The organism is Pseudomonas sp. GW821-FHT03E01 (assembly GCF_059420765.1).
On sequence record NZ_JBWKUI010000012.1, the window covers coordinates 57,672 to 172,719 of the forward strand.

Here is a 115,048-nt window from a genome sequence, read left to right on the forward strand (position 1 = left end):
TCGACCGTTAATCGAGTCGAATCCCGTGGCCGAGCCTTATCCAGTCCAGGCGCTGGGTGGAATTCTTGGACCCGCAGTAGAGCGCATGGCTGAGATCATCGGCGTGCCCCAGGCATTGGCCGCACAATCGGTCTTGGCGGCCTCGGCGCTGGCCACCCAAGGTCATGCAGGCTTACAGCTCGACGGGAGAAATTATCCCCTGTCGCTGTACCTGATCACGGTGGCCGCGTCCGGTGATCGCAAGACCGCGGCAGACCGATGTGCATTGTTGCCTGCACGACAATGGGAACGGGAACAGTGGCAGCGCTACCGCGAACAGCTTGCCCGGTACCGAGCTGCACAGCGACAGGCGCAGCATATCAATCCTGCCGATCCCGACTCTAAAAATGATGTGCTGCTCGATGCGGAGCCCTCGGCCCCTCGGTTGATCACCACGGACCCGACTATCGAGGCCCTGATCAAAGGCCTCTGTCACGACCTGCCGAGCATGGGATTGTTCTGCGATGAAGGGGGACAATTCCTCGGCAGCAGCACCATGAGTCGGGATAACCGTTTGAAAGCGGTCACGACCTTATCGTCACTCTGGGACGGTAGCCCGATTGATCGTGCTCGCTCCATGGCCGGCGAAAGCCTGCGAGCGTATGACCGACGCGTGAGCCTGCACCTGATGCTGCAACCGTACTTGGCCATGCAGTTGCTCAGTGACCCGTTGCTGCAGGGGCAAGGCATCCTCGGTCGCTGCCTCATGACCTGGCCTACCAGCCTGGCCGGACAACGCAGTTACCAGGCTGTCGACTTGTCCAAAGACGCCGCCCTAAAGCGATATCACCACCGTCTTTCGGCCCTGTTTCATCAGCCGTGGTCACTGTCTCCTGACGGTGCTCTACAGCTATCACCGCTGACCCTTAGTCCGTTGGCCCGCCGTCGCTGGATTGATCTGCATGATGCCATCGAAGCCCAATTGGGTGAGTTTGGGGAGCTGGCCTGCGTGAGGTCTAACGGATCGAAAGCTGCCGACAACCTATTGCGCGTCGCCGGCATCCTCGCGGTAGTGGAGGAGAGCGGCGTCGTGGAGGTCGACCATATCCAACGGGCCTCCGCCTTAGTCGGCTACTACCTCACCGAGATCCAGCGCCTGACCGAACAGGAACCGGTGTGCCGGATGAAGGAAGAGGCGGACCGGCTGCTGCGCTGGCTGCAGGTCAAGGAGTGGAAGCGCTTCAGTATTCGAGAGCTGAATCGCAACGGTCCCCGCTTTGCCCGTAAGAGCAGCCGTCATGCCGCGAAGCTGCTGGTCGAGCTGATTGAGCATCAGTGGCTGATCACAGATGGCCATACCTTCGAGGTGCGCCATGTTCAATCTTGATGAAGCGCTGCGCAACCATCTGGCTCAGCGCCAAAAGGAGCCGAAAGCGCGGTTTGTCGCCGCGACTGTCGCCACTTTGTCGCCACGCTCAAAACCAGGCAGGACAAGGGTTGTCGCCGCTGTCGCCGATGTCGCCACCACCCGTAAAACTATCACCTCGACGACAGCCCTCATTCAATGGTTGGAAGAGGAGGGGGCGATCCTCTTCGTCATGAACAATTCGCTGTATTTTCGCCCGACTGATGGGGCCCAGCTCGCCATCGTGAGTGCGCACTGGCAAGCCCTTTTGCATGATCTCGCTGCAGTCGATCAGGAGCAGAAAAATGGCTCGGGTCGGTGAGCGATCTGGGCGCAATTTTGGCTTCGGTCGCCAGCTCAGCTATGCCGGACCGCAAGCCCTGAAAGACCTGTTTGGCGACGGCCATTTTGCTACCGTCAAAGCCCATAGCGATCGCTGGCAGGCATTCGTGCAATGGTGTCGATCAGAGGAGGGACCCGGATTCAACGACGCGCGACAGATCGACCGTGAGATCCTTATGCGATATGCCTTCCATTTGCGCGAGCAGGTTGATCAGGGCAACGTTGGCATTGCCACCGCGCAGAACCGCCTGTCCAGCGTGAACCGAACGATGGCCGCGCTGCGCGGTGATCAGTACGTCAAAATCCCCAGTCCGAGCAAGGCGCTGGGCTTGCAGCGCTCAAGCGTGCGTCGTGAGGCCCCGCAAGGCCAAGACCGTGCGCAGGTCGAGTTGATCGCACGGGCACTGTCAGATCGTCAGCAATCGAGGGTGAGTGCCATTGTGCTCCTCGCCCGTGAGACTGGTATGCGCCTGCGCGAAGCGATCCTGGCCGATCTGCCCCGACTGCAACGTGAGGTTCGGCAACTGGGCAAGATCAACATCCAGGATGGCACCAAAGGTGGTCGATCAGGGGCCTCGGCACCGCGTTGGATTACGGTCACGGATCAAGTTCGCGATGCCCTGGATTGGGCCAGCGCGACCTCACCCAATGGCAGCCGGAATTTGTTGGCGCCCGACGAAAGCTACAAAGACTTTATGCAGGCAGTTGTGCGACCGGCACGGGACCTCCTGCATGAGCAGGGGTTGAAAGGTTTTCATGAGCTACGGGCGGCTTACGCCTGTGAGCGCTATGAGCAAATGACCGGCTTCCCTGCCCCCGTCAATGGCGGTCGTGTTCATCGAGAAGATCGGGAGCTTGATCAGCGTGCACGACAGCAGATCAGCCATGAGTTGGGACACAACCGCATCGATGTGGTGAGTGCCTACATCGGAGGTCGGCGATGAAGTTTGAATTCGACATGGCGTTGTTTCTGAGCCCCGTGCTCAAAGGTGCGCATGCCACGCGGCAAAGGCACATCAGACAGGCAGAAAGGATGCACGAGGTAATTCGTGAGCGCTGGAGTTGCGCAACTCCTTGGTCCTGGAGGGACAAACACGTGAGATGGTTTCTGGAGCACTACCTGCGATGCTCAGCTCCAGCTACCGTCTACTACTACGAATTGACAGCAGGGTTGATCCGCCGCAGAAAGGCGCAACTCGTGGTTGCCTGATAGACCTTTTAAGCGTGAGCCCCTGAGTATGGGAATGCGGAGCCTTCCCATACTCAGGGGCTTGGCCGAAGAAGCGCAGGCATGCGAGAGATTTAGCGATAGTCGTCATTTCTGTCGCCACGCTCCACGACACGGATGGCATGGATTGTCGCCGGTGATGCTTAGCGTATCGGCACCACGTTACGGTCCCTGGTTTGATTGATGGCAGATGCCGACAGGCTGCCGGTGGCCGCCTTCTGGATATGGTCACTCCACCAAGCCATCATCGGACGCCGGCGTTCGATGTAGTCCGTCCTGTTGTAGGCGCTACGAACTTCGTCCTTGTCGACATGCGCCAGCGCGACCTCGATCAGTTCCGGATCCCAGCCATGCTCATTCAGGATGGTGCTCGCCATCGAGCGCAAGCCGTGGCTGACTAAACGGTCCTGAAAGCCCATGCGCTTCAACGCCATGTTGGCGGTCTGGCTATTGGCATGGGTGCGGGGATTTCTATCTGAAGGGAACACGTACTCTCTGTTACCACTGAGTTGCTTGAGCGTCTCCAGTAACGAAAGTGCCTGATCGGTAAGGGGGATTGTGTGCGGGCGGCGCTTTTTCATGCGCTCTGGCGGAATGGTCCAAATGCGCTTGTCGAAGTCGATATCTGCCCATCGTGTGGTGGCTGCTTCGGCAGGGCGGGTCATCGTGTGCAACTGCCATTCGATCAGGCAGCGGGTCGTGCGTTTGATGCTGGCATTCGCGATTTCCATCATGAGCTCGGGAAGCTCCTCAGGTGGTAGCGCAGCCATGTTCTCTTTCTTGGGTTTCTTGAACACCGCCCGAATTCCATTGAGGGGGTTCGCAAATATCAGCCCGGAGTTGACCCCGTAGGTCATGATCTCGTTGAGTCGTTGACTCAATCGTTTCACGGTTTCGAGGCTCCCTTTGGCCTCGATTGGGCGAAGGATCTTGATAACCATCGGAGCAGTGATTTGAGAGAGCGGCGTTGTTTTCATGCTTGGGAAAACATGGAGCGTCAGCGATCTCCAAATGTCTTCGGCGTAGGCTTTGGTTACGGAGTCTTTCTTCAGCTCGAACCAGGCGGTGGCCACCTTCTCGAAAGTGTGTTCAGTCTCAGCAAGTTTGGCTTGCCTTACCTCATCACGCTGGGTTTTGGGATCAGTGCCCAAAGCGAGCAGCTCACGTGCCTCTGCGGCTTTCTTCCGGGCGTTGGCTAGCGAGAGGTCAGGGTATGGACCAAGCGCCATGTTGATACGGCTTCTGGTCAACGGCTCGCGGTAATTGAAATTCCACATCATCGAGCCGCTGGCGCGTACTCGAAGCTGCAAGCCATCGCCGTCGCTGAGGACGAAGTCTTTACCAGTTGCCTTGACCGCCTTGAGCTGGCGATCGGAGAGGCGGGTTGCGTTAGTAGGCATGGGGGCTACCTCCAGCACCGTTTTGGTATCCTGAAAATAGCATTTGGTAGTCCGGGATACCACCTGGGATACCAAACCGCCTGGAACTCAAAAAACCTGGAAAGCCCTCTACAGCCCTGAAGGCCTCGTATTCACTGGGTTTCAGGCACAAAAAAAGACGTCCGTGGACGTCTTTAGATGTTGAAGTGGTGGAGCCGGGGGGAATTGAACCCCCGTCCGCCAGTACTCCGCTGTCGGTACTACATGCGTAGCCGTGTCTATTAAGTTAACCCTCAGCGACCCGACGGGCAGGGTGCTTTGGGCGAGTTGTGTAAGTTTTAGCCGCTTCGTCCACAACGTACTGCACGGCGATTCTGTTCTATATGACAATCACTTTGGGTTTACAGACATCCCCTGATGATTGCTGGACCCGAAGGTACCAGAAGCTCAGGATCTAAGGCTGCTTACGCAGCGAGAGAGAATTCCTGGCCGTAGGTTTCGTCATTGGCAACTATAAGTAGTTGCAACAGTGGATTTACGACTTCTGTTACCAAGTCGGCATGCACCTAAAGTTTCGCAACCGGCGTCGAATCCAAAGCGGCCCCGAACCTGCTGTGTGTAACCAGCAGGTAAGCGAAGTGTACGCCAATACGCGCGGCGAGTCGACCTTCTGTCCTTACCTGCATGTTATCTGGCCCGGCCCTAATGGCTATTCATGTGGCTTTGAATGTCCTGAAGCGCTTGCTGCGCCAGGGAAACACACTCTCTGTCGTTGTTGGAGGCGTGGGCGGCCTTGGCTTGTTCGGCTTTGGTGACGACGACACCTTTGGTGGCGGCGTCCAGCGTGGCTGCGCTGGACAGCTTGCTATTGACCTCCTGGAGCTTCATTACGCATTGATCGCTATCGTTTGAGGCGTATGCGGAGGAGGCCAGCATTGTTGCAGTGAGGAGCAGTCCAGCCAGGGCGGAACGCTTCATGGGTATCTCCTGGAACGGGGGTGGGGATTGGGCCACGCTGATTGGGGCTTAACAAATGGACTGTGACGGCGTGCAAGGGTTCTGTTTTCGCTTGCGAGGGAGTGAAAGATTTTCCGGGAGGAGGGTGCGAAAAAGGGGCAATGACGCCTAACGCACAATCCCTGTGGGAACGGGTTTTTGCATTATGCGTTATTGCCCCTTCTTTTTGTGCTTCGGTGTCAGACCGCTCTGGCCTGGGTCACCCGATCCACCAGATAGACCAGCCCGTGGTAGTCAATTCCACCGTGTTGTGTCAGACCAATCTCACAGGTGCGGCTGGTGGAAATCCCTTCGCTGCATTGCTGTACCGCGTCCTTCAGCGTGCGTAACGAATGGGCGTTCAATTCCGGCGTGGTAAAGCCTTTGTCGCCAGCAAAACCACAGCAGTGAATGCCTTCCGGAATGACCACGTTTTTACTGCATTTGCGTGCCAGATCGATCAACGCCTGGCTCTCGCCTAGATGCTGCGTGCTGCACGTGACGTGCACCGCGATCGGTGCTTCCTGGGGGGTGAAGTCCAGTCGGTCCATCAAATGCGTACGGATGAAACGCACCGGGTCGTACAGGTCCAGTCGTTCGTCGCCGAGGTCCTGAACCAGCCGCAGCGTGCAGGGGCTGGTGTCGCAGTAGATCGGGTCGAGCCCGCCGCGGCTGGCGTGCAGCAGTGCGCCGATCAGCTCCTGACGTTTGTGTTCGGCCTGTTCGGCATAGCCCTTGGACGCGAATGGCTGGCCGCAGCAGAGGTTGTCCTGATTGTCTGGAAAGACTACCTGGTAACCGGCCTTTTCCAGCAGGCCACGGGTTTTGTCGTACAGCGACATTTGCTCTTTATCACCCGCCGCCGGGCCCATGACCCGCGACACGCAGGCCGCGAGATACACCACCCGAGGGCGTTCGTCCGATACGCTCGGGCTGAAGCGAATGGCCTTTTCCGGCTGTGGCATGGCGTTGGTCCATTGCGGGACCTGGCCTTTGGACAAGCGGGTCAATGTTGCCGAAAGCTTCGCCAAGCGTGGCGCCCCCAACAGCATCCGCGCACCGTTGGCGACATGCAGGGTGAAGCGCGCGCCTTGTAACGCAGTGGCGAAATTGCCTTCAATCCAGTTGGCGGTTTTCGTATGGGTCGCGTTACGGCCACGGAGCTTTTTCACCAGCTCGCCGGTGTTGATGCCTACAGGGCAACGTTGTGCACACAGGCCTGTGGCGGCGCAGGTATCGATGCCCTGATATTCGTAGGCCTGTTCCAGTTCGGCGGTGTCTATGCCGGCGCGTTTCTTCGCCTGGATGTCACGCCAGATCACGATGCGCTGGCGTGGGCTCAAGGTCAGGCCTTTCGACGGGCACACCGGTTCGCAGAAACCGCATTCGATGCACTTATCCACAATCTCATCGGCGGCGGGCAGCGGCTTCAGGTGTTTGAGGTGGATCTGTGGATCGTCGCTGAGCACCACGTCCGGGTTGAGAATGCCGTTGGGGTCGAGCAGGCGTTTGAGCTGCCACATCAACTGGTAGGCGTCGCTGCCCCATTCCAGTTCGACGAAGGGCGCCATGTTGCGACCGGTGCCGTGTTCGGCCTTCAGCGAGCCGCCGAACTCCACGGCCACCAACTGCGCCACGTCGTCCATGAACGCCTGGTAGCGTGCGACTTCTTCCGCGCTGTTGAAGCCTTGGGTGAAGACGAAGTGCAGATTGCCTTCCAGGGCGTGTCCGAAAAGGATCGCTTCGTCGTAGTGATGTTTGTCGAACAGCTCGATCAGGCGATTCACGCCGATGGCCAGTTGTTCCACCGGGAAGGTCACGTCTTCGATGATCACCGTGGTGCCGGTTTTGCGCACCGCGCCGACGGCGGGGAAGGTGTCCTTGCGGATCGCCCAGAGCCGGGCGTTTTCCACCGGGTCTTCGGTGAAGTCGACTTGTTTTTCCACTGGGAAGTCGGTCAGCGACGCCATGATCTGCGCCAGTTGTTCCTGCAGCAAAGTGGAGGAGGCCGCGCGGGATTCGATCAACAGAGCGCAGGCATTAGGCGACAGTTGTTGTACGAAAGCCGGCATGCCGGGCTTGTCCTGCACTGAGCGCAGGCTGCGACGGTCCAGCAGTTCCACGGCCGACACTGGTTGGCTTTTCAGGACGGAAACCGCGTTGCAGCAGGTTTCCACGTCCGGGAACACAATCAGCGCCGATGCCTTGTTCGGGTGGTCGATTACTGTGTCGTAGGTCACCGCGCTGATGAACCCCAGCGTGCCTTCGGAACCCACCAGCAAGTGGCTCAAGATATCCACAGGCTCGTCAAAATCCACCAGGGCATTGAGTGACAGCCCGGTGGTATTTTTCAGACGGTATTTGTGGCGAATTTTCGCAGCCAGTTCGGCATTGGCGCGGGTCTCGCGGCCCAGTGTCGCCAGACGCTCCAGCAATTCGGCGTGGCTCTTTCGGAACGCCGCAACACTGCTGGGGTCTTCGGTATCGAGTCGGCTGCCATCGGCCAACACCAGACGAATCCCGGCCAGGGTGTGATAGGTATTTTGCGCTGTGCCGCAGCACATGCCGCTGGCATTGTTGGCGACGATGCCGCCGATTTTGCAGGCATTGATCGACGCCGGATCCGGACCGATCTTGCGTCCGAACGGTGCCAGCCACGCATTGGCCTGGGCGCCGATCACGCCCGGTTGCAGACGGATTTGCGTACCCTGGCCACGGATCTCGCGACCGTTCCAGTTATCCCCCAGCACAATCAGCACCGAATCGCTGATGGCCTGGCCAGACAGGCTGGTGCCAGCGGCGCGGAAGGTCACCGGGACGTGGTCCCGTTGCGCCAGTTTGAGCAGCGCCACTACTTCGTCTTCGGACTCGACGCGGATCACCAGTTTTGGAATCAGCCGGTAGAAACTGGCGTCGGTGCCGAAGGCCAGGGTTGATAGCGGGTCGTCGAAACGTCGTGTTTCAGGAATCAGTTGCTGCGCATCGCGCAGAAAAGCCGCCGGTAGACTCATTGGTCCTCCAGGATCAACACCACCAGGTCTTTCGGGCCGTGGGCACCGTAAGCCAGCACTTGCTCGATGTCGGCAGTCTTCGACGGGCCGGACACCAGCAAGGCGTTGGTCGGCATGCCTTGGGCCCATTCGAATTCCTGCTGCACCTGATAGAAGTTGTCGCGGATTTCACTGGCCTTGAGCAGGGCAAAATGCACTGGCGGCACCAGGCTCATCAAGCGCGGTTCTTCCCGCGTAGGCCAGAGAATCAGGCTACCGGTCGCGGCGATCGCGCCGAGGGTGGTAGTCAGGCTGGCTGGGGTGTCGTTGAACAACTCGGCTTTCCATTCCTCGACCGGGCGGTTGTAGGCTTTGAGCGCTGGCAGGCCAGGATTTTTCGCCCAATGCTCGGTGATGCGTTGCCCGTGGGGCGTCGTCGGCGCAATCAGCAGGCTCGGCAACTGGCGGTCCCGCAGCAGTTGCGCGAGCAATTCGGGCCAGCCTTCCCTGGACGTCAGATGGATTTCGGTATGCACCGCTTCCATCAGTTTGCGCAGTTGCGAAATGCGTTGTTCCGGCGTGTAGGTGTAAGGCTCGGTCACCAGTTCGACATCGAAGTTGTCAGCCACCGGCGTGGTGCCCGTCAGACTGTTGCGCAATTTGGCGAGGATATTTTGCTTGGCGCTCATCAACGGTCCCCCTGTTTGGCCAGATGCTCGCGGGCCATGTCATGCAGTGAGCGGGCCGCGGGTTTCGGTGCGCTGTGGTTCTGGGTCCATGGGCCGACGTTGCTCGGCGTCAGCGCTCGCAGGCGAGTGGCGAAGAAGCCGAACAGGCGATAAAGCGTTGGCGAACTGTTGAGCCTGGCCCAGGCGTTCCAGATAAATCGTTCTTTGCGCGAATACTTGCTGCCCTGACCGCGCATCACTTGATGTGGGCTGTCCGGCGCTTTGACATTTTCTTCCCGCAGGCGACGCAGCAATGCGGGGATCGGAATTTTTACCGGGCAGACCTCACTGCAGGCGCCGCATAACGACGAGGCACTCGGGTGGTCGGGGACTTTCGCCAGGCCGACCATGTGCGGGGTAATGATTTTTCCGATCGGCCCAGGGTAAACCTCGCCGTAGGCATGGCCGCCGATTCGGGTGTAGACCGGGCAATGATTCATACAAGCGCCGCAGCGGATGCAGTTCAGGGTCTGGCGCAATTCGCTGTCGGCAAACGCCTGGCTGCGACCGTTGTCGAGCAGCACCAGGTGCACTTCCTGTGGGCCGTCGAGTTCATGTTCCTTGCGCGGGCCGGAGATCATGTTGACGTAGGTGGTGATCGGGATGCCCAGGGCCGAGCGGGTCAGCAGCGACAACAGCGGCACTACGTCGCGCAGGTTTTCCACGACTTTTTCGATGCCGGTTACGGCGATGTGCACCGGCGGCACCGTGGTGGTCATCCGCCCGTTGCCTTCGTTTTCCACCAGCAGCAAGGTGCCGGTTTCGGCCACTGCGAAGTTGACGCCGGAGACGCCGATGTCGGCTTCGAAGAATTTCTGCCGCAAGACTTTTCGACCGATCTGAATGAGTTGGTCAACGTCCTTGGTGTACTCCACGCCAAGTTTGTCGTGGAACAAGGACGCGACCTGACCGGCATTCTTGTGGATCGCCGGCATAATGATGTGTGAAGGCTTCTCGTGGTCGAGCTGGACGATGTATTCCCCCATGTCCGACTCCAGGCATTCAATGCCTTGAGCTTCGAGGACATGGTTCATCTCCATCTCTTCGCTGACCATCGATTTGCCCTTGATCACTTGCCGCGCCTCGTGAGCGCGGATGATCGACAAGACGATGCCATTGGCTTCGTCCACCGTTTCCGCCCAGTGCACTGTCACACCGTTGCGGGTCAGGTTCTGTTCAAGCTGCTCGAGCAGGTCGGGCAACTTGGATAACGCGCGGGCGCGGACGGCATTGCCCAGCGCTCGCAAATGTTCTCTTTCATGGGCATCGCTGAAAGACGCTGCCCGTTTGCTCATCAGTGAATCCATCGCCATGCGAAAGTTATTTCGCAATTGCGTGTCAGCCAAGGCCTTGTGAGCCCGGCTGCGAAAATCTTCTTCTACGGCGACCGTAGGAATAATCGTGGAGCTGCTCATCGGGCACCTCCGGTTCGCTGCCAAAGGAAGCTGGCCAGATGCTGACCGCGCAACGCCTCCTGCTGTTTCTCCAACGAACCGTTGATGTTCATCAAGCAGCCGCAATCGGCACTGAGTACCTTGTGTGCGCCGGATTCCTTCAACGCACGGGTCTTGTCAGCCACCATCGCACCGGAAATATCCGGCATACGGACGCTGAAAGTCCCACCAAAGCCACAGCATTCACTTTCGTGGCTGTGGTCGACTCGCTCCACGTTGCTCAGCTGCGCCAACAGCTCACGGCCATGCAGGTGGGTGTTCATTTCACGGCGTGCCGAGCACGACGTGTGCAACGCCACTTTCACCGGTTCGCCGCTGTCCTTGAGCTGCACCTTGCAGACAAACAGCAAGAACTCGGCAAGCTCGTAAGTCCGTGCTGCGAGGGCCTGAACCTGTCTCAGCGTTTGCGGCTCGTCCTTGAACAGGTCGGCATAGTGTTCGCGCAACATGCCCGCGCAAGAACCCGACGGCACCACCACCGGATAATCCCCGGCAAACAACGCCAGTTGCGAGCGTGCCACGGTCCGGGCCTGTTCGGTGTAACCCGAGGTGTAGGCCGGTTGCCCGCAGCAGCTTTGCCCTTGCGGGTATTCGACACGAATGCCCTCGCGTTCCAGCAGGTGGATCGCATCCATCCCGGCTTCGGGGTAGAACAGATCCACCACGCAGGTCCCGAACAGGTACACCCGTGACGGTTTTTCGCTGGGGTATTGCCGAGGTTCAGGCAGTGGCGGGGCGACGCGGGTCGCGTTCGGCACAGCGTTGTAAAAAAGCTCGCTCATCAGGCGTGTCTCCGGGTGGTCCCGGTTATCCGTCCGCTGAGGCTGCTGAATATAGAGAGAGAAGCTTTCAGCAGCCTTGCAGACCCGGTTGTGAATAGCTGACGCCGGGGGCGTAACCCTGCGTCGGTTTTTTCCGTGTGGCGTGTAGTGCTTAGTGCACCAGCATGCCGGTGAACCAGTAAGCCTGAGCCAAGGTGATCAGGCCGACGATCGTTGCAAAGAATAGGCTGTGCTTGAGGGTGAAGCGGAACAGATCCGATTCTTTGCCCACCAGCCCGGTCGCGGCGCAGGCCACGGCGATCGATTGCGGCGAGATCATTTTGCCGGTCACCCCGCCGCTGGTGTTCGCCGCCACCAACAGGGTGTCGTTGACGCCGATCTGGTGCGCGGTGGTCGCTTGCAGCGAACTGAACAGCGCATTGGATGAGGTATCGGAGCCGGTCAGGAACACGCCGAGCCAGCCGAGGAATGGCGAGAAGAATGGGAACGCCGCACCGGTGGCAGCCAATACCAGAGCCATGGTCGACGACATGCCCGAGTAGTTGGTGACGAAGGCGAACGCCAGCACCATGCCGATGGACAAAATCGGCCAGCGCAGTTCGTAGAATGTCTCTTTTAAAGTGGTCAGACCAGTTTTAATGTTGACCTTGAGCACCAGCATCGAGATCAGTGCGGAGAAGAAAATCGCCGTGCCGGTCGCGGAAACCGGATCGAGTTTGAACACTGCCGGAATCGCTGTCGGGTTGGTTACGATCGGCGCGACCTTGATCACCATTTGATCCAGGTGCGGGATCGCGAAGTTGAACACCCAGCCATACATCGAGCCGCCGGCGGCAAACATCGCCTTGAACGGTTTCAGCGTCCAGATGGTGACCAATACGGTGAGGATCAGGAACGGCGACCAGGCTTTGAAAATTTCTCCCGGGCTGTAGGGCGAAGCCACGGTGGTGCGCGGTTGGCCGAAACCACCGGTGCTGGCCACTACGGAAGCCGAGACTGCGCCGACGATGTGCGCGCCTGCAGCGCGTTTTGGCTGCCAGATTTTCAGGAACAGCGTCAGGGAAATCAGGCTGACCAGCGCCGAGGTGATGTCCGGCAGTTCCGGGCCAATGAAGTTCGAGGTGAAGTATTGGGTGATGGCAAAACTCAAGCCGGCCACCAGTGCAGCTGGCCAGGTTTCCCGAACGCCGCGCAGGCCGTCCATCATGAACACCAGCCAGAACGGCACGAACAGCGACAGCAACGGCAGCTGGCGACCGGTCATGGCGCCGATCTTGAATGCGTCGATGCCGGTGACTTGCCCGGCGACGATGATCGGAATCCCCAAGGCGCCGAAGGCCACCGGCGCGGTGTTGGCGATCAGGCACAGGCCGGCGGCGTACAGCGGGTTGAAGCCCAGCCCTACCAGCAGTGCGGCGGTAATCGCTACCGGTGCGCCGAAACCGGCGGCACCTTCCAGGAACGCGCCGAAGCAGAAGCCGATCAGCAGCACTTGCAGGCGCTGGTCATCGGTAATCGACAGCACCGAGCTGCGGATCACTTCGAACTGGCCACTCTTGACCGTCAGTTTGTAGAGGAACACCGCTGCCACGATGATCCACGCAATCGGCCACAGCCCGTAGGCGAAGCCATATCCGGCGGCGGCGAAAGCCATATCGACCGGCATCTGGAAAGCGAAGATTGCCACGGCAATGGACAACGCCAGGGTGATGCTGCCGGCCACATGGCCTTTGAGGCGGAACACGGCCAAAGCCAGGAAGAAAAATACGATGGGAATGACGGCCGCGAGTGCGGACACGCCGAGACTGCCGAGCGGGCTGTAGAGCTGTTGCCAGGTTTGCATATGGGGTGGCCCCTAATTGTTGTTGGTCAGGCACTGGTCAGCGTTCTTGGATAATTGGTAAGACCAATTTACAATCGCTGTTGGCTAGGGTAAAAGCCTTGGAGGCGGTGTGTCAATTTGCCGCCCTAAAACTTTTGTCGAATGAGCGGTGAAGAACGCATCTGATCTGTTCGATCAAGCGTCGTCTGGTAGGTGCTGGCGCAGCGCCGATAGGCCAGAATAGAGAGCCCGGCGAGCCGCCGGGATCGTGGAGAATTGAGTGATGGGGTTTGATCAGATTCGGCAACGCCGTTTGTCTGACGATATTGTCGAGCAACTCGAGGGGATGATTCTCGAGGGCACCTTGAAGGCTGGCGAACGCCTGCCGGCAGAGCGTGCGTTGGCCGAGCAGTTCGGCGTGTCACGCCCTTCGTTGCGTGAGGCGATTCAGAAACTGGTGGCCAAAGGGCTGCTGGTCAGTCGTCAGGGCGGCGGCAACTATGTGGTGGAATCCCTGGGCTCGACGTTCAGCGATCCATTGCTGCACCTGCTGGAGAGCAACCCCGAGGCCCAGCGCGATTTGCTGGAGTTTCGCCATACCCTGGAAGCGTCCTGCGCTTACTACGCGGCACTGCGCGCCACCGAGGTGGATCGTGAGCGGCTGACGGCGGCGTTTGACGAATTGCAGGACTGCTATTCGCGCCACGATGAAGTGAGTCGGGCGGAAGAGGGCGCGGCGGATGCGAATTTCCACTTGGCTATCGCCGAGGCCAGTCATAACGCAGTGTTGCTGCACACCATTCGCGGGCTGTTTGACCTGCTCAAGCGCAACGTGGTGACCAACATTGGCGGCATGTACAAACAGCGCGTCGAAACCCGTGACATGCTGATTGCGCAGCACCGGGAGTTGTACCAGGCGATTATTGAGGGGCGGGCGGAAGAGGCACGAGAAGTGTCCAGTCGGCACATTTTGTATGTGCAGGAAGTGCTGGAAGAGGTGCGTCAGGAAGTGCAGCGCATGGCTCGGGCGGAGCGACGCAAGGGGATGTAGTGTGTGGCGAGGGAGCTTGCTCCCGCTGGGGCGCGAAGCGGCCCCCCGGCCAGCATTGTGGGCGGATTGTTTACGACTGCTTCGCAGCCGAGCGGGAGCAAGCTCCCTCGCCACAAAAGCCGCGATCAGGCAGGAAAATTAATCTTCCTTGCCCTTGTTCCGCACCGCACGCTGCAATTCACGGCCGGCATCGCGTTCGCGTTCGGTATCACGCTTGTCGTATTCCTTCTTGCCCTTGCCCAGAGCGATCTCGCACTTGACCATGTGCTTGCTCCAGTACCAGGACAGGCATACGCAGGCGTAACCTTTTTGCTGCACGGCAGCGGCCAGCTTCTCCAGCTCGCGCCGATTGAGCAGCAATTTTCGGGTGCGGGTCGGATCAGCGATAACGTGGGTGCTGGCCGTCGTCAGAGGCGTAATGTGGCTGCCGAGCAGCCAGGCTTCGCCATCTTTGAGCAGTACGTAACTGTCAACCAGTTGCAGTTTGCTTGCCCGCAGACTTTTTACTTCCCAGCCGGCCAGGACCAGACCAGCCTCGAACCGATGTTCGATGAAGTAATCGTGTCGCGCCTTTTTATTTTGCGCGATGGTCCCTGTTGGGTGTTTCTTCTGTTTAGCCATAGGGGCGGCATTATAGGGAGTTGCGCGCGAGTCGGCTACGGTGACGCTACGTGCTTGAGCAGGTTGATTGAATCCCGGACAATGCGGCCTCTTTTTTGAACGCTTGGGCGTGATAACGATGTCGACAGACAAGGTTTCTGTCCACGGCAGTTGGGCTAGCCGCTGGGTCTTCATACTCGCCGCGACCGGTTCGGCCGTGGGTTTGGGGAGTATCTGGAAATTCCCTTATATGGTTGGCGTCTATGGCGGCGGGGCCTTCGTGCTGATGTTCCTGGCCTGCATCGCGCTGATCGGTATGCCCGTCATGCTGGCCGAAACCCTGATCGGCCGGCGCGCGCGGCAGAGCCCGGCCAATGCCTTGAAGGTCCTGGCGCTGGAAGCGGGGCATTCGGCGAAGTGGTCCTGGGGCGCCTTTGCCGGGATGATCACGGCGTTGCTGATTCTGTCTTTCTATAGTGTGGTTGGCGGTTGGTCGCTGGATTACATCATCGACATGGGTCGTGGCGACTTTCGGGGCGTGACGGCTGATCAGGTCGGCGCATACTTCGGTAATGTGATCGCCGACCCATGGCGCCTGACACTTTGGCACACGATTTTCATGCTGTTGTCGGCAGTGGTGATCGCCAAGGGGGTGGTCGCCGGGCTGGAGCGCAGCCTGCGGATCATGATGCCGTTGCTGTTCGTGATGGTGATTGTCCTGCTGGGTTACAGCATGACCACCGGCCACTTCATGGAGGGCGTGCATTTCATGTTCGACTTCCACCCGGACAAGGTGCTTGATGGCTTGCTGCCGGCCATGGGGCACGCGTTCTTCTCTCTGAGCGTGGGTGTCGGCTCGATCATGATCTACGGCGCCTACATGCCGAAGCACTCGTCGATTTCCGGAACCGTCGTCGGTGTGGCGTTGCTCGACACCTTCGTTTCGCTGTTGGCCGGTCTGGCATTGTTTCCTATTGTGTTCGCTGCCGGCCTGAACCCGAGCGAAGGCCCAGGCCTGATGTTCGTCAGCCTGCCATTCGCCTTCGGTAACGTAGCGTTCGGCCAGTTGATGGGCGTAGTGTTCTTCGTACTGGTGGCGATTGCGGCCTGGAGTTCGGCGATTTCCCTGCTCGAACCGATGGTGGCTTACCTGGTTGAGCGCACGAAAATCAGCCGCGCCTGGGTCACCTTCTGGCTGGCATTCACCTGCTGGTTCGTCGGCCTGGGTACCGTGTTTTCTTTCAATATCTGGAAGGAAGCCAAGTTTTTCGTGAACGAAGGCGGGATGTTCCATCTCTACCAATGGGGGGCGGCCGGAGGCCTGGACTTCTTTGGTGTGATCGACTTCTTCACCTCGCGGATCATGCTGCCACTCGGTGGTTTGTGTTTCGTGGTGTTTGCGGGCTGGGTGATGGGGCGTGAAGCGGTGCGCGACGAGTTGTCGATCCGCAGCCCAGTACTGTTCGCCCTGTCCCTGTTTTTGATGCGCTATGTGGCGCCCATCGGCATTCTTGTAGTGTTTGCCGCACAGCTGTGGAAGTAACGCTGACATGACGACACACATTCAACGTTCGGCCCTGCTGCCGTATCCGGCGCAAGCGCTTTACGACCTGGTCAACGACGTGGCCCGCTATCCGGAATTCCTGCCGTGGTGCTCATCGACCGAAATTCTGGAAAGCTCTCCCGAGTTCATGCGCGCCAGCGTCGGTGTGGCCAAGGGTGGGCTTAGTCAGCATTTCGTAACGCGTAATACCCTGGTGCCCGGGCGTTCGATCGAAATGAACCTCGAGGAAGGTCCGTTCAGCCAGTTGCACGGCGTCTGGGTGTTCAAACCGTTGGGCGAGAAGGCCTGCAAGATCAGTCTGGACTTGTCGTTCGACTACTCGGGGCCGCTGGTGCGTGCGACGTTGGGGCCTTTGTTTAATCAGGCGGCGAATACGTTGATGGACGCGTTCTGCCAGCGCGCGAAGCAAATGCATGGTTGAGGCCGTGATCAAGGTCGAGGTGGTGTATGCCGCCGTTGATCGTCAGGTGCTGCTGAGCGTAACGGTGCCGGTGGGCGCGACGGTGCGGGATGCGTTGTTCAAATCGGGCCTGAATGGCGAATTCCCGGAGCTGGATCTGGGCAGTTGTCCGGTCGGGATCTTTGGCAAAGTGATCGCTGATCCGGCCATTCGCCAGGTTCAGGAAGGGGATCGCATCGAGGTTTACCGGCCGTTGCTCGCCGATCCAAAAGAAGTTCGGCGGTTGCGTGCAGCCAAGGCGGCCGAGGCCAAAGCCCGGAATCAGTGATTCGATTAAACGCCAGACAATAAAAACCCCGGACATGCCGGGGTTTTTATTGCGTCGCAAATTATTGCGGCGAGGTTTCCAGCGGTTCTGGAGTCGGGACCGGGACAGTTTCTACGTTGTCCACGTCCTTCTGGATCTGGTCCAGCAGCGAGCCTGGCTTGACCGGTTTTTCTGGCTTCGGCTTCTCGGCGTTTCCTGCCGGCGCGGTCACGGTAGTGCCGCTGTCCTTGCCGAGAATGGCCTCGTCGCGGCTCACGCCTGGCATGAAATCGCCAGAGAGGCTGACAAGTTGGTCATTTGGGTTGAAGATAACGCTAATGCGTTCCTGTTGGCGTTCACCGCCACCGGGTTGCAGGCTATACAGGTAATCCCAGCGATCGGCATGGAACGTGTCGGTCAACAGAGGGTTGCCCATGATAAACCGTACTTGCCGACGGGTCATTCCCGGGCGCAACTGGTCTATCATGTCCTGCGTGACGACATTGCCCTGCTGGATGTCGATTTTGTAAACCCCGGGGAATGAACAACCGGCGAGTGCGAGCAGTCCCACAAAGGTGAAACTGGTTAGCAAGAGCTTGGTGTTTTGCATCGGTGGGCGACTTCCACTATCTTGGCTGGGACAACGTAAACGCCGATCATACCCGCATTAAGAGAAGCTGCGAAGCAGCATCGCGAGAAAGCTGACCATGGTTGAAAATAGCGAACTACGCAAAGCCGGCCTCAAAGTGACCCTTCCACGGGTCAAAATTCTGCAAATGCTCGATTCCGCCGAGCAACGCCACATGAGTGCCGAGGACGTCTACAAAGCACTGATGGAGGCTGGTGAGGACGTCGGTCTGGCCACGGTTTACCGTGTTCTGACCCAGTTCGAGGCAGCTGGCCTTGTGGTGCGGCACAACTTCGACGGAGGCCATGCGGTCTTCGAACTGGACGACGGCAAGCATCACGACCATATGGTCAACGTCGAGACCAGTGAAGTGATCGAATTCTTCGACGAAGAAATCGAGCGGCTGCAGAAAGCAATCGTCGACAAGTATGGCTTCGAGATGGTCGATCACAATCTTGTACTGTACGTGCGCAAGAAAAAGTAAGCATGTCGCGCGAACTTCAGGTTCGCGAAACGAACGAAGGCGACCTCAGGGTCGCCTTCGTGCTTTCTGCCCTTCTTAGATTTTCGCGGTAACAACCATTTTCTTCGCGTGAGCCAGGGACTCCTTGGTGAGGTCGATGCCGCCGAGCATCCGTGCCACTTCTTCGACACGATCATTCTTGCTCAGCTTGGAGACGGCTGTGTGCGTGGCATCTTCACCGCGGACCTTGTGCACAAATAGATGTTGATGCCCCTGCGCCGCCACTTGCGGCAAGTGCGTCACGGTCAGAACCTGCCCGCGCTCCCCGAGGCGTCGCAGCAACTGGCCGACAATCTCGGCGGTCGGGCCGCCAATACCTACGTCCACTTCGTCGAACACCAGCGTCGGTACGCGGGAGGTCTGTGCGGTGATCACCTGAATCGCCAGGCTTATACGCGACAGCTCGCCCCCCGATGCCACTTTTGCCAGGGCTTTCAGCGGTTGCCCTGGGTTGGCGCTCACCAGCAGTTCCACTTGTTCTAGCCCGTTGGGCAGCAGTTCATCGCTGCTGTTGGGGCGCAGTTCGATGGTGAAGCGGCCGCCGGGCATGCCCAGGCGCTGGATTTCCTGCTCCACGGCGCTGGCCAGGCTGCTCGATGCTTGATGGCGCAGGTCGCTCAATTCCCGAGCCTTCTCCTGATAATGACGGGCGTAGGAGGCCAGCTCATCGCCCAGGCGTTCGATGGATTCATCGTTGGCATTCAGGGTTTCGATTTCGTCGAGTAGCTTCTGTTGCATCTCGGCGACCTCGGTCGGCTGGATGCGGTGTTTGCGAGCCAGGGTGTAGATCGCATCGAGGCGCTCTTCCAGGTATTGAAGGCGTGCCGGGTCTGCGTCGAAATTGTCGAGAAAACGGTTCAATTCGCCCACCGCTTCTTCAACCTGAATCTGCGCGCTGGTCAGCAGGTTGCTGGCTTCACCCAGGGCGCCGATCGAATTGTTCACGCTCGATAGGCGATTGAGGCTGGCGGTCAGTGCGTTCAATACATTGCCGGAATCACTTTCGCTGCATTGTTCGACCACTTGCCGACAAATGCCCAGCAAGGTTTCGGCGTTGGTCAGGTTCTTGTGTTCCTGCTCCAGTTGCTCCAGCTCGCTTTCGCCGAGGCCGAGGTTTTCCAGTTCTTCGAGTTGATAGCTGAGCAACTGATGACGAGCGCGCTGTTCGTCGCCGGAGTTGGAGAGGCGTTCCAGCTCCTGACGGGTCTGGCGCCAGCGTTGGGCGGCCAGTTGCACCTGACGGGCAAGGTCCGTGGCGCCGGCGTACTCGTCGAGCAGGCGGCGATGGGTATCGGTTTTGAGCAGGGATTGGTGTTCGTGCTGGCTGTGGATATCGATCAGCAACTCGCCCAGGGCCTTCAGGTCGCCGAGAGGGCAGGGGGTGCCATTGATATAGCCGCGCGAACGCCCTTCAGCAGTGATCACGCGGCGCAGAATGCACGGGCCGTCGTTCTCGAGGTCGCGTTCGGCCAGCCAGGCGCTGGCTTCAGGGATGTCGATCAGGTCGAAGGTGGCCAGGATGTCGGCCTTGTCGGCCCCCGGGCGGACTACGCCGCTGTCGGCGCGATCGCCCAGGGTCAGACCGAGGGCGTCGAGCATGATCGACTTGCCGGCGCCGGTTTCTCCTGTGATCACGCTCATCCCGCGATCGAGTTCGAGATCGAGATGTTCAACGATGGCGTAGTTGTGTACGGACAGGTGCACCAGCATGAAGGCCGCTCCCAGGCTTTAGGTCTGGTTATTTATACAGTGTTTTGTTTCTGGCTGACAATGCCCCCGCTTAGGTCGATTTGCTTGATTGAAAGAAATCCTTAGCGCGCCTGGGAATGACAAAGCAGTTGTTTTTTGTAGGGTTAATCATCGGATAGCCCTTGAAGCTGAATTTTGCGACCCCATATACCGGGGCAGAAGCGTGAGTTGAGCTCGCGGACGATATTGGAAGGAGAAATCTATGGCTGACGAACAGACAGTGGATACGCAAAATCTAGACGCCAACCAGACCCCCGAGGCTTCGGGTGAAGACCTGGCGGCTCGTGTACAACTGCTCGAAGAGCAATTGGCTGGTGCGCAGGATCAGGCTTTGCGTGTAGCCGCCGATCTGCAGAACGTCCGCCGTCGTGCCGATCAGGACGTTGAAAAGGCTCACAAGTTCGCCCTGGAAAAATTCGCAGGCGACCTGCTGCCGATCATTGACAGCCTGGAGCGCGGCCTGGAGCTGTCCAGCCCTGACGACGAAAACATTCGTTCGATGCGCGAAGGGATCGAGCTGACCCTGAAAATGTTCCAGGACACCCTGAAGCGCTATCACCTGGAAGCCATCGATCCTGAAGGCGAACCTTTCAATGCCTCGCATCATCAGGCGATGGCCATGCAGGAAAGCGCCGACGTCGAGCCAAACAGCGTGCTCAAGGTGTTTCAGAAGGGCTATCAGCTCCACGGTCGCCTGCTGCGCCCGGCCATGGTCGTGGTCAGCAAGGCACCTGCACCGGTTTCGCCTTCGATTGACGAGCAGGCTTGAAATTAGCCGCAAGGCCCCCATTTAGAAGTCAAGCGTTTAAGTGCTACCGCAGTCAGCCACCACTACTGCGGCATCCAAATCCAAAGTTTCGGGAGAGTGAACATGGGCAAAATTATCGGTATCGACCTGGGGACTACCAACTCCTGCGTCTCCGTGCTGGAAAACGGCAAGGCCAAAGTTATTGAAAACGCTGAAGGCGCGCGTACCACGCCGTCGATCATCGCTTATGCCAACGATGGCGAAATCCTGGTTGGCCAGTCGGCCAAGCGTCAGGCAGTGACCAATCCGCATAACACCCTGTACGCGGTGAAGCGTCTGATCGGTCGTCGTTTCGACGAAGAAGTCGTACAGAAAGACATCCAGATGGTCCCTTACAAGATCGTCAAGGCTGACAACAGCGACGCCTGGGTTGAAGTGAACGGCCAGAAAATGGCACCGCCACAAATCTCGGCTGAAATTCTGAAGAAAATGAAGAAGACCGCCGAAGACTACCTCGGCGAGCCTGTGACCGAAGCGGTGATCACCGTTCCGGCCTACTTCAACGACAGCCAGCGTCAAGCCACCAAAGACGCCGGCCGCATCGCGGGCCTGGACGTAAAACGCATCATCAACGAACCAACCGCAGCCGCACTGGCCTACGGTATGGACAAGGCCAAGGGCGATCACACTGTGATCGTTTACGACCTGGGTGGTGGTACTTTCGACGTTTCCGTTATCGAGATCGCTGAAGTCGATGGCGAGCACCAGTTCGAAGTGTTGGCCACCAACGGCGACACCTTCCTGGGCGGTGAAGACTTTGACATTCGCCTGATCGACTACCTCGTCGACGAATTCAAGAAAGAAAGCGGCATGAACCTCAAGGGTGATCCGCTGGCCATGCAGCGCCTGAAAGAAGCTGCCGAGAAAGCCAAGATCGAACTGTCCTCGAGCCAGTCGACCGACGTGAACCTGCCGTACATCACTGCAGACGCTACCGGTCCTAAGCACTTGAACGTGAAAATCTCCCGCGCCAAGCTCGAAGCGCTGGTGGAAGACCTGGTTCAGCGCACCATCGAACCTTGCCGCATCGCGATGAAAGACGCCGGTATCGATGTCAGCAAGATCGACGACGTGATTCTGGTCGGCGGTCAGACCCGTATGCCAATGGTGCAGAAAGCTGTTTCCGACTTCTTCGGTAAAGAAGCTCGTAAAGACGTTAACCCGGACGAAGCTGTTGCCATGGGTGCTGCGATCCAGGGCGCTGTATTGGCCGGCGACGTGAAAGACGTTCTGCTGCTCGACGTCAGCCCGCTGACCCTGGGTATCGAAACCATGGGGGGCGTGATGACTGCGCTGATCGAGAAAAACACCACGATTCCTACCAAGAAATCGCAAGTGTTCTCGACCGCTGACGACAACCAGAGCGCTGTGACCATTCACGTGCTGCAAGGTGAGCGTAAGCAAGCCGCACAGAACAAGTCCCTGGGCAAGTTCGACCTGGCCGAGATTCCACCGGCTCCACGTGGCGTGCCACAAATCGAAGTGACCTTCGACATCGACGCCAACGGCATTCTGCACGTAGGCGCCAAAGACAAGGCTACCGGCAAGACTCAGTCGATCGTGATCAAGGCCAACTCCGGTCTGTCCGAGGACGAAATTCAGCAGATGGTTCGCGACGCTGAACTGAATGCTGAAGAAGACCGCAAGTTTGAAGAGCTGGCGAGCGCTCGCAACCAGGGCGACGCGCTGGTTCACTCGACTCGCAAAATGGTCGCTGATGCTGGCGACAAGGTGAGCGCTGAAGAGAAGACTGCAATCGAAGCGGCAGTCGTTGCCCTGGAAGCCGCTGTTAAAGGCGACGACAAGGCTGCGATCGAAGCCAAGGTTGAAGAGCTGTCCAAGGTCTCCGCGCCAGTGGCTCAGAAAATGTATGCCGAGCAGGCTCAGCCAGCTGAAGGCGCGGCACCGAAAGGCGAAGCGGCTGAAAAAGCTGACGACGTCGTCGACGCTGAGTTCGAAGAAGTTAAAGACCACAAGTAAGTTGTTGGTCGCCCGGTTGACTGCCTTCAGGCGGTGACTGGTAGGATGTCGCCGCGCGGGAGCTTGCTCCCGCGTTGGCGTGTCTGGAGTTAGCGAATTTTTACAGCATGCGACAACGCTCGCGTGTTGGTGGCATGGCCGGGGATGCTCCTGCTTTCCGCGCCGAAAGTGCCGCATCGAATCAAAGACCAGGATCGTTGAATTGACGTGAGTTGGGTCCGGGCCTGTATTGGGGCTCAACGAGTTTGACGAGGCTCAGGAGAGGTTTGTCGAACGTCCTTAAGAGTGCAAAGACTTATGGCAAAGCGTGACTATTACGAAGTATTGGGTGTTGAGCGTGGCTCAAGCGAAGCAGACCTGAAAAAGGCCTACCGCCGCCTGGCGATGAAGCACCACCCGGACCGTAATCCCGATGACAAAGCGTCGGAAGATATGTTCAAGGAGGCCAACGAGGCCTACGAAGTGCTGTCCGATTCCAGCAAGCGCGCGGCCTATGACCAATACGGTCATGCCGGTGTCGACCCGAGCATGGGTGGCGGCGGTGCCGGTTTTGGTGGCCAGAACTTCTCCGATATCTTTGGCGATGTCTTCAGTGACTTCTTCGGTGGCGGTCGCGGCGGCTCCCGTGGCGGCGCGCAGCGTGGCAGCGACCTGCGTTACACGCTGGAGTTGAACCTGGAAGAAGCGGTGCGCGGCACAACCGTGAATATCCGTGTTCCGACACTGGTCAACTGCAAGCCGTGTGACGGCTCGGGTGCCAAGAAAGGCTCCTCGCCGGTCACCTGCCCGACGTGTGGCGGTATCGGTCAGGTACGCATGCAGCAAGGCTTCTTCTCGGTGCAGCAGACCTGCCCGCGTTGCCATGGCCAGGGCAAGATCATTTCCGATCCGTGCGATTCCTGCCACGGCGAAGGTCGTGTCGAAGAGTACAAGACGCTTTCCGTCAAAGTGCCGGCCGGTGTCGATACCGGTGACCGTATTCGTCTGTCCGGCGAAGGCGAAGCAGGCGCGCAGGGTGGTCCGACCGGCGATCTGTACGTGGTGATCAATGTGCGTGAGCACGCGATCTTCCAGCGTGATGGCAAGCACCTGTTCTGCGAAGTGCCGATCAGCTTCGTCGACGCAGCGTTGGGCGGCGAGCTGGAGATTCCGACCCTTGATGGTCGGGTCAAGCTGAAGATCCCTGAGGGGACTCAGACCGGCAAGCAGTTCCGTGTTCGCGGCAAAGGCGTTGCGCCGGTGCGTGGCGGCGGCGCTGGCGACCTGATGTGCCGTGTGGCGGTCGAAACCCCGGTCAACCTGGGTCGTCGCCAGCGCGAATTGCTGGAAGAGTTCCGCAGCTCCCTGGCGGACGACAACAGTCATTCGCCGAAAACCACTGGTTGGTTCGAAGGCGTGAAGCGCTTCTTCGGCGATTTGTAAGGAGTGAGCATGCGACGTATAGCTGTGATGGGCGCCGCCGGCCGCATGGGCAAGATCCTGGTCGAGGCGGTGCAGCAGCGCGCGCCGCTGACCGGTCTGACCGCCGCCATCGTGCGTCCCGGCAGTACGCTGATTGGCGTGGATGCCGGTGAGCTGGCCTCGTTGGGGCGTATTGGTGTGCCGCTGTCCGGTAGTCTGGATTCGGTGGCTGATGAGTTCGACGTGCTGATCGACTTCACGCTCCCGGAAGTCATGCTGAAAAACCTGGCTTTCTGCCGTAAGGCGGGCAAGGCCATGGTGATCGGCACGACGGGGCTGGACGCCGCGCAGAAGCAGTTGCTGGCCGAGGCGGGCAAGGATATTTCTATCGTGTTCGCGGCCAATTTCAGCGTCGGTGTAAACCTGTCGCTGAAGCTGCTCGACATGGCTGCGCGCGTGCTGGGTGATGATGCGGATATCGAAATCATCGAGGCTCACCATCGGCACAAGATCGATGCGCCTTCGGGCACGGCGCTGCGCATGGGTGAAGTAATCGCCAATGCGCTGGATCGTGATCTGCAGAAGGTTGCGGTCTATGGACGTGAAGGTCACACCGGTGCGCGTGAGCGTGAAACGATCGGCTTTGCCACTGTTCGCGGTGGTGATGTGGTCGGTGATCATACGGTGCTGTTCGCCTGCGAGGGCGAGCGACTTGAAATCACGCACAAGGCATCCAGTCGTATGACCTTCGCCAAGGGGGCGGTACGTGCGGCTTTGTGGCTGGACGGTCGTGAGCCAGGCCTCTACGACATGCAAGACGTGCTCGACCTGCGTTAAGATGCAGCCGAAACCGGGTTCAAACATAGCCTTTGAGCCCGGTTTTAAACCGCCAAGCGACGTCCTGTCGCATTCTCCGGCCTTTAGGGCTCATTGGCGGTAGACCAAAAATGCCTTTTTCTGTAAGCTACAGCTTTAGTGTGTCCACTAAAAGCGCGCAGAATAATTCGATGAAGAAGCGGGGTGACGTGTCCATACGTCACTCCGCTTTTTTACAACCTGCGATCGCCCTTTCAGGCTTTATTTACGGGAGGTCTTCTTGACTAAGCCAGCCATACTCGCCCTTGCTGATGGCAGCATTTTTCGCGGCGAAGCCATTGGAGCCGACGGACAAACCGTTGGTGAGGTGGTGTTCAACACCGCAATGACCGGCTATCAGGAAATCCTTACCGATCCTTCCTACGCCCAACAGATCGTTACCCTGACTTACCCGCACATCGGCAACACTGGTACTACGCCGGAAGACGCCGAGTCCGATCGCGTCTGGTCCGCTGGCCTGGTCATCCGTGACCTGCCACTGGTTGCGAGCAACTGGCGCAACACGATGTCTCTGTCCGACTACCTGAAAGCCAATAATGTCGTGGCTATCGCCGGTATCGACACTCGCCGCCTGACACGCATCCTGCGTGAGAAAGGCGCGCAGAACGGCTGCATCATGGCCGGTGACAACATTTCCGAAGAAGCCGCCATCGCCGCTGCCCAGGGCTTCCCTGGCCTCAAGGGCATGGACCTGGCGAAAGTCGTCAGCACCAAAGAGAAGTACGAGTGGCGCTCGACTGTCTGGGACTTGAAGACCGACAGCCACGCGACCATCGACGCTTCCGATCTGCCATACCATGTGGTTGCCTACGACTACGGCGTCAAGCTGAACATCCTGCGCATGCTGGTCGAGCGCGGTTGCCGCGTGACCGTGGTGCCAGCTCAAACGCCGGCGGCTGACGTTCTGGCTCTGAAGCCGGACGGCGTGTTCCTGTCCAACGGCCCGGGTGACCCTGAGCCATGCGACTACGCGATCCAGGCCATTAAAGACGTGCTGGAAACCGAGATCCCGGTATTCGGTATCTGCCTCGGCCACCAACTGCTGGCTCTGGCCTCCGGCGCCAAGACCCTGAAAATGGGCCACGGCCACCACGGTGCAAACCACCCGGTTCAGGATCTGGACAGCGGTGTGGTGATGATCACCAGCCAGAACCACGGTTTTGCGGTAGACGAAGCGACCCTGCCAGGCAACGTTCGGGCGATCCACAAATCGCTGTTCGACGGCACCCTGCAAGGTATCGAGCGTACCGACAAGAGCGCCTTCAGCTTCCAGGGTCACCCTGAAGCCAGCCCTGGCCCGAACGACGTAGCGCCACTGTTTGATCGCTTCATCAACGAAATGGCCAAGCGACGCTGATCGCTCGCCCTGATGTAGCGAAGCTTGGGGGCGGTCCCGAAACCGGCGGCCCCCTCAAGGCTTCAGAGATTGAACAAGACGGCTTGCCGACTGACCTGCGGATTTGAGTGACAACCCATGCCAAAACGTACAGACATTAAAAGCATCCTGATTCTCGGCGCTGGCCCGATCGTGATCGGCCAGGCCTGCGAATTCGACTACTCCGGCGCCCAGGCCTGTAAAGCCCTGCGCGAGGAGGGTTACCGCGTCATCCTGGTGAACTCCAACCCGGCGACCATCATGACCGACCCGGCCATGGCCGACGCCACCTACATCGAACCGATCAAGTGGCAGACCGTTGCCAAGATCATCGAGAAAGAGCGTCCGGACGCGCTGCTGCCGACCATGGGTGGCCAGACCGCCCTGAACTGCGCCCTGGACCTGGAGCGCGAAGGCGTTCTGGAGAAGTTCGGCGTAGAGATGATCGGCGCCAACGCTGACACCATCGACAAGGCTGAAGACCGTTCGCGCTTCGACAAGGCGATGAAATCCATCGGTCTGGACTGCCCGCGTTCGGGTATCGCCCATAGCATGGAAGAGGCCAACGCGGTTCTCGATCGTCTGGGCTTCCCGTGCATCATTCGTCCGTCCTTCACCATGGGCGGCACCGGTGGCGGTATCGCTTACAACCGTGAAGAATTCGAAGAAATCTGCGCCCGCGGTCTGGATCTGTCGCCGACCAAAGAGCTGCTGATCGACGAATCGCTGATTGGCTGGAAAGAATACGAGATGGAAGTTGTCCGCGATAAAAAGGACAACTGCATCATCGTCTGCTCCATCGAAAACTTCGACCCGATGGGCGTGCACACCGGTGACTCGATCACGGTTGCACCCGCACAGACCCTGACCGACAAGGAATACCAGATCCTGCGTAACGCCTCTCTGGCGGTACTGCGCGAGATCGGCGTGGAAACCGGCGGCTCCAACGTCCAGTTCGGCATCTGCCCGAACACTGGTCGCATGGTGGTCATCGAGATGAACCCGCGGGTATCCCGTTCCTCGGCCCTGGCATCGAAAGCCACCGGTTTCCCGATCGCCAAGGTCGCGGCGAAACTGGCCGTCGGTTACACCCTCGACGAACTGTCGAACGACATCACCGGCGGCAAGACCCCGGCGTCCTTCGAGCCGTCCATCGACTACGTCGTCACCAAACTGCCACGCTTTGCCTTCGAGAAATTCCCGAAAGCCGACGCACGCCTGACCACTCAAATGAAGTCGGTCGGTGAGGTCATGGCCATCGGCCGGACCTTCCAGGAATCCCTGCAGAAAGCTCTGCGCGGTCTGGAAGTGGGTGTTTGCGGCCTGGACGAGAAGCTCGACCTGAGCAACCCGGAAAGCATGAGCATCCTCAAGCGCGAACTGACCGTGCCGGGTGCCGAGCGTATCTGGTACGTGGCTGACGCGTTCCGCGCGGGCCTGTCGGTCGAAGACATCTTCGGCATGAACATGATCGACCCGTGGTTCCTGGTGCAGATCGAAGATCTGATCAAGGAAGAAGAGAAGGTCAAGACCCTGGGTCTGTCCGCTATCGACCGCGACCTGATGTTCCGCCTCAAGCGTAAAGGCTTCTCCGATCAACGTCTGGCCAAGCTGCTGGGCGTCACCGAGAAGAACCTGCGTACCCATCGTCACAAGCTGGAAGTGTTCCCGGTCTACAAGCGCGTCGACACCTGCGCCGCCGAGTTCGCCACCGACACCGCGTACCTGTACTCGACTTACGAGGAAGAGTGCGAAGCTGCGCCGTCGGGCCGTGACAAGATCATGATCCTGGGTGGCGGTCCAAACCGCATCGGCCAGGGCATCGAGTTCGACTATTGCTGCGTACACGCAGCACTGGCCCTGCGCGATGACGGGTACGAGACCATCATGGTCAACTGCAACCCGGAAACCGTTTCCACCGACTACGACACCTCCGATCGTCTGTACTTCGAACCAGTGACCCTGGAAGACGTGCTGGAAATCGTCCGCGTCGAGAAGCCAAAAGGCGTGATCGTTCAGTACGGCGGTCAGACCCCGCTGAAACTGGCCCGTGCCCTGGAAGCCGCCGGCGTGCCGATCATCGGCACCAGTCCTGACGCCATCGACCGCGCCGAAGACCGTGAGCGCTTCCAGCAGATGGTTGAGCGTCTGAACCTGCGTCAGCCGCCTAACGCCACCGTGCGCAGCGAAGATGAAGCGATTCGTGCTGCCGCCAAAATCGGTTACCCGCTGGTGGTTCGTCCGTCCTACGTACTGGGCGGGCGTGCGATGGAAATCGTTTACGAAGAGGAAGAACTCAAGCGCTACCTGCGTGAAGCGGTTCAAGTGTCCAACGACAGCCCGGTGCTGCTGGACCACTTCCTCAACTGCGCGATCGAAATGGACGTGGATGCGGTCTGCGACGGCACCGACGTGGTGATCGGCGCGATCATGCAGCACATTGAGCAGGCCGGCGTTCACTCCGGTGACTCCGCGTGCTCCCTGCCGCCGTATTCGCTGCCTGCACATATCCAGGACGAGATGCGCGAACAGGTCAAGAAAATGGCCCTGGAACTGGGCGTGGTCGGCCTGATGAACGTTCAGTTGGCGCTGCAAGGCGAAGACATCTACGTCATCGAAGTCAACCCGCGTGCATCCCGTACCGTACCGTTCGTCTCCAAGTGCATCGGTGTGTCCCTGGCGATGGTCGCGGCTCGCGTGATGGCCGGTAAAACCCTGAAGGAAATCGGCTTCACCAAAGAAATCATTCCGAACTTCTACAGCGTGAAAGAGGCAGTGTTCCCATTCGCCAAATTCCCTGGCGTGGACCCGATCCTGGGCCCAGAGATGAAGTCCACCGGTGAAGTGATGGGCGTGGGCGACACCTTCGGCGAAGCCTTTGCCAAGGCTCAGATGGGCGCCAGTGAAGTGCTGCCAACCGGTGGTACCGCGTTCATCAGCGTGCGCGACGATGACAAGCCGCTGGTTGCAGGCGTGGCCCGTGATCTGATCAACTTGGGCTTCGAAGTGGTCGCCACTGCCGGTACTGCCAAGCTGATCGAAGCTGCAGGCCTGAAAGTGCGTCGTGTGAACAAGGTGACCGAGGGTCGTCCGCACGTGGTCGACATGATCAAGAATGACGAAGTCACTCTGATCATCAACACCACCGAAGGTCGTCAGTCGATCGCTGATTCCTACTCCATTCGTCGTAATGCCTTGCAGCACAAGATCTACTGCACCACTACTATTGCTGCTGGCGAAGCTATCTGCGAAGCGTTGAAGTTCGGTCCTGAGAAGACCGTGCGCCGCTTGCAGGATCTACACGCAGGATTGAAGGCATGATCAAATACCCAATGACCGTCAAGGGCGCTAAAGCCCTGGAAGAAGAACACGCTCATCTGACCAAGGTCGTTCGTCCGAAACTCAGTCAGGACATCGGTACGGCCCGTGAGTTGGGTGACTTGAAGGAAAACGCCGAATACCACGCTGCTCGCGAGCAGCAGGGGATGGTCGAGGCGCGGATTCGTGACATTGAAGGCCGCATGCAAAACGCTGTGGTCATCGACGTAACGACCATCGAGCACACCGGCAAGGTGATTTTCGGCACCACCGTCGAAATCGCCAATGTCGAGACCGATGAAAGCGTGACTTACCAGATCGTTGGTGAGGATGAAGCAGACATCAAGCTCGGCAAGATCTCCGTCGGTTCGCCGATCGCCCGTGCCTTGATCGCCAAGGAAGAGGGTGATGTGGTGGCGGTCAAAACGCCGGGTGGCGTTATCGAGTATGAGATTGTCGAAGTTCGCCACATCTGAAAGAAGGCGCCCGCTACGTGCGGGTGCCATGCTTTGGCAGCTGACCCAGATGCTCTGGGTTGGCGGCTTGTGGTTGTTGCACATCGGTCTGCTGCCGGTGCTGGGGCAAATAGGCCTGGCGCCGCTGCTGATCGACGAAATTGCAGGTGCGCTGAATACGCTGATGGTGGGATTCGCCACAGCGAGTGTGATTTTTCAGGCTTTGGTGCTGGTACAGGCCGAGGGTCTTGCCAGTCTATGGCGGGATATTCGCGGGCAACTGCTGCTGATGGCGCTGTATGGGTGCGCGATGTATTTCGCAGTACGCTTCGGTTGGCCGCAGGCGCTGCATTGGCAGTTGTTCAGCTATCTTGTCCTGGGGTTTTCCGGGCTGGTGCTGGTGATGCAGCCGGTGCCTGGATGGAGTGTCAGGGTGCGCGAAGCACACCCTTGACCCTTGCCATCACTTGAAGCGATGGACGTTCGACAACTGCTTGTTGACGCTGAAGTTCTTGCGATAAATCAGTGCCATCTTGCCGATGACCTGAACCAGATCGGCTTTGCCGGCCTTGCAGAGTTCTGCAATGGCTGCCAGGCGCGATTCGCGATCGAGGATGTTGAGCTTGATTTTGATCAGCTCGTGATCCGCCAAAGCGCGTTCAAGTTCGGCTAACACACCTTCAGTCAAGCCGTTGTCAGCCACAATCAAAACTGGTTTCAGATGGTGGCCAATGGACTTGTACTGTTTCTTCTGCTCTTGAGTGAGCGGCATAATCTGACCCTTTCGTCTGGATTCTGTAAAATGGCGGCCATTTTACCCGAGGGCTCGTGGATCCGCCCAATTAATCACGACCCTTATCATCGAGGTGCCCAATGGCGCGTTCCAAGACAAGCCTTGGTTGGCTGAAAAGACATGTCAACGATCCCTATGTGAAGCAGGCGCAAAAGGATGGCTACCGCTCGCGTGCGAGTTACAAACTTCTGGAGGTCCAGGAGAAATACAAGCTGATCCGTCCCGGCATGAGCGTTGTCGACCTGGGTGCGGCGCCCGGCGGATGGTCGCAGGTGACTAGTCGTCTGATTGGTGGTCAGGGGCGACTGATTGCCTCGGACATTCTGGAAATGGACAGCATTCCGGACGTGACTTTCATTCAGGGGGACTTCACCGAGGACGAAGTGCTCACGCGGATCCTTGAAGCTGTGGGTAATTCGCAGGTGGACCTTGTGATTTCCGATATGGCCCCCAATATGAGTGGTACGCCTGAAGTGGACATGCCAAAAGCCATGTTTCTTTGCGAGCTGGCGCTTGATTTGGCGGAACGGATACTCAAGCCGGGTGGTAATTTTGTGATCAAGATTTTTCAGGGCGAAGGGTTTGATGTTTACCTGAAGGATGCTCGTCGGAAATTCGACAAGATCCAGATGATCAAGCCAGACTCTTCCCGTGACAGTTCCCGCGAGCAATACATGTTGGCTTGGGGTTACCGCGGGCGTAGTGAGTAAAACGAGGTTTTTTGGCGGGGTGATAGGTTTTTCATATTTCGCCCCGCGTGCATTAGCGAATATTGTGTAGAAAGTGTTTCACAAAGGGTTACAGACGGCGCCTGCCAGAGCCGTAGGTAATGTAGTAAGTTAGGCCGGTGAATATCATGCGAAGCGCGCGCCATTAGCGGAGCTTGCTTCAGAGGGTAGTTAATTGAACGATATGGCAAAGAATCTGATCCTGTGGTTGATCATCGCAGCTGTCCTGGTGACGGTGATGAACAACTTCTCCAGCCCTAACGAGCCGCAGACCCTCAACTATTCCGACTTCATCCAGCAGGTCAAGGATGGCAAGGTCGAGCGCGTAGCGGTTGATGGCTACGTGATTACAGGCAAGCGCAACGATGGCGACAGCTTCAAGACCATCCGTCCGGCAATCCAGGACAACGGTCTGATCGGCGACCTCGTGGATAACCACGTTGTGGTCGAAGGCAAGCAACCTGAGCAGCAAAGTATCTGGACTCAACTCCTGGTCGCAAGCTTCCCGATCCTGGTGATCATCGCCGTCTTCATGTTCTTCATGCGGCAGATGCAGGGCGGTGCCGGTGGCAAGGGTGGGCCGATGAGTTTCGGCAAGAGCAAGGCGCGCCTGCTCTCCGAAGATCAGGTGAAAACCACCCTGGCTGACGTTGCAGGTTGTGACGAAGCCAAGGAAGAAGTCGGCGAGCTGGTCGAGTTCCTGCGTGATCCGGGCAAGTTCCAGCGCCTGGGCGGTCGCATTCCTCGCGGCGTGCTGATGGTTGGTCCTCCGGGTACAGGTAAAACCTTGCTGGCCAAGGCGATTGCCGGCGAAGCCAAAGTACCGTTCTTTACTATTTCCGGTTCCGATTTCGTCGAAATGTTCGTCGGCGTCGGTGCCAGCCGTGTCCGTGACATGTTCGAGCAGGCGAAGAAGCATGCGCCATGCATCATCTTCATCGATGAAATCGACGCCGTCGGTCGCCACCGTGGTGCCGGCATGGGTGGTGGTCACGATGAGCGCGAGCAGACCCTCAACCAGTTGCTGGTAGAGATGGACGGCTTCGAAATGAATGACGGCATCATCGTCATCGCCGCGACCAACCGTCCGGACGTACTGGACCCTGCGTTGCTGCGTCCGGGCCGCTTCGACCGTCAAGTCGTGGTTGGCCTGCCGGACATCCGTGGACGCGAGCAGATTCTCAAGGTCCACATGCGCAAAGTGCCGATGGGTGACGACGTCGCTCCGGCCGTGATCGCTCGTGGTACTCCTGGTTTCTCCGGTGCCGACCTGGCCAACCTGGTGAACGAGGCTTCGTTGTTTGCGGCTCGTGCCGGCAAGCGCATCGTCGAGATGAAAGAGTTCGAACTGGCCAAAGACAAGATCATGATGGGGGCCGAGCGCAAATCCATGGTCATGTCCGAGAAAGAAAAGCAGAACACTGCTTATCACGAAGCCGGCCACGCTATCGTCGGTCGCGTCGTGCCTGAGCATGACCCGGTCTACAAAGTGTCGATCATTCCGCGCGGTCGCGCACTTGGTGTGACCATGTTCCTGCCGGAAGAAGATCGCTACAGTCTGTCCAAGCGTGCACTGATCAGCCAGATCTGCTCGCTGTACGGCGGTCGTATCGCTGAAGAGATGACCCTGGGCTTCGATGGCGTCACCACCGGTGCGTCCAACGACATCATGCGTGCCAGCCAGATAGCACGAAACATGGTGACCAAGTGGGGGTTGTCGGAAAAACTCGGTCCATTGATGTACGCCGAAGAAGAGGGCGAAGTGTTCCTCGGTCGTGGCGGCGGTGGTCAGCATGCCAGTTTCTCTGGCGAGACGGCCAAGCTGATCGACTCCGAAGTGCGCAGCATCATTGACCAGTGCTATGGCACGGCCAAGCAGATCCTTACGGATAACCGTGACAAGCTTGATGCGATGGCGGATGCCCTGATGAAGTACGAGACGATCGATGCCGATCAGATCGATGACATCATGGCGGGTCGTACGCCTCGCGAACCTCGCGACTGGTCTGGCGGCAACGACACTTCCGGCACGCCTCCAGTGGTGCAGGATGGGCGTCCGGAAACACCTATCGGCGGCCCGGCTGCTGACGTTTAAGGTTTGAAATGACTTCTGTTCAGTCCTCGACCCGGTTGCCTTGCGGCAACCGGGTTCTTGATTTGGCCCAGACGCATGTCATGGGCATTCTCAATGTCACTCCCGATTCCTTTTCCGATGGCGGCCGATACAGCCAGCTGGACGCGGCCCTGCGCCACGCCGAGGCGATGGTGGCGGCCGGTGCGACGCTGATCGACGTCGGTGGTGAATCGACCCGGCCCGGTGCCAGGGCCGTTTCGCCGCTTGAAGAGCTAGAGCGCGTAGCGCCTATCGTTGAGCGCATCAGTCGCGAACTGGATGTGATTATCTCGGTCGATACCTCCACGCCTGCCGTCATGCGTGAAACCGCAAGGCTGGGGGCGGGGTTGATCAATGACGTACGCTCGTTGCGTCGAGATGGTGCTCTGGATGCAGCGGCGGCCACCGGTTTGCCGGTGTGCCTGATGCATATGCTCGGCGAGCCGGGCGACATGCAGGACAACCCTCAGTACCAGGATGTTACGAAAGAGGTCGGCGAGTTTCTTGCCGAGCGCATGGTTCAGTGTGCCTCGGTAGGTATCCCTGCTGAGCGGATCATTCTTGATCCGGGCTTCGGCTTCGCGAAAACCCTGCAGCACAATCTAAGTTTGTTTAAGCATATGGAGGCCCTGCATGCTTTGGGGCGGCCTCTGTTGGTCGGTGTTTCGCGAAAGAGCATGATCGGCCAGGCCTTGAATCGACCTGTGGGAGAGCGTCTGCATGGTGGTCTGGCACTTGCGGCGCTGGCTTCGGTCAAAGGTGCGCGTATATTGCGCGTCCATGATGTAGCGGAAACGGTCGACGTGGTGCGGATGATTGCCGCCGTAGAATCAGCTGAATAAGAAAGATGGAGTACTTATGAGTAAGAAATACTTTGGCACCGACGGCATTCGTGGTCGGGTCGGTCAATACCCTATCACTCCTGATTTCATGCTCAAGCTTGGCTGGGCGGCAGGCATGGCATTTCGCAGCATGGGCGCCTGCAAGGTGCTCGTGGGCAAGGACACCCGTATCTCCGGTTACATGTTCGAGTCGGCGCTTGAGGCTGGGCTGACCTCGGCCGGTGCAGATGTGATGCTGTTGGGGCCAATGCCGACTCCGGCCATCGCCTATTTGACGCGGACCTTTCACGCCGAAGCCGGCATCGTGATCAGCGCTTCGCATAACCCTCATGACGACAACGGTATCAAGTTTTTCTCTGGTAAGGGCACCAAGCTCCCGGATGAAGTCGAGCTGATGATCGAAGAGCTGCTGGACACCCCGATGACCGTGGTTGAGTCGAGCAAGATCGGCAAAGTGTCGCGAATCAACGATGCCTCGGGCCGTTATATCGAATTCTGCAAGAGTAGCGTTCCCACCGGCACCAGTTTTGCCGGCCTGAAGATCGTGCTCGATTGTGCTCACGGCGCGACTTATAAAGTGGCGCCTAGCGTGTTCCGTGAGTTGGGGGCTGATGTCGTTGTGCTTTCTGCTCATCCCAACGGCCTGAACATCAATGATAATTGCGGTTCGACCCATATGGCGCCGCTGCAAGCGGCCGTGCTGGCCGAGCGCGCCGATTTGGGTATCGCCTTCGACGGTGACGGTGATCGGGTGCAGATGGTTGATCACACCGGTGCTGTCGTCGATGGTGACGAGCTGCTGTTCATCATCGCTCGCGATCTGCAAGAGCGTGGCAAGTTGCAGGGCGGTGTGGTCGGTACGCTGATGAGTAACCTGGGGCTGGAGTTGGCCCTGGCGGATCTGGCGATTCCTTTTGTGCGGGCCAACGTTGGTGACCGTTACGTCATCTCCGAGTTGCTGGAGCGCGATTGGCTGGTGGGCGGTGAAAACTCGGGGCACATTGTCTGCTTCAGTCACACCACTACCGGGGATGCGATCATTGCTGCGTTGCAGGTCTTGATGGCGCTGAAACGGCGCGCAGAAGGCCTGGCTCAGTCGCGTCAGGCGTTGCGCAAGTGCCCTCAGGTGTTGATCAATGTGCGGTTTGGCGGTGGTGTGAGCCCGCTCGAGCATCCGACCGTCAAGGAGGCCAGTGATCGTGTCACTCAAGCGATGGCGGGCCGCGGGCGCGTGTTGTTGCGCAAGTCCGGGACAGAGCCGCTGGTGCGTGTCATGGTCGAAGGCGAGGACGAAACGCAGGTTCGCGATTACGCCGAAGAGCTGGCAAAACTGGTAACTGAAGTTTCTGCCTGATTTCGGCTTGCCAGCCATGATTGTGTTGGGTAACATCTGCGCCCACTTTGACCGACGAGGTACAGCATGCGTCGCCCTATGGTAGCTGGTAACTGGAAGATGCACGGTACCCGCGCCAGCGTCGCTGAGCTGATCGACGGCCTTCGTCATCTGGCCTTGCCGAGCGGTGTTGATGTCGCGGTGTTCCCGCCTTGCTTGTATATCAATCAAGTGATTGATGGTTTGCAAGGGAAGTCGATTTCGGTCGGCGCGCAGAACTCTGCGATTGAATCCGGGCAGGGTGCGTTGACAGGTGAAATTTCACCGAGTCAGTTGGTGGATGCAGGTTGTTCCCTGGTGCTTGTCGGGCACTCTGAGCGCCGCCAGATAATGGGCGAGCTCGACGGGGCGCTGAATCGCAAATTTGCGGCAGCACAGGCATGTGGCTTGATTCCGGTGTTGTGTGTAGGGGAAACCCTCGAGCAGCGCGAAGCTGGAAAAACTCTTGAGGTTGTCGGGCGTCAGCTGGGCAGCATCATCGAGGAGCTGGGTGTTGGTGCTTTTGCAAAGGCAGTAATCGCTTACGAGCCGGTCTGGGCCATTGGTACCGGGCTGACTGCTTCGCCGCAACAGGCGCAGGATGTGCATGCAGCCATTCGCGCCCAGTTGGCGGCAGAGAATTCTGAAGTCGCACAAGGTGTGCGGCTTCTATACGGCGGCAGCGTGAAGGCGGCCAATGCGGCCGAACTGTTCGGCATGCCGGATATCGATGGGGGGCTCATTGGTGGGGCTTCCCTGAATGCAGATGAGTTCGGTGCGATTTGTCGCGCCGCGGGAAACTGAAAAAATGCTGGAAACAGTCGTAGTCGTTTTTCATCTGCTGGGTGCGTTGGGCGTAGTTGCTCTGGTATTGCTGCAGCAGGGTAAAGGTGCGGACGCTGGTGCATCTTTCGGAGCAGGTGCTTCAAATACTGTGTTCGGAAGCCAAGGTACCTCTACCTTTCTTAGTAAGTTTACTGCTATACTTGCCGCCGGTTTCTTCATGACCAGCTTGGGGTTAGGTTACTTTGCTAAAGAGAAAGCTCACCAGCTGACTCAAGTAGGTTTGCCAAACCCAGCAGTGTTGGAAGTTCCAAAGCAAAAACCGGCTTCTGATGATGTCCCGGTGCTTCAAGAGCAAAAGTCGGCTACTCCAGCGACTGACGTGCCTCCAGCTCAAGAGCAGAAGTAAGAAGAGTTTCAAACGTAGTATTGCCGAGGTGGTGGAATTGGTAGACACGCAACCTTGAGGTGGTTGTGCCCATAGGGTGTAGGGGTTCGAGTCCCCTTCTCGGTACCAATTATCAGGAGAGCCCGCTGTTGCGGGCTTTCTTGTAGGTGGAAGGTTACATTGACCCTGTCAGGGATCGGTCGTATACTTCCGCCCCAGCTTTGTCGCGGGGTGGAGCAGTCTGGTAGCTCGTCGGGCTCATAACCCGAAGGTCGTCGGTTCAAATCCGGCCCCCGCAACCAGTTTAAGGAGCCCCTTTTCAGGGGCTTTTTGTTAGCTGGACACTTTCAACGCCGCTATTCGGCGGCGTTTCAAGGATGGGCGTTTCGCCCATTTTTTTATTTTGCATAGCATGCACATACATGCACGAGGGGGTTCAGGTGTCGAGCAAGCTAGAAGAGTTGCAGGCCTTGCTGGCCCCGGTGGTCGTGGCCCTAGGCTATGAATGCTGGGGTATTGAGTTTTCGGCTCAAGGTCGCCACTCAATGTTGCGCGTTTATATCGATAAAGAAGGCGGCGTGCTGGTGGACGATTGTGCCATCGTCAGTCGCCAGATCAGCGGTGTGCTGGATGTTGAAGATCCAATTTCCGTTGAATACACCCTTGAAGTTTCCTCGCCTGGCATGGAACGCCCACTGTTCACTCTTGAGCAGTTTGCAAAATTTGCCGGTGAACAAGTGAAGATCAAGCTGCGCTCGCCTTTTGAAGGTCGACGCAACTTTCAGGGCCTTCTGCGCGGTGTAGAAGAGCAGGACGTCGTGGTGCAGGTTGAAGACCATGAGTTCCTGTTGCCGATCGATATGATCGACAAGGCCAACATTATTCCCAGTTTTGACTGAGACGCGGATCCCGCGGATCCAATGGCTTGCGAAAGGCGAGGCGTACGATGAGCAAAGAAGTACTGCTGGTTGTTGAGTCGGTATCCAATGAAAAGGGCGTACCGGCAAACGTAATTTTTGAAGCGCTGGAGCTGGCTCTGGCCACTGCTACCAAAAAGCGTTTCGAGGACGAAGTCGATCTGCGTGTGGAAATCAATCGCCACACCGGTGCTTATGAGACATTCCGTCGCTGGACGGTCGTCGAAGAAGCAGACCTGGACGATCCGGCGATCGAAACCTGGCCGAGCAAGGTTGCGCAAACGCATCCTGGCGCCAAGGTCGGTGACGTTGTCGAAGAAAAAATCGAATCCATCGAGTTCGGCCGCATTGCTGCACAGACTGCCAAGCAAGTCATCGTGCAGAAAGTTCGCGAAGCCGAGCGTGCTCAAGTCGTTGATGCCTATCGCGAGCGTCTGGGGGAAATCATCTCCGGCACCGTGAAGAAAGTCACCCGCGACAATGTGATCGTCGACCTGGGCAATAACGCAGAAGCGTTGCTGGCCCGTGAAGACATCATCTCTCGCGAAACCTTCCGGGTTGGCGTGCGTCTGCGTGCGCTGCTCAAGGAAATCCGCACCGAGAACCGCGGCCCGCAGCTGATCCTGTCGCGTACCGCGCCGGAAATGCTGATCGAGTTGTTCCGCATCGAAGTGCCGGAAATCGCTGAAGGCCTGATCGAAGTAATGGCTGCATCCCGTGACCCGGGTTCGCGTGCCAAGATCGCGGTCCGCTCCAAAGACAAACGCATCGATCCGCAAGGCGCTTGCATCGGTATGCGCGGTTCGCGCGTCCAGGCAGTGTCCGGCGAGTTGGGCGGTGAGCGTGTGGACATCGTCCTGTGGGACGATAACCCTGCTCAGTTCGTGATCAATGCAATGTCGCCGGCTGAAGTGGCGGCAATTATCGTTGACGAAGATGCCCATGCAATGGACATCGCCGTTGGCGCAGACAATCTGGCTCAGGCCATCGGTCGCGGTGGTCAGAACGTGCGTCTGGCTAGCCAGTTGACTGGCTGGACCCTGAACGTGATGACCGAATCGGACATCCAGGCTAAGCAACAAGCAGAAACCGGCGACATCCTGCGCAACTTTATCGACGAGCTGGAAGTCGACGAAGATCTGGCACAGGTGCTGGTAGATGAAGGTTTCACCAGCCTGGAAGAGATTGCCTACGTACCGTTGGAAGAAATGCTCAACATCGACGGCTTTGACGAAGAAACCGTCAACGAGCTTCGCGCTCGCGCCAAGGATCGTTTGTTGACCAAAGCCATCGCTACTGAGGAAAAGCTGGCAGACGCCCATCCGGCCGAAGACCTGCTCTCGCTTGAGGGCATGGACAAGGATTTGGCGATGGAACTGGCGGTGCGCGGCGTAATTACCCGCGAAGACCTGGCCGAGCAGTCTATTGACGACCTGCTCGACATCGACGGCATTGACGATGATCGTGCCGGCAAGTTGATCATGGCCGCCCGAGCCCACTGGTTCGAGTAATTAGGCGCGGCCTGAGGAGAGAAGTGCATGACGCAAGTCACGGTGAAACAACTGGCCGATGAGGTCAAAACACCGGTAGAGCGCCTGTTGCAGCAGATGCGTGAGGCAGGTCTGCCGCACACCGCCGCCGAAGAACATGTGACTGACAGTGAGAAGCAATCTTTGCTGACTCACTTGAAAAGCAGCCACAAGGCGAAAGTGGAAGAACCACGCAAGATCACGCTGCAGCGTAAAACCACCAGCACCCTGCGTGTTGCTGGCAGCAAAAGCATCAGCGTTGAAGTACGCAAGAAGAAAGTCTTCGTGCAGCGCAGCCCGGAAGAAATCGAAGCCGAGCGCAAACGCGAACTGGAAGAACGTCGCGCAGTAGAAAATGCTGCACGTCAGAAGGCTGAAGAAGAAGCCAAGCGTCGCGCCGAAGAAGAAGCGCGTCGCCAGCCTGCTGCTGCGCAAACCGCTCCTGTCGAAGCTGTCGCAGCGCCTGTTGCAGTTGCCGAACCTGTGCGTGAAAGCGCCCCGGTCGTGGCCGCTGCACCTGCACCGGCAGCCGACACTCGCAAGCGCGACGAGCAGCGTCGTCCGGACAAACCACGTGCCGACGATAGCAATCGTCGTGGCAGTGGTGATGGCGAGCGCAAAAACGCTCCACATCGTGCTTCGGTCAAGGAAAAAGCGCCTGCTCCACGCGTTGCCCCACGTACTACCGACGAAGAAAGCGATGGCTTCCGTCGTGGTGGTCGCGGCAAGGCCAAGCTGAAGAAACGCAACGCCCACGGTTTCCAGAGCCCAACCGGCCCTGTTGTGCGCGAAGTGAAGATCGGCGAGACCATCACTGTTGGCGATCTCGCCCAGCAGATGTCGGTCAAGGCTGCTGAAATCATCAAGTTCATGTTCAAACTGGGTACCCCAGCGACCATCAACCAGGTACTGGATCAGGAAACTGCCCAACTGGTTGCCGAGGAGCTGGGCCACAAAGTGACCCTGGTCAGCGACACCGCCCTGGAAGATTCCCTGGCCGAGTCCCTGAAGTTTGAAGGTGAGACGTTCTCCCGTGCACCGGTTGTGACCGTAATGGGTCACGTTGACCACGGTAAGACCTCGCTGCTCGACTACATCCGTCGTGCCAAGGTAGCTGCTGGCGAAGCCGGTGGTATCACCCAGCACATCGGTGCGTACCACGTTGAAACCGAACGCGGCATGGTCACCTTCCTCGACACCCCTGGTCACGCCGCGTTTACCGCCATGCGTGCCCGTGGTGCCAAGGCGACCGACATCGTGATCCTGGTGGTTGCAGCGGACGACGGCGTAATGCCGCAGACCGTTGAAGCTGTTCAGCACGCTCAGGCGGCTGGCGTACCTCTGGTTGTTGCAGTGAACAAAATCGACAAGCCGGGCGCCGATCTCGATCGCATCCGTAGCGAATTGTCGGTTCACGGCGTGACTTCGGAAGAGTGGGGCGGCGACACCCCGTTCGTATCGGTTTCGGCGAAAGTCGGTACCGGCGTGGACGAGTTGCTCGAAGCTGTTCTGCTGCAAGCTGAAGTTCTCGAACTGAAAGCAACCCCATCGGCCCCTGGTCGTGGTGTTGTGGTTGAATCGCGTCTCGACAAAGGTCGTGGCCCGGTTGCAACCGTTCTGGTTCAAGACGGTACCCTGCGCCAGGGCGACATGGTGCTGGTCGGTTCGAACTATGGCCGCGTTCGCGCCATGCTCGACGAGAACGGCAAGCCAATCAAGGAAGCCGGTCCTTCCATCCCTGTCGAGATCCTCGGCCTGGACGGTACTCCGGACGCTGGCGACGAGATGAGCGTAGTTGCTGACGAGAAGAAAGCCCGTGAAGTGGCTCTGTTCCGTCAAGGCAAGTTCCGCGAAGTCAAACTGGCCCGTGCTCACGCCGGCAAGCTTGAAAACATCTTCGAGAACATGGGTCAGGAAGAGAAGAAGACGCTCAACATCGTCCTCAAATCCGACGTCCGTGGTTCGCTGGAAGCGTTGAACGGTGCCTTGAATGGCCTGGGTAACGACGAAGTGCAAGTGCGTGTGGTCGGTGGCGGTGTCGGTGGTATCACCGAATCCGACGCCAACCTGGCACTGGCCTCCAACGCTGTACTGTTCGGCTTCAACGTGCGTGCCGATGCCGGCGCTCGCAAGATCGTCGAGCAGGAAGGTCTGGATATGCGTTACTACAACGTGATCTACGACATCATCGAAGACGTCAAGAAAGCCCTTACCGGTATGCTGGGCAGCGATGTTCGCGAGAACATCCTGGGTACCGCTGAAGTGCGTGACGTGTTCCGTTCGCCGAAGTTTGGCGCGATCGCCGGTTGCATGGTTATCGAAGGTGTTGTTCACCGTAACCGTCCAATCCGTGTACTGCGTGAAGACATCGTTATCTTCGAAGGCGAGCTGGAATCCCTGCGCCGCTTCAAGGATGACGCTTCCGAAGTACGTGCCGGCATGGAATGCGGTATCGGCGTGAAGAGCTACAACGACGTCAAAGTCGGTGACAAGATCGAAGTCTTCGAGAAGGTTCAGGTTGCTCGCAGCCTCTAACTCGCGCACTTCAAGAGCCGTGATGGCCAGCCGCATGCAATTGCGCGGCGCATCAGTCGGACTCTAAACGCAACGCCCGGTCTGGCTTTTGTCAGGCCGGGCGTTTGCCGCTTTCAGACCCTTCGGGTTTCACCGTGGGGCAGTAACAGGTAACAAGACATGGCAAAAGAATATAGCCGTACCCAACGTATCGGCGATCAGATGCAGCGTGAGCTGGCACAGCTGATCCGTCGTGAAGTCAAAGACCCGCGCGTCGGGCTGGTCACTATTACCGCTGTTGAAGTCAGCCGTGACGTCGGTCACGCCAAGATCTTCATCACCGTGATGGGGCAGGACAGCCGCGACGACATCGCGCAAAGCATCAAGGTGCTCAACTCCGCCGCCGGTTTCCTGCGCATGCAGTTGGCTCGCGAGATGAAATTGCGCAGCGTTCCACAGTTGCACTTCCATTACGACGAAAGTGTCGTGCGTGGTGCGCACCTGTCGGCCCTGATCGAACGCGCGGTGGCTGAAGACAGTCAGCACCCGGTTGCGGCTGAACCCGAAGACGCCAAGGAGTAATCGGTGGCTCAGGTCAAACGTATCCGTCGTAACGTCAGCGGTATCATCCTGCTCGACAAGCCGTTGGGGTTCACTTCCAACGCGGCGTTGCAGAAGGTCCGCTGGTTGCTCAATGCCGAGAAGGCCGGGCACACCGGCAGTCTCGATCCGCTGGCCACTGGCGTGTTGCCGTTGTGCTTCGGCGAGGCCACCAAGTTCTCGCAATACCTGCTCGATTCCGACAAAGGTTATGAAACCCTGGCGCAACTGGGCAAGACCACCACCACGGCGGATGCCGAAGGTGAGGTTTTGCTGGAACGTCCGGTGACCGTTGGTCGTGCCGATATCGAAGCTGTGTTGCCGAAATTTCGTGGGCAAATCAGTCAGATACCGCCGATGTACTCGGCACTCAAGCGCGATGGGCAGCCGCTGTACAAGCTGGCCCGTGCAGGTGAAGTAGTGGAGCGCGAACCGCGTTCTGTTACTATTGCGCGCTTGGAATTACTGACCTTTGAGGGTGATACTGCGCGGCTTGCGGTGGATTGCAGCAAAGGCACCTATATCCGTACCCTGGTGGAGGATATCGGTGAGCAACTCGGTTGTGGCGCTTACGTGGCTGAATTGCGACGTACCCAGGCCGGGCCTTTCACGCTTGCACAGACCGTCACTCTGGAAGAGCTGGAAGCGGTACATGCCGAAGGCGGCAACGAAGCGGTCGACCGCTTCCTGATGCCATCGGACAGCGGCCTGCTGGATTGGCCACTGTTGCAGTTCTCGGAAGCGAGCGCGTTCTACTGGCTCAACGGCCAGCCGGTACGTGCCCCGGATGCACCGAAATTTGGCATGGTACGGGTACAGGATCACAATGGTCGCTTCATCGGTATCGGTGAAGTGAGCGAAGACGGGCGCATCGCGCCACGTCGACTGATTCGGTCAGAATGACCGAACGAGGGTGGCTGTTAACAGGCACGGTCACTACTCATTTTTAGATACAGGGATTTGTCCCTGGCCTGTTGAAACTGTTTTTCTGAAACAGTTTCCTGATAAAAGGATTGCCTCATGGCTCTCGACGTTCAAGAAAAAGCTCAAATCGTAGCTGACTACCAGCAAGCTGTTGGTGACACTGGTTCGCCAGAGGTGCAAGTTGCACTGCTGACCGCCAACATCAACAAACTGCAAGGTCACTTCAAGGCCAACGGTAAAGATCACCACTCCCGTCGTGGTCTGATCCGCATGGTTAACCAGCGTCGTAAGCTGCTGGACTACCTGAAAGGCAAGGACGTGAGCCGTTACAGCGCTCTGATCGCTCGCCTGGGTCTGCGTCGCTAATAAGCGATTGCGCTAGAGGTTGGTTGTTTGCTGTGTGCCAGCGGGTTTCCCGCAGGTACATGGCAGGCTCCCAGCCTCAAGTTTTATCTGGACAATAGTTTTACCCTGGACAATGACAGTCGGGCCGATTCCCGGCGTTGCCCAAGAATTTCGCAAGAAACCAGTTCCCCCAAGAGCCACAAAGAAGGTAGGACACCGTGAACCCGGTAATCAAAAAATTCCAGTTCGGTCAGTCGACCGTTACCCTCGAGACTGGCCGTATCGCCCGTCAGGCCTCCGGCGCAGTATTGGTCACCGTTGACGACGACGTCAGCGTATTGGTGACCGTAGTCGGTGCCAAACAAGCTGATCCAGGCAAGGGCTTCTTCCCTCTGTCTGTTCACTACCAGGAAAAGACTTACGCCGCCGGTAAGATCCCTGGCGGTTTCTTCAAGCGTGAAGGCCGTCCTTCCGAGAAAGAAACCCTGACTTCCCGACTGATCGACCGTCCGATCCGTCCGCTGTTCCCTGAAGGTTTCATGAACGAAGTGCAGGTTGTCTGCACCGTCGTTTCCACCAGCAAGAAGACCGATCCGGACATCGCAGCGATGATCGGTACCTCGGCTGCGCTGGCTATCTCCGGCATTCCTTTCGATGGCCCGATCGGCGCTGCCCGCGTTGCATTCCACGAAAGCACCGGTTACCTGCTGAACCCGACTTACGAACAACTGAAAGCTTCGAGCCTGGACATGGTCGTTGCCGGTACTTCGGAAGCCGTGTTGATGGTTGAATCGGAAGCCAAAGAGCTGACCGAAGACCAGATGCTGGGCGCGGTACTGTTTGCTCACGACGAGTTCCAGGTGGTGATCAACGCCGTTAAAGAACTGGCCGCTGAAGCTGCCAAGCCGACCTGGGCCTGGGCTCCTCAGCCAGAAGCTACTGCTCTGCTGGGTGCTATCCGTGCCGAGTTCGGCGAAGCGATCTCCCAGGCTTACACCATCACCATCAAGGCCGACCGTTACGCTCGCCTGGGCGAACTGAAAGACCAAGTGGTTGCCAAGCTGTCCGGTGAAGAAGGCCAGCCTTCCGCTGCTGACGTCAAAGCTGCTTTCGGCGAAATCGAATACCGCACCGTTCGCGAAAACATCGTTAACGGCAAGCCACGTATCGACGGCCGCGACACCCGCACCGTACGTCCGCTGAACATCGAAGTGGGTGTTCTGCCGAAGACCCACGGTTCGGCACTGTTCACCCGTGGCGAAACCCAGGCTCTGGTCGTCGCGACACTGGGCACCGCCCGTGACGCACAGCTGCTGGACACCCTGGAAGGCGAGAAAAAAGACCCGTTCATGCTGCACTACAACTTCCCTCCGTTCTCGGTGGGCGAGTGTGGTCGCATGGGTGGCGCTGGTCGTCGTGAAATCGGTCACGGCCGTCTGGCTCGTCGTTCGGTTCAGGCCATGCTGCCTGCTGCCGACGTGTTCCCGTACACCATCCGTGTCGTGTCGGAAATCACCGAGTCCAACGGTTCGAGCTCCATGGCTTCGGTCTGCGGCGCTTCCCTGGCTCTGATGGACGCTGGTGTACCGATGAAGGCACCGGTTGCCGGTATCGCCATGGGTCTGGTTAAAGAAGGCGAGAAATTCGCCGTCCTGACTGACATCCTGGGTGACGAAGACCACCTGGGCGACATGGACTTCAAAGTAGCCGGTACCGCCAAAGGTGTTACCGCGCTGCAGATGGACATCAAGATCAAGGGCATCACCGAAGAAATCATGGAAATCGCTCTGGGCCAAGCCCTGGAAGCGCGCCTGAATATCCTCGGTCAGATGAACCAGATCATTGGCCAGTCGCGTACCGAACTGTCGGAAAACGCTCCGACCATGATCGCGATGAAAATCGACACCGACAAAATCCGTGATGTCATCGGTAAAGGCGGCGCGACCATTCGTGCGATCTGTGAAGAGACCAAGGCTTCGATCGACATCGAAGATGACGGCTCGATCAAGATCTTCGGCGAAACCAAGGAAGCGGCTGAAGCTGCACGCCAGCGCGTTCTGGGCATCACCGCTGAAGCTGAAATCGGCAAGATCTACGTCGGTAAGGTTGAGCGCATCGTCGACTTCGGCGCATTCGTCAACATCCTGCCGGGCAAGGACGGTCTGGTTCACATCTCGATGCTGAGCGACGCTCGCGTTGAGAAAGTGACCGACATCCTGAAAGAAGGCCAGGAAGTGGAAGTTCTGGTACTGGACGTGGACAACCGCGGCCGTATCAAGCTGTCCATCAAAGACGTAGCAGCGGCCAAGGCTTCGGGCGTTTAATTACCCCCGCGCCTGACCGTTGAACAGCAAAACGCCCCGACTGGTTCGGGGCGTTTTGCTGTGTGCAGGAAAAAGCTGAGCGTGGAATTTGGTGTGGCGAGGGAGCTTGCTCCCTCGCCACAAGTTGCCGGACCTCGAGACCGGTGCTAGGTTTAGCCCACAGCCCGTGTAGCTCAGCCGGTAGAGCAGCGCACTCGTAACGCGAAGGTCGCAGGTTCGATTCCTGTCTCGGGCACCATTTTCCCCGCTTACTTCACCTTTCTGCTCAGCTCCTCGACGGTGCGCTTGAGCTGATCCATCGCGCGATCCTGATCGCTGATTTCCCGTTTAAGACTGGAGATCTCGCTGTTGTTGGAGCTGGAGCTGGAACCGCTGTTGCGCTTGAGCTCTTCCACTTGTTTGGTGAGAGTGTTCACGTCGCGTTCCTGTTCATTGACCGTGCGCTTGAGATCATCAATCTCCTTGCTGCTGGAGCTGGTGCTGGAACCACTGTTGCGTTTGAGTTCTTCGATCTGACGGGCCTGTTCGCTGATGGTGCGCTTCTGGCTTTCGAGATCGCTGGCATTGGCCTTCACGGTTTTTTGCAGGTTTTCCAGATCATCGATGCTGACACTGGTTCTGACGAGAGTGTCCTTGCCGTATGAATTGTGCAGGGCGGAGATTTTGTCGGAGTACAGCGAAGGGTCAGAGGCGACTTCGACAGCCGCTTGAGCTGCGCTGGCCAATGTCAGGCTGCCGAGCAGCAGGGTAGCAGCGGCAAGACGGGTAGACGAAAGCTTCGAAAAACTGCGCATCACTGGGGTTCCTTGTGAAGTGCCGATATGGCACATCGCTATGACTTGGGATTTGAATTTATGTTCCCCGAGGTCTCCAGCATCTCTTGCACACAGCTTTTTGCGGGATAGATGTAAAGAGCCGTGTAAATCGTCGGCAAAACGTCCTATATTCGTTGCCTGCATGAGCATCGCCCAGCAGTTTTCAGATGATCCCGAATGGTTCTGAAGGCCAGACAAACCGGGCTTCAAACGGTTTTTTTGCGTCAGAGAGATCCTTGATGATCCAGATCCATCTTCCATTCCCCAGATCAGCGAGAACGCCATGACCGTTAAAGAATTGACCCAAGAAGCCAGACACGAAGAAGCCCTGAAAAAGTACGTACTGGATGCACCCCAGTTACTGGAAGAGATCAAGGACTTGCCTGCCGACGATCAGAAGGACCAGATCCAGTGGGCGTTCGAGGATGAGGCAGAAGCCCAGGGCTTGCAGCCGTGGGAGCTGACGCTCAAGTACACCTCAACCCCGGAAGAGTTCGAGGCTGCGCGCCTGGCGCTGCACAAGGAAGCGGCCGAGGTATTGGGTGTCGAGTGGGAAGAGTACTGCGAGATGAACAATCTGGTGGTCTGATACAAAAACGCCAGCCTCATCGGGGCTGGCGTTTTTCTTTATGCGAAGAACTCAGAGGCTCAGTCGCATCGACAGATCCACCGCCTTCACATCCTTGGTCATCGCACCAATCGAAATGTAATCCACCCCGGTTTGCGCAATCGGCAGCAACGTACTTTCGTTGATGCCGCCACTGGCCTCCAGTTTTGCCTTGCCGGCATTCAGGCGCACGGCTTCACGCATGTCATCCAGGCTCAGTTCATCGAGCATGATGATGTCGGCCCCCGCCGCCAGGGCTTCTTTGAGCTCCGTCAGGTTCTCCACTTCGATCTCCACCGGTTTGCCCGGAGCGATCTTGTGCGCGGCAGCAATAGCCTCAGGGATGCCACCGCAGGCGGCGATATGGTTTTCCTTGATCAGGAAGGCGTCATACAGGCCGATGCGGTGGTTGTAGCAACCGCCGCAGGTCACGGCGTATTTCTGGGCCAGACGCAGCCCCGGCAGGGTTTTGCGGGTATCGAGCAACTTCACTTGGGTCTGGGCGACGAAATCCGCCAGGTACTGCGCGCGCGTGGCCACGCCCGAAAGCAGCTGCAGGAAGTTCAGCGCGCTGCGTTCGCCGGTGAGCAGCGAGCGTGCCGGGCCTTCGAGGTGGAACAGCGCCTGATTGGGTTTCACCCGCTCGCCATCGCTCACCTGCCAGTGCACGGCGACCCGCGGATCCAGCTGCCGAAACACGGCATCGACCCATGCAGTGCCGCTGATGACGGCCGCGTCGCGGGTGATGATGGTGGCTTTGGCCAGACGTTCGGCCGGGATCAGTTGCGCGGTGATGTCGCCGCTGCCGATGTCCTCGAGCAACGCACGGCGCACGTTGGCTTCGATTTCGGCGGTCAAATCGGCGAGACGTAGATTCGGCATAACGGGCTCCACAAACAAAGTGGCCCGATTATAGGGCCATGGCGCGAGGCAACCCAAGGCATCAACAACCATCCCGTCGTTCACGAACCTGCATTTGGTCGATTCGCGTGAGCAATTGACTCTAAGCAAGGGTCTTTCATAAACGTCTGTTTCTTTGGGAGCGCAGAGTCTGCTGGCACAAGAGAGGTCTTTTGCAGATAATTCTGCCTTGCATTTGACGTCATAGCTTTGACGTACCTTTGGATTCCCGATTATTGAATGACAGCGGGTGTGCAATGTTCTCCGCTGAACGCCGGCTGTGTGGCCGGCGTGCTCGATCTTTCTTACCGAACCGAAGAATCACCGTTTCAGGAGGCTTGGATGCACAACGACGGGAATGTAGTGCCTTTGCACAAGGCGACTACCGATCAGGCGACTCATTCGCTGCTCGCCCGCCTGCCCGTGATTCTGCTTCAGGTTCGCGACAAAGCTGCCCAACAGCTCAAGCAGGGTTTGCAGGAGCTGTTCGATAACGCCGACGACACCTTGTTCGAAATGGCCGACCGGGCCCGAAACGATGTCGAGCAAAACATTTTCTTCGAAGCCATGCGCGATTTGCGCCTCAAGCGCAAAAGTATCGAGCGCGGTTTTCTCGAGCAGTTCCTCGAGGCTTTCCTCAGACTCACGCAGTGCGACACCTCACAGGCTGCCTTGCCCCGGGCATTGGCTTTCGATACCTCGGCGTCGCTATCCCATGACGACATGGAGCGTAATGTGGCGGTGGAGATCATGGTCGGCAAAGTGCTGAACCGCGATGGCTTCGCCCTCGACCAACTCACCGCCCGACTGAGCACCCTGTTGGGCAAGAAACTGGTCGAACAGCACAACCCTCTGGGGCCGACGCTGCTCTGCGAGTATTTCCTGCAGGCGGGTCGCAACCTGGGGATGGAGATCAAGGTCAAGCTGATCATCCTCAAGCTGTTTGAGCGCTATGTGCTCAGCAACGCCGATCAGCTCTACGCCGAAGCCAATCAATTGCTGATCGCCACCGGTGTGCTGCCGGACCTCAAGCCCGCCCCGGCGCGGCGTGCCACTGATCGAGCGGCTGCCAGTGCTCACGCCGACCCTGTCGAGGCAGGGAGTCGCAGCAGCAATCCACAGATTGACGAGGGGGTGCAGGAAGTTTTCGCCGCCTTGCAGGAGTTGCTGCTCCATGTGCGCGGCAGCGTTGCGCCGACCCTGGAGGTCAGTGCCCAGACCCAGCCCATTTCCACCCGCGACCTGCTGCGACTGCTCTCGCACTTGCAGCAATATGTGCCGGCGCTGGCGGTTCAGGACGACTTCGACCTGCGTAACCAGCTCGAACTGCTGCTGACCCGGGTCAGCGTCAAAAGTGGCAGGTCGCGGGTGGTCGGGGTGGCTGATGAAGACGTGATCAACCTGATCGCCATGCTCTTCGAATGCATTCTCGATGACCGCAACCTGCCGGACTCCCTCAAGGCGCTGATTGGCCGCTTGCAGATTCCGATGCTGAAAGTCGCAGTGCTCGACAAGAGTTTTTTCAGCCGCAGCAGCCATCCCGCCCGGCGCTTGCTCAACGAAATCGCCGCGGCGGCCATGGGCTGGGGCGAGTGCGATGACCATCAGCGCGACAGTCTGTACCTGCGCATTGAGCAGGTGGTGCAGCGCTTGTTGAACGACTTTGTCGATGACCCGGCGATCTTTTCCGAACTGCTGGCGGATTTCCTCGCCTTCACCCATGACGAGCGTCGTCGCAGTGAATTGCTGGAGCAGCGCACCCGAGACGCCGAAGAAGGCCGCGCCAGGACCGAACTGGCCCGTCAGCGCGTCGAGCAGGCGTTGAATCAGGTGTTGGTGGGCAAGGTTTTGCCGCACAGCGTGGTGGTGTTTGTTCAGGAGGCCTGGAGCAAAGTGCTGTTGCTGACCGGCCTCAAGCACGGTGATCAGTCCGCCGAATGGCACGCCGATGTGCAGACCATGGAGCAGTTGATCTGGAGCGTGCAGCGTCATGACGAACCCGATGCGAGCCTGCGCTTGTTGGCGCTGGTGCCAGGGTTGCTCAAGTCATTGCGCGATGGGCTGAACAGCTCGGCATTCGACCCGTTTGCTACCAGCGAGTTTTTCAGCGAGCTGGAAGCCCTGCACGTTCAACTGTTTGAACGTCCGAGCCAGAACAGCACGCCTGTCGAGGGGCCGATAATGGTCGAAGTGCAGGAGGAAATCGTGCTTCGCACTGCTGACGAAGGCCCGGTCGAAACGGCCTCGGTGCGTTTGCCGGAGGATGATGCCGCGCTACTGCAAGTCGATCAACTGCGCCCGGGGGGCTGGGTCGAGTTTCAGGAAGACGAGGAAAACACCCTGCGTTGTAAATTGACGGCAATCATTGAATCCACCGGCAAGTACATCTTTGTCGACCGTACCGGAATGAAAGTGCTGGAGCGCAACCGTACCGGCCTGGCCCTGGAGTTTCGGCGTGGCGCGGTGCGCACGCTGGACGACACCTTGCTGTTCGATCGGGCGCTGGAATCGGTGCTGGGCAACCTGCGGCGTCTCAATCGCGGCAAGTGATCGCGCGCCGAGGGTCTATCGCGGCATACTGGGCGCCAACACAGTCGTCGTTGAAGGAACCTGTATGCAGTTGGACCCCGCGAGTGGTTGGTGTCAGGGTGTGCGTTTATGCCCTTCGCCCAACTTCAATGCGCGCCCCGAGGGCGAGATTTCCCTGCTGGTGATCCACAACATCAGTCTGCCGCCCGCGCAGTTTCTGACCGGCAAGGTGCAGGAATTTTTCCAGAATCGTCTGGATGTCACGGAACATCCCTACTTTGCAGGGATCGCCGACCTGCGGGTGTCTGCGCACTTTCTGATTGAACGTGACGGCACCGTCACTCAGTTTGTCTCTTGTCTTGAGCGCGCCTGGCACGCCGGCGTTTCGTGTTTTGAGGGACGGGAAACCTGTAACGATTTTTCCGTGGGCATCGAGCTTGAAGGCACGGATGATCTACCGTTTACCGATGCGCAGTATCAGGCGTTGACGACTCTGACCCGACAGCTGCAAAGCGCCTTCACGGGCATCACCGCGCAACGTATCTGTGGGCATAGCGACATTGCACCCGGGCGCAAGACTGATCCGGGACCGGCGTTTGACTGGGCGCGCTATCGTGCGGACCTGGCAAAAGCCGCTCAGGAAGAAGAGGAGCAACAATGAGTTTTCTGGTGCTGCTGTTAGCGGTCTGGATCGAGAAATTCTCGGCCCTGCGCCATCGGGTTCAACGTGATGCGGGTTGGGTGCGTGAGCTGAACAAGCTTGAAGTGAGCCCACGCATGACCAACCGTCCGTGGCTGATACTGGTGGTGCTGGTGTTGTTGCCGGTGGCGCTGCTGGGGTTGCTGTTGGTGGTGCTGGACCCGGTGGCCTATGGCTTGCTGGCGTTGCCCGTGCACCTGTTGGTGGTGATTTACAGTCTGGGGCGTGGCGATCTGCTGGCCGGCCTGGGGCCGTTTCGCGATGCCTGGCGCCGGGAAGACCTGCAGGCTGCCGCCCATGTGGCCAAACGCGACCTGGATATCTGCGCCGACAGTGGCGAGCAACTGCTGGAACGGGTGCAGGGGCATCTGTTGTGGGAGGCCTATCAGAGCTTTTTCGCGGTGATCTTCTGGTACTTCCTGCTGGGCCCGGTTGCGGCCCTGAGCTATCGGCTGCTGGCGCTGGCCGAAGAGCATGGGCAGAACCCGGCCGTGGTCGAGCGCGCGACACAACTGCGCCACGCGTTCGATTGGGTGCCGGTGCGGTTGCTGGCGGCGAGCTTCGCGCTGGTCGGCAACTTTGTCGCGGTCAGCCGGGTGATGCTGCATGAGCTGCTGAACTGGAACATCAGCGCCGCCCAACTGATCGAGAAGGTCGGACTGGTTGCCGGTGAAATTCCGGCGCCGGTGGTCGGCCCGGACGGCATCAACAGCCTGGACCGGATCTGGGAACTGCTGCTGCGCGCGGCAGTGCTTTGGTATGCCGGTTTTGCGTTGTGGACTGTTTTGTCCTGACTCCAATCTACGGCGAACGCTTTTGTGGCGAGGGGGCTTGCCCCCGTTGGGTCGCGAAGCGTCCCCAGCGTCAGTCCAGACAATCGTGTTGTCTGGATTTACGACTGCTTCGCAGCCGAACGGGGGCAAGCCCCCTCACCACAGGGATATCATTTGCCTGAAAGGGCATCTTCTGTCCGAAGAAAAGGCACCCCGCCGTTAACCTTAAGTTACAAAACCTCCCTCCGATTTAGGCTATACAGAGGCAGCGCCAATAGTGGCTATCTGCTGTCTCTGCGCGCCTGCCAATAAAAATAAGAAATCAAAGGGAGACTTCACAGTGAAGAGCTTGCTCTATCCCGCCGTCGCGCTGATGAACCGCCTGAGCTTCGGCATGAAGTTCAGCCTGATCAGCGTGCTGTTCCTCGTACCGATGCTGGTGACCAACTTCTATCTGGTGCGCGACTCCTATCGCGAATTCCAGGGCACCCGGATCGAGTTGCAGAGCCTCGACCTGTTGGGCAGCGGCCTGAGCCTGCGTCGGGACCTGGAGACCCTGAACAACCTGGTACAGATCAACGTCACTCTGGGCCAGTCCGGCAAGGCCAATCATGTCGAATCGACGATAAGTGCCCTGGAGCAAAGCGTCCTGAGCCGTTTGCAGGGGCTGGCGGCGATGACCACTGACCCGGAGCAAATCACGTTTTTCGATGGTAAACGCGATGAAATGATCGCCGCGTTCAAGGTCCAGCAAGCGGAAAACTCCCTGCAAAGCAAAAGTGCGCTGATCGGCAAGTTGCTCGGCAGCGCGCAGATTTTCAGCCAGATCATCGCCAGTCAGGCCGGCCTGAGCCGCGACAGCCAGAGCGACATGCGTCAGCTGAGTGAACTCATTACCAACGTCACGCCGGCCGTCACCCAGACACTCGGCGAGGGCCGAGCGATGGGGTCCTACTCGCTGGGGCAGGGTTTTCTCAATTCGGCCTCGAGTACCCGATTTGATGAGTTGCTGGCGCAGATCGAGAAACTTCAGGCCGAATACGGCCTGAAGTTGAAGGACGCTCTGGGCTCCAGTAAAGCCGCGCACGAAACCCTGGCGGCTCAGGCAGAAAGCAGCAAGGCCTCCCTGAAAAAGGCCAGTGAACTGTTCGAAGAACAGGTGGTGATGGCCGACACCCTCGATGCGCCGTGGCAGGCCTTTTTCGATCAGGTCACGGGCCTGATGGACCAGACCTATCAACTCAACGAAGCCACCCTGAAGTTTCTCGGCACCCAGTTGCAGCAGCGGCTGGAGCAGCACCGTACCCACATGGTGTTGCAGGCGGTGGCGCTGGCGCTGGTGTTTGTGTTGATTTTTTACCTCTATGGCGGGTTCTACGCTTCGACTCGCACCACCCTCAAGCGTCTGGGCGCGGTGATGGACAAGGTGGCGGCTGGTGACATGACCGTGACCTTCAGCGCCAACAGCCGCGACGAGCTGGGCGAGTTGGGTGAGGTGTTCACCGGTACCGTGAAGAAAATCCATGACCTGATCGAGCGAGTGGGGCAGACCGTCAGCGAGGTCGAGCGCCAGGCCGGGCAGGTCGAAAGCGTGTCCGCCCAGAGCAACCAGGCGGTAGCGGGGCAGCGTACGCAGATCGAACAGGTCGCCACCGCGATGAACCAGATGTCGGCCACTTCCCAGGAGGTGGCGCGCAGTGCCTCTGCGGCCGTCAGCAGTGCCCACAGCGTCAATGACGAGACCATCAGCGGTCGCGGATTGGTGGAGTCCCAGCAGGGCAGCATCGCTGCACTGGCCAGCGAAATCGATCAGTCGGTGCGGGTGATCAATCAACTGGCCAGCGACAGTCAGTCCATCAGTCGTGTGCTGGAGGTGATCAAAAGCATTGCCGAACAGACCAACCTGCTGGCCCTCAACGCCGCCATCGAAGCCGCCCGCGCGGGCGAGCAGGGCCGGGGTTTTGCGGTGGTGGCGGATGAGGTGCGGACCCTGGCCAAGCGCACCCAGCAATCGACCGAAGAAATCGAGCAGATGATCGCCAAGTTGCACAGCGGTGTCGGTGCGGCGGTCAAGGCAATGGGCACCAGCCATCAGATGGCTAGCGGCACGGTCGGGCAGTCGGAAAAGGTCCAGCAGGCGCTGGAAAACATCCTCGGCGCCGTCGGCATGATCGTCGACCAGAACCAGCAGATTGCCGCTGCGGTAGAGCAGCAGACCGCTGTGGCCCACGACATCGACCAGAACATCGTCGAGATCAACCGCGCCGGCGAACGTACCGCCGAAGGCGCGCACCAGACCGAGAATGCGAGCCGAGCGCTGTCGGCGCAGGTGGTGGAGCTCAAGCAGTTGATCAGTGCGTTCCGGGTTTGATGCCACGAAGCAGATCAAATGTGGGAATCAACGGATTACCAGTTGAACAGCTCACAGGCGTTGGCCGTGCTGGCAGCGGCCAGTTGTTCGGGGCTGATCGTCATGAGGGTGGCCAGTGCCTCGCAGATCGCCGGCAAATGGGCCGGGCTGTTGCGTTGGCCGGGGAACATGGCGGGGGCCATGTCCGGTGAGTCGGTTTCCAGTACCACCGATTCAAGGGGCAAACCGGCAATCACCCGGTGCATGCGCAAGGCTTGTGGCCAGGTCGCGGCGCCGCCGAGGCCGAGTTTGAAACCGAGCTTGATGTATTCGCGAGCCTCTTCCTGGCTGCCGGCGAAGGCATGAATGATCCCCGCCCGTTTCAAGCGAAACCGTTTGAGTGTGGCGATCACCGCTGCGTGGCTGCGTCGCACATGAATCAATGCTGGAAGATTGAAGTCCGCCGCCAGTTGCAGTTGGGCGTCGAACAGCGTTTGCTGACGTTCACGATCCAGAGTTTCGATGAAGTAATCCAGACCGATCTCGCCCACCGCGCATAGCTGGCGATGGCCCGCTAACCGCGTCAGCCAGTCACCGAGTTCGGTCAAATCTTCAGGGCGATGGTCATCCAGATACACCGGGTGCAAACCAAACGCCGCGTGCAGATCGGGATCGCTTTGCACCAGCTCCCAGACCCGCTGCCAATTGGCCTGATACACCCCCAGCACCACCATCCGCCGCACGCCGAGGGCGCGGCTCTCGGCCAGCAGCGCCTGACGATCCGGGTCGAAGTCCGGAAAGTCCAGGTGAGTGTGGGTGTCGATCAGTTCCACGGTTCAGTCCTGAAGAATACGCTGCTTGAACGTCCGCGCGATGGCCTGCACGCCGGGCTGGTAATCGGCCTGTTCGATGGCGGTCACTGCCAGTTCCAGGGCTTTGTCGGCGATCAGTTGATGCTGCTGGGCCATGGCGTTGACCGGCAGCGGCAGGAAGTCCAGCAACTGCGTATCACCAAAGGTGCCCAGGCGCAGCGGGCGGCTTTTCAGCGGGAAATCGTGCAAGGCATCGAACACGCCCTGAAGCAGCACGTAGGAGGTGGTCACCAGCGCATCCGGCAAATGGCCCAGGCGTTGGATCAATTCTTCCATCAGTTGTTTGCCGCACTCACGGCTGAACGACTCGCCGTGCTCGATCAGCGCCTCGCCTTTGAAACCGTTCAGCGCTTCCTTGAAGCCCGCTGCCCGCTCCTGGCTGATACTCAATTCGGGGCGTGCACCGAGCAGCGCGATCTGTTTTGGCAGCGGGGTCAGCAGGCTGCGGGTCAGGTGCAGGCTGGCTTCGCGATCATCGCTGATCACCGAGCAGAAATGCTCGGGCTCCATCACCCGGTCGATGGCGATGATCGGAATGCCTTTGGCCTGTAACTGGCGATAACTGTCGTCACCGGCCGGCAGGCAACTGGCGACGATCAGCGCATCGCAGCGGCGGGCGCGGAACAGTTGCAGCAATTGCCGTTCGCTGTCCGGCGCATCGTCGGAGCTGGCGATCAGCAGCTGATAGCCGCGCGCCCGGGCGCCTTGTTCCAGCAGTTTGGCGATTCGCGCGTAACTGGGGTTTTCCAGGTCCGGCAGAATGAAGCCCAGGGTGCGGGTGTGCCGACTGCGCAGCCCGGCGGCCTGCGGGTTGGGCGTGAAGCCATGTTGTTCGACCACTGCCCGCACGCGCTCGACAGTGGCGCTGCTGATGCGTTGCTGTTCGGCCTTGCCATTGATGACGTAACTGGCGGTGGTCACGGAGACACCGGCCAATTGTGCAATATCACTGAGTTTCAACCCGGTATTCCTTGTTTTTAGAGCGTGCCCCGACATTTTCGCCAATCCTACCCGATTGAGGCAGGCGACCATTGTCGCAGCACATCCGATAATTGGACTTCAAGGATGAGACATTATCGAGTAACGTGCCTAAGATTCTAGATTAAACGTTTCAGCAGGCGTATTTTCTACGTTATAGGTCGCTTTGGCCGGTTCTGCCGCGAAACCGCCAAAACTGCGTCTGAAAAGGTGTTCTCAAAACGCCTAAGCTGAATCAATCAAAACAATACCTGGCGTCACACGGCGCCAAAAAGGAGAAAGCATGCTCGAGCTCACCATAGAGCAGATATCCATGGGCCAGTCGGCTGTGGATAAAGCCACCGCCTTGCAATTGCTCGCTGACCGACTCGTGACCGATGGCCTGGTGGCCGACGGTTACCTCGCAGGCTTGCAGGCCCGGGAAGCCCAGGGCTCGACCTTTCTCGGCCAAGGTATTGCCATCCCCCATGGCACTCCCGAAACCCGCGATCAGGTATTCGCCACTGGCGTGCGGCTGATGCAGTTTCCTGACGGAGTGGACTGGGGCAATGGCCAGATCGTTTATCTGGCCATCGGTATCGCCGCCAAATCCGATGAACACCTGCGCCTGCTGCAACTGCTGACCCGTGCCCTCGGTGAAACCGACCTGGGCCAGGCCCTGCGTCGCGCCAGTTCCGCCGAAGCCTTGTTGAAATTGCTGCAAGGCGCGCCACAAGAGCTGGCACTGGACGCACAGATGATCGGCCTCGGTGTGTCCGCCGATGACTTCGAAGAGCTGGTTTGGCGCGGTGCCCGTTTGCTGCGTCAGGCCGATTGCGTGAGCAACGGTTTTGCCGGCGTCTTGCAGCAGGTCGAAGCGCTGCCGCTGGGCGATGGCCTGTGGTGGCTGCACAGCGAACAAACGGTGAAGCGTCCCGGCCTGGCGTTCGTTACCCCGGACAAACCCATCCGCTACCTCGGTCAGCCGCTGAGCGGGCTGTTCTGCCTGGCCAGCCTCGGTGAAGCCCATCAGGCGCTGCTCGAACGTCTTTGCGCGTTGCTGATTGAAGGTCGCGGCCATGAATTGGGCCGTGCCACCAGTAGCCGCGCGGTGCTGGAGGTCCTTGGCGGTGAAGTGCCGGCGGACTGGCCGAGCGCACGCATTGCCCTGGCCAACGCCCACGGTTTGCATGCGCGCCCGGCGAAGATCCTCGCGCAACTGGCGAAAAGTTTTGAAGGCGAGATCCGTATACGCATCGTCGATGGTCACGACAGCGCGGTGTCGGTGAAGAGTTTGAGCAAACTGCTCAGCCTTGGCGCCCGTCGCGGTCAGGTGCTGGAACTCATCGCCGAACCGGTCATCGCCGCCGACGCCTTGCCGGCCTTGCTGGCGGCCATCGAAGAAGGCCTCGGTGAAGAAGTCGAGCCGCTGCCCGTGGTAAGCCAGCAGCGCGAAGTGCTCGTGGAGGTGGAGGTCGCCGAAACACTGCTCGCGCCAGCGTCCGGCAGCCTGATTCAGGCGATTGCCGCGGCACCGGGGATCGCCATCGGCCCGGCGCATATTCAAGTGCTGCAAGTCATCGATTACCCGCTGCGCGGTGAGTCCGCGGCCATCGAGCGCGAGCGTCTCAAGCAAGCGCTGGCCGATGTGCGTCGTGACATCGAAGGCCTGATCGAGCGCAGCAAGGCCAAAGCGATTCGCGAGATTTTCATCACCCATCAGGAAATGCTCGACGATCCGGAATTGACCGACGAAGTCGAAACCCGCCTCAAGCAAGGTGAAAGCGCCGAAGCGGCGTGGATGACGGTGATCGAAGCCGCCGCCAAACAACAGGAAGCGCTGCAGGACGCGTTGCTCGCCGAACGTGCCGCCGACTTGCGCGACATTGGCCGTCGGGTGCTGGCGCATTTGTGTGGCGTCGAAACGCCTGCGGAGCCTGCGCAACCGTACATTCTGGTGATGGACGAAGTCGGCCCGTCGGATGTGGCGCGTCTTGATCCGACGCGCGTCGCCGGCATTCTCACCGCTCGCGGTGGTGCCACGGCCCACAGTGCGATTGTCGCCCGGGCCCTGGGTATTCCGGCACTGGTGGGCGCCGGCGCCGCCGTGTTGCTGCTGAAACCGGGCACGCCGCTGTTGATCGATGGCCAACGCGGCCGCCTGCACGTGGACGCCGATGCCGCGACCTTGCAGCGCGCCACCGAAGAGCGCGACACCCGCGAACTGCGCCTCAAAGCCGCCGCCGAACAACGCCATCAACCGGCGCTGACCACCGACGGCCACCCCGTGGAAGTGTTCGCCAATATCGGTGAAAGCGCTGGCGTCACCAGCGCGGTGGAGCAGGGCGCCGAAGGCATTGGCCTGTTGCGCACCGAACTGATTTTCATGGCTCATTCACAAGCACCGGACGAGGCCACCCAGGAAGTCGAATACCGTCGTGTACTCGATGGCCTGGCCGGGCGACCGCTGGTGGTGCGCACCCTCGACGTCGGTGGCGACAAACCGCTGCCGTACTGGCCGATCGCCAAAGAAGAGAACCCGTTCCTCGGTGTGCGTGGCATTCGCCTGACCCTGCAACGTCCGCAGGTCATGGAAGCGCAATTGCGCGCCTTGCTGCGTGCGGCGGATAACCGTCCCTTGCGGATCATGTTCCCGATGGTCGGCAGCGTCGATGAGTGGCGCCAGGCTCGGGACATGACCGAACGTCTGCGTCTGGAAATCCCGGTCGCCGATCTGCAACTGGGGATCATGATCGAAGTGCCGTCGGCCGCCTTGCTGGCGCCGGTATTGGCCAAGGAAGTGGACTTCTTCAGCGTTGGCACCAACGACCTGACCCAGTACACCCTGGCCATCGACCGTGGTCACCCGACTTTGTCGGCCCAGGCTGACGGCTTGCACCCGGCGGTGCTGCAACTGATCGACATCACCGTGCGTGCGGCTCATGCTCATGGCAAGTGGGTCGGCGTGTGCGGTGAACTGGCGGCCGATCCGCTGGCGGTGCCGGTGCTGGTGGGCCTGGGTGTGGATGAGTTGAGCGTGTCGGGCCGCAGCATTGCCGAGGTCAAGGCGCGCATTCGCGAACTCAGCCTGACCCAGACTCAAACCCTTGCCCAACAGGCCCTGGCCGTGGGCAGCGCGAACGAAGTCCGCGCATTAGTGGAGGCGCTGTAATGGCCAAGATCTTAACCCTGACCCTCAACCCGGCGCTGGACCTTACCGTTCAATTGCCGATGCTTGTGCCCGGTCAGGTCAATCGCAGCGACGAAATGCACACCCACGCCGCCGGCAAAGGGGTGAACGTGGCGCAGGTGCTGGCCGACCTCGGGCATCAGCTGACTGTCAGCGGGTTTCTCGGGGAAGATAACCTTCAGGCGTTCGAAACCCTGTTCGCCAAACGCGGCTTCACCGACGCGTTTATCCGCGTCCCCGGCGAGACCCGCAGCAATATCAAACTGGCGGAAAACGATGGGCGCATCACCGATATCAACGGCCCGGGGCCGCGGGTCAGTGAAGCGGCGCAGCAGGCTTTGCTCGATCGGCTCGACCAGATTGCACCAGGGCATGACGCCGTCGTGGTGGCCGGCAGTTTGCCCCGTGGCGTGAGTGCTCAATGGTTGCGGGAGTTGATCCTGCGCTTGAAAAAACGCGGCTTGAACGTTGCGCTCGACTCCAGCGGTGAAGCCTTGCGCGCCGGCCTGTCGGCTGGCCCGTGGCTGATCAAGCCCAACACTGAAGAGCTGGCTGAAGCACTGGATTGCGAAGTGGTTTCCGTGGGCGCCCAAGCCGAGGCCGCGAGCCGTTTGCACGCTCATGGCATCGAGCACGTGGTGATTTCCCACGGTGCCGACGGGGTGAACTGGTTCAGCGTCGGCTCGGCGATGCATGCCACACCGCCCAAGGTCAGCGTGGTCAGTACCGTCGGTGCGGGGGATTCGTTGCTGGCGGGCATGTTGCACGGCTTGCTCAGTGCCGATACGCCTGAACAGACCTTGCGCACCGCCACTGCGATTGCAGCCATGGCCGTCACCCAGATCGGTTTTGGCATCGGCGACGCCGCGCAACTGGCGCAGCTCGAACAGGGCGTGCGCGTGCGCCCCCTGACAGAACAATAAGAGGGTTTGCAATGAAATTAGCCATTGTTACGGCCTGCCCGAACGGCATGGTCACCAGTGTGCTGTGTGCTCGTCTGCTCGATGCAGCGGCCCAGCGTCAGGGCTGGAGCACCAGTGTCGAAGTCGTGGATGCAGCCCATCCGGAACGTCAATTGTCGGCGGCGATCATCGAGGCCGCCGAGTGGGTGTTGCTGGTCACCAGCGCACCGGTGGATATGTCACGGTTTATCGGCAAACGGGTGTTCCAGAGCACCCCGGCCCAGGCTCTGCAAGATGTCGAAGCGGTGCTGCGCCGTGGGGTAGAGGAAGCCGAGGTTTACGTCGCGCCCGCAGCCACCGCTGAACCTGCCGCGGTTGCTAAACAGGCGCCACGCCTGGTGGCCGTCACCGCGTGCCCGACCGGTGTCGCCCACACCTTCATGGCCGCCGAAGCCTTGCAGCAAGCGGCCAAGCGTCTGGGTTACGACCTGCAAGTGGAAACCCAGGGCTCGGTCGGCGCACGCAATCCGCTTAGTGCAGAGGCGATTGCCAATGCCGACGTGGTGCTGCTGGCGGCAGACATCGAAGTTGCCACCGAGCGTTTCGCCGGCAAGAAAATCTACCGCTGCGGCACAGGCATCGCCCTGAAACAGGCCGAAGCGACGCTGAACAAAGCCCTGGCCGAAGGCAAGCAGGAAAGCGCTGCGACCGGCGCCAAAGGCCCGGCCAAACAAGAGAAGACCGGTATCTACAAACACCTGCTGACCGGTGTCTCGTACATGTTGCCGATGGTGGTGGCGGGCGGTCTGATGATTGCCTTGTCCTTCGTGTTCGGCATCACCGCGTTCAAGGAGCAAGGCACGCTCGCGGCGGCGCTGATGCAGATCGGCGGCGAGAGCGCGTTCAAACTGATGGTGCCGCTGCTGGCGGGTTATATCGCCTACTCGATCGCTGACCGTCCGGGCCTGGCGCCGGGGATGATCGGTGGTTTGCTGGCGAGCACGCTCGGTGCCGGTTTCATCGGCGGGATCATTGCTGGTTTTATCGCCGGCTATGCGGCCCAGGCGATCAACCGTTATGCGCGCTTGCCGCAAAGTCTTGAGGCGCTGAAGCCGATCCTGATCATTCCGTTGCTGGCGAGCCTGTTTACCGGTCTGGTGATGATCTACGTGGTTGGCAAACCGGTGGCCGGGATGCTTGCGGGGCTTACCCATTTCCTCGACAGCATGGGCACCACCAACGCAATTCTGCTCGGTGTGCTGCTGGGCGGCATGATGTGCGTCGACCTTGGTGGGCCGATCAACAAGGCGGCTTACGCGTTTTCGGTGGGGCTGCTGGCATCGCAGAGTTATGCACCGATGGCCGCGACCATGGCCGCCGGCATGGTGCCGCCGATTGGCCTGGGCATCGCCACGTTGATTGCCCGGCGCAAGTTCGCCCAGACGGAACGCGAGGCCGGTAAAGCGGCGCTGGTGCTGGGGCTGTGCTTTATCTCCGAAGGGGCGATTCCGTTCGCGGCCAAAGACCCGCTGCGGGTGATTCCGGCGAGCATCGCCGGCGGTGCGCTGACCGGCGCGTTGTCGATGTACTTCGGCTGCAAACTCATGGCGCCGCACGGTGGATTGTTTGTGATGCTGATTCCGAATGCGATCAACCATGCGCTGTTGTATCTGCTGGCGATCGTGGCCGGGAGTCTGCTGACGGCGGTGGTGTATTCGGTGCTCAAGCGACCGGAAACAGTGGAACTGGCGCTGGAGCCGGCTAACGCTTAACAGCCAAAGATCGCAGCCTTTGGCAGCTCCCGGCCAGAACAGTGTTCGACCGCGATATGGCGGCGTACATCGAGCCTGGAGCTGCTGGAGGGTGCGATCTTTTTTGTGTCATACCTGATTCATGCGGTCATGCTTTAGTTTTCCTTTTTCAGGGAGAGCACCATGAGCGAATTCGACCTCGGCCGCCGTCGTGTCATACAAGCTGTCGGAGCCGGGCTGTTGCTGCCCGGGCTGGCGCCGGCGGTGATTGCATCGGTCAAGGATCGGCCGCAACTCACCGATGGTGTGCAGTCCGGCGACCTGTTGGGCGACCGGGCGATGATCTGGAGCCGTAGCGATCGCGCGGCGCGGATGGTGGTGGAATGGGACACGCGCAGCCTGTTCAGCAACCCTCGTCGATTCGTCTCGCCATTGGCCGATGCCGGCACCGATTTCACCGCTCGGGTCGAACTCACCGGCCTGCCTGCCGATCAGGCAATTTTCTACCGCGTGACGTTCGAAGACGCCCAGAGCGGTGTCGCCAGCGAACCGTGGTTCGGCCATCTGCGCAGTGTGCCCAGCGCTCGGCGGAATATTCGTTTCGTCTGGAGTGGCGACACGGTTGGCCAAGGCTTCGGCATCAACCCGGACATCGGCGGTATGCGCATCTACGAAGCCATGCGTCTGCGCCTGCCGGATTTTTTTATCCACAGCGGCGACACCATCTACGCTGATGGCCCGGTGCCGGCGCAACTGACCACCGAAAGCGGCCGGGTGTGGCGCAACGTCACCAGCGAAGCCAAGAGCAAAGTCGCCGAAACCCTCGACGAGTATCGCGGCAATTACCGCTACAACCTGATGGACGAAAACGTCCGTCGTTTCAACGCCGAAGTGCCGCAGATCTGGCAGTGGGACGACCACGAAGTGGTGAACAACTGGTCGCCGGGCAAGCAACTGGATGATCGCTACAAGAGCAAAGATATCCACAGCCTGGTGGGCCGCGCACGGCAGGCCTGGCTGGAATATGCGCCGATGCGTTTGCAGAGCGCCGACGGTGGCGGGCGGATTTATCGCAAGCTGAGTTATGGGCCGATGCTCGATGTGTTCGTGCTCGACATGCGCAGCTACCGGGGTGCCAATGACGACAACCTTGGTGCCGCCAAACCGTTCCTCGGTCGAGAGCAATTGGATTGGCTCAAACGTGAATTGAAAGGCTCCCAGGCTCAATGGAAAGTCATCGCCGCCGACATGCCTATCGGCCTCGGCGTCCCGGACGGCGAAGTCAGCCCCGGTGTGGCGCGTTGGGAGGCGGTGGCCAACGGTGATCCGGGCCCGGCTCAAGGCCGTGAGCTGGAGATCGCTGAGTTACTGAGCTTTCTGCGGGCGCAGCAGGTGCGCAATTTCGTTTGGCTGACGGCGGATGTGCATTATTGCGCGGCGCACCATTACCATCCTGATCGCGCGGCGTTCCAGGACTTCGAACCGTTCTGGGAATTTGTCGCGGGGCCACTGAATGCGGGGAGCTTCGGGCCGAATGCGCTGGATAAAACCTTCGGCCCCGAGGTGGTGTTCCAGAAGGCTCCCGCGGCGCAGAACACCTCGCCGTTTGCCGGGTTTCAGTTTTTTGGCGAGGTGAACATCGATGGGCAGTCGGGGGAGTTGAGTGTCGTGCTGCGGGATCTGGATGGGGTGGGGGTGTTCGAGCGTAAGTTGCAGCCGGTTTGAGGGCAGCATGATTGTTCCCACGCTTTGCGTGGGAACAATCATCAACGGTGTCAGTAAACGTCGCGGCGGTAGCGGCCCTGTTCGATCAGGCGCTCGACTTCATCCGCACCCAGCACGTCGTTAAGCACTTGGTCCACCCCTGACGCCATCCCCTGCAAACTGCCGCAGATGTAAATCACGGCGCCATCGGCCAGCCATTTCTTCAGCTCGCCGGCAGACTCGCGCAGGCGATCCTGCACATAGATTTTCTCGGCCTGATCGCGGGAAAACGCCAGGTCCAGACGCGCCAGATCACCGTTGATCAACCACTCTTCCAGCTCGGCACGGCACAGAAAATCGTGCTCGCGATGACGCTCGCCAAACAGCAACCAGTGACGCTGCTGCCCGTCGGCGATCCGTGCCTTGAGCAAGCTGCGCAACCCGGCCAACCCGGTGCCGTTGCCCAGCAGGATCATCGGCACCGGTTCGTTCGGCATATGGAAACCACTGTTGCGCCGCACCCGCAGGTTGACGTGGCTGCCCACAGGCACGTGTTCGGTCAACCAGCCGGAGCCGATGCCCAGGCTGCCGTCTGGGTGCCGCTCCTGACGCACGATCAATTCCAGCGCGCCGTCGGCGGCGATCGAGGCGATGGAGTATTCGCGCAGGGCCAGTGGCACCAACGCATTCACCAGCGCTTGCGCGTGCAGGCCGACCAGATGAGCGCGGTTCTCGGGCAGTTGGCGGCTGGCCAGGGCTTGCTCCAGAGACTGCGACAGGCCATCGAGTTCAACCGTGGCTCGACCGTCAATTCCCAGGCCTTCGAGGAAATGCTCGATGGCCCACGCACCATTGCGCGGCAGCACTTCCACCAGATCACCGGCCAGCCAACTGCTGGTGCTGGGAGCGGTAAGGCCGAGCAAGTACACGGGAGCTCCACTGCTGTCCGGGTTCATCAATTCGCGGCGGGTCAGGGTCCAGTTGTCGTAGCTGGGCGCTTGCCAGGTGTCGACCGGTGCCTGACCCGTCAGCAGACCGAGTTGCTGTTGCCAGTGACGCAGGGCGTAAGGGTCGCCACCGTCGACTTCAACCGGGGCGAACAAGGTCTTGCCGCCGTGCTCGCCCAGCCAGGTGTGCAAGCGACGGGCGAAGCCGCAGAAGTGTTGATACTGGCGGTCACCGAGGCCGAGAACGGCATAGTTCAGGCGTTTAAGACTCGGTGCACGCCCCAGCACTTTACGTTCGAAACCGCGGGCGCTGTCCGGCGCTTCGCCGTCGCCGAAGGTGCTGACCACAAACAGCGCGTTGCTGGAATCTCGCAGGTCCTGTTCGCTGACATCGGCCAACGGTTGAACTTTCACCGGTAATCCGGCGGCCTGCAATTGCCCGGCAGTCTGCCAGGCGAGCTGCTCGGCAAACCCGCTCTGGCTGGCGAAGCCGATCAGCCATGCCGGTGCGTCGCTACCCGGTTGCTCAAGGCCTTTACGGGCATCCTTGATCTGACGTTTCTTGCGTCGGCGGTCCAGGTACAGCAACCAGCCCGTGACGAAAAACAGCGGCATGCTCAGCGCGGTGATGGTCAGGATGATCCGCCCGACCAGCCCGAAATAACTGCCGACGTGCAGTGCATAAATACTGGTCAGCAACTGCGCCTTGAGGCTCTTGTCGCTGTAGCGGTCATGACGGCTGACGGCGCCGGTCACCGGATCGAGGGTGATCTGGTTCCGTGCCTGGTCGTGGGGTGAATCCTTCAGCAGGTAGAACACGGTTGCCGGTTGCCCGGCCACTGGCGGCATCCGAACGTTGTAGGACGAAAGACCAGGGCCGGCGGCGCTGTAGATGCTGCTCCACATCGCGGCGTAATCGGCGGTGGGGGCCGGGCCGCTTGGTGCAGGGCCGCGACCACTGCGAACCCGCTCGTTTTGCGGCGAGTCGGACAGCAGCCTGGTCAGACCTTTGTTGTACCACTCGTACGACCAGGACAACCCGGTCAGTGCCGCCAAAAGGTAGAACACCAGGCACCAGGTACCGGCCACCGAGTGCAGGTCCCAATTGAAGCTGCGACCCTTTTTCTTCCAGTCCAGCGTCAGCCAGGCGCGCCAGCTTTTCCACTGGCGCGGCCAGCGCAGGTACAGGCCGGACAGGCAGAAGAACACCAGAATCAGCGTGCAGGCGCCGGTGATCTGCCGGCCGGTATCACCCATGGCGAGGAAGCGGTGCAACTGCAGCATCAGGCCGAAGAAGTCCTGGCCGGTGACGTCGCCCATGAACTCGGCGGTGTACGGGTCGAAATAACGCATCTGCCCGCGACGTTCGCCGGGCGGCGCCGTGAAGATCACCCGCGCAGCATTGCCGCTGTCGGTCTCGACCCAGAGCATCGAAACGATCTTGCCCGAAGCGCTTTCGATTTTCTCCACCAGTTCGGCCGGTGGCAGCACGCCGGCGATCTGCTTCTCGACGTGCAGCACGGAGGGGTTCAGCGTTCGCAGGATTTCATCCTGAAACGATACTGCCGCCCCGGTAATGCCCATCAGGGCCAGGACCAGTCCGGCGCTGATGCCGAAAAACCAGTGCAACTGGAACAGGGATTTCTTCAACACGTCGCTCGCCTTGTTCGTTCAAAAGTCATCATCACGGCGCGCATTATGCCGTGAGTTGTCGAGAAGCATTCTTTTTTACACGCAAAAGCCCCGTTCACTTTGATGAACGGGGCTTTTGCCTGAGCGCTTTGGTCTTCACGCTTCTGTTATCAGAAGTGGAAGTTGGCACTCAGCAGGGCAGTGCGGCCCGCCGCCACGTGGGCGTAGTGCGTCTGGAATACCTGGTCGAAGTAACGCTTGTCGGTCAGGTTTTGTACGTTGAGTTGCAGGTCGACGTTCTTGGTCAGGCGGTAGCTGGCCATCGCGTCGTAACGCCAATAGGACGGAATCTCCACCGAGTTGGCGACGTTGCCGAACTGGGAATCGACGAAGGTCGCACCGGCACCGACGGTCAACTTGTCCGGCACCAGGTCGTAGGTCGACCAGAACGTGAAGTTGTTCCGTGGGGTGCTTGGCATGTGGTTGCCTTCATCGGCGGCGAGGGTGGTTTTGACCACTTCGCTGTCCATGTAGGTGTAGCCGCCGAAGACTCGCCAGTTACGGGTCAGCTTGCCGGTGTAGGTCAGTTCCAGGCCATTGACCTGCTGTTCGCCGTCCAGCACTTGGGTGGTGCCGCCGTCCGGATCGTTGATACGCGCGTTGGTTTTCTCGGTGCGGAACAGTGCGGCGGTCAGCGACAGGTCGTCACCGAAGAAGTCCCACTTGGTGCCAATCTCGTAGTTGCGGTTCTTTTCCGGGTCCAGACTGCTGTTGTTCGCCGCCAGTTCCAGGCCACCGTTGCCGCTGGTTTCGCCGGCCGGGTTGCTGGACGTCGAGTAGGCGGCATAGAGGCTGCCGTTTGGCAGCGGGTTGTAGACCACGCCGATCTGGTAGTTCACCAGGTCGCTGGTGTTCTGACGGGAGAAACTGCCCGCTGGAGCCGTGCTGCTGGCGTTGGCGAAACCGCTGGATTCGACTTGGTAGTTGTCATAACGCAGGCCCAGGTTCAGGGACCATTGCTCGTTGAACTTCAGGGTGTCGAACACGTAGGCCGCGGCGGTCTTGGTGTCGGTGTCGGTGAAGGCGTTGCTGTCGGTGATCGTGCCGTTCCAGTTATCCCCAGGCGTCGGGTTGTACAGGCTGGTGCAGTCGCCGGAGTTGAACAGGGCACGGTTGCACTGGGTACCGCTGGCGCCGGAGGTCAGGAGGTACGGGCGGTTGTGGGTGTCCTGATAGGAAAACTCCAGACCGGTCACCAGGCTGTGCTCGATGGCGCCGGTGTTGAATTTGGCACTCAGGTCGGTCTGGTTGATCCAGCCGCTGGACGTCGAGTTACGGCTCTTCGCGCCACGGTAGACACTGCCGTTGGCCACGTTGCCCTTGCTGTCGTCAGGGTTGGTGACGATGTAGTCCAGGGTTGAACGGGACATGCGAAAGCTGTTCGACACGGTCAGGCTATCGTTCAGATCGTGCTCGAGCTTGATCGTGCCGCTGTCGTTGCTGGTCTGGCGATAGTCGCGGCCGGTGAGGCCGTAGAAGTTGTCGCGGTTGACGTTGGCCGGCTTGTCGACGTTGTACTTGCTGCGGTTGGGGCTCAGGGTCAACGGGATGCCGTAGTCGGGCATGTCGTCGGTTTCGACGTGGTAGTAGCCGACGGTCAAGCGGGTGTCGGTGCCCAGGCCGAAGGCGAAGGACGGTGCCACGCCCCAGCGACTGACGTCCACGGCATCACGCCCGGCGACGTTGGCTTCGTGCTTCATCAGGTTCAGCCGGAACGCCGAGGTGTCGGTCATTTGCTGGTTCAGGTCGAGGGTGGTGCGCTTGGTCTGGTCCGAGCCCCAGGTGAAGCCGCCGTTGTAGGCATTGCCCAGCTTGGCTGTTTTGCTCACCAGGTTCAGGCTGCCACCGGTGGATCCGGCGCCGGTGAAGGCTGATCCCGGGCCCTTGCTGACTTCGATCGATTCAACGTTGAAGATCTCGCGGCTCTGGGACGCCACGTCGCGCATGCCGTCGATGAACACATCGCTTTCGGCGTTGAATCCACGAATGATCGGACGATCACCGGCCGGGTTGCCGCCCTCGCCGGCACCAAAGGTGATACCCGGGGTGGTGCGCAGGGCGTCGACCAGGCTGGTGGCGCCGGTGTCGCGAATCACTTGTTGCGGGATCACGGTGACGCTTTTCGGCGTCTCGCGCAGTGGCGCGGTGTACTTCTTGGAGGCCGAGGTATCGGTCTTGTAGGAGGTGTCATCCTGCTCGCCTACAACGCTGGTGGCGTCCAGGGATATGGCATTGCCGGGTGCTTTTTCGTCGGTCTTCTCGGCCGCGAAAACCATGTGGCCCGCAGAGCCGGCGGTGATCGCCACGCCAATTGCAGACGCGAGCAAACGCGGTGAACTGACCGTTGATTGTGGTTGTTGGCGTGACATGTGAATTCCCCTCCCCAAGGATTTGAGGTCGCGGAATGTAGAGTAAATACGTATCTGTATCAATTGCGAAATGTTGCTATTTGCGATTAATTTACATTCTTTACAATTTGCCTTTACGGTTTTTGCGGTTTCATTCGTCTCTTGGGTTTTACATAAGTAATAAGAATCAATACCATTAGCGTCCCTTTGCTTTCAGGTGTCTTTCCATGTTGTTGCACATTCCCGGCGTGTTCGCGAAAGAAGAAGTGCAGCGCATTCGCGAGGCCCTGGCGCAGGCGGATTGGGCCGATGGCAAAATTACCGCCGGTTATCAGTCGGCGAAGGCCAAGCACAATCTGCAATTGCCTGAAGGACATCCGTTGACCAAGGAAATCGGTGCGGCGATGCTCGAACGGCTGTGGAAAAATCCGCAGTTCATGTCAGCGGCATTACCGCACAAGGTCTTCCCTCCGTTGTTGAACTGTTACACGGCCGGTGGCAGTTTCGACTTCCATATCGACAATGCCGTGCGTCAGCCCAAGGGCAGCATCGAGCGGGTGCGCACCGACCTGTCGGCGACGCTGTTCTTCAGTGACCCGGAGGATTACGACGGTGGCGAACTGGAAATCCAGGACACCTTCGGCACTCAGCGCGTGAAATTGCCGGCCGGCGATATGGTCCTGTATCCCGGCACCAGCCTGCACAAGGTCAACGCCGTCACGCGTGGAACCCGCTACGCATCGTTTTTCTGGACGCAAAGCCTGGTGCGTGAAGACAACCAGCGCGCTTTGCTGTTCGAGATGGACGGGGCGATTCAGCAACTGACCCAGGACATGCCCGACCATCCTTCATTGATCCGCCTGACCGGTACTTACCACAACCTGTTGCGTCGCTGGGTCGAGGTATGAGTTATCAATTGCGCCGCGAGGAAGTCCTCGACGGTGATCGCCTCAAGGCCATGCTGGAGGAAAGCCCGGCGCGCGCAGCCCAGGCGATTCTGATCGCCGCCCGTGAAGGTGTGCTGGATGCCCAGGCCTTGCTGGGACAGATTTTGCTGGACGGGCGGGGTATCGAGCGGGATCAGCCGCTGGCGCTGCGCTGGTTCGAGATTGCGGCTCAGCGCGGGCACTTGATGGCGCGCAACATGATCGGCCGTTGCCATGAACATGGCTGGGGGTGCACCGCCAACGCCATGAGCGCCGCGGAGCATTATCGCCTCGCCGCCGAGGCTGGACTGGATTGGGCGATGTACAACTACGCCAATCTGCTGGCTACCGGGCGCGGGGTGGTCGAGGATCAGGCGCAAGCGCTGAATCTCTATTGGCATGCCGCTGAATTGGGCCACGCAAAGTCGATGAACCTGCTGGGGCGATACCTGGAAGAGGGGCACGATTGCCCGGCAGATCCGCATGCTGCCCGTGACTGGTATCGACGCTCGGCTGAAGGAGGGGATTTTCGCGGTCAGTTCAGTTATGCGGCGGTGTTGGCGGATGAAGGCAAGGTCGACGAGGCGTTGGGCTGGTTACGCAAGGCCTTGGACGGCGGGAATTTGAATTTCTTGCGGGTGGCGAGCAAGGCGCTATTGATGTCGACCGATCCAAGAATTCATGGGCTGGCTACTGAGTATCAACAGCGTGCTCGGGAGCTGACGCCAGGATAGATCGTTCCCACGCCCCCGTGTGGGAGCGATCAGCGCAGGCACAAAAAAGCCCATGACACGTCATGGGCTTTTTGATTTCTGCGTGCAGTGCTTACACGTAGAACGATTTCAGCGGCGGGAAGCCATTGAACTCGACGGCGCTGTAGCTGGTGGTGTACGCACCGGTCGACAGCCAGTACAAACGATCACCAATGGCCAGGTTCAGCGGCAAACCGTACTTGTAGTTTTCGTACATGATGTCGGCGCTGTCGCAGGTCGGGCCGGCGATGACCACTTCTTCCATCTCGCCTTTCTTCTCGGTCCAGATCGGGAACTTGATGGCTTCGTCCATGGTTTCGATCAGGCCGGAGAACTTGCCCACATCCGTGTACACCCAACGCTCTACAGCGGTACGGGATTTACGCGCCACCAGCACCACTTCGCTGACCAGAATGCCGGCGTTGGCGATCAGCGAACGGCCCGGCTCCAGGATGATTTCCGGCAGGTCGTCGCCGAAGTCTTCCTTCAGGAAGCGGATGATTTCTTCAGCGTAGGTTTCCAGGCTGTTGGTGCGGGTGATGTAGTTGGCCGGGAAGCCGCCACCCATGTTGATCAGCTTCAGGTGGATGCCGTCTTCTTCTTTCAGGCGTTCGAAGATCACTTTGACCTTGGCGATTGCCGCGTCCCAGACGCTGATGTCGCGCTGCTGCGAACCGACGTGGAACGAGATGCCGTATGGCACCAGGCCCAGGTCACGAGCCAGGATCAGCAGGTCCATGGCCATGTCGGTCTGGCAGCCGAATTTGCGCGACAAAGGCCAGTCGGCAGTGGTCGAGCCTTCAGTCAGGATACGCACGTAGACTTTCGAGCCCGGAGCGGCCTTGGCGATGTTGCGCAGGTCGGCTTCGGAGTCGGTGGCGTACAGGCGCACGCCCTTGTCGTAGAAGTAGCGAATGTCTTTGGATTTCTTGATGGTGTTGCCGTAGCTGATCTGGTCGGCGCTGACGCCACGGCTCAGCACTTTGTCCAGCTCATAGATCGAGGCGATGTCGAAGCTCGAGCCTTTCTCTTTGAGCAGGTCGATGATTTCCACGGCCGGGTTGGCCTTGACCGCGTAGTAGACCTTGGCGAATTCGAAACCGGCACGCAGGTCGTCATAGGCCTGGGCGATCATCGCGGTGTCGATCACCACGAACGGGGTTTCTTGTTTGTCGGCGAAGGCCTTCATTTTCTGGAAGGTTTCGCGCGCGAAATAGTCTTCGACGTTGATCGACATGCTGGGAACTCCTACTGGCAAACTGAAATTATCAATGGGTGCAAATGAACGCCCTCCGTATCCCCACTTTGGTTCGCCTACTTCCCAAGGCATGTCGCCGAAAGCAAAAAGGCCATGGGAGGCGGTGCTTCCCTTGGCCTTGCTGTCTCGTCGTCAGTACTTGAGCCGGATGGATCGTTTCCAGCATGGACGTTCGGCGCGAACTTTAGGGCGTGAGGGGCTTGAGATCAACAAAAAATGTCGCGTTTTTGCACGCTTCCGTCGTGCGGTCCCTGACAGCTACTGATGTAACCGACCTGCGTGACAGTGTGATGTTCCCAAGACAAGGATTTTAGAAGGGAGCTTGCTTGGCTTTTGTGGCGAGGGAGCTTGCTCCCGCTGGGGCGCGTAGCGCCCCCAAAATCAGGCAATGCGGTTCTTCAGAAGGATCGCATCGGCTGACTTCACGACTGCTTCGCGGCCGGACGGGAGCAAGCTCCCTCGCCACAAAAGCACTAGAGCCTCATACAAGTCAGGTCAACGCAGTTTCCGCTGGCGAAACAATGCTGGTCTTGCCCCCACGGGACTTGCCGGAGCTCAAATATTCCGCAATCGATTCCTGAGTCACTTCCCCCAGAAACACCCGCTCGGCATCCATCACCGGCAACCACGAGCGGTTGAACTCGTACATACGCGACAGCAGGATACGCAAATGTTCGTCATACGCTGCGGTGGCGTTGAACTCGCGCCGGTATTGCGCGCAGGTGCCGGTCTGGCGATGCAGGTCGCGCCGACGCACATAGCCCAAGGCTTTGTTCTCGGCGCAGGTCACCACCACGTAGCGCCGGTCCAGTTCGTCCATCAATTCCAGCGCTTCGGCCACCGGGGTTTCCGGGCTGACCGACGGCGCGTTGTCCGCCGCATCTTCAGCCTTCACCAGCAGCAAGCGTTTGAGCGTGCTGTCCTGGCCGACGAAGTTGCTGACAAAATCGTCCGCCGGATGCGCGAGCAAGGTGTCTGGGTGGTCGATCTGCAACAGCTTGCCGGCGCGGAAAATCGCGATTTTGTCACCGAGCTTGATGGCTTCGTCGATGTCATGGCTGACCATGATCACGGTCTTGTTCAGCGCCCGTTGCATCTCGAAGAACTCGTTCTGGATCATTTCGCGGTTGATCGGGTCGACCGCGCCGAACGGTTCGTCCATCAACAACAGCGGCGCATCCGCCGCCAGTGCTCGAATCACACCGATCCGCTGTTGTTGGCCGCCGGACAATTCACGGGGGTAGCGAGTCAGGTATTGCTTGGGTTCAAGCTTGATCATGCTCATCAACTCGCGGGCGCGGTCGTGGCATTTCTGTTTGTCCCAGCCGAGCAGGCGCGGAACGACGGTGATGTTTTCCTCGATGGTCATGTTCGGGAACAGACCGATCTGCTGGATCACATAACCGATGTTGCGGCGCAGGGTCACTTCGTCGAGGTCGGTGGTGTCTTCGCCGTTGATCAGGATCTTGCCCGAAGTCGGTTTGATCAACCGGTTGATCATTTTCAGCGTGGTGCTCTTGCCGCAGCCCGATGGCCCGAGGAACACGCAGATCTCGCCTTCATTGACGGTCAGGCTCACCGAGTCCACGGCTTTCACATCTTTGCCGTTGCTTTGGAAGGTCTTGCTGAGGTTTTGAAGTTCGATCATTTGAGCAGTCCTTTTGGAGTCAGCGTGCGTTGCAGCCATTGCAGAAGCAGGTCGGCGAAGATGGCCAGGAGACTGACCAGCACCGCGCCGACGATCAGCATCGACATGTCGCTGCGGCTGATGGAAGCGAGGATGAGTACACCGAGGCCACCGGCGCCGATGGTGGCGGCGATGGTCATCACGCCGATGTTCATCACTACGGCGGTGCGTACACCGGCGAGGATCACCGGCACGGCAATGGGCAGTTCGACCATGCGCAGGCGCTGGCCGAAGGTCATGCCGATACCGCGGGCAGCTTCGCGAATGCCGGGTTCCACGCCGGTCAGCGCCAGGTAGGTGTTACGCATGATCGGCAGCAGCGAATAGAGAAACACGGCGGTGATTGCCGGCATCGGGCCCAGGCCCTGGCCGAACCTGGAATAGAACGGCAACAGCAGGCCGAATAGCGCAATCGACGGCACGGTCAGCAAAACCGTGGCGCTGGCTTGCAACGGGCCGGCCAATGTCGGGAAGCGGGTCATCAGGATGCCCAGCGGCACGCCGACCAGAATCGCCAGCGTTACCGCGATGCCAACCAGGGTGATGTGCTGCCAGGTCAGGTGCAGCACTAGCGGCCAATCGAGATGGGAAAAGGCGTTGAGAAATTCCATGTCTTTTTCTCCTCTGCCTTATTGAACAGACAGCATTGGATGCTGGCGCAGGAAATCGGCGGCAACGGATGAAGGGCTTTCGTGATCGACATCGACCCGTGCGTTGAGCTGGCGCATGGTGGCGTCGTCGAACAGTTCGGCCAGTGGCTTGAGCTCTTCGGCGAGTTTCGGGTGGGCATCGAGGTAGGCCTGGCGCACCACCGGCGCGGCGGTGTAGTCGGGGAAGTAATGCTTGTCGTCTTCGAGCAACTTGAGTTTGAAGGCGTTCAAGCGACCGTCGGTGGTGTAGACCAGGCCGGCGAACACCTGGCCGTTGCGCAAGGCGGTGTAGACCAGCCCGGCATCCATCTGGCGAATGTTGTTGCGGGTCAGGTTCATGCCGTAGAGATCAACCATGCCGCCCAGACCGTCGGAACGGTTGGCGAATTCGGTGTCCAGCGCGACGAGGTGATTAGTCTTCGCCTCGGCCTGCAACACCTCGTTCAACTGGCTGATGGTGTTGATCTGCGGGTAGGCCTTCGCGGTTTTTTCCGGCAGGGCCAGGGCGTAGGTGTTGCTGAATTTCGACGGAGTGAGCCAGACCAGGCCTTTTTTCTCGTCGAGTTCTTTCACCCGGGCGTAGGACTGCGCGCTGTCGAGTTTTTCAGTGACATGGTTGTAAGCCACCAGCGACACGCCGGTGTATTCCCAGAGCATGTCCAGTTGGCCGCTTTCGTGAGCACTGCGGGCCAGATTGCTGCCCAGGCCGCCGGTCACCTGGGTGTCGTAACCCTTGGTGCGCAGGTATTGGGAGGTGATTTCCGCCAGCAGGGTTTGTTCGGTGAACACCCGGGCGCCAATGCGGATCACGGGTTTTTCAGCGGCTTGGGCGATTCCTGCGAACAGCAGAACGCAGCCTAGTAAAAAGCTTGATGTCTTCATGAGAATTCCTTTGCCGAGGCTTAAGACGGGCGCAGGCCGCGTTCGAGCCAGAGGCGGCTGGCGAGTGTCACCAGACCGTCGAGCAGCAAGGCCAGCAGGGCGGTGCAGGCCGCGCCGAGCAGCAGTTGCGGCTGATTGTTCAGGGCGATGCCGGGGAAAATCAGGCTGCCCAGACTGTTGGCGCCGATCAGGAACGCCAGCGGCGCGGTCCCGACGTTGATCGCCAATGCCACGCGCACTCCACCGATGATGATTGGCACGGCGTTCGGCAGTTCGACCCGGCACAGCACCTGAGTCGGGGTCATGCCGATGCCGACGGCGGCTTCCTTGAGCGAACCCTGAACGTTTTTCAGCCCTTCATAGGTGTTGCGCACGATCGGCAACAGCGAAGCCAGGAACAGAGCGAAGATCGCCGGGCCGCTGCCGATGCCGAGGATGCCCAGGGCGATGGCCAGTACGGCGAGCGGCGGCACGGTGTTGCCGATGTTGAAGATCTGCATGAAGCGTTCGGCGCGTCCCACCAGGGGCGGGCGGCTTAAAACGATGCCGGCGGGGATGCCCACAACGAGGGCAGCCAGCATGGAAGCGAGGACAAGAATCAGATGAGCTTGCAGGTAAAACAACAAATCGTCGCGGTACTGTTCGATCGTGTTGATGCCAATCCAGTGGACCAGCAGGGCCAGAAGAGCGACGACAACCGCACCTCCTGTCAGCCCTTTGCCATAGCGAATAGCCACAGGCAGACTCCTTTTTTCAGTCGGCGAACGCAGTCCCGTGTGGCATGCCATTCCTGGCTGCCGGGAAAACAACGTTCGCGAGAAGCAGCTCTACATGCTGATAAAACCGCATGAAATCGAGCCATAAGCGCAGCCTCGTCAGGCTAACTTGCTGATTTTTCAGCCCCTGACGATGGGTCGTAACAGGGGAGTGGACGTCTCCAGCTTTTAAAAGGTTCCATAATCAGCAGCATTTAGCCACCAAGAAGGAGCTGCCCGCGCTGATTACGGCCATCGGCAGCTCCTGTGCGTGGTGGTCCGTAGATCACTTTTTAAGCTATACTCGCCGCCCTTTTTTGAATCACCGCCAGGCGATTTCCCATGACCAAACAGGCCGCCGAAGTCGCGAAACGCCGCACTTTCGCCATTATTTCCCACCCCGATGCCGGTAAGACCACCATCACCGAGAAGCTCTTGCTGATGGGCAAGGCGATTGCGGTTGCCGGCACGGTGAAATCTCGCAAGTCCGACCGCCATGCCACCTCCGACTGGATGGAAATGGAAAAACAACGGGGTATTTCCATTACCACGTCGGTCATGCAGTTCCCGTATCGCGACCACATGATCAACCTGCTCGACACCCCGGGCCACGAAGACTTCTCCGAAGATACTTACCGCACCCTGACTGCGGTGGACTCGGCATTGATGGTCCTCGACGGCGGTAAGGGTGTAGAACCACGGACCATCGCCCTGATGGACGTCTGCCGTCTGCGTGACACGCCGATCGTCAGCTTCATCAACAAACTCGACCGTGACATCCGCGACCCGATCGAACTGCTCGACGAAATCGAAGCGGTCCTGAAGATCAAGGCCGCGCCGATCACCTGGCCGATCGGTTGCTACCGCGACTTCAAGGGTGTTTATCACCTCGCCGACGACTACATCATCGTCTACACCGCCGGCCACGGTCATGAGCGCACCGAAACCAAAATCATCGAGAAGCTCGATTCCGATGAAGCGCGCGCACACTTGGGTGACGAGTACGAGCGTTTCATCGAGCAGCTGGAACTGGTGCAGGGCGCCTGCCACGAATTCAATCAACAGGAATTCCTCGACGGCCAACTGACCCCGGTGTTCTTTGGTACCGCGCTGGGCAACTTCGGTGTCGATCACGTGCTCGACGCTGTGGTCGACTGGGCACCGCAACCATTGGCCCGTGTCGCCAACGAGCGCACCGTCGAGCCGGTGGAAGAGAAGTTCAGTGGTTTCGTGTTCAAGATCCAGGCGAACATGGACCCCAAACACCGCGACCGCATCGCCTTCATGCGCATTTGCTCCGGCAAGTACGAAAAAGGCATGAAGATGCGCCATGTGCGCACCGGCAAGGACGTGCGGATCGGCGACGCGCTGACCTTCTTCTCGTCCGAGCGTGAGCAACTGGAAGAAGCGTTCGCCGGCGACATCATCGGCCTGCACAACCACGGCACCATCCAGATCGGCGATACCTTCACCGAAGGCGAAACCCTGGGTTTCACCGGCATCCCGCACTTCGCCCCGGAACTGTTCCGTCGCGTACGCCTGCGCGATCCACTGAAATCCAAGCAACTGCGTCAAGGCTTGCAGCAACTGGCCGAAGAAGGCGCCACCCAGGTGTTCTTCCCCGAGCGCAGCAACGACATCATTCTCGGCGCCGTCGGTGTGCTGCAGTTCGATGTGGTCGCCAGCCGTTTGAAAGAGGAATACAAGGTCGAGTGCTCCTACGAGCCGATCACCGTGTATTCCGCGCGCTGGATCGAGTCCGGCGACAAGAAGAAGCTTGAGGAATTCACCAACAAGGCCGTGGAAAACCTCGCCCTCGACGGCGGCGGTCACCTGACCTACCTGGCCCCGACCCGGGTCAACCTGGCACTGATGGAAGAACGCTGGCCGGACGTGAAATTCCGTGCGACGCGTGAGCATCACTAAGCGCTGAGTTGCAAACCCCAAAGCCCCGATGCGCGAGTCTCGGGGCTTTTTATTGTCTGGGCTGTGTACCGCACCGAAGCGACTCAGTTGTCCGGGCGCAACAGGGTTCTTCCTTCCGTGCTCGGCGAGCCCGCATCACTTAGTTGATCTGGTTATAGGCATTATTCGAAACCAATCTCCCTTCTCACGGCATTTCCCGACCTTCGTTAGCGTCCTATCTGGAGAATCGCGCTAAATTTCTCTCTGCGCCATTCCGGCACCCATGCTTCACCCAAGAAAGGATGGAATCGGCTATGAGCATTATTCAACGCATAGTGTTGCTGCTGAAGGTTTTGGTGATGCTATCCCTCGGCACGTCAGCGGCGTGGGCGGAGTGCACGAACCATGATGAACAGGCCTGGAGCGGGCAAGGCGTGCACAGCGAGCTGATGCTCGCCGCATCGGAATCGGGTAGCTCGAACGATGATGACTCGACCGACGACCCGGACAGCAACGAAGACGACACTTGAGCCTGAATGACAGGCAAAAGAAAACCCCGTCTGCCTGACTGATGCGCAGTCGGGGCAGAAGGGGTTTGGTTAACTCAGCAAAAGCGCGCCCCGGCACCGGGGCGCGTTTTTTTCAGGCCGCGCCGTCGAGGAATTGCTCGGCGTAGTGGCAAGCCACCTGGCGTGTGTCGAGCAGACGCAGGGCCGGCTCTTCGATGGCACAGCGCTCGGTCGCGTACGGGCAGCGCTTGTGGAAGGCGCAGCCGGACGGTGGATTCAGCGGGTTTGGCAGTTCGCCGACGATCTTGATTTTCGGCTTGTCCGGATCCGGGTGAATGGTCGGCGTCGCCGACAACAACGCCTGGGTGTACGGGTGCAGGGGACGGGTGTAGATGTCCTCTTTCGGCCCCATTTCCACCGGACGGCCGAGGTACATCACCATCACGTGATCGGCGACGTGACGCACCACCGCCAGGTTGTGGGATATGAACACGTAGGCGGTGTTGAACTCTTGCTGCAAATCCATGAACAGGTTGAGTACCTGCGCCTGAATCGACACGTCCAGCGCCGAGGTCGGTTCGTCCGCCACCAGCACTTTCGGCTGCAACATCATCGCGCGGGCCAGGGCGATCCGCTGGCGCTGACCGCCGGAGAACATGTGCGGATAGCGCTGGTAGTGCTCGGGACGCAAGCCCACCTGCTTCATCATCGCCTGGACTTTCTCGCGACGTTCGGCGGCACTGAGGTTGGTGTTGATCAATAATGGCTCTGCAAGCTGATCACCGATTTTCTGCCGTGGATTCAACGACGCGTACGGGCTCTGGAACACCATCTGCACATCTTTGCGCAGTTGCTTGCGCTGAGCCTTGTCGGCGCCGGCGACTTCCTGCCCGGCGATTTTCAATGAGCCGGAGGATGGCTCTTCGATCAACGTCAGGGCACGGGCCAGGGTGGATTTGCCGCAACCGGACTCACCCACGACAGCGAGGGTCTTGCCGGCTTCCAGTTCGAACGACACACCGTTGAGGGCGCGCACGGTCGCATGGCCCTTGAACAGGCCACGGGACACTTCGTAGTGGCGGGTCAGGTTGCGGGCGGTAAGTACGACGGCCATTACGCCACCTCCTGGTTCAACGGGTAGAAGCAGCGGGCGAGGCTGTTGCTTTTCTGGTCAAGGGCTGGACGCTGGGTGCGGCAATTTTCTTGCACGTACGGGCAGCGCGGCGACAGCAGGCAACCTTGCGGACGGTCGTAACGACCGGGAACGATGCCCGGTAGCGTCGACAAGCGCGCAGCACCCAGGCTGTGTTCTGGAATGGCCTTGAGCAGCGCTTCGCTGTACGGGTGCGCCGGAATGTCGAACAGTTGTGGCACCTGACCGACTTCAACCGCTTGGCCGGCGTACATCACGCACACGCGCTGGGCGGTTTCGGCCACGACCGCGAGGTCGTGAGTAATCAGCACCAGGCCCATGTTCTGCTCTTTCTGCAGGGCCAGCAGCAGGTCCATGATCTGCGCCTGAATCGTTACGTCGAGCGCGGTGGTCGGTTCGTCGGCGATCAGCAGTTTTGGTTCGCCGGCAATCGCCATGGCGATTGCAACACGCTGGCTCATGCCGCCGGAGAGTTGATGCGGGTAGGCATCCATACGGCTGGCGGCGCCGGGGATTTCCACTTTCTCCAGCAGTTCGATGGCGCGCTTGCGAGCGTCCTTCCTGGACATTTTCAGGTGCAGGCGCAGCACTTCTTCGATCTGGAAGCCCACGGTGTAGCTCGGGTTCAGCGCGGTCATCGGGTCCTGGAAGACCATGGCCAGGTCTTTGCCGACGATCTGTCGACGCTGACGGTTGCTGAGCGCGAGCATGTTCTTGCCGTCGAAATTCAGGGCGTCGGCGGTGACGATCCCCGGACGCTCGATCAGGCCCATCAGCGCCATCATGGTCACGGACTTGCCGGAACCCGACTCGCCAACGATGGCCAGCACTTCGCCCTTTTCCACGGATATGTCGAGACCATCGACCACCGGAACGGCGTTGGCGTCGCCGAAGCGAACGTTGAGATTCTTGATTTCTAACAGTGACATTTGAATCTCCTCAGGCGGCGTTCTTGAGTTTCGGGTCCAGCGCATCGCGCAGGCCGTCGCCCATCAAGTTGATTGCCAGCACGCTGAGCAAAATGGTCAAACCAGGCAAGCTCACCACCCACCAGGCGCGTTCGATGTAGTCGCGAGCCGAAGCCAGCATGGTGCCCCACTCAGGGGTTGGCGGTTGTACGCCAAGGCCGAGGAAGCCCAGTGCCGCGGCATCGAGAATCGCCGAGGAGAAACTCAAGGTGGCCTGAACAATCAGCGGCGCCATGCAGTTGGGCAGCACGGTGACGAACATCAGGCGAGGCAGACCGGCGCCGGCCAGGCGCGCGGCGGTCACGTAGTCGCGGTTCAATTCGCCCATCACCGCGGCGCGGGTCAGACGAACATAGGACGGCAACGAAACCACGGCGATGGCAATAATGGTGTTGATCAGGCCAGGGCCGAGGATGGCGACAATTGCCACCGCCAGCAGCAGGGACGGCAGGGCCAGCATGATGTCCATCAGACGCATGATGGTCGGGCCGAGCACGCGCGGGAAGAACCCGGCGAACAGTCCCATCAGGATGCCTGGAATCAGCGACATCACCACCGATGACAAGCCGATCAGCAGGGACAGGCGCGAGCCGTGAATCAAACGCGACAGCAGATCACGACCGAGTTCATCGGTACCCAGCAGGAACTGGATATGCCCGCTTTCCAGCCAGGAGGGCGGGGTCAGCAGGAAGTCGCGGTACTGTTCGCTCGGGTTATGCGGTGCGACCCACGGGGCGAAGATCGCGCAGAAAATCACCAGCAGCATGAACAACAGGCCGGCGACGGCCCCTTTGTTCCTGGAAAACGCATGCCAGAATTCTTTGTAGGGCGACGGATACAGCAGGCTTTGATCGACTGCTACCGGTGTAGTGAGAGTGGTCATGGTCATTGATCTCAGCGCTGATGACGGATGCGTGGGTTGGCAAAGCCGTAGAGGATGTCCACTACGAAGTTGACCAGAATCACCAGGCAGGCGATTAACAGGATGCCGTTCTGCACCACGGGATAGTCCCGTGCGCCAATGGCTTCGATCAGCCATTTGCCGATGCCGGGCCAGGAGAAGATGGTTTCGGTCAGGACCGCGCCGGCCAGCAGCGTGCCGACTTGCAGGCCGACCACCGTCAGTACCGGAATCAATGCGTTACGCAGACCGTGAACGAACACCACGCGCGAAGGCGACAGGCCTTTGGCGCGGGCGGTGCGGATGTAGTCTTCACGCAGCACTTCGAGCATCGACGAACGGGTCATCCGCGCAATCACCGCCAGCGGGATGGTGCCGAGCACGATGGCTGGCAGGATCAGGTGATGCAGGGCATCGAAGAACGCTCCGACGTCATCGGCCAGCAACGTATCGATGAGCATGAAGCCGGTGCGTGGCTCGATGTCGTAGAGCAGGTCGATCCGCCCGGATACCGGGGTCCAGCCCAGGCTCACCGAGAAGAACATGATCAGGATCAGGCCCCACCAGAAGATCGGCATCGAGTATCCCGCCAGGGAGACACCCATTACCCCATGGTCGAACAGGGACCCTCGCTTGAGTGCCGCGATCACCCCGGCCAGAAGGCCCAGGATGCCGGCGAACAACATGGCGGCCGAGGCCAGTTCCAGGGTCGCGGGGAATAGAGAGCTGAACTCGGTCCAGACGCTTTCACGGGTACGCAGGGATTCGCCGAGATCGCCGTGGGCCAGTTTGCCAATGTAATCCAGGTATTGGGCATACAGCGGTTTGTTCAGACCTAGGCGTTCCATTGCCTGAGCATGCATTTCGGGGTCGACCCGACGTTCGCCCATCATCACTTCCACGGGGTCGCCAGGAATCATGCGGATCAACGCGAAAGTCAACAAGGTGATGCCGAAGAACGTGGGGATCAGTAACCCCAATCGGCGGGCAATAAAACTAAACATCTTGTGTGGTACCTCATCAGCCGGTTAGGCATGCCCGGTATCGCTGGGGTCAGCGATGCCGGGCGTTTCTTATCTACTTCACCTGGGTGGTGGCGAAGTTGTTAGTGGTGAGGGGGCTAATGTGATAACCCTCTACGTTGGTGCGCATTGCAGTGAACATGCGGGTGTGCGCCATGCTGATCCATGGCTGGTCCTGATTGAAAACGTCCTGGGCCTGTTCGTAGAGCGCCGTGCGTTCAGCCGGGTTCACTTTGGCCCGTGCTTCGTCGATCAGCGCCTGGAACTTTTCATTGCACCAGCGAGCGTAGTTTTCGCCGTTCTTGGCGGCCTCACAACTGAGCATAGGCGTCAGGAAGTTATCCGGGTCGCCGTTATCGCCTGCCCAACCGGCGGACACCATATCGTGTTCGCCGTTCTTCGCGCGCTTGAGCATCTCGCCCCATTCCATGACACGAATATCGACCTTGATGCCGACCTTGGCCAGATCTGCCTGCATCATTTGTGCGCCGAGCATCGGATTAGGGTTGGTCGGGCCGCCGCCGTTACGGGTGAACAGGGTGAACACGGTGCCCTCCGGTACCCCGGCTTCCTTGAGCAGGGCACGAGCCTTGTCGAGGTCGCGAGGCGGGTTGGTCAGTTTATGGTTGTAGCCCAGCAGGGTGTCCGGGTACGGGTTGACCGCCACCGTCGCATTGCCCTTGCCGAACAGCGCGTTGACATAGGCCTCTTTGTCGAACGCGATGTCGATGGCTTTGCGCACCCGCACGTCGCTCATGTACTTGCGGGAGGTATTCATGGCGACATAGGAGACGGTCATCGCGTTCAGCTCATCAACCTTCAGGTTGGTGTCTTTCTTGATGCTCGGGATGTCATCCGGTTTTGGATACAGCGCGATCTGGCACTCGTTGGCCTTGAGCTTTTGCAGGCGCACGTTGTTGTCGGTGGCAATCGCCAGGACCAGCGCATCAGCCGGTGGCTTGCCACGGAAGTAGTCCGGGTTGGCCTTGAAGCGCACCTGGGCGTCCTTGGCGTAACGCTGGAAGATGAACGGGCCGGTACCGACCGGTTTGTTGTTCAGGTCGCCGGTCTTGTTGGCCTTGAGCAGTTGATCGGCGTACTCGGCGGAGTAGATCGAGGAGAAGGCCATGGCAATGTCGGCCAGGAACGGCGCTTCGCGGCGGGTCAGGGTGAACTTGACCGTGTTGTCGTCGACTTTCTCTACGCTTTTGAGCAGTTCCTTGAAGCCCATGCTCTCAAAGTACGGGAAGCCCACGCTCGACAGCTTGTGCCATGGGTGATTCGGGTCCAGCTGACGCTGGAAGCTCCAGACCACGTCGTCGGCGTTCATGTCGCGGGTCGGCTTGAAGTAATCGGTGGTGTGAAACTTGACGCCTTTGCGCAGGTGGAACGTGTAGGTCAGGCCGTCTTCACTGATGTCCCAGGATTCGGCCAGCGCCGGAATCACTTCAGTGGTGCCGGGCTTGAAGTCCGCCAGGCGATTGAAGATGGTTTCGGCCACTGCGTCGGCTGTGACTGCAGTCGTGTACTGGACCATATCGAAGCCTTCCGGGCTGGCTTCGGTACAGACCACCAAGGGTTTGGCCGAGACGCCAACAGCGACACTCAGCAATGCGGCAGCGATGGCCGCTCGTAGGGGAAGCATTTTCATCAAGAACCCTCTGCAATCGGTTGAACAGGAAAAAACCGAACGGCCGACTCGTCATGAGTCAGCCGCCGGCGTGCGTTTTACAAAATGTTGAACGGGATGGTGGTCACGAGACGGAACTCGTTGATGCTGCCATCCGCCTGGTTTTCGCTGGCACGGTGCGCGGTGTAGGTTGCGCGAACAGTGGTGGCCTTCAGCGGGCCGCTCTGCAGGGCGTAAGTCGCACCGATACCGTATTCGTAATGGGTTTCGCCATCCTGGGCCTGGATACCGTCGTAACCCTTGCCTGCTACGCCTTCATTGCCGGTGTAGTGAGTACCGTCGATGCCCCAGCCACGTGCCTGGTAGATGTTGAACTTCAGACCTGGCACGCCGTATTCGGCCATGTTCAGACCGTAGGCAATCTGGAAGGACTTCTCGTTCGGGCCGTTGAAGTCCGACAGCAGGGAGTTGGCCAGGTAGATGCCGTTGGTTTCGTGCAGGTAGTCGAAGTACTCGTTACCGTTCACTTCCTGGTAGGAGAAGGTCAGGCTGTGGGCCTGGTGGGTCAGGCCGAACGACAGGGAGTAGGTGTCGTTGTCGATTTTGCCTATGAGGGCTTTACCTTCTTCCTGGGTTTTGTAGTAGTTCAGGCCGGTGGTCAGGCTCAGGACCTGGCTGTCGCCCAGCACATGACTGGCGCCGAAGTAGTACTGGTTCCAGATGTCTTCGGCCTGGGTCGCCCAAAGGCTGGTGGTCAGGCTGGCGAATGGGGTGTAGGTGATGCCGCCGGTGTAGATGTGATCGGTTTCAACGATGCCGTTGGCGTATTCGGTGCGGAATTTACGCTGGCTTTCTTCGGTACGCGGAGAGTTGCGATCGAAGGTGGCCAGGTCGAAAGCCAGGTTGTTCAGCTCTTCGCTGTGGATGGCCACACCTTCGAAGCTCGAAGGCAGCGCACGGTTACCGATGACATCGACCATCGGGCTGCTGAAGTTCATGCGGCCAGCGGTCAGGGTAGTGTTGGAGACACGGGCCTTGACGTTGGCCAGGCCCAGTTTGCTCCACTGGCCGACGGCGTCACCACCTTCTTCGGTCAGGGTACGGTTGTTGCCCGCGCCAGGACGGGTTCCCGGTGCGCCGCCGTTGTTGGACGCCAGATCCTTGCGATCACGATCCAGAGCGATGGCGTTGTAGGCCGCCACTTCGGTGCTGAAACCTACGGTGCCTTGAGTGAAGCCGGAGTTGTACTTGAGGATGGTGCCCTGAACCCAGTTGATACGACGATCAGTCGGGGTTGATACACCGTCTTTCTTGTAGCTGAACGTGCCGCCACGTTTCAGTTGCTCGTTGGCATACCAGTTACGCGTGCTACCGGTGATCGACTGCCCTTCGACGAAGCCAGTGGCTTCACTCTGAGCACTTTTCTCATTCACGGTAACCGGGGTGAACGCCTGGCTCTGGGACTCTGCGTAAGCCGTGGCGGTCACGCTGCTGATGGCCAAGGCCAATAACGCGGTGCTGCTCAGTTTCATGTGTGAAGCTCCTTTCTTTCTTTTTTTAATGCCGGTCTTTTTTGGTGATCCGGCTATTTGGTTTAGAACTCATTCAGGCTTCGCAAACGTTTGCTGCAGGCCGATTTGACGAATTACGGCAATACGCTTGCGTGAGGGCGGAATCCGCCCCCCAGCGTTTCTGGCTAATTGGTTATTGGTCGATACTGACGCCCGAGAACACGTTGCGACCGAAGGGGCTGACCTTGAACCCTTCGACTTTGGCGCTCAACGGCTGGTTGACCGTCGAGTGGGCGACCGGCGTGATCGGCACCTGCTGCTTGAGGTACTGCTGCGCCTGTTTGTAGAGCACGGTGCGCTGGTCGCGATCGGTGACGACCTTGGCCTGCTTGATCAGCTTGTCGTAGGCCGGATCACACCACATGGAGTAGTTGTTGCCGCCGATGGCATCGCAGCTGTAGAGCGTGCCGAGCCAGTTGTCCGGGTCACCGTTGTCACCGGTCCAGCCGATCAGGCTGATGTCGTGCTCGCCGTTCTTGGTGCGCTTGATGTACTCGCCCCATTCGTAGCTGACGATCTTGACCTTGAGGCCGATCTTCGCCCAGTCCGCCTGGAGCATTTCGGCCATCAGTTTGGCGTTGGGGTTGTACGGACGCTGGACCGGCATGGCCCAGAGGGTGATTTCGGTGCCTTCCTTCACGCCGGCAGCCTTGAGCAGTTCCTTGGCTTTTTCCGGGTTGTAGGAGGCGTCCTTTATGGTGTCGTCATAGGACCACTGGGTCGGTGGCATGGCATTGACCGCCAGTTGACCGGCACCTTGATAGACGGCGTTGAGAATGCCTTGCTTGTTCACCGCCATGTCCAGCGCCTGGCGCACTTCGAGCTGGTCGAAAGGCTTGTGCCGGACGTTGTAGGCGATGTAGCCGAGGTTGAAGCCGGGTTTCTCGATCAGCTGCAGTTTCGGATCATTCTTCAGTGCGGTCACATCGGCGGGGCGCGGGTGCAGGGTGATCTGGCATTCGTTGGCCTTGAGCTTCTGCACGCGCACCGAGGCGTCGGTGTTGATGGCAAAAATCAGGTTGTCGAGCTTGATCCGGCTCGGGTCCCAGTACTGTTTGTTGCCGCTGTAACGGATGTTGGAGTCTTTCTGGTAGCTCTTGAACACGAACGGCCCGGTGCCGATCGGCTTCTGGTTGATCTCGCTCGGCTTGCCGGCCGCCAGCAACTGGTCGGCGTATTCGGCCGAAAGGATGGCGGCGAAGCTCATGGCGATGTTCTGGATGAACGCGGCGTCGACGTTGTTGAGCGTCATCACCACGGTCAGCGGCCCGGTCTTTTCGACCTTGGCAATATTCTTGTTCAGGCTCATCCCGTTGAAATACGGGAACTCGGTCGGATAAGCCTTACGGAACGGGTGCTGCGGATCGAGCATGCGATTAAACGTGAACAGCACGTCGTCGGCGTTGAAATCGCGAGTCGGCGTGAAGTATTTGGTCGTGTGAAACTTCACCCCTTCACGCAGATGAAACGTGTATTTGAGTCCGTCCTCGGAAATATCCCAGCGGGTTGCCAGGCCTGGCACGACATTGGTGGCGCCTTTTTCGAACTCTGCCAAACGGTTGTACAGCGGCTCGGCGGCGTCGTTATCGGTCGCAGTGGTGTACTGCGCGGTGTCGAAACCGGCGGGGCTGCCTTCGGAGCAGAACACCAGGCTGTTATTGGCGGCCTGGCTGATGGAAGTGGCGGCCAGCAGGCCGGTGCCCAGCAATGCGGATAAAACCAAGGAATGGCGCATGACGCTCCCTCTTTTTGTAGTGTTATTCAATGCGCCGCGATCCCGTCCGGGGACGTTGTGGCGGCATTGAGCTCAAACCAATACGGGCAGCAAACCGATAGCCCACACAGTCACTGGTCAGAACCCGACGGTAGGTGCCGTGGGTCTGGCAGTAAATGCGTTGAGTCCTAAAGACTCGTAGGAAAAGGCAACGCGTCCTAACCCCTGGCTGCGTCAGACAGCGGATTTGGATGTAGGCAAATTCCTAACTTCTCGGCAGAAAAAAGCAGCGGCGACACTGAAAACGTCGCCGCTGCCTTTTCTTATTTGCTGACGCTGACGCCGTAGAAGGAGTTCAAGCCAAATGGGCTGATCTTGAAGTCCTGCACGTTGGCGCGCATGGGTTGGAACACCGTCGAGTGAGCGATAGGTGTCATTGGAACAGCATCTTTGAGGACGTGTTGCGCCTGTTTGTACAGTTCGGTGCGCTTGGCCTGATCGGTGGTGCGTTTGGCTTCCTTGACGAGGCCGTCGAATTTCTTGTCGCACCATTTGGAGAAGTTGTTGCCACTCAGCGAGTCGCAGCCGAACAGCACGTTGAGCCAGTTGTCCGGATCACCATTGTCGCCGCTCCAGCCGATGATCATCGCCTGGTTCTCGCCGCCTTTGGAGCGCTTGATGTACTCGCCCCATTCGTAGCTGGTGATCTTCACGTTCAGGCCGATCTTCTTCCAGTCGGACTGCAGCATTTCAGCCATCAGCTTGGCGTTCGGGTTGTACGGACGCTGTACCGGCATCGCCCACAGAACGATTTCGGTGCCTTCCTTGACGCCGGCTTCCTTGAGCAGCTGCTTGGCTTTCTCAGGATCGTACTTGGCATCCTTGATGGTGGTGTCGTAGGACCATTGGGTCGGCGGCATGGCGTTGACGGCCAGTTGGCCTGCGCCCTGATAAACCGAGTCGATGATCTGCGGCTTGTTGACGGCCATGTCCAGCGCCTGACGAACTCGCAGGTCGGCCAGCGGGTTCGGCTCGTTGCTGCCCTTGACCTTGTCCATCACGTTATAGGCGATGTAGCCCAGGTTGAAACCAGCCTGCTCAGGCATCTTCAAAGTTTTATCTTCTTTGAGCGCCTTCAGGTCGGCTGGACGCGGGAACAGAGTGATCTGGCACTCGTTCTTCTTCAGCTTCTGGATGCGTACCGACGGGTCGGTGGTGATGGCGAAGATCAGGTTGTCGATCTTCACGTCATCAGGCTTCCAGTAGTCCTTGTTCCCGGTGTAGCGGATGTTGGAGTCTTTCTGGTAGCTCTTGAACACGAACGGGCCGGTGCCGATCGGTTTCTGGTTGATGTCGGCAGCCTTGCCTTCCTTGAGCAGCTGGGCAGCGTACTCGGCGGACTGGATCGAGGCGAAGCTCATGGCCATGTTCTGGATGAACGCGGCGTCTACGTCTTTGAGGGTGAACTTGACGGTGTGGTCGTCGACTTTATCGATCTTGGTGATGTTGGTATCCATCCCCATGTCGGTGAAGTACGGGAATTCGGTCGGGTACGCCTTACGGAACGGGTCATCCTTGTTAATCATGCGATTGAAGGTGAACAGCACGTCGTCGGCGTTGAACTCACGCGTCGGCTTGAAATACGGGGTGGTGTGGAACTTGACGCCTTCACGCAGGTGGAAAGTGTAAGTCAGGCCGTCACTGGAAATGTCCCACTTGGTCGCCAGGCCAGGAATCACGGCGGTGCCGCCGCGCTCGAACTGGGTCAGGCGGTTGAACATGGTTTCTGCAGAGGCGTCGAAGTCGGTTCCGGTGGTGTATTGACCTGGGTCGAAACCGGCCGGGCTTCCTTCGGAGCAGAACACCAGGTTAGACGCCGCTTGGGCGAAAGGTGCACTGGCTAACAGGCTTGCGCCGACTAAAAACGGAATGACCGCGTGTTTAAGCATGGTGGCCTCATGATTTGTTGTCATTTTTGGATTAGAGGACGACCTCGTGAGTCGACCTGCGGATACTTATGCAGGGGCCGTACCCAATGCAAGATCCGGAATGGCCACAAGTCCTAAAGAGTGGCACGAACGTACCTTAATGTCGCATATGTGTAAAAACTGATGTATTTGACCGTTTGCGCAGGTTTTTTACGGTGCAAGTCGTGCACCGATAAGGGGCGACCGGGGCGGTTGACGCACCCGGTTGGAGCCTGGTGTTACTTATTTATACCCACGCCATAGAACGGTGTGAGGCCAAACGGACTGATCTTGAAGTCGGTGACTTCCTTGCGCAGTGGCTGGAACACCGTCGAGTTGGCAATGGGTGTGATAGGTACTTGTTGTTTAAGGATTTGCTGGGCCTGTTGGTACAGTTTGACCCGCTGTTGTTTGTCCGTGGACACCTTGGCTTGCTGCACCAGTTTGTCGTAGACCGGGTCACACCATTTGGCGTAGTTGCTACCTTTCACCGCAGCGCAGCTGTAGAGCACGCCGAGCCAGTTATCCGGGTCACCGTTGTCGCCGGTCCAGCCGTAGATCATTGCGTCATGCTCACCGTTCTTGGCGCGCTTGATGTACTCGCCCCATTCATAGCTGACGATGTTGGCCTTGATCCCGACTTTCTCCCAATCCTGCTGGATCATCTGTGCCGACATCCGCGCATTGGGGTTGGAGGCGCGCTGCACGGTCATGGCCCACAGATTAATTGTAGTGCCGGGTGCAACCCCCGCTTCTTTCAGTAGCGCGCGGGCTTTGGTCGGGTCGTGCGGGGCGTCCTTGATGCTCGGGTCATACGACCATTGCGCCGGTGGCAAGGCGTTTTGCGCCAGTTGCCCGGCACTCTGGTAGACAGCCTTGATGATCGCCGGCTTGTCGATGGCCATGTCCAGCGCCTGACGCACCTTGAGCTGGTCCAGCGGTGGGTGGGTCACGTTGTAGGCAAGGAAGCCGAGGTTGAAACCGGCTTGCTTGAGCACCCTCAGATTCGGGTCTTGCTCCATCACTTCGATGTCTGCCGGGCGTGGGTAGCCGCTGACCTGGCACTCGCCGGCCTTGAGTTTTTGCAAGCGCACGGCGGCGTCCGGGGTGATCGAGAAAATCAGGTTGTCGAGTTTCACGTCCTCGGGTTTCCAGTAGGCCTTGTTGGCGGTGTAGCGGATTTGCGAGTCCTTTTGGTAGCGCTTGAACACGAACGGGCCGGTGCCGACGGGTTTCTGGTTGAGGTCGGCGGCTTTGCCTTCCTTTAACAGTTGGGCGGCGTATTCGGCGGATTGCACCGAGGCGAAGCTCATGGCGAGGTTTTGCACGAATGCGGCGTCGACGTTGTTCAGGCTGAAGCGCACGGTGTGGTCGTCGATCTTGTCGATGCTTTTGATCGTGGTGTTCAGGCCCATGTCGGTGAAGTACGGCGACTCGGCGGGGTAGGCCTTGCGGAAGGCGTTGTCCGGGTCGAGCAGGCGCTGGAAGGTGAACAGCACGTCGTCGGCGTTGAAGTCGCGGGTGGGGGTGAAGTAGTCGGTGGTGTGGAATTTCACGCCGTCGCGCAGGTGGAAGGTGTAGGTGAGGCCGTCCTCGGATACGTCCCATTTTGTTGCCAGGCCGGGTTCGATTTCGGTGCCGCCGCGTTTGAATTGGGTGAGGCGGTTGAAGACGGTTTCGGCGGAGGCGTCGAAGTCGGTGCCGCTGGTGTATTGGCTGGGGTCGAATCCGGCAGGGCTGGCTTCGGAGCAGTAGACCAGGGTGGTGGCGGCTTGGGCGGTTTGTGCGAGTGATGCGGTTGTGGCGAGGGCGAGTGCGAGCAGAAGTGGTTTGACGGTGGTTCTTTCCATGGAGTCCCCGGGATTTGAGCAGCGATATTTTCCTGAGAGTAGCGTTGTTGGCGGGGAGGGTGGAAATATCGTTTTTTGAGGGGGACCCCTCTATCCGGGCATAGTCTGCCGGTCTTTGCGTTGATGGCGGACTGTAGGAGCTGCCGAAGGCTGTGATCTTTTGATCTTAAAAATCAACGTCAAAAGATCGCAGCCTTCGGCAGCTCCTACGCAAAGCGGTGTCAGGCGGGCGTTGTGGGTGAAGTTAATCCGTTTCACGTTGCTTGAATGAGCGCGTGGCTCACGCCGTATACCGGGCCCGACTAAAAAACAGCGCAGCCCCGAGGGCGATAGCATTGGTTGAAACGATGCCCAGATCGAAGCCGGCGATGAAAGGCGGCAGCATAAAAATACTCGAAAACCCCAGAGCGAACAGGGTGATGCCCAGCCATTTTCTGAGGCCATAGGATTTCAGATAGAAGAACAACAGCAGGAATACTGCATAAGCCACGGCGTACAGGCCATATTCGTTCATGATCTCACCCGCCTTGAGTCTTGATGATCATGGACGATCCTGAGTGCTGAGGGCCTATGCCACCGCTGACCTGTGCATCCAGGCTGACGATGACATCGCCGGCGTGATAAGTCGGCAATTTGCTCAGCGTGAACTCGCGGACTGCCCATCCCACCGGGATGGCCGCACCGGGCATGAATTTACCTGCCGCTGCCCCGAAAACACCACTGGTGAGGTTGGCGATACTTGTTCGTTGAGCATTGAGTAAATCCCCCTGTTGCCGGGTCAGGGGTTTGGAGATCCCGACCATCATTTGGCAAGGCAAATCCTTGGCGAGCATTTTGTCATAGAGCTCTACCACCAGATTGCTCACTTCATAGTGGGCGGCTTTCGCTTCACCAAAATGCAGTGTTCTGAGGCTACCCCGTTCACCGGCTGACAGGGTGAAGCGCGATACGTTGAAGACAATTCCATGGTTGCCGGAAAACTGATCCCTTTCAAACTTCAATGCTCGCGTCCTTATCGAGTCTGGAAAGGCAGGGAGTTTCTCTTAGCTCCTGGGCTTTCGCAAATGCAAAATCAAAAGCAGCTGAGGCGGCCTGTTTACTCGCGTGTACACCGCCCTGCCGTTTTCGTGTCCGGGTTATCGCATCAAGGCATCAACACTTCAATCGCCCCATCCGCTGTCATGCTGACCTGGCTGGTGCCGGCTTCAACTTCTGGCGTCACCGGTGCCGAATCCATGCCGGCGGCTTTCATCATCATCGGCCCGCGCATGTACGGTTGTGGATAGCCGTTGCTGTTGAGGTTCAGGTTGACGATTTTGTAGCTCTTGCCGCCCAGGGCGTCGGTGGCCAGTTGGGCGCGGGCCTTGAAGGCGGTCACGGCTTCTTTGAGCAGGGCGTCTTCGCTGGCTTTGCGGGTTGGCGTCGCGATGGCGAAGTCCATGCCGCCCATTTTCAGGTCGGTGAGCAATTCGCCGGTGAGTTTGGACAGGGCGGCGAAGTCCGAGCTTTCCAGGCGCAGTTCGGCGCGTTCACGCCAGCCGGTGATTTTCTGGCCTTTGGTGTCGTAGATCGGGTAGCTGTTGCGGCTGCCCTGACGCAGGGTGATGTCCTTGACCTGTTTGGCCTGGGCCAGCGCCTTGTTCATGGTAGTGCTGACGTCGGCGGCGAGTTTGGCCGGGTCGGTGTTTTGTTCTTCGGTGTAGAGGGTCACGATCATCAGGTCGCGGGCCACTTCCTGGCTGACTTCGGCGCGCAGGGAGATCTGGTTGTAATGCAACTCGTCGACGGCCAGGGCCGGGAGGCTGGCGGCGGTGCCAACGCTTAGGGCAAGAAGGGCGGCGCTGCGGCGCAATGTGTGCATGAAAAGCTCCTTGGACGATGCGCAGGGGTTAGGGTCCGAACCTGCGTGAAACCATCAGACTCTAGCTTCAATGGTCCGTTTCGCACAGTTACAACTTCTATACAGTCTCAACCGGTGCCGGGCTTTTGTGGCGAGGGAGCTTGCTCCCGCTCGGCTGCGAAGCAGTCGCAAAGTCGGTATGCGTGGTTTGCCAGTTTCACCCGGTTGAATGGTTGGGGTCCGCTTCGCAGGCCGACGTGAGCAAGCTCCCTCGCCACAGGGGCTCATCGGCGAAGCATTCACTTATAAATCCATGAGCCGCAACTGTGGTCGTTTGCCGCACTTTCGCCTCTCAGGCCCGCGGCTTGGTTATACTCCGTGCGATCCGCCTGGAGCGCTCATCAGGAGAGCTCATGCTCGCCCCCGTACAATTGACTTCCGCCACTCGCCAGAACCTCTGGCGGCTGACTTTCATCCGGATTCTGGTGCTCGCCGCCCAGGCCGGCTCCGTAGGCCTGGCCTACTGGCTCCAGCTGCTGCCGTTGCCGTGGGTGCCGCTGGCGATGACCCTGGGCTGTTCGACGCTGTTGTGTGTGTTCACCGCCGTGCGCCTGCGCACTTCGTGGCCGGTTACCGAGCTTGAATACGCCCTGCAACTGGCCTGCGACCTGTTTATCCACAGCGCCTTGTTGTATTTTTCCGGTGGTTCGACCAACCCGTTCGTCTCTTATTACCTGGTGCCGCTGACCATCGCCGCCGTGACGCTGCCGTGGCGCTATTCGGTGATTCTGTCGGGTATCGCCCTGGCGCTGTATACGTTGCTGCTGGCGCGGTTCTACCCGCTGGAAACCTTCCCCATCGCCCGGGAAAACCTGCAGATCTACGGCATGTGGTTGAGTTTTGCCTTGGCCGCCGCCGTCATCACCTTCTTTGCTGCACGCATGGCTGAAGAGCTGCGTCGGCAGGAAGAGCTGCGTGCGATCCGTCGCGAGGAAGGCCTGCGCGATCAGCAATTGCTGGCCGTCGCGACTCAGGCTGCCGGTGCCGCCCATGAACTGGGCACGCCGCTGGCGACCATGAGCGTGTTGCTCAAAGAGATGCAGCAGGATCACCCCGACCCGATGTTGCAGGACGATTTGAAGGTTTTGCAGGATCAGGTCAAGTTGTGCAAGGAAACCTTGCAGCAACTGGTGCGCGCCGCCGAGGCCAACCGTCGTATGGCGGTGGAGATGCAGGATGTCACCGACTGGCTCGACGAAGCGCTCAACCGCTGGCACCTGATGCGTCCTGAGGCCAGTTATCGCTTCCAGCGTCTGGGCCAGGGCACGGTGCCGCGCATGGCGCCGCCGCCGGATTTGACTCAAGCGCTGTTGAACCTGCTGAACAACGCCGCCGATGCCTGCCCTGAAGGCTTGCAAGTGACCCTGGACTGGACCGTCGAAGACTTGACCATCAGCATTCGAGACCATGGTGCCGGTGTACCGCTGGCTATCGCCGAGCAGATCGGCAAACCGTTTTTTACCACCAAGGGCAAAGGTTTCGGCCTGGGCCTGTTTTTGAGCAAGGCCAGCGTGACACGCGCCGGCGGCTCAGTGAAACTCTACAGTCATGAGGAAGGCGGCACGCTCACCGAGCTGCGCCTGCCCCGTGTCGCCCGAGGAGACGAACATGAGTGACGAGATCCAAGTTGAAGGCGAAGAACTGCCGCATTTGCTGCTGGTAGACGACGATGCAACCTTCACCCGCGTGATGGCCCGCGCCATGGCCCGCCGTGGTTTTCGCGTCAGCACCGCAGGTTCCGCCGAAGAGGGCCTGACCATCGCCCAGGCCGATATCCCTGATTACGCCGCGCTGGACCTGAAAATGGACGGCGATTCAGGCCTGGTGTTGCTGCCCAAGCTGCTCGAACTCGACCCGGAGATGCGCGTGGTGATCCTCACCGGTTACTCGAGCATTGCCACCGCCGTCGAGGCGATCAAGCGCGGCGCCTGCAATTACCTGTGCAAACCGGCGGATGCCGATGACGTGCTGGCCGCGTTGCTCTCCGAGCACGCCGACCTCGACAGCCTGGTGCCGGAAAACCCGATGTCCGTGGACCGTCTCCAGTGGGAGCACATCCAGCGCGTCCTGACCGAGCACGAAGGCAACATCTCCGCCACCGCACGTGCCCTGGGCATGCACCGCCGCACGCTGCAGCGCAAACTGCAGAAGCGTCCGGTCCGTCGCTGAACGAGCGCTGAACGGTTATCGCCAGCCCTCGCGATCACACGAGCCGATCATTTATGATCGGTTCTTGTGTGTTCTTTTCTTTATTGAGCCTTATCCATGAATCAGAACGCTGAATATTCCGCGGTCAACGATGCTGTGCGCGGGCAGTTTTTTCGCAAAGTGTGGGCGATGACCACGCCTTACTGGCGCAGCGAAGAGAAGGGCAAGGCCTGGACGCTGTTGATCGCTGTGATCGCGCTGTCATTGTTCAGCGTGGCGATTTCGGTGTGGATCAACAGTTGGTACAAAGACTTCTATAACGCCCTGCAAAAGAAGGACGAAGCAGCCTTCTGGCAGCTGATTCTGTATTTCTGCGGCATCGCCGCCGTGGCGATTCTTGGTGCGGTGTATCGGCTTTATCTGACTCAGATGCTGACCATTCGCTGGCGAGCCTGGCTCACCGAAAAGCACTTCGCCCGCTGGCTAGGCAGCAAGAATTACTATCAGCTGGAGCAGGGCGGTTACACCGATAACCCGGACCAGCGGATTTCCGAAGACCTCAATAAGTTCACCACCAACACCTTGGGCCTGGGCCTTGGGCTGATACGGAACATCGTCAGCCTGGTGTCGTTTTCGATCATTTTGTGGGGCGTGTCGGGCAGCATCGAAGTGTTTGGCTTCACGATCCCCGGCTACATGTTCTGGTGCGCACTGGTTTACGCCGCCGTCGGCAGCTGGCTGACGCATGTGATCGGTCGTCGCTTGATCAGCCTCAACAACAACCAGCAACGTTTCGAAGCCGACTTGCGTTTCTCCATGGTGCGGGTCCGCGAAAATGCGGAGAGCATTGCGCTGTACAACGGCGAACCCAACGAGAACCGTCGTCTGAGCAGTCGCTTCGGCCTGGTTTGGCACAACTTCTGGGACATCATGAAAGTGTCCAAGCGCCTGACTTTCTTCACCGCCGGTTATGCCCAGATTGCAATCATCTTTCCATTCATGGTCGCTGCGCCGCGTTACTTCGCCGGCAAGATCGAACTTGGTGAGCTGATGCAAATCAACTCCGCGTTCGGCAATGTGCAGGAGAACTTCAGCTGGTTCATCAGCGCGTACCAGGACCTTGCCGAGTGGCGCGCCACCTGTGATCGTCTGCTGAGTTTCCGTCAGGCCATGACCGACAACGAAGAGCGCGCGCCGGCCATCGACGTGCAGAATCAGGGTTCGGCACTACGGGTGCATAACCTTGGTCTTGACCTCGCTGACGGTCGTCATTTGCTGACCAATGCCGACATGACCGTGGAGGAGGGCGAGCGCGTCATGCTCAGCGGTCGTTCCGGCAGCGGCAAGTCGACCTTGCTGCGAGCGATGGGGCACCTTTGGCCAGCCGGCCACGGCAGCATTCGCCTGCCGACGGCGCGTTATCTGTTCCTGCCGCAAAAACCCTATCTGCCGATTGGCAGCCTGCGTGAGGCGTTGAGTTATCCACAACCGGGCGACACCTACCCGCACGAGCGCTACGTCCACGTGCTGGAAACCAGCCGCTTGCCGCACCTGGTTTCACGTCTGGATGAAGCCAATCACTGGCAGCGCATGCTTTCGCCGGGTGAGCAGCAACGTCTGGCCTTCGCCCGTGCGCTGCTGTATGCGCCGCAATGGCTGTACATGGACGAAGCCACCTCGGCGATGGACGAAGAGGATGAAGCGTCGTTGTATCAGGCGTTGATCGATGAATTGCCGGGGCTGAGCATTGTCAGCGTCGGCCATCGCAGCAGCCTGAAACGTTTCCATCCACGGCATGTGCGCATTGAGAATGGTCACCTGGTGGACCAGGCCGTGACCGCCTGAACCTGTGGGAGCGTGGCTTGCCCGCGATGAACGATAACGCGGTTCGTCAGGAAACCGCGTCAAGGCCATCGCGGGCATGCCACGCTCCCACAGGTCAACGGTGATCGTACAACCCGCATGCGCTATGATGCGGTTTCAGCCGTTTTTTCGAGACAGACGTTCACCATGGAAAACCCGATCGACGCACCTCGCCTCCCTCGCAAGCGCCGCAGCCTCGCACAGGAATTGGTGACGGTGTTGTCCGAGCAGATCCGCGACGGTCAGCTCAAGCGTGGCGACAAATTGCCCACCGAGTCGGCGATCATGAATGCCCATGGCGTCAGCCGCACCGTGGTGCGTGAAGCGATCTCCCGTTTGCAGGCCGCAGGGCAAGTGGAAACCCGTCACGGCATCGGCACCTTCGTGCTCGACACCCCGAGCCCGAGCGGTTTTCGCATCGACCCGGCGACCGTGGTGACCTTGCGCGACGTATTGGCGATTCTGGAACTGCGCATCAGCCTGGAAGTGGAGTCCGCCGGCCTTGCCGCGCAACGTCGCAGCCCGGAGCAGTTAGCAGCGATGCGTGAGGCGCTGGACGCCCTCAACGAAAGTGCCGCCCACGCCGGCGATGCCGTGGCGTCGGACTTCCAGTTCCACTTGCAAATCGCCCTGGCCACCGGTAATCGCTACTTCACCGACATCATGACCCACCTGGGCACCAGCATCATTCCGCGCACACGCCTCAACTCCGCGCGCCTGGCCCATGACGACCAGCAGCATTACATGAGTCGCCTGAGCCGTGAACACGAAGAGATTTACGATGCGATTGCCCGGCAGGATTCCGATGCAGCGCGGGCAGCTATGCGTTTGCATTTGACGAATAGCCGTGAGCGGCTGCGCCAGGCCCATGAAGAGGCGCAGGCGCAGGGTTGAACAGTGCATGGCAGGAAATCGTTCTACACAAAAAAGCGCCTGACCGGTAAACGATCAGGCGCGATGAGGGTCAGGCTTCGATAAACAGTATCAGGGGCTCAGAACACGGCTCCAGACTCGACTCATCCGCGAATTTGTAGCGCAATTGCACTTCTGTGTTCAGGTACTTTTCCAGTTCTGTTTTGGGGATTCGCAGTTCAATTCCCGTCAGTTTTACCATGTCGTCGCAGGCGTCGTCCCAGACGCCGGTAGGCTCTGCGAGGCCCTCCCAGTCAGGCTCTTCCGTATTTGTGCCGAGGATCGGGTAGACATCCCAGTTCGGCGGAATATCGTTCGGGTCCGGCACGCGGACGATCAAGTCTTCACTTAGGGGCGATAGCTGGATGGTTGCCTGATCGGCTGAGTGCTCCGGGAACTGCGGAAGGTGTGCAATAGCAAAAGTCATGTTGAATCGCTCTCCTTGAAAGATCTGCCGCGATCCTTCGCGGCAGTCGTCGCACTTTACCGGGCGCATCGGTGATCTGCCGAACCCGATCATGACCAGGCATTTCAAGGTTCAACACTGCGCGCAGGCAATGATTCCGGGGCGTTGAGTGAAAAATTCCCGAGGGTACTCTTCCGACAACGTATCTCTCTTCTGAGCTTGAAAGGCGCCCCTTTCACCCCTTTAAACAACAATGTTGTCTGACAAAAATACCCACCCAGCGATGAAATGCAGTTGACGGTTGTATTTTAAGTTGTACGATGACCTACAACTTCGGCGAAGGCTGAACGGTTTTCTCACACAACGTTGCTACCAGGGTGTTCGAATAATGAATCCACAAGAACTGAAGTCCATCCTCTCTTCCGGCTTGCTGTCGTTCCCGGTCACCGACTTCAATGCCCAGGGCGATTTCCATCGTGCGGGCTACATCAAGCGTCTCGAGTGGCTGGCCCCATACGGCGCCTCGGCGTTGTTCGCCGCAGGCGGTACCGGTGAGTTCTTCTCTCTGGCGGCCAGCGAATATTCGGAAATCATCAAGACTGCGGTCGACACCTGCGCCAGCAGCGTGCCAATCCTCGCCGGTGTCGGTGGTTCGACCCGCCAGGCTATCGAGTACGCTCAGGAAGCCGAGCGCCTGGGGGCCAAAGGCCTGTTGCTGCTGCCGCACTACCTGACCGAAGCCAGCCAGGACGGCGTTGCCGCCCACGTTGAAGCCGTGTGCAAATCGGTAAAAATCGGTGTGGTGGTCTACAACCGCAATGTCTGCCGCCTGACCGCGCCGCTGCTGGAACGACTGGCCGAGCGCTGCCCGAACCTGATCGGCTACAAGGATGGCCTGGGCGATATCGAGCTGATGGTGTCGATCCGTCGCCGCCTCGGCGATCGTTTCAGCTACTTGGGCGGCTTGCCGACTGCTGAAGTCTACGCCGCGGCCTACAAGGCTTTGGGCGTACCGGTTTATTCCTCGGCGGTGTTCAACTTCATCCCGAAAACCGCGATGGATTTCTACCACGCCATTGCTCGCGAAGATCACGCCACCGTCGGCAAGATCATCGATGACTTCTTCCTGCCGTACCTGGATATCCGCAACCGCAAGGCCGGTTACGCGGTGAGCATCGTCAAGGCCGGGGCAAAAATTGCCGGCTATGACGCAGGCCCGGTGCGTGCACCGCTGACCGATCTGACGGGCGAAGAGTACGAAATGCTCGCCGCGCTGATCGACAAGCAGGGCGCGCAGTAACACTCGATAAAACCAGGGCCGCTGAGCGATCAGCGGCTTTTTGCGTGAGGAGATTTGTTGTGGCAGATGCAAAGCGTTTTGATAACTACATCAACGGTGAATGGGTGACGGGCAGTGATTACTGCGCCAACATCAACCCGTCCGAGCTGAGCGATACCCTCGGCGACTATGCCAAGGCTGATCTGGCGCAGGTCCACGCCGCCATCGACGCCGCTCGCGCTGCGTTTCCGGCATGGTCCACTTCCGGTATTCAGGCTCGGCACGATGCGCTGGATAAAGTCGGCAGCGAGATTCTCGCCCGTCGCGAAGAGCTCGGCACGTTGCTGGCCCGGGAAGAGGGCAAGACCCTGCCCGAAGCCATCGGCGAAGTGACCCGCGCCGGCAACATCTTCAAGTTCTTCGCCGGTGAATGCCTGCGTCTGTCCGGTGACTACGTGCCGTCGGTGCGTCCGGGCGTCAATGTCGAAGTCACTCGCGAAGCGCTGGGCGTGGTCGGCCTGATCACGCCATGGAACTTTCCGATCGCGATCCCGGCGTGGAAAATCGCTCCGGCTTTGGCTTACGGCAACTGCGTGGTGCTGAAACCTGCCGATCTGGTGCCGGGCTGTGCCTGGGCGCTGGCGGAAATCATCTCCCGCGCCGGTTTCCCGGCCGGCGTGTTCAACCTGGTGATGGGCAGCGGGCGAGTAGTCGGCGAGGCGCTGGTCAACAGCCCGAAAGTCGATGGCATCAGCTTCACCGGTTCGGTCGGCGTGGGCCGGCAGATCGCGGTCAATTGCGTGTCGCGCCAGGCCAAGGTGCAGCTGGAGATGGGCGGCAAGAACCCGCAGATCATTCTCGACGATGCCGACCTCAAGCAAGCGGTCGAACTGTCGGTGCAGAGCGCGTTCTACTCCACCGGCCAGCGTTGCACCGCGTCGAGCCGTCTCATCGTCACCGCCGGGATTCACGACAAATTCGTCGAAGCCATGGCTGAGCGCATGAAGTCGATCAAGGTCGGTCATGCGTTGAAGTCCGGCACCGACATCGGCCCTGTGGTCTCGCAAGCGCAGTTGGAACAGGACCTGAAGTACATCGACATCGGCCAGTCCGAAGGTGCGCGTCTGGTCAGCGGCGGTGGTCTGGTGACGTGCGACACCGAGGGTTACTTCCTCGCCCCGACGCTGTTTGCCGACAGCGAAGCTGCGATGCGCATCAGCCGCGAAGAGATCTTCGGCCCGGTGGCCAACATCGTTCGCGTAGCGGATTACGACGCTGCACTGGAAATGGCCAACGACACCGAGTTCGGCCTGTCGGCGGGTATCGCCACTACGTCGCTGAAGTACGCCAACCACTTCAAGCGCCATTCCCAGGCCGGGATGGTGATGGTCAACCTGCCGACCGCCGGTGTGGATTACCACGTTCCGTTCGGTGGGCGTAAAGGTTCATCCTATGGTTCACGTGAGCAAGGTCGCTATGCGCAAGAGTTCTACACGGTCGTAAAAACTGCCTACATCGGTTCCTGATACGCCGCAATACCTGTAGGCCCGGCTCCCACAAAAGCCGGCGCCTACAAATAAATCGTTATTACCCGCATAAAAATAATCAGTGGGAGTACATCTACAATGCAATCGACCAAGCCGACTCACGTCCGCTATTTGATTTTGCTCATGCTGTTTCTGGTGACCACGATCAACTACGCCGACCGGGCGACCATCGCGATCGCCGGCTCCAGCCTGCAAAAAGACCTCGGCATCGACGCGGTCACTCTCGGTTATATCTTCTCCGCATTCGGTTGGGCCTACGTGGCCGGGCAAATTCCCGGTGGCTGGTTGCTGGACCGGTTCGGCTCGAAAAAAGTCTATGCCCTGAGCATCTTTACCTGGTCGCTGTTCACCGTACTGCAAGGCTATGTCGGTGAGTTCGGGCTTTCCACCGCCGTCGTCGCGCTGTTCATGCTGCGCTTTCTGGTGGGCCTGGCCGAAGCGCCATCCTTCCCCGGCAACGCACGCATCGTAGCGGCGTGGTTCCCGACCGCAGAACGCGGCACCGCCTCGGCGATCTTCAACTCGGCGCAATACTTCGCCACCGTACTGTTTGCGCCGCTGATGGGCTGGATCGTCTACAGCTTCGGCTGGCAGCACGTGTTCATCGTCATGGGCGTGATCGGCATCATCTTCTCGGGGATCTGGCTGAAAGTTATCCACAGTCCGCGCCAGCACCCGATGATCAACGACGCCGAGTTCAAGCACATCGCCGACAACGGCGGCATGGTCGACATGGACCAGGACAAAGGTAAAGGCAAAAAGGTCGACGGTCCGAAGTGGGACTACATCCGCCAGTTGCTGACCAACCGCATGATGCTCGGCGTGTACCTGGGCCAGTACTGCATCAACGGCATCACCTACTTCTTCCTGACCTGGTTCCCGGTGTACCTGGTGCAAGAACGCGGCATGACCATCCTCAAGGCCGGTTTCATTGCCTCGTTGCCGGCAATCTGCGGGTTTATCGGTGGCGTGCTCGGCGGAGTGATTTCTGACTATCTGCTGCGCAAGGGCCACTCGCTGACCTTCGCCCGCAAGGCGCCGATCATCGCCGGTCTGCTGGTATCCAGCAGCATCGTGGCTTGCAACTATGTCGATATTGAATGGATGGTGGTCGGCTTCATGGCCCTGGCCTTCTTCGGCAAAGGTGTGGGCGCATTGGGCTGGGCGGTAGTGTCCGATACCTCGCCGAAACAGATCGCCGGTTTGAGTGGTGGCCTGTTCAACATGTTCGGCAACATTGCGTCGATCACCACGCCGATTGTCATCGGTTACATCATCAGCTCCACCGGCTCCTTCAAATGGGCGCTGGTGTTCGTCGGTTGCAACGCGCTGGTCGCGGTATTCAGCTACCTGGTGATCGTTGGCCCGATCAAACGTGTGGTACTCAAAGAGCCGCCGGCCAGCGGTCCTGAAACGAACAACAAGTTATCTGAAGCGCATTCCTGAGGAGCGGCGTCATGCAGTTGATTGAACATTCCGACTCGCCGCGCTACATCCGCCTGCACGAGCGGGACAATGTGGTGATCGTGGTCAACGATCTGGGCGTACCGGCCGGCACCGAATTCCCCGATGGCCTGGTCACCGTGGATTTCGTGCCGCAGAGCCACAAGGTCACCCTCGAGGACATTCCCGCGGGCGGCCAGGTGATTCGATACGGCCAGACGATCGGCTACGCGTTGCAGCCGATTCCTCGCGGCAGTTGGGTCAAGGAAGATCAACTGCGCATGCCCACCGCGCCACCGCTGGACAGCTTGCCGCTATCCACCGAAGTGCCGGCCGCGCAGGCACCGCTGGAAGGCTTCACCTTCGAGGGCTATCGCAACGCCGACGGCACCGTCGGCACGCGCAACATTCTCGGCATCACCACCACCGTGCAGTGCGTCACCGGCGTGCTGGATCACGCGGTAAAACGCATCAAGGACGAGTTGCTGCCCAAGTACCCGAACGTCGATGACGTGGTGGCGCTGACCCACAGTTACGGCTGTGGCGTGGCGATCACCGCCACCGACGCGTACATCCCGATCCGCACCGTGCGCAATCTGGCGCGCAACCCGAACCTGGGGGGCGAGGCGCTGGTAATCAGCCTGGGCTGCGAGAAATTGCAGGCCGGGCAGGTGATGCATGAGAACGACAGCTCGGTGGATTTGAGCGAGCCGTGGTTGTATCGCTTGCAGGATTCCAGTCACGGTTTTACCGAGATGATCGAGCAGATCATGGCGCTGGCCGAAACCCGTTTGAAGAAGCTCGATCAACGCCGCCGGGAAACCGTGCCTGCGTCCGAGCTGATCCTCGGCATGCAGTGCGGCGGCAGCGATGCGTTCTCCGGGATCACCGCCAACCCGGCCCTGGGCTATGCCTCGGACCTGTTGCTGCGGGCTGGTGCGACGGTGATGTTTTCCGAAGTCACCGAAGTGCGCGATGCGATTTACCTGCTGACGTCCCGGGCGCAAACCAAAGAAGTCGCTCAGGAGCTGGTGCGGGAAATGGACTGGTACGACCGTTACCTGGCCAAGGGCGAAGCGGATCGCAGCGCCAACACCACGCCGGGGAACAAGAAGGGCGGGTTGTCGAACATTGTCGAGAAGTCCTTGGGCTCGATCGTCAAGTCCGGCAGCAGTGCGATCAACGGGGTGCTTGGCCCTGGGGAACGGTTCAAGCGCAAAGGGCTGATTTTCTGCGCGACCCCGGCCAGTGATTTTGTCTGCGGGACGTTGCAGTTGGCGGCGGGGATGAACCTGCATGTGTTCACCACCGGGCGTGGTACGCCTTATGGATTGGCGATGGCGCCAGTGGTGAAGGTCTCGACTCGCACAGAACTGGCGCAGCGCTGGCCGGACCTGATCGACATCGATGCCGGGCGGATTGCCACCGGGCGGGCGTCGATCGAAGACCTCGGCTGGGAGTTGTTCCACTACTACCTGGACGTGGCCAGCGGCAAGAAACAGACGTGGGCGGAGCAGCACAAGCTGCATAACGACATCACCTTGTTCAACCCGGCGCCGATCACGTAAGACAGCGTTATCGTTCATTGCGGGCTTGTCCGCGAAGGGGCCTTGGAACTGACTGAAGGTTTCAAGAATGTACCCATAAATAAAAAGGCCGCGATCCATATTGGATCGCGGCCTTTTCATTGGCTTCGATTCAGGCGTCAGACCGCATCCAGCTCCGGTTCGTCCGCCTGGATGTTAACGGTTGCTTTCACTTCATCGTGACGACGGATGAACTTCCAGTCCGCCTCGTCGATGTAGATACCGTTCGGGCCGCTGCCGCCTTCCAGGTCGATGGCGACGCTGGCGCAGACTTGCGGCTTCACACTCGCCAGGATCGGCACGAAGCCCAGCTGCAGGCTGGTTTCCAACAGCGCTGCCTGGTTCTTCTCGTCGATGTCCGCCGCCTCGTCGAGGTAGTACGGCAGGCGCACGCGACCAGCCTGGTCGCGGTCCATCAAGTGCAGCAACAAGTACATGTTGGTCAGCGCCTTGATGGTCATGGTGGTGCCGTTGGACGCCGCGCCGTCGATGTCGGTGTGGATCACCGGTTGGCCATTGACCTTGGTGATCTCGAACGCCAGTTCGAACAGATCCTTGAGACCGAGCTGGTTGTGGTTCGCTGCCACCAGCCGTGCCAGGTATTCCTTGGCTTCTTCGTTCTTGTTGTCCTGCTCGGCGCTTTGGCTCAGATCGAAGACGGAGAGGGTTTCGCCTTCTTCGTACTGACCGGCGCTGTGGATGATCTGGTCAATGTGCTTGAGCGCTTCCTTGTTCGGCGCGAGCACGATACGGAAGCTCTGCAGGTTGGAGACCTGACGTTTGTTGATCTCGCGGTTGAACAGCGCCAGTTGATGTTCGAGGCTGTCGTAGTCGCTGCGGATGTTGCGCAGGGTCCGGGCGATGTCGGTAACCGCCGCGCGACGCGCCTTGCCGAGGGTCAGGGCTTCATCGGTACGGTGTGCGTACGCGTTGATCAGCAGTTGCAGGCGACGTTCCATATCGTCTTCGCTGTCGAACTTGGCCACGCCCTTGAGGCGAACCTGCGCGTAGAGCGCGTCGATCTGCCCGTCGGCCCGCAGCAGGCCTTGCCAGCTGTCCTGATAGTCATTGAGCAATGGCAGCAGGTTGTCCATGGAATCGTCGACCGGGTCCATGAACGGTGTGCCGAACGGCAGGTCGGCCGGCAACAGCTGACGGCGGCGCAGGGCATCGTCGAGGGTGCGTTGCTTGGCTTCCATGTCACCGATCTGCCGGCCGACCAATTGCAGCTTGGCCGACAGTTGCTGGACGCGTTCGGTGAAGGCATCGCTGGAGCGTTTCAACTCGTCCTGGGCGGCTTCCATCTGCGCCAATTGCTCAAGCTTGTCGCCTTCTTCGGCGCTCAGGGTTTGCGCGCGGCGGAAGTCTTCCAGGGCTTTCTGCGCATCCAGCACTTGCTGGTACAGCGCTTCGGTCTGGGTCTTGCTGGCCGCACGGTCGGCTGCTACGGCTTGCTGGGTTTTCAGTTGCTTGAGTTCTTTGTCCAGACGCTCTTTCTGATCGCGCAGTGCCGCACGGTCAGCCAGCGCTTGCAGGGCTGGCGGCTCGATGTGCGACAGGTCGATGGACAGGCCCGGCACTTCGAAGCGCTCGCCTTTGAAGCCATCGAGGATCAGCTCCATGGATTTGACCCATTCACCGTCCTCATCCAGCGCAATGCCGTGTTCGCCCAACGGCAGGCTGAACAGCGCGCTGTTGAACAGCCGCATCAGGCGCTCGACGTCCTGCTGCGAGAACTCTTCGCGCAGACGGGCATAGCTGTTGTTGTCAGCGTGATCGAGTTGTTGCTTCACCGATTTCAGGCGTTTTTCCAGATCCCGCAGACGCTCTTCCAGGTCTTCGGCCGAAAACTGCCGCGACTGGGCCAGCGCACCGGCCAGTTCATCGTGCGCGTCCTTGGCGGCGAGCAATTGCTGTTCGAGGACTTTGACGTCATCGACCAGGGCGAAGCGATGCTTGAGCACCGACAATTCGCCGAGCCAGCGCTGGATGCCGGTGATTTCCCGCTCCAGGCGCATCAGCTCTTGAGTGCCACCGCGTTGATCGTTTTGCAGGGCGTCCTGCTCGTTGCGGTAGTGCTCGGCCTGAATCGTCAGTTCTTCCTTGCGCGCACTGGCGTAGTCCGACCAGGTGCCGAGCAGGGAATCGAGCAGCGGCGACAGGCGATGCAGTTTGCCGCGCAGGATATCCCGCTGTTTCACGCCGTTGGCCAAGGCTTCGACCAAGGGACCGGCCGCGACCAGCGAGTTGTAGTCCTGCTCCATGCGGCGGACATCGCGGAACGCTTCTTCGCACGCGGCGATGTAATCGACACTGCCGGAACGCAGGCTGTGTTCGAAGGCATCGAGGAACAGCTGCTTGAGCTTGGCCGCGGTGATTTCACGCATGTGCAGCAGGTTGATGAACAGGGCGCGGAAGGTCTTCAGGCTCTGCTCACTGGTGGAGCGCAGCGGGATCAGCGTCAGGTCGAGCGGAATCGAGGTGTGGCCGCCCACCAGCAAACGACGCAGTTCATCCGGCTTGAGTTCGTAGGCTTTCAGGCCTTCGCGCTCAAGATTGGTGAACAGCTCTTTCTGCCGCAGGCAGGTGTCGTCTTTCTGATAATGAGCCAGGTCGAGTTTGCCGGCGTAGGCAAAGAACTGGTGACCGAAACCACCACCCGGGCCGCGACCGACCACGCCAATCACGTGCGGGCCGTGGGGCAGGGAGACTTCGACGAGGATGTAACTGGTGTCCGAGGCGAAGTAGAAACGCCGCGATTGTTCCAGGCTGTACTTGCCGAAACTCATGTCCGACATGCGCGCCAGAATCGGGAACTGCAAGGCGTTGATCGAGGCGGACTTACCAAGGTTGTTCGCGCCGTAGACCGACAGCGGCTCTTCCAGCGGGAACAGGCCGAGGCTGTAACCGGCGGTGTTCAAAAGGGCAAAGCGGCGAATGCCGTAGCGTTCCTTGCTCATGCGTCGGTCTCCTGTTCTTCGGCAATGGCGCGGGCCAGGGCGTCTTCTTCGCTCTCTTCTTCAAACTCGGTGAGATCGAGCGGGTCGTCGGTCTGCAGCAGTTTTTCGTCGCTGTCTTCGTCGATCAGCACCGGCGCCGGCAACGGCAGCACGCTGTGCAGGCTGGCGGCCAGGTCGCGGTCTTGCTGGACCGACAGGCAGACATCGAGGAAGCGGTGCATCGGCGGCAGGAAACGGTAGACACCGTTTTCTTCGCCGGCGAATCCGAGCTGGGTCATGCGGCGCATGATTTTTTCTTCGAGTTCTTCGACGGTCTGCACTTCGGCCTGGATAAACAGGTCGCGGTACTTTTCCAGCAACGATGGCAATTCATCGCGACCGAGGCTGCCACCGTCGAGCACGGCGATCGGGTCGCGGCCCTGGTCGGCCAGGTGTTCGACGAGGATGAAGGTGAACAGCGCCAGACGTTGCGCCGTCTTGTTTACCGCTGCCGCAGCCAGGTCGGGCACGAAGTAATAGAAACCACGGGTGTCGCACACCAGTTCAAAGCCCAGCGCCTTGAACAGGGTGCGGTACTGGTCCTGGAAGTTCGACAGTTGGGCGTACAGCTCCGGGTCGCGGCGGCTGACGTGGTAGCCCTTGAACAGCTCGCGAAAGATCGGCGCCAGCTGGGACAGTTCGTTTAGATCAAGATGCATGTGGGGTGCTCGCAGAATCCTCGGCGGCGGTGTCGCGGGCCGAGAGCAGGGCGAAGGAGCGCAGGCTGACCTGGTGCTCGTGAGTGTGGTAGTCGCGGCGTTCCAGACGCTCGCGCTTGAAGCGTTTTTCCCGCGACAGGCGCGAGAACCAATAGAGCAATTCGTCGGTGGCGCCGTCCGGCTCCTGCTCCAGCAGCCAGCTCATCAGGTCCGGCATCGGCAGGGCATCTTCACAACGTTCGAGCATTTCCCGAACCGTGCGTGGCGCGCGCGGGGCTTCGCCTTTCTGGGTCTTATGGGCCTTGGGGAAACGCGCCGGTTTCGGCTCGAAACGGGCCAGGGCGTAGACATAGGCTTCGACTTGGCTGGCACTGCCGAGGAAGGTGCTTTGCGGGCGGGTGAACAGCGGCATCGCGGCTTGCGGCACCGCATCGATGCCTTTACGACGAATGGCCGACAACGCCAGGGCTGCGCCACGGGTCACGGCGTTGTGCCGGCGGGCTTCTTCGCGCAGCGGCAGCAGCAGCTCGCGGGCGTGACGCAGGGTCAACTGGGCGCTGGTCTGCATTTCGAGGATGCGCGCGTGGGTGCGCAGCAGCATGTCGTCGTCGACCAGATGGCCGAGGCGCTGCTGTTCGGTGAGCATGCGCAACAACACGTTCTCAACCTTGCGCACGCCTTGTTCGAAGGCGCCGTCGGCATTCACCAGCTGAATCATCGGTTCGACGTATTCGTCCCAGGTCGCCAGCACTTCAGCATAACGCTGACGCAGCGGAATCTGCCGGTCGCTGGTCTTGGCCCGTTCGGCGACGGCCACCAAGGCCTGTTCGTCGTTGGCGAGTTTCTTCAGCACGTCCCGCACGCGCATGTCGAGCAGGCGCAACTGGCGCGCCAGATCGTTGCCGTCGCGAATGTCGAAGGCGTCCTGGATGTAACCGGCCAGGCGTTCGAGGTGGCGCAGATAGGCTTCGATTTCCAGGCACAGGCCCAGACGGTGCTCACGGCGCAGGTAAGCGAGGAAGTCATGGATCTGCGCGTTGAGCTCGAAACGGTTCGGGCTTTTCGCCACGGGAACCAGAATGTCGAGGCGAATCCACACGTCCAGCAGGCTGGTGATGTCCTGCGGTGTGCTGTCCAGTTGCTGGGCGGCCAACTGTGAACGCAGTTCGTTGAGGCTCAGGGTGCCTTGGTCGAAGTGCTCGCACAGTGGCTCCAGAAGTGCCCAGTGTTCAGCGAGGGCGCGCAAGACGCGCTTGGGTTCGATCATCGGAATGGCCGGCTGGTTGGCAATTAAAAGCCGCGATTGTACTTCATCGCAGCCGTGTCGATTCACTCTGGGGATGGGCTGTCGCTTCTTCTATCGGTGAAGTCTATCGATCAAGCGTGGGCGATCTTGAGCGAAGGGCGGTAGAATCACCGCACTTTAGTTATCCACAAGTGGCCGACCTTTGCTTATCGAGTCCCGTCGCCGCGCTTATTTGACCGCCATGCAGGTGGTCAACTGGCTGCCGCGCACCGAATTGCCCTTTGCTGCGCCATCGCGGCCCGAACTGCTGGAGATGCCCGAGCCAGCGGTCGTCGCCCCGGTTGCACCTGCTCCGGTGGCGCAGACGCCCGTGGAACCCGCGGCCAAACCGGCCGAGCGGGTGAAAATCGAGGTGCCACGGCCGACGCCATCGGCTGGAAAACCAGCAAGCAAAGCGACGCAAGAGAGCGAAGAGGTACCGCTCGTCGCCAAGGCTGCGCCAGTGCCGCCGCCGCGTTTCGCTCTGCAATTGCTGCGAGCCGGTCGCTGCCTGTTGCTGGTGGAGTTACCCACAGGCGAAACTTTCCAGACCCGCGACCCCGCTTATCTGTTGCTCAAAGACATGCTGCGCGCCGCCGGCCTGCCGGACAGCCCGCAGATCGTCGGCGAGCCGGTGCGCTGGCCGCTGCTGGCTCGCGGCACAATGGACCAAGGGCCGGAAGCGGCTCGGGATTTCGTACAAGGTTTTCTGTCGGCCCGCCTGGAAGACGCACCGTGCGTCTGTCTGTGGCTGATCGGCCTGCCGGCGGTGCGTTTTGCCGGTGAGGCCAACGCCGAATCCTTCAACCGTGAACTTCAGGTCGAAGGCCTGGGGTCGGTCTGGGCCTTGCCGGGCCTGGAGTTATTAATGGAAGAGCCACAGCGTAAGGCTGATGTCTGGCAAGCCATGCGTCGGCTGATGGCGCGTTGGAAAGAATCGAATGAGTGACGCTGTATCGTTCCGCCCGATGACCGAGGCGGACCTGGACGCTGTACTGAAAATCGAATACGCAGCCTACAGCCATCCCTGGACTCGCGGGATTTTTCTCGATGGCCTGGGCAAGTACCAGATCTGGCTGATGTTCGAAGGGCAGCAGCAGGTCGGTCATGGCGTAGTGCAGATCATCCTTGATGAGGCGCATCTGCTGAACATCACCGTCAAACCGGAAAATCAGGGCCGCGGCCTGGGCTTGACGCTGCTGGAGCATTTGATGTCGATTGCCTACAAAGCTGAGGCGCGGGAATGTTTTCTGGAAGTGCGTGACAGCAACCGGGCGGCATTTCGGTTGTATGAGCGGTATGGGTTTAACGAGATCGGACGTCGGCGGGATTACTACCCGGCGGTTGGCGGGCGAGAAGATGCCGTGGTGATGGCCTGCACCTTGGTTGATTGATCGTTTCTAAAGGCTTCGCGGGCAAGCTTCGCCCGCGAAGGCGTCTGCACGGACGTCAACGATCAAGGCTTGCCGTCCAATGGATCCTGCCGGGCCAGTTCCGCTTCATCCAGCCCATCGCCCCCACCGATATCGTCCCCGTCGACAATGCTCAGATCCCAATCCGCCTGGCCGTCTTCACCCGCTTCGTGGGCATCCCGTGCGCCGTCTTCACGGATCAGGGTTTCCGGGGTCAAGTCATCGTCGGTGGCGTCATTGTCATTGGTCGAGCCCCCAGTCATGCGGGGTTTACGGACGCGTGCGTCGGGCATCTGCTGTGTATGCTCGTGTTCAGGTGCCAGGTCGCCGATTCTGGTGCCGGGCTCTTCCTCGTCGAAATCCAGCTCATGCACCGAGCCCATGCGGTCTTCATCGTCGTCGATGGGCTCGGGTGGCTCCTTATCGAACGGACGTCGTGAATCAGTCATGGCTATTCCTCATACTGTAGGCCCTACTACAATTGACCCACTGGACTGCCGAGAATTCCCGCGGGCAGGGAGCGCCGGCTAGCCGCTACATACATCAGGACATCAGGGGGATCTGCATCTCGTGCGTGACCCCGACGGGCGGTTGTCTGTCAAAGCAGTGCATCATTCTCGAGGCTTCATTGCATGAACGACTTACAAGATCTGATTGATAACAACGAACGCTGGGCTGATGCGATCACCCGCGAAGATCCTGATTTTTTTGCCAAGCTAGCCCGTCAGCAAACCCCGGAATACCTGTGGATCGGCTGTTCAGACGCACGCGTGCCAGCCAACGAAATCGTCGGCATGCTGCCGGGTGATCTGTTCGTGCACCGCAACGTGGCCAACGTGGTGCTGCACACCGACCTCAACTGCCTGTCGGTGATTCAGTATGCGGTGGATGTACTCAAGGTCAAACACATCCTGGTGACCGGCCACTACGGCTGCGGCGGTGTACGCGCCTCGATGCAGGATCGTCAGTTGGGCCTGATCGACGGCTGGTTGCGCTCGATTCGTGATCTCTACTATGAAAAACGCGACGAACTGGCCAAGTTGCCCACCGAAGAAGAGCGGGTCGACCGCCTCTGTGAGCTCAATGTGATCCAGCAGGTGGCCAACGTCGGTCACACCAGCATTGTGCAAAATGCCTGGCACCGCGGGCAGAGCCTGTCGATCCACGGCTGCATCTATGGCATCAAGGACGGTCGCTGGAAGAGCCTGAACGCCACCATCAGTGGTTTCGAGCAGTTGCCGCCGCAGTACCGTTTGCGCCCGGTCGAGGCGTTGTAAAAGCCTTTCAGCCGAGACTTCGCCGACGCCAGTGTTGAAAGAACTGTTCACCATTGGCATTCGGTGACTCGTCGTAGCCGATGATCCAGCCACGGCAGCAAGGACAACCGCAGCGGCAGGCGAACTGCCGCAGCAGCTTGTCTTCTGTCGCGGCGAAATCCATCGTCAGTCGGTCACCCTTTTTGATGTCTTTGAGCGCCCATAACCACAGCTCGCTCATATCGAGAAAGACGTTGGGGTCGCAGGAGTGACTCAGCAGACCACTGAAGCACGGATCGTAGACATGGATTCCCGGCGCCAACTGCCGGGTGTGTCGGCAGCGATAGGGCAATAGATGTCCGGAAACACGGCAGATTCGGCTGATGCGGGGGAACTCGCGCAGTGCCGCGACCGCCATTGCCGAGCCCTGAGCGTTATGGATGATTTCAAAGTCGTCTTTGGAGGGGAATCCAAGGCGAAGGGGCAACTCTACAAACGGATAGATGCCATTTGATGACGGCGGTGGTAGTCCTTGTTCGGCATGGCGTCTCATAACAATCCTTGTCAGTTGGGTGCTACGACCTCCGTCTGCTGACATCCTGTCAGCTCTGTAGCACGTGGATACGACACAAGCCTCTCGCAAATGAGATAACCGGTCTACTGTCAGATATGACAGTCGAGAAAAGCTCTTTCCCGCGTCAGCCATGGCTCACGCGGGAAAGACTTCCTTCGTTTTACAAGTGTGGGGCAGATGCGGAGGTCATAAGGGCCGGGGTCTGCAGCTGTTTCAGCTCGGATTTGACCGGCGCTGTCGAGCATTTGGCCACCGCTTGCTCAGGCGTCAGGTTGCGAATCGAGGTGTAGAACAGTTCGCAGGTTTTTTCTTTCTGGGTCACTTGCCAGGTCTGAGTGCAGCTTTTCAGCTGAGCGGTAGGGTCAGTGCCCGGTTTGCTGCCCATTCCGGCCTGCCAGCACGCGGCACTCAAATCCTGCCCCATGACTTTCAGCCCCGCGGCGTCGGCCTTGGCCTGCGCATCGTCGCCGCTATAGGCTTCGGGGTCGGCGGCGTACCAGATGTAGCTCGGGTGGTTGGAACCCAGTACGGGTACCGTCACCCCCTTGCTCGGGCTGATGGTTGCCAGGCCCAATATTTCTACGGTCTGCCCGTATTGTTGCTTGATCCAGTTACGCACCGGTGAACCAAAGGCGACCATTGGCAATGCTGCACCTTTGGCATTCTGGCTGACTTCCTTGACCATGGTGGTCTGGTAGTCCGTGAAGTAGTTGTAGACGCCTTCCAGATCCTTGCCGGCGGTGGACGGCGCGGCAATCGGCGCGATGTCGATGATGGTCTGATAGGCCGGCGTCTGGTCGGCGGGAATGTTGTTGGCGGTCAGCAGCGCGGCCCAGCGGTCGGTGGTCTTGGACTCCAGATAGTCCTGGGCCTGGGTCAGGGAATAATCTGGCGGGAAGTGCAGCAGTTCGACGCTTTTGCGGTTTTCCAGCGCCATGCCCAGCGGCAGGAACAGGTACCAGTTATAGGTCCATTTGCCATCGGCACTCAGCTTGTTGGCACCGTTGTAGGCCAAATCCCCAGCATTGAGCAGTGCGGTCAGTGGCTTGTCATAGCCTTTGGGCACACCGCTGATATGGGCGTGAAGCTGCTTGTTTTCGGTTTTGACCAGCACTTTTGCGGTCTTGTAGCCATCGCGCTGTACGCTTTGGGTCAGGTAATGCTCGACGGTCTGCTCCAGTGTCCAGTTGCGGAAGCAGATGACATTACAGTTGTTGGGGTAGGCGAACAGCCGGGTAACGCGCTCGGTACTGCCCAGATTCAGATCGACATCGGCGTGAGCGGCGGCGCTCAGGGTGAGCGCGGCGAGGGTGAATCCTGCGAGTTTGAACATGCTCAGATCCTTTTCAGCGTGAGCCCTCGGAGGTGGGGCGGGTACATACTGGAACTAGTTGTGTCGAACGGTCTAGTACACAAGTGAAAAGAGCGCCAGTCAGAGCCCCTTTTTCATCAGGCAAAGTGCAGTGTATTGCTCAAATCGCCCATGGGTTTCTGGCCACGGGCAATCATTGCATCGTCCCGCTGCCTGAGGCCATCGAGCTTTTCAAGCTGAAACACCCGGGTGATCAACCGCAGAATCGAGCCAGTGTCATAGACCGTGTGATCCACCATGCCCTTGCGCGCAAACGGCGAAACTACCAGCGTCGGTACCCGCGAGCCCGGTCCCCAGCGGTCGCCCTTGGGCGGTGCGACGTGATCCCACCAACCGCCGTTCTCATCGACCGTGACCACGACCACCATGTTTTTCCACTGCGGGCTTTCCCGCAGCACTTTCAGGGCGCGGACGATGTGCCGGTCGCCGGACGCTACATCGGCGTAACCGGCGTGCATGTTCAGGTTGCCCTGGGGTTTATAGAAACTCACCGCCGGCAGCTTGCCCGCCTCGGCATCGGCAAAGAACTTGTTGGTATTCGATTCATCGCCCAACCCCGCATCCCGTAGACGTTTACCGCGCTCCAGCGGGTTTTCCGGCCCCTGCTGCTTGAAGTAGTTGAACGGTTGGTGGTGGTACTGGAAGTTCGGGATTTTCGGAATACCGCCAGAGTCCTTGTACTGATCCAGCGTCGCCTGCCAACCTCCGGCATACCAGGCCCAGTCGATGTTTTTCTTCGAGAGCTTGTCGCCTATGTGCTCGTGGGTCTGGGGGACCATGACGTTCGGCAGGTCTGGTTTGGCGTACGCAGGACGCTCCGGGTCGCGAATCCAGGTCGGCCAGTACGGCGGAGCGAGCGTGTTGACCCCATAGCCGTCCGGCGTCAGCGCGCTGGGGCCGAATTGGGGTGGGCCGGTCATGGCGCTGGCTGGGGATTGTTCCAGGGGCTTGAGGCGTG

General features: G+C 59.4%; 96 protein-coding genes, 3 tRNA genes and 1 other RNA gene (2 of these 100 only partly in view). 57 read left to right on the plus strand and 43 right to left on the minus strand.

The features are described from left to right. The 4 genes in view from AC07VO_RS20375 to AC07VO_RS20390 are tightly spaced (each overlapping or abutting the next) and all read left to right on the plus strand, a layout consistent with a single transcriptional unit that may run on beyond the window. On the plus strand, positions 1 to 1,366 hold the 3' portion of the coding sequence (locus AC07VO_RS20375) for a YfjI family protein (RefSeq protein ID WP_086945975.1). Its footprint begins 41 nt before the window's first position; only the last 1,366 of its 1,407 coding nucleotides appear in the window; its start codon lies off the left edge, out of view; its stop codon occupies positions 1,364 to 1,366. Beyond that, positions 1,353 to 1,706 (plus strand): hypothetical protein, encoded by a 354-nt coding sequence (locus tag AC07VO_RS20380; RefSeq protein ID WP_086945976.1) that lies wholly within the window; start codon positions 1,353 to 1,355, stop codon positions 1,704 to 1,706. The genes AC07VO_RS20375 and AC07VO_RS20380 overlap by 14 nt, the downstream gene beginning before the upstream one ends. Next, entirely contained in the window at positions 1,690 to 2,670 is a 981-nt protein-coding gene (locus AC07VO_RS20385; RefSeq protein WP_086945977.1) for an integrase domain-containing protein, read from the plus strand. The genes AC07VO_RS20380 and AC07VO_RS20385 overlap by 17 nt, the downstream gene beginning before the upstream one ends. Beyond that, entirely contained in the window at positions 2,667 to 2,936 is a 270-nt protein-coding gene (locus tag AC07VO_RS20390) for a hypothetical protein (protein ID WP_008029818.1), read from the plus strand. The genes AC07VO_RS20385 and AC07VO_RS20390 overlap by 4 nt, the downstream gene beginning before the upstream one ends. 161 nt (positions 2,937 to 3,097) lie before the next feature. Here AC07VO_RS20390 and AC07VO_RS20395 read toward each other — a convergent pair whose 3' ends face one another. The 8 genes from AC07VO_RS20395 to AC07VO_RS20430 all read right to left on the minus strand — a co-directional run bounded on the left by AC07VO_RS20395 (position 3,098) and on the right by AC07VO_RS20430 (position 13,126). Next, complete coding sequence (locus AC07VO_RS20395; RefSeq protein WP_086945978.1) at positions 3,098 to 4,354, minus strand: integrase domain-containing protein; 1,257 nt, start codon at positions 4,352 to 4,354, stop codon at positions 3,098 to 3,100. Between the two features lie 186 nt (positions 4,355 to 4,540). Then, positions 4,541 to 4,938, minus strand: a transfer-messenger RNA (tmRNA) gene (ssrA, locus tag AC07VO_RS20400). 97 nt (positions 4,939 to 5,035) lie between these two features. Next, the gene (locus AC07VO_RS20405; protein WP_018929463.1) at positions 5,036 to 5,311 is read right to left on the minus strand and encodes a PA2433 domain-containing protein; all 276 of its coding nucleotides are present in this window, start codon (positions 5,309 to 5,311) and stop codon (positions 5,036 to 5,038) included. Positions 5,312 to 5,529: 218 nt separating this feature from the next. After that, entirely contained in the window at positions 5,530 to 8,340 is a 2,811-nt protein-coding gene (locus AC07VO_RS20410; protein WP_192351631.1) for an FAD-binding and (Fe-S)-binding domain-containing protein, read from the minus strand. Further along, complete coding sequence (locus tag AC07VO_RS20415) at positions 8,337 to 9,008, minus strand: LutC/YkgG family protein (RefSeq protein WP_018929465.1); 672 nt, start codon at positions 9,006 to 9,008, stop codon at positions 8,337 to 8,339. The genes AC07VO_RS20410 and AC07VO_RS20415 overlap by 4 nt, the downstream gene beginning before the upstream one ends. Next, positions 9,008 to 10,462: a LutB/LldF family L-lactate oxidation iron-sulfur protein gene (locus tag AC07VO_RS20420; protein ID WP_086945980.1), complete on the minus strand. Its 1,455-nt coding sequence runs from the start codon at positions 10,460 to 10,462 to the stop codon at positions 9,008 to 9,010. Before AC07VO_RS20420 ends, AC07VO_RS20415 begins: the two co-directional genes overlap by 1 nt. After that, the gene (locus tag AC07VO_RS20425; protein ID WP_086945981.1) at positions 10,459 to 11,283 is read right to left on the minus strand and encodes a (Fe-S)-binding protein; all 825 of its coding nucleotides are present in this window, start codon (positions 11,281 to 11,283) and stop codon (positions 10,459 to 10,461) included. Before AC07VO_RS20425 ends, AC07VO_RS20420 begins: the two co-directional genes overlap by 4 nt. 151 nt (positions 11,284 to 11,434) lie before the next feature. Continuing rightward, positions 11,435 to 13,126 carry a lactate permease LctP family transporter gene (locus AC07VO_RS20430; RefSeq protein WP_192351629.1) on the minus strand — a complete coding sequence of 564 codons (1,692 nt, stop codon included), beginning with the start codon at positions 13,124 to 13,126 and terminating at the stop codon, positions 11,435 to 11,437. Positions 13,127 to 13,388: 262 nt separating this feature from the next. Between AC07VO_RS20430 and AC07VO_RS20435 the strand changes: the two genes are divergently transcribed. Continuing rightward, on the plus strand, positions 13,389 to 14,156 hold the full coding sequence (locus tag AC07VO_RS20435) for an FCD domain-containing protein (RefSeq protein WP_064616136.1): 768 nt from the start codon (positions 13,389 to 13,391) through the stop codon (positions 14,154 to 14,156). A gap of 138 nt (positions 14,157 to 14,294) precedes the next feature. Here the strand turns inward: AC07VO_RS20435 and smpB are convergent, their stop codons facing one another. Continuing rightward, complete coding sequence (smpB, locus tag AC07VO_RS20440; RefSeq protein ID WP_018929470.1) at positions 14,295 to 14,777, minus strand: SsrA-binding protein SmpB; 483 nt, start codon at positions 14,775 to 14,777, stop codon at positions 14,295 to 14,297. 118 nt (positions 14,778 to 14,895) lie between these two features. Between smpB and AC07VO_RS20445 the strand changes: the two genes are divergently transcribed. Genes AC07VO_RS20445 through AC07VO_RS20455 form a run of 3 tightly spaced genes read left to right on the plus strand, consistent with a single transcriptional unit; the run spans position 14,896 to position 17,048 of the window. Beyond that, positions 14,896 to 16,299, plus strand: a complete 1,404-nt coding sequence (locus AC07VO_RS20445; protein WP_026286670.1) for a sodium-dependent transporter — start codon at positions 14,896 to 14,898, stop codon at positions 16,297 to 16,299. A 7-nt stretch (positions 16,300 to 16,306) separates the two neighbouring features. Further along, entirely contained in the window at positions 16,307 to 16,741 is a 435-nt protein-coding gene (locus tag AC07VO_RS20450; RefSeq protein WP_007933502.1) for a type II toxin-antitoxin system RatA family toxin, read from the plus strand. After that, positions 16,734 to 17,048 (plus strand): RnfH family protein, encoded by a 315-nt coding sequence (locus tag AC07VO_RS20455; RefSeq protein ID WP_086945983.1) that lies wholly within the window; start codon positions 16,734 to 16,736, stop codon positions 17,046 to 17,048. Before AC07VO_RS20450 ends, AC07VO_RS20455 begins: the two co-directional genes overlap by 8 nt. A gap of 61 nt (positions 17,049 to 17,109) precedes the next feature. On the opposite strand, the gene AC07VO_RS20460 is transcribed toward AC07VO_RS20455, so the two are convergent. Next, entirely contained in the window at positions 17,110 to 17,637 is a 528-nt protein-coding gene (locus tag AC07VO_RS20460) for an outer membrane protein assembly factor BamE (protein WP_018929473.1), read from the minus strand. Positions 17,638 to 17,734: 97 nt separating this feature from the next. Between AC07VO_RS20460 and fur the strand changes: the two genes are divergently transcribed. Further along, the gene (gene fur / locus AC07VO_RS20465) at positions 17,735 to 18,139 is read left to right on the plus strand and encodes a ferric iron uptake transcriptional regulator (RefSeq protein WP_003197684.1); all 405 of its coding nucleotides are present in this window, start codon (positions 17,735 to 17,737) and stop codon (positions 18,137 to 18,139) included. A 75-nt stretch (positions 18,140 to 18,214) separates the two neighbouring features. Here the strand turns inward: fur and recN are convergent, their stop codons facing one another. Then, on the minus strand, positions 18,215 to 19,888 hold the full coding sequence (gene recN, locus AC07VO_RS20470) for a DNA repair protein RecN (protein ID WP_018929474.1): 1,674 nt from the start codon (positions 19,886 to 19,888) through the stop codon (positions 18,215 to 18,217). Positions 19,889 to 20,129: 241 nt separating this feature from the next. Here recN and grpE point away from each other — a divergent pair, with 241 nt between their 5' ends. The 8 genes from grpE to AC07VO_RS20510 all read left to right on the plus strand — a co-directional run bounded on the left by grpE (position 20,130) and on the right by AC07VO_RS20510 (position 30,594). Continuing rightward, complete coding sequence (gene grpE, locus AC07VO_RS20475; RefSeq protein WP_086945984.1) at positions 20,130 to 20,696, plus strand: nucleotide exchange factor GrpE; 567 nt, start codon at positions 20,130 to 20,132, stop codon at positions 20,694 to 20,696. Between the two features lie 102 nt (positions 20,697 to 20,798). Then, a complete protein-coding gene (dnaK, locus tag AC07VO_RS20480) occupies positions 20,799 to 22,715 on the plus strand; it encodes a molecular chaperone DnaK (RefSeq protein ID WP_018929476.1) in 1,917 nt (638 codons plus the stop codon). Between the two features lie 297 nt (positions 22,716 to 23,012). Continuing rightward, positions 23,013 to 24,137 carry a molecular chaperone DnaJ gene (gene dnaJ, locus AC07VO_RS20485; RefSeq protein ID WP_018929477.1) on the plus strand — a complete coding sequence of 375 codons (1,125 nt, stop codon included), beginning with the start codon at positions 23,013 to 23,015 and terminating at the stop codon, positions 24,135 to 24,137. A gap of 9 nt (positions 24,138 to 24,146) precedes the next feature. Beyond that, the gene (dapB, locus tag AC07VO_RS20490; protein WP_086945985.1) at positions 24,147 to 24,953 is read left to right on the plus strand and encodes a 4-hydroxy-tetrahydrodipicolinate reductase; all 807 of its coding nucleotides are present in this window, start codon (positions 24,147 to 24,149) and stop codon (positions 24,951 to 24,953) included. Between the two features lie 259 nt (positions 24,954 to 25,212). Next, positions 25,213 to 26,349, plus strand: coding sequence for a glutamine-hydrolyzing carbamoyl-phosphate synthase small subunit (carA, locus tag AC07VO_RS20495; protein ID WP_018929479.1), 1,137 nt, complete (start codon positions 25,213 to 25,215; stop codon positions 26,347 to 26,349). A 117-nt stretch (positions 26,350 to 26,466) separates the two neighbouring features. Further along, positions 26,467 to 29,688, plus strand: a complete 3,222-nt coding sequence (gene carB / locus AC07VO_RS20500; RefSeq protein ID WP_018929480.1) for a carbamoyl-phosphate synthase large subunit — start codon at positions 26,467 to 26,469, stop codon at positions 29,686 to 29,688. Then, complete coding sequence (gene greA, locus AC07VO_RS20505; protein ID WP_018929481.1) at positions 29,685 to 30,161, plus strand: transcription elongation factor GreA; 477 nt, start codon at positions 29,685 to 29,687, stop codon at positions 30,159 to 30,161. The genes carB and greA overlap by 4 nt, the downstream gene beginning before the upstream one ends. 28 nt (positions 30,162 to 30,189) lie before the next feature. Beyond that, positions 30,190 to 30,594: a hypothetical protein gene (locus AC07VO_RS20510; RefSeq protein ID WP_007933533.1), complete on the plus strand. Its 405-nt coding sequence runs from the start codon at positions 30,190 to 30,192 to the stop codon at positions 30,592 to 30,594. A gap of 9 nt (positions 30,595 to 30,603) precedes the next feature. On the opposite strand, the gene AC07VO_RS20515 is transcribed toward AC07VO_RS20510, so the two are convergent. After that, positions 30,604 to 30,912, minus strand: a complete 309-nt coding sequence (locus tag AC07VO_RS20515; protein WP_007900503.1) for a YhbY family RNA-binding protein — start codon at positions 30,910 to 30,912, stop codon at positions 30,604 to 30,606. Between the two features lie 101 nt (positions 30,913 to 31,013). Between AC07VO_RS20515 and rlmE the strand changes: the two genes are divergently transcribed. From rlmE to AC07VO_RS20595, 16 genes are all read left to right on the plus strand, one after another. Next, on the plus strand, positions 31,014 to 31,643 hold the full coding sequence (gene rlmE / locus AC07VO_RS20520) for a 23S rRNA (uridine(2552)-2'-O)-methyltransferase RlmE (protein ID WP_007933535.1): 630 nt from the start codon (positions 31,014 to 31,016) through the stop codon (positions 31,641 to 31,643). Positions 31,644 to 31,845: 202 nt separating this feature from the next. Continuing rightward, on the plus strand, positions 31,846 to 33,756 hold the full coding sequence (ftsH, locus tag AC07VO_RS20525) for an ATP-dependent zinc metalloprotease FtsH (protein WP_018929483.1): 1,911 nt from the start codon (positions 31,846 to 31,848) through the stop codon (positions 33,754 to 33,756). A gap of 8 nt (positions 33,757 to 33,764) precedes the next feature. Then, a complete protein-coding gene (gene folP / locus AC07VO_RS20530) occupies positions 33,765 to 34,616 on the plus strand; it encodes a dihydropteroate synthase (protein ID WP_019582454.1) in 852 nt (283 codons plus the stop codon). A 16-nt stretch (positions 34,617 to 34,632) separates the two neighbouring features. Next, positions 34,633 to 35,970 (plus strand): phosphoglucosamine mutase, encoded by a 1,338-nt coding sequence (gene glmM / locus AC07VO_RS20535; protein WP_018929485.1) that lies wholly within the window; start codon positions 34,633 to 34,635, stop codon positions 35,968 to 35,970. 66 nt (positions 35,971 to 36,036) lie between these two features. Beyond that, on the plus strand, positions 36,037 to 36,792 hold the full coding sequence (gene tpiA / locus AC07VO_RS20540) for a triose-phosphate isomerase (protein ID WP_086945986.1): 756 nt from the start codon (positions 36,037 to 36,039) through the stop codon (positions 36,790 to 36,792). Positions 36,793 to 36,796: 4 nt separating this feature from the next. Then, positions 36,797 to 37,180, plus strand: coding sequence for a preprotein translocase subunit SecG (gene secG, locus AC07VO_RS20545; RefSeq protein WP_018929487.1), 384 nt, complete (start codon positions 36,797 to 36,799; stop codon positions 37,178 to 37,180). A gap of 22 nt (positions 37,181 to 37,202) precedes the next feature. Then, positions 37,203 to 37,288 (plus strand) — tRNA-Leu (locus tag AC07VO_RS20550). 96 nt (positions 37,289 to 37,384) lie between these two features. Continuing rightward, positions 37,385 to 37,461, plus strand: a tRNA-Met gene (locus AC07VO_RS20555). A 138-nt stretch (positions 37,462 to 37,599) separates the two neighbouring features. Next, the gene (gene rimP / locus AC07VO_RS20560; protein WP_007973115.1) at positions 37,600 to 38,058 is read left to right on the plus strand and encodes a ribosome maturation factor RimP; all 459 of its coding nucleotides are present in this window, start codon (positions 37,600 to 37,602) and stop codon (positions 38,056 to 38,058) included. Between the two features lie 47 nt (positions 38,059 to 38,105). Then, on the plus strand, positions 38,106 to 39,587 hold the full coding sequence (gene nusA, locus AC07VO_RS20565) for a transcription termination factor NusA (RefSeq protein ID WP_007933547.1): 1,482 nt from the start codon (positions 38,106 to 38,108) through the stop codon (positions 39,585 to 39,587). Positions 39,588 to 39,614: 27 nt separating this feature from the next. Beyond that, positions 39,615 to 42,140, plus strand: coding sequence for a translation initiation factor IF-2 (gene infB, locus AC07VO_RS20570; RefSeq protein ID WP_086945987.1), 2,526 nt, complete (start codon positions 39,615 to 39,617; stop codon positions 42,138 to 42,140). A gap of 159 nt (positions 42,141 to 42,299) precedes the next feature. Next, entirely contained in the window at positions 42,300 to 42,701 is a 402-nt protein-coding gene (gene rbfA, locus AC07VO_RS20575) for a 30S ribosome-binding factor RbfA (RefSeq protein WP_028939914.1), read from the plus strand. Positions 42,702 to 42,704: 3 nt separating this feature from the next. After that, complete coding sequence (gene truB / locus AC07VO_RS20580; protein WP_086945988.1) at positions 42,705 to 43,622, plus strand: tRNA pseudouridine(55) synthase TruB; 918 nt, start codon at positions 42,705 to 42,707, stop codon at positions 43,620 to 43,622. Positions 43,623 to 43,739: 117 nt separating this feature from the next. Then, a complete protein-coding gene (gene rpsO / locus AC07VO_RS20585; RefSeq protein ID WP_011332409.1) occupies positions 43,740 to 44,009 on the plus strand; it encodes a 30S ribosomal protein S15 in 270 nt (89 codons plus the stop codon). Between the two features lie 197 nt (positions 44,010 to 44,206). Next, on the plus strand, positions 44,207 to 46,312 hold the full coding sequence (pnp, locus tag AC07VO_RS20590) for a polyribonucleotide nucleotidyltransferase (protein ID WP_018929489.1): 2,106 nt from the start codon (positions 44,207 to 44,209) through the stop codon (positions 46,310 to 46,312). A gap of 162 nt (positions 46,313 to 46,474) precedes the next feature. Then, a tRNA-Thr gene (locus tag AC07VO_RS20595) sits at positions 46,475 to 46,550 on the plus strand. Between the two features lie 10 nt (positions 46,551 to 46,560). Here the strand turns inward: AC07VO_RS20595 and AC07VO_RS20600 are convergent. Beyond that, positions 46,561 to 47,106 carry a hypothetical protein gene (locus tag AC07VO_RS20600; protein WP_086945989.1) on the minus strand — a complete coding sequence of 182 codons (546 nt, stop codon included), beginning with the start codon at positions 47,104 to 47,106 and terminating at the stop codon, positions 46,561 to 46,563. A gap of 304 nt (positions 47,107 to 47,410) precedes the next feature. On the opposite strand from AC07VO_RS20600, the gene AC07VO_RS20605 reads away from it, so the two are divergent. Further along, complete coding sequence (locus AC07VO_RS20605; protein ID WP_018929491.1) at positions 47,411 to 47,716, plus strand: DUF6388 family protein; 306 nt, start codon at positions 47,411 to 47,413, stop codon at positions 47,714 to 47,716. 51 nt (positions 47,717 to 47,767) lie between these two features. Here the strand turns inward: AC07VO_RS20605 and nadC are convergent, their stop codons facing one another. Continuing rightward, positions 47,768 to 48,616, minus strand: coding sequence for a carboxylating nicotinate-nucleotide diphosphorylase (gene nadC, locus AC07VO_RS20610; RefSeq protein ID WP_019582448.1), 849 nt, complete (start codon positions 48,614 to 48,616; stop codon positions 47,768 to 47,770). 360 nt (positions 48,617 to 48,976) lie between these two features. Here nadC and AC07VO_RS20615 point away from each other — a divergent pair, with 360 nt between their 5' ends. The 4 genes from AC07VO_RS20615 (at position 48,977) to AC07VO_RS20630 (ending at position 55,007) form a co-directional block, all read left to right on the plus strand. Beyond that, positions 48,977 to 51,184 carry a DUF1631 domain-containing protein gene (locus tag AC07VO_RS20615; RefSeq protein WP_086945990.1) on the plus strand — a complete coding sequence of 736 codons (2,208 nt, stop codon included), beginning with the start codon at positions 48,977 to 48,979 and terminating at the stop codon, positions 51,182 to 51,184. Between the two features lie 64 nt (positions 51,185 to 51,248). Then, positions 51,249 to 51,824: a 1,6-anhydro-N-acetylmuramyl-L-alanine amidase AmpD gene (gene ampD, locus AC07VO_RS20620; protein ID WP_018929494.1), complete on the plus strand. Its 576-nt coding sequence runs from the start codon at positions 51,249 to 51,251 to the stop codon at positions 51,822 to 51,824. Next, positions 51,821 to 52,657, plus strand: coding sequence for a regulatory signaling modulator protein AmpE (gene ampE / locus AC07VO_RS20625; RefSeq protein ID WP_086945991.1), 837 nt, complete (start codon positions 51,821 to 51,823; stop codon positions 52,655 to 52,657). Before ampD ends, ampE begins: the two co-directional genes overlap by 4 nt. A 1,645-nt stretch (positions 52,658 to 54,302) precedes the next feature. Further along, the gene (locus AC07VO_RS20630; protein WP_370741150.1) at positions 54,303 to 55,007 is read left to right on the plus strand and encodes a methyl-accepting chemotaxis protein; all 705 of its coding nucleotides are present in this window, start codon (positions 54,303 to 54,305) and stop codon (positions 55,005 to 55,007) included. Positions 55,008 to 55,042: 35 nt separating this feature from the next. Here the strand turns inward: AC07VO_RS20630 and AC07VO_RS20635 are convergent, their stop codons facing one another. Further along, entirely contained in the window at positions 55,043 to 55,819 is a 777-nt protein-coding gene (locus AC07VO_RS20635) for a TatD family hydrolase (protein WP_019651087.1), read from the minus strand. 3 nt (positions 55,820 to 55,822) lie between these two features. After that, on the minus strand, positions 55,823 to 56,818 hold the full coding sequence (cra, locus tag AC07VO_RS20640) for a catabolite repressor/activator (RefSeq protein WP_018929498.1): 996 nt from the start codon (positions 56,816 to 56,818) through the stop codon (positions 55,823 to 55,825). 301 nt (positions 56,819 to 57,119) lie between these two features. On the opposite strand from cra, the gene ptsP reads away from it, so the two are divergent. The 4 genes from ptsP (at position 57,120) to AC07VO_RS20660 (ending at position 64,383) form a co-directional block, all read left to right on the plus strand. Continuing rightward, complete coding sequence (ptsP, locus tag AC07VO_RS20645) at positions 57,120 to 59,987, plus strand: phosphoenolpyruvate--protein phosphotransferase (RefSeq protein WP_019582441.1); 2,868 nt, start codon at positions 57,120 to 57,122, stop codon at positions 59,985 to 59,987. Further along, positions 59,987 to 60,928, plus strand: coding sequence for a 1-phosphofructokinase (pfkB, locus tag AC07VO_RS20650; RefSeq protein ID WP_086945993.1), 942 nt, complete (start codon positions 59,987 to 59,989; stop codon positions 60,926 to 60,928). The genes ptsP and pfkB overlap by 1 nt, the downstream gene beginning before the upstream one ends. An 11-nt stretch (positions 60,929 to 60,939) precedes the next feature. Then, the gene (locus AC07VO_RS20655) at positions 60,940 to 62,679 is read left to right on the plus strand and encodes a PTS fructose-like transporter subunit IIB (protein WP_018929501.1); all 1,740 of its coding nucleotides are present in this window, start codon (positions 60,940 to 60,942) and stop codon (positions 62,677 to 62,679) included. A 162-nt stretch (positions 62,680 to 62,841) separates the two neighbouring features. Further along, positions 62,842 to 64,383 (plus strand): alkaline phosphatase D family protein, encoded by a 1,542-nt coding sequence (locus AC07VO_RS20660; protein WP_064616147.1) that lies wholly within the window; start codon positions 62,842 to 62,844, stop codon positions 64,381 to 64,383. A 50-nt stretch (positions 64,384 to 64,433) separates the two neighbouring features. Here the strand turns inward: AC07VO_RS20660 and AC07VO_RS20665 are convergent, their stop codons facing one another. Both AC07VO_RS20665 and AC07VO_RS20670 read right to left on the minus strand, forming a co-directional pair. After that, positions 64,434 to 66,962: a PepSY domain-containing protein gene (locus tag AC07VO_RS20665; RefSeq protein ID WP_086945994.1), complete on the minus strand. Its 2,529-nt coding sequence runs from the start codon at positions 66,960 to 66,962 to the stop codon at positions 64,434 to 64,436. Between the two features lie 149 nt (positions 66,963 to 67,111). Beyond that, positions 67,112 to 69,370, minus strand: coding sequence for a TonB-dependent receptor (locus AC07VO_RS20670; protein WP_086945995.1), 2,259 nt, complete (start codon positions 69,368 to 69,370; stop codon positions 67,112 to 67,114). 206 nt (positions 69,371 to 69,576) lie between these two features. Here AC07VO_RS20670 and AC07VO_RS20675 point away from each other — a divergent pair, with 206 nt between their 5' ends. After that, entirely contained in the window at positions 69,577 to 70,257 is a 681-nt protein-coding gene (locus tag AC07VO_RS20675; RefSeq protein WP_018929505.1) for a Fe2+-dependent dioxygenase, read from the plus strand. Further along, positions 70,254 to 71,009, plus strand: coding sequence for a tetratricopeptide repeat protein (locus tag AC07VO_RS20680; protein WP_086945997.1), 756 nt, complete (start codon positions 70,254 to 70,256; stop codon positions 71,007 to 71,009). The genes AC07VO_RS20675 and AC07VO_RS20680 overlap by 4 nt, the downstream gene beginning before the upstream one ends. A 91-nt stretch (positions 71,010 to 71,100) precedes the next feature. Here the strand turns inward: AC07VO_RS20680 and AC07VO_RS20685 are convergent, their stop codons facing one another. The 5 genes from AC07VO_RS20685 to AC07VO_RS20705 all read right to left on the minus strand — a co-directional run bounded on the left by AC07VO_RS20685 (position 71,101) and on the right by AC07VO_RS20705 (position 76,241). Further along, entirely contained in the window at positions 71,101 to 72,264 is a 1,164-nt protein-coding gene (locus tag AC07VO_RS20685) for a type III PLP-dependent enzyme (protein WP_018929507.1), read from the minus strand. Between the two features lie 511 nt (positions 72,265 to 72,775). Beyond that, positions 72,776 to 73,933, minus strand: coding sequence for an osmoprotectant ABC transporter ATP-binding protein OsmV (locus AC07VO_RS20690; RefSeq protein WP_086945998.1), 1,158 nt, complete (start codon positions 73,931 to 73,933; stop codon positions 72,776 to 72,778). Then, positions 73,930 to 74,583, minus strand: coding sequence for an ABC transporter permease (locus AC07VO_RS20695; RefSeq protein WP_018929509.1), 654 nt, complete (start codon positions 74,581 to 74,583; stop codon positions 73,930 to 73,932). Before AC07VO_RS20695 ends, AC07VO_RS20690 begins: the two co-directional genes overlap by 4 nt. Positions 74,584 to 74,601: 18 nt before the next feature. Then, a complete protein-coding gene (locus AC07VO_RS20700) occupies positions 74,602 to 75,504 on the minus strand; it encodes a glycine betaine ABC transporter substrate-binding protein (RefSeq protein WP_086945999.1) in 903 nt (300 codons plus the stop codon). A gap of 20 nt (positions 75,505 to 75,524) precedes the next feature. Further along, the gene (locus tag AC07VO_RS20705; RefSeq protein ID WP_086946000.1) at positions 75,525 to 76,241 is read right to left on the minus strand and encodes an ABC transporter permease; all 717 of its coding nucleotides are present in this window, start codon (positions 76,239 to 76,241) and stop codon (positions 75,525 to 75,527) included. Between the two features lie 360 nt (positions 76,242 to 76,601). Between AC07VO_RS20705 and AC07VO_RS20710 the strand changes: the two genes are divergently transcribed. Together AC07VO_RS20710 and AC07VO_RS20715 are read left to right on the plus strand one after the other, a co-directional pair. Next, on the plus strand, positions 76,602 to 78,185 hold the full coding sequence (locus AC07VO_RS20710; protein WP_064616153.1) for a peptide chain release factor 3: 1,584 nt from the start codon (positions 76,602 to 76,604) through the stop codon (positions 78,183 to 78,185). Between the two features lie 293 nt (positions 78,186 to 78,478). Beyond that, positions 78,479 to 78,694: a hypothetical protein gene (locus AC07VO_RS20715; protein WP_018929513.1), complete on the plus strand. Its 216-nt coding sequence runs from the start codon at positions 78,479 to 78,481 to the stop codon at positions 78,692 to 78,694. A 112-nt stretch (positions 78,695 to 78,806) separates the two neighbouring features. Here the strand turns inward: AC07VO_RS20715 and AC07VO_RS20720 are convergent, their stop codons facing one another. The 12 genes from AC07VO_RS20720 to AC07VO_RS20775 all read right to left on the minus strand — a co-directional run bounded on the left by AC07VO_RS20720 (position 78,807) and on the right by AC07VO_RS20775 (position 93,310). Next, a complete protein-coding gene (locus AC07VO_RS20720) occupies positions 78,807 to 79,787 on the minus strand; it encodes a peptide ABC transporter ATP-binding protein (protein WP_064616155.1) in 981 nt (326 codons plus the stop codon). Further along, positions 79,787 to 80,755, minus strand: coding sequence for an ABC transporter ATP-binding protein (locus tag AC07VO_RS20725; RefSeq protein WP_086946001.1), 969 nt, complete (start codon positions 80,753 to 80,755; stop codon positions 79,787 to 79,789). Before AC07VO_RS20725 ends, AC07VO_RS20720 begins: the two co-directional genes overlap by 1 nt. A gap of 10 nt (positions 80,756 to 80,765) precedes the next feature. Next, positions 80,766 to 81,677: an ABC transporter permease subunit gene (locus AC07VO_RS20730; protein ID WP_028939886.1), complete on the minus strand. Its 912-nt coding sequence runs from the start codon at positions 81,675 to 81,677 to the stop codon at positions 80,766 to 80,768. Positions 81,678 to 81,688: 11 nt separating this feature from the next. Continuing rightward, positions 81,689 to 82,699: an ABC transporter permease subunit gene (locus AC07VO_RS20735; RefSeq protein ID WP_018929516.1), complete on the minus strand. Its 1,011-nt coding sequence runs from the start codon at positions 82,697 to 82,699 to the stop codon at positions 81,689 to 81,691. A 73-nt stretch (positions 82,700 to 82,772) separates the two neighbouring features. After that, positions 82,773 to 84,368, minus strand: coding sequence for an ABC transporter substrate-binding protein (locus tag AC07VO_RS20740; RefSeq protein ID WP_086946002.1), 1,596 nt, complete (start codon positions 84,366 to 84,368; stop codon positions 82,773 to 82,775). A 77-nt stretch (positions 84,369 to 84,445) separates the two neighbouring features. Continuing rightward, a complete protein-coding gene (locus AC07VO_RS20745) occupies positions 84,446 to 85,879 on the minus strand; it encodes an OprD family porin (RefSeq protein ID WP_018929518.1) in 1,434 nt (477 codons plus the stop codon). Between the two features lie 172 nt (positions 85,880 to 86,051). Next, positions 86,052 to 87,653 (minus strand): ABC transporter substrate-binding protein, encoded by a 1,602-nt coding sequence (locus AC07VO_RS20750; RefSeq protein WP_495007665.1) that lies wholly within the window; start codon positions 87,651 to 87,653, stop codon positions 86,052 to 86,054. Positions 87,654 to 87,955: 302 nt separating this feature from the next. Beyond that, positions 87,956 to 89,581 (minus strand): ABC transporter substrate-binding protein, encoded by a 1,626-nt coding sequence (locus AC07VO_RS20755; RefSeq protein ID WP_018929520.1) that lies wholly within the window; start codon positions 89,579 to 89,581, stop codon positions 87,956 to 87,958. 257 nt (positions 89,582 to 89,838) lie between these two features. Continuing rightward, entirely contained in the window at positions 89,839 to 91,449 is a 1,611-nt protein-coding gene (locus tag AC07VO_RS20760; protein WP_086946003.1) for an ABC transporter substrate-binding protein, read from the minus strand. A 280-nt stretch (positions 91,450 to 91,729) separates the two neighbouring features. Continuing rightward, a complete protein-coding gene (locus AC07VO_RS20765) occupies positions 91,730 to 91,963 on the minus strand; it encodes a hypothetical protein (protein ID WP_018929522.1) in 234 nt (77 codons plus the stop codon). A gap of 4 nt (positions 91,964 to 91,967) precedes the next feature. Further along, positions 91,968 to 92,450 carry a hypothetical protein gene (locus tag AC07VO_RS20770; protein WP_019582420.1) on the minus strand — a complete coding sequence of 161 codons (483 nt, stop codon included), beginning with the start codon at positions 92,448 to 92,450 and terminating at the stop codon, positions 91,968 to 91,970. Between the two features lie 143 nt (positions 92,451 to 92,593). Continuing rightward, positions 92,594 to 93,310, minus strand: coding sequence for an SIMPL domain-containing protein (locus tag AC07VO_RS20775; RefSeq protein ID WP_018929524.1), 717 nt, complete (start codon positions 93,308 to 93,310; stop codon positions 92,594 to 92,596). A gap of 392 nt (positions 93,311 to 93,702) precedes the next feature. On the opposite strand from AC07VO_RS20775, the gene AC07VO_RS20780 reads away from it, so the two are divergent. The 4 genes from AC07VO_RS20780 (at position 93,703) to AC07VO_RS20795 (ending at position 98,254) form a co-directional block, all read left to right on the plus strand. Next, positions 93,703 to 94,965, plus strand: a complete 1,263-nt coding sequence (locus AC07VO_RS20780; RefSeq protein ID WP_018929525.1) for an ATP-binding protein — start codon at positions 93,703 to 93,705, stop codon at positions 94,963 to 94,965. Continuing rightward, positions 94,958 to 95,518 carry a response regulator transcription factor gene (locus AC07VO_RS20785; protein WP_018929526.1) on the plus strand — a complete coding sequence of 187 codons (561 nt, stop codon included), beginning with the start codon at positions 94,958 to 94,960 and terminating at the stop codon, positions 95,516 to 95,518. The genes AC07VO_RS20780 and AC07VO_RS20785 overlap by 8 nt, the downstream gene beginning before the upstream one ends. 96 nt (positions 95,519 to 95,614) lie before the next feature. Further along, complete coding sequence (locus tag AC07VO_RS20790) at positions 95,615 to 97,342, plus strand: ABC transporter ATP-binding protein/permease (RefSeq protein ID WP_018929527.1); 1,728 nt, start codon at positions 95,615 to 95,617, stop codon at positions 97,340 to 97,342. A 165-nt stretch (positions 97,343 to 97,507) separates the two neighbouring features. Further along, a complete protein-coding gene (locus AC07VO_RS20795; protein ID WP_018929528.1) occupies positions 97,508 to 98,254 on the plus strand; it encodes a FadR/GntR family transcriptional regulator in 747 nt (248 codons plus the stop codon). 70 nt (positions 98,255 to 98,324) lie between these two features. On the opposite strand, the gene AC07VO_RS20800 is transcribed toward AC07VO_RS20795, so the two are convergent. Continuing rightward, on the minus strand, positions 98,325 to 98,699 hold the full coding sequence (locus AC07VO_RS20800) for a hypothetical protein (protein ID WP_086946004.1): 375 nt from the start codon (positions 98,697 to 98,699) through the stop codon (positions 98,325 to 98,327). Between the two features lie 367 nt (positions 98,700 to 99,066). Here AC07VO_RS20800 and kdgD point away from each other — a divergent pair, with 367 nt between their 5' ends. The 4 genes from kdgD (at position 99,067) to garD (ending at position 104,515) form a co-directional block, all read left to right on the plus strand. After that, entirely contained in the window at positions 99,067 to 99,978 is a 912-nt protein-coding gene (gene kdgD / locus AC07VO_RS20805) for a 5-dehydro-4-deoxyglucarate dehydratase (protein ID WP_007939720.1), read from the plus strand. Positions 99,979 to 100,037: 59 nt separating this feature from the next. Then, positions 100,038 to 101,483, plus strand: coding sequence for an aldehyde dehydrogenase family protein (locus tag AC07VO_RS20810; protein WP_018929530.1), 1,446 nt, complete (start codon positions 100,038 to 100,040; stop codon positions 101,481 to 101,483). A 99-nt stretch (positions 101,484 to 101,582) separates the two neighbouring features. Next, positions 101,583 to 102,950, plus strand: a complete 1,368-nt coding sequence (locus tag AC07VO_RS20815) for an MFS transporter (RefSeq protein WP_086946005.1) — start codon at positions 101,583 to 101,585, stop codon at positions 102,948 to 102,950. An 11-nt stretch (positions 102,951 to 102,961) separates the two neighbouring features. Continuing rightward, on the plus strand, positions 102,962 to 104,515 hold the full coding sequence (gene garD / locus AC07VO_RS20820; RefSeq protein ID WP_086946006.1) for a galactarate dehydratase: 1,554 nt from the start codon (positions 102,962 to 102,964) through the stop codon (positions 104,513 to 104,515). Between the two features lie 137 nt (positions 104,516 to 104,652). On the opposite strand, the gene mksF is transcribed toward garD, so the two are convergent. From mksF to mksB, 3 genes are read right to left on the minus strand one after another with little or no spacing between them, the layout of a single operon-like run. Continuing rightward, entirely contained in the window at positions 104,653 to 107,493 is a 2,841-nt protein-coding gene (mksF, locus tag AC07VO_RS20825) for an Mks condensin complex protein MksF (RefSeq protein ID WP_018929533.1), read from the minus strand. After that, positions 107,490 to 108,191, minus strand: a complete 702-nt coding sequence (mksE, locus tag AC07VO_RS20830; RefSeq protein ID WP_018929534.1) for an Mks condensin complex protein MksE — start codon at positions 108,189 to 108,191, stop codon at positions 107,490 to 107,492. The genes mksF and mksE overlap by 4 nt, the downstream gene beginning before the upstream one ends. Further along, on the minus strand, positions 108,181 to 109,458 hold the full coding sequence (gene mksB, locus AC07VO_RS20835; protein WP_026286675.1) for an Mks condensin complex protein MksB: 1,278 nt from the start codon (positions 109,456 to 109,458) through the stop codon (positions 108,181 to 108,183). The genes mksE and mksB overlap by 11 nt, the downstream gene beginning before the upstream one ends. Positions 109,459 to 109,678: 220 nt before the next feature. Between mksB and AC07VO_RS20840 the strand changes: the two genes are divergently transcribed. Beyond that, the gene (locus AC07VO_RS20840; protein WP_064616162.1) at positions 109,679 to 110,425 is read left to right on the plus strand and encodes a hypothetical protein; all 747 of its coding nucleotides are present in this window, start codon (positions 109,679 to 109,681) and stop codon (positions 110,423 to 110,425) included. Then, positions 110,418 to 110,870, plus strand: coding sequence for a ribosomal protein S18-alanine N-acetyltransferase (rimI, locus tag AC07VO_RS20845; RefSeq protein ID WP_018929537.1), 453 nt, complete (start codon positions 110,418 to 110,420; stop codon positions 110,868 to 110,870). The genes AC07VO_RS20840 and rimI overlap by 8 nt, the downstream gene beginning before the upstream one ends. 62 nt (positions 110,871 to 110,932) lie before the next feature. On the opposite strand, the gene AC07VO_RS20850 is transcribed toward rimI, so the two are convergent. After that, a complete protein-coding gene (locus AC07VO_RS20850; RefSeq protein ID WP_192351625.1) occupies positions 110,933 to 111,337 on the minus strand; it encodes a serine kinase/phosphatase in 405 nt (134 codons plus the stop codon). Between the two features lie 183 nt (positions 111,338 to 111,520). On the opposite strand from AC07VO_RS20850, the gene can reads away from it, so the two are divergent. Continuing rightward, a complete protein-coding gene (can, locus tag AC07VO_RS20855) occupies positions 111,521 to 112,165 on the plus strand; it encodes a carbonate dehydratase (RefSeq protein ID WP_007939732.1) in 645 nt (214 codons plus the stop codon). Between the two features lie 7 nt (positions 112,166 to 112,172). On the opposite strand, the gene AC07VO_RS20860 is transcribed toward can, so the two are convergent. The 3 genes from AC07VO_RS20860 to AC07VO_RS20870 form a co-directional block, all read right to left on the minus strand. Next, entirely contained in the window at positions 112,173 to 112,697 is a 525-nt protein-coding gene (locus AC07VO_RS20860; protein ID WP_026286676.1) for an SET domain-containing protein-lysine N-methyltransferase, read from the minus strand. Between the two features lie 181 nt (positions 112,698 to 112,878). Then, on the minus strand, positions 112,879 to 114,051 hold the full coding sequence (locus AC07VO_RS20865; RefSeq protein WP_018929540.1) for a hypothetical protein: 1,173 nt from the start codon (positions 114,049 to 114,051) through the stop codon (positions 112,879 to 112,881). A gap of 116 nt (positions 114,052 to 114,167) precedes the next feature. Further along, positions 114,168 to 115,048 carry the 3' portion of an acid phosphatase gene (locus AC07VO_RS20870; RefSeq protein ID WP_086946009.1) on the minus strand. It continues 817 nt past the right edge of the window, so the window shows 881 of its 1,698 coding nt (coding positions 818-1,698); its start codon lies beyond the right edge, outside the window; its stop codon occupies positions 114,168 to 114,170.

What these genes read in the sequence shown, in the direction of transcription:
- AC07VO_RS20380 (WP_086945976.1), top strand. Translation starts at nt 1,353, where the DNA reads ATGTTCAATCTTGATGAAGCGCTGCGCAACCATCTGGCTCAGCGCCAA.
- AC07VO_RS20385 (WP_086945977.1), top strand. Translation starts at nt 1,690, where the DNA reads ATGGCTCGGGTCGGTGAGCGATCTGGGCGCAATTTTGGCTTCGGTCGC.
- AC07VO_RS20390 (WP_008029818.1), top strand. Translation starts at nt 2,667, where the DNA reads ATGAAGTTTGAATTCGACATGGCGTTGTTTCTGAGCCCCGTGCTCAAA.
- AC07VO_RS20395 (WP_086945978.1), bottom strand. Translation starts at nt 4,354, where the DNA reads ATGCCTACTAACGCAACCCGCCTCTCCGATCGCCAGCTCAAGGCGGTC.
- AC07VO_RS20405 (WP_018929463.1), bottom strand. Translation starts at nt 5,311, where the DNA reads ATGAAGCGTTCCGCCCTGGCTGGACTGCTCCTCACTGCAACAATGCTG.
- AC07VO_RS20410 (WP_192351631.1), bottom strand. Translation starts at nt 8,340, where the DNA reads ATGAGTCTACCGGCGGCTTTTCTGCGCGATGCGCAGCAACTGATTCCT.
- AC07VO_RS20415 (WP_018929465.1), bottom strand. Translation starts at nt 9,008, where the DNA reads ATGAGCGCCAAGCAAAATATCCTCGCCAAATTGCGCAACAGTCTGACG.
- AC07VO_RS20420 (WP_086945980.1), bottom strand. Translation starts at nt 10,462, where the DNA reads ATGAGCAGCTCCACGATTATTCCTACGGTCGCCGTAGAAGAAGATTTT.
- AC07VO_RS20425 (WP_086945981.1), bottom strand. Translation starts at nt 11,283, where the DNA reads ATGAGCGAGCTTTTTTACAACGCTGTGCCGAACGCGACCCGCGTCGCC.
- AC07VO_RS20430 (WP_192351629.1), bottom strand. Translation starts at nt 13,126, where the DNA reads ATGCAAACCTGGCAACAGCTCTACAGCCCGCTCGGCAGTCTCGGCGTG.
- AC07VO_RS20435 (WP_064616136.1), top strand. Translation starts at nt 13,389, where the DNA reads ATGGGGTTTGATCAGATTCGGCAACGCCGTTTGTCTGACGATATTGTC.
- smpB (WP_018929470.1), bottom strand. Translation starts at nt 14,777, where the DNA reads ATGGCTAAACAGAAGAAACACCCAACAGGGACCATCGCGCAAAATAAA.
- AC07VO_RS20445 (WP_026286670.1), top strand. Translation starts at nt 14,896, where the DNA reads ATGTCGACAGACAAGGTTTCTGTCCACGGCAGTTGGGCTAGCCGCTGG.
- AC07VO_RS20450 (WP_007933502.1), top strand. Translation starts at nt 16,307, where the DNA reads ATGACGACACACATTCAACGTTCGGCCCTGCTGCCGTATCCGGCGCAA.
- AC07VO_RS20455 (WP_086945983.1), top strand. Translation starts at nt 16,734, where the DNA reads ATGGTTGAGGCCGTGATCAAGGTCGAGGTGGTGTATGCCGCCGTTGAT.
- AC07VO_RS20460 (WP_018929473.1), bottom strand. Translation starts at nt 17,637, where the DNA reads ATGCAAAACACCAAGCTCTTGCTAACCAGTTTCACCTTTGTGGGACTG.
- fur (WP_003197684.1), top strand. Translation starts at nt 17,735, where the DNA reads ATGGTTGAAAATAGCGAACTACGCAAAGCCGGCCTCAAAGTGACCCTT.
- recN (WP_018929474.1), bottom strand. Translation starts at nt 19,888, where the DNA reads ATGCTGGTGCACCTGTCCGTACACAACTACGCCATCGTTGAACATCTC.
- grpE (WP_086945984.1), top strand. Translation starts at nt 20,130, where the DNA reads ATGGCTGACGAACAGACAGTGGATACGCAAAATCTAGACGCCAACCAG.
- dnaK (WP_018929476.1), top strand. Translation starts at nt 20,799, where the DNA reads ATGGGCAAAATTATCGGTATCGACCTGGGGACTACCAACTCCTGCGTC.
- dnaJ (WP_018929477.1), top strand. Translation starts at nt 23,013, where the DNA reads ATGGCAAAGCGTGACTATTACGAAGTATTGGGTGTTGAGCGTGGCTCA.
- dapB (WP_086945985.1), top strand. Translation starts at nt 24,147, where the DNA reads ATGCGACGTATAGCTGTGATGGGCGCCGCCGGCCGCATGGGCAAGATC.
- carB (WP_018929480.1), top strand. Translation starts at nt 26,467, where the DNA reads ATGCCAAAACGTACAGACATTAAAAGCATCCTGATTCTCGGCGCTGGC.
- greA (WP_018929481.1), top strand. Translation starts at nt 29,685, where the DNA reads ATGATCAAATACCCAATGACCGTCAAGGGCGCTAAAGCCCTGGAAGAA.
- AC07VO_RS20510 (WP_007933533.1), top strand. Translation starts at nt 30,190, where the DNA reads ATGCTTTGGCAGCTGACCCAGATGCTCTGGGTTGGCGGCTTGTGGTTG.
- AC07VO_RS20515 (WP_007900503.1), bottom strand. Translation starts at nt 30,912, where the DNA reads ATGCCGCTCACTCAAGAGCAGAAGAAACAGTACAAGTCCATTGGCCAC.
- rlmE (WP_007933535.1), top strand. Translation starts at nt 31,014, where the DNA reads ATGGCGCGTTCCAAGACAAGCCTTGGTTGGCTGAAAAGACATGTCAAC.
- ftsH (WP_018929483.1), top strand. Translation starts at nt 31,846, where the DNA reads ATGGCAAAGAATCTGATCCTGTGGTTGATCATCGCAGCTGTCCTGGTG.
- folP (WP_019582454.1), top strand. Translation starts at nt 33,765, where the DNA reads ATGACTTCTGTTCAGTCCTCGACCCGGTTGCCTTGCGGCAACCGGGTT.
- glmM (WP_018929485.1), top strand. Translation starts at nt 34,633, where the DNA reads ATGAGTAAGAAATACTTTGGCACCGACGGCATTCGTGGTCGGGTCGGT.
- tpiA (WP_086945986.1), top strand. Translation starts at nt 36,037, where the DNA reads ATGCGTCGCCCTATGGTAGCTGGTAACTGGAAGATGCACGGTACCCGC.
- secG (WP_018929487.1), top strand. Translation starts at nt 36,797, where the DNA reads ATGCTGGAAACAGTCGTAGTCGTTTTTCATCTGCTGGGTGCGTTGGGC.
- nusA (WP_007933547.1), top strand. Translation starts at nt 38,106, where the DNA reads ATGAGCAAAGAAGTACTGCTGGTTGTTGAGTCGGTATCCAATGAAAAG.
- infB (WP_086945987.1), top strand. Translation starts at nt 39,615, where the DNA reads ATGACGCAAGTCACGGTGAAACAACTGGCCGATGAGGTCAAAACACCG.
- rbfA (WP_028939914.1), top strand. Translation starts at nt 42,300, where the DNA reads ATGGCAAAAGAATATAGCCGTACCCAACGTATCGGCGATCAGATGCAG.
- rpsO (WP_011332409.1), top strand. Translation starts at nt 43,740, where the DNA reads ATGGCTCTCGACGTTCAAGAAAAAGCTCAAATCGTAGCTGACTACCAG.
- AC07VO_RS20600 (WP_086945989.1), bottom strand. Translation starts at nt 47,106, where the DNA reads ATGCGCAGTTTTTCGAAGCTTTCGTCTACCCGTCTTGCCGCTGCTACC.
- AC07VO_RS20605 (WP_018929491.1), top strand. Translation starts at nt 47,411, where the DNA reads ATGACCGTTAAAGAATTGACCCAAGAAGCCAGACACGAAGAAGCCCTG.
- nadC (WP_019582448.1), bottom strand. Translation starts at nt 48,616, where the DNA reads ATGCCGAATCTACGTCTCGCCGATTTGACCGCCGAAATCGAAGCCAAC.
- AC07VO_RS20615 (WP_086945990.1), top strand. Translation starts at nt 48,977, where the DNA reads ATGCACAACGACGGGAATGTAGTGCCTTTGCACAAGGCGACTACCGAT.
- ampD (WP_018929494.1), top strand. Translation starts at nt 51,249, where the DNA reads ATGCAGTTGGACCCCGCGAGTGGTTGGTGTCAGGGTGTGCGTTTATGC.
- ampE (WP_086945991.1), top strand. Translation starts at nt 51,821, where the DNA reads ATGAGTTTTCTGGTGCTGCTGTTAGCGGTCTGGATCGAGAAATTCTCG.
- AC07VO_RS20630 (WP_370741150.1), top strand. Translation starts at nt 54,303, where the DNA reads ATGTCGGCCACTTCCCAGGAGGTGGCGCGCAGTGCCTCTGCGGCCGTC.
- ptsP (WP_019582441.1), top strand. Translation starts at nt 57,120, where the DNA reads ATGCTCGAGCTCACCATAGAGCAGATATCCATGGGCCAGTCGGCTGTG.
- pfkB (WP_086945993.1), top strand. Translation starts at nt 59,987, where the DNA reads ATGGCCAAGATCTTAACCCTGACCCTCAACCCGGCGCTGGACCTTACC.
- AC07VO_RS20655 (WP_018929501.1), top strand. Translation starts at nt 60,940, where the DNA reads ATGAAATTAGCCATTGTTACGGCCTGCCCGAACGGCATGGTCACCAGT.
- AC07VO_RS20660 (WP_064616147.1), top strand. Translation starts at nt 62,842, where the DNA reads ATGAGCGAATTCGACCTCGGCCGCCGTCGTGTCATACAAGCTGTCGGA.
- AC07VO_RS20670 (WP_086945995.1), bottom strand. Translation starts at nt 69,370, where the DNA reads ATGTCACGCCAACAACCACAATCAACGGTCAGTTCACCGCGTTTGCTC.
- AC07VO_RS20675 (WP_018929505.1), top strand. Translation starts at nt 69,577, where the DNA reads ATGTTGTTGCACATTCCCGGCGTGTTCGCGAAAGAAGAAGTGCAGCGC.
- AC07VO_RS20680 (WP_086945997.1), top strand. Translation starts at nt 70,254, where the DNA reads ATGAGTTATCAATTGCGCCGCGAGGAAGTCCTCGACGGTGATCGCCTC.
- AC07VO_RS20685 (WP_018929507.1), bottom strand. Translation starts at nt 72,264, where the DNA reads ATGTCGATCAACGTCGAAGACTATTTCGCGCGCGAAACCTTCCAGAAA.
- AC07VO_RS20690 (WP_086945998.1), bottom strand. Translation starts at nt 73,933, where the DNA reads ATGATCGAACTTCAAAACCTCAGCAAGACCTTCCAAAGCAACGGCAAA.
- AC07VO_RS20695 (WP_018929509.1), bottom strand. Translation starts at nt 74,583, where the DNA reads ATGGAATTTCTCAACGCCTTTTCCCATCTCGATTGGCCGCTAGTGCTG.
- AC07VO_RS20700 (WP_086945999.1), bottom strand. Translation starts at nt 75,504, where the DNA reads ATGAAGACATCAAGCTTTTTACTAGGCTGCGTTCTGCTGTTCGCAGGA.
- AC07VO_RS20710 (WP_064616153.1), top strand. Translation starts at nt 76,602, where the DNA reads ATGACCAAACAGGCCGCCGAAGTCGCGAAACGCCGCACTTTCGCCATT.
- AC07VO_RS20715 (WP_018929513.1), top strand. Translation starts at nt 78,479, where the DNA reads ATGAGCATTATTCAACGCATAGTGTTGCTGCTGAAGGTTTTGGTGATG.
- AC07VO_RS20720 (WP_064616155.1), bottom strand. Translation starts at nt 79,787, where the DNA reads ATGGCCGTCGTACTTACCGCCCGCAACCTGACCCGCCACTACGAAGTG.
- AC07VO_RS20725 (WP_086946001.1), bottom strand. Translation starts at nt 80,755, where the DNA reads ATGTCACTGTTAGAAATCAAGAATCTCAACGTTCGCTTCGGCGACGCC.
- AC07VO_RS20730 (WP_028939886.1), bottom strand. Translation starts at nt 81,677, where the DNA reads ATGACCACTCTCACTACACCGGTAGCAGTCGATCAAAGCCTGCTGTAT.
- AC07VO_RS20735 (WP_018929516.1), bottom strand. Translation starts at nt 82,699, where the DNA reads ATGTTTAGTTTTATTGCCCGCCGATTGGGGTTACTGATCCCCACGTTC.
- AC07VO_RS20740 (WP_086946002.1), bottom strand. Translation starts at nt 84,368, where the DNA reads ATGAAAATGCTTCCCCTACGAGCGGCCATCGCTGCCGCATTGCTGAGT.
- AC07VO_RS20745 (WP_018929518.1), bottom strand. Translation starts at nt 85,879, where the DNA reads ATGAAACTGAGCAGCACCGCGTTATTGGCCTTGGCCATCAGCAGCGTG.
- AC07VO_RS20750 (WP_495007665.1), bottom strand. Translation starts at nt 87,653, where the DNA reads ATGCGCCATTCCTTGGTTTTATCCGCATTGCTGGGCACCGGCCTGCTG.
- AC07VO_RS20755 (WP_018929520.1), bottom strand. Translation starts at nt 89,581, where the DNA reads ATGCTTAAACACGCGGTCATTCCGTTTTTAGTCGGCGCAAGCCTGTTA.
- AC07VO_RS20760 (WP_086946003.1), bottom strand. Translation starts at nt 91,449, where the DNA reads ATGGAAAGAACCACCGTCAAACCACTTCTGCTCGCACTCGCCCTCGCC.
- AC07VO_RS20765 (WP_018929522.1), bottom strand. Translation starts at nt 91,963, where the DNA reads ATGAACGAATATGGCCTGTACGCCGTGGCTTATGCAGTATTCCTGCTG.
- AC07VO_RS20775 (WP_018929524.1), bottom strand. Translation starts at nt 93,310, where the DNA reads ATGCACACATTGCGCCGCAGCGCCGCCCTTCTTGCCCTAAGCGTTGGC.
- AC07VO_RS20780 (WP_018929525.1), top strand. Translation starts at nt 93,703, where the DNA reads ATGCTCGCCCCCGTACAATTGACTTCCGCCACTCGCCAGAACCTCTGG.
- AC07VO_RS20785 (WP_018929526.1), top strand. Translation starts at nt 94,958, where the DNA reads ATGAGTGACGAGATCCAAGTTGAAGGCGAAGAACTGCCGCATTTGCTG.
- AC07VO_RS20790 (WP_018929527.1), top strand. Translation starts at nt 95,615, where the DNA reads ATGAATCAGAACGCTGAATATTCCGCGGTCAACGATGCTGTGCGCGGG.
- AC07VO_RS20795 (WP_018929528.1), top strand. Translation starts at nt 97,508, where the DNA reads ATGGAAAACCCGATCGACGCACCTCGCCTCCCTCGCAAGCGCCGCAGC.
- AC07VO_RS20800 (WP_086946004.1), bottom strand. Translation starts at nt 98,699, where the DNA reads ATGACTTTTGCTATTGCACACCTTCCGCAGTTCCCGGAGCACTCAGCC.
- kdgD (WP_007939720.1), top strand. Translation starts at nt 99,067, where the DNA reads ATGAATCCACAAGAACTGAAGTCCATCCTCTCTTCCGGCTTGCTGTCG.
- AC07VO_RS20815 (WP_086946005.1), top strand. Translation starts at nt 101,583, where the DNA reads ATGCAATCGACCAAGCCGACTCACGTCCGCTATTTGATTTTGCTCATG.
- garD (WP_086946006.1), top strand. Translation starts at nt 102,962, where the DNA reads ATGCAGTTGATTGAACATTCCGACTCGCCGCGCTACATCCGCCTGCAC.
- mksF (WP_018929533.1), bottom strand. Translation starts at nt 107,493, where the DNA reads ATGAGCAAGGAACGCTACGGCATTCGCCGCTTTGCCCTTTTGAACACC.
- mksE (WP_018929534.1), bottom strand. Translation starts at nt 108,191, where the DNA reads ATGCATCTTGATCTAAACGAACTGTCCCAGCTGGCGCCGATCTTTCGC.
- mksB (WP_026286675.1), bottom strand. Translation starts at nt 109,458, where the DNA reads ATGATCGAACCCAAGCGCGTCTTGCGCGCCCTCGCTGAACACTGGGCA.
- AC07VO_RS20840 (WP_064616162.1), top strand. Translation starts at nt 109,679, where the DNA reads ATGCAGGTGGTCAACTGGCTGCCGCGCACCGAATTGCCCTTTGCTGCG.
- rimI (WP_018929537.1), top strand. Translation starts at nt 110,418, where the DNA reads ATGAGTGACGCTGTATCGTTCCGCCCGATGACCGAGGCGGACCTGGAC.
- AC07VO_RS20850 (WP_192351625.1), bottom strand. Translation starts at nt 111,337, where the DNA reads ATGACTGATTCACGACGTCCGTTCGATAAGGAGCCACCCGAGCCCATC.
- can (WP_007939732.1), top strand. Translation starts at nt 111,521, where the DNA reads ATGAACGACTTACAAGATCTGATTGATAACAACGAACGCTGGGCTGAT.
- AC07VO_RS20860 (WP_026286676.1), bottom strand. Translation starts at nt 112,697, where the DNA reads ATGAGACGCCATGCCGAACAAGGACTACCACCGCCGTCATCAAATGGC.
- AC07VO_RS20865 (WP_018929540.1), bottom strand. Translation starts at nt 114,051, where the DNA reads ATGTTCAAACTCGCAGGATTCACCCTCGCCGCGCTCACCCTGAGCGCC.